86 protein-coding genes and 2 tRNA genes are annotated in these 104,931 nt (G+C 40.6%); 26 read left to right on the top strand and 62 right to left on the bottom strand.

Going from position 1 to position 104,931, the window contains the following annotated elements; translation table 11 throughout:
- The 9 genes from VF06_RS40855 to VF06_RS42730 all read left to right on the top strand — a co-directional run.
- Positions 1 to 189: hypothetical protein (locus tag VF06_RS40855; RefSeq protein ID WP_180267922.1), on the top strand; the 189-nt coding region annotated here is incomplete at its 5' end.
- Positions 176 to 382 (top strand): hypothetical protein, encoded by a 207-nt coding sequence (locus tag VF06_RS16595; RefSeq protein WP_099069989.1) that lies wholly within the window; start codon positions 176 to 178, stop codon positions 380 to 382. The genes VF06_RS40855 and VF06_RS16595, both read left to right, overlap by 14 nt.
- A complete protein-coding gene (locus VF06_RS16600; protein WP_099069990.1) occupies positions 369 to 575 on the top strand; it encodes a hypothetical protein in 207 nt (68 codons plus the stop codon). The genes VF06_RS16595 and VF06_RS16600 overlap by 14 nt, the downstream gene beginning before the upstream one ends.
- A 32-nt stretch (positions 576 to 607) precedes the next feature.
- On the top strand, positions 608 to 757 hold the full coding sequence (locus VF06_RS40860) for a hypothetical protein (protein ID WP_180267305.1): 150 nt from the start codon (positions 608 to 610) through the stop codon (positions 755 to 757).
- A complete protein-coding gene (locus VF06_RS16605; protein ID WP_099069991.1) occupies positions 747 to 1,109 on the top strand; it encodes a hypothetical protein in 363 nt (120 codons plus the stop codon). The genes VF06_RS40860 and VF06_RS16605 overlap by 11 nt, the downstream gene beginning before the upstream one ends.
- Positions 1,106 to 2,377 carry a hypothetical protein gene (locus VF06_RS16610; protein WP_099069992.1) on the top strand — a complete coding sequence of 424 codons (1,272 nt, stop codon included), beginning with the start codon at positions 1,106 to 1,108 and terminating at the stop codon, positions 2,375 to 2,377. The genes VF06_RS16605 and VF06_RS16610 overlap by 4 nt, the downstream gene beginning before the upstream one ends.
- Positions 2,378 to 2,639: 262 nt before the next feature.
- Positions 2,640 to 2,936: a hypothetical protein gene (locus tag VF06_RS16615; RefSeq protein ID WP_099069993.1), complete on the top strand. Its 297-nt coding sequence runs from the start codon at positions 2,640 to 2,642 to the stop codon at positions 2,934 to 2,936.
- Entirely contained in the window at positions 2,923 to 4,080 is a 1,158-nt protein-coding gene (locus VF06_RS16620) for a site-specific integrase (protein ID WP_244918054.1), read from the top strand. Before VF06_RS16615 ends, VF06_RS16620 begins: the two co-directional genes overlap by 14 nt.
- Before the next feature lie 37 nt (positions 4,081 to 4,117).
- Entirely contained in the window at positions 4,118 to 4,240 is a 123-nt protein-coding gene (locus VF06_RS42730; protein ID WP_257207521.1) for a hypothetical protein, read from the top strand.
- Positions 4,241 to 4,598: 358 nt separating this feature from the next.
- On the opposite strand, the gene VF06_RS16625 is transcribed toward VF06_RS42730, so the two are convergent.
- The 5 genes from VF06_RS16625 to VF06_RS16645 all read right to left on the bottom strand — a co-directional run bounded on the left by VF06_RS16625 (position 4,599) and on the right by VF06_RS16645 (position 13,153).
- On the bottom strand, positions 4,599 to 6,350 hold the full coding sequence (locus VF06_RS16625; protein ID WP_099069994.1) for an ABC transporter ATP-binding protein: 1,752 nt from the start codon (positions 6,348 to 6,350) through the stop codon (positions 4,599 to 4,601).
- A 209-nt stretch (positions 6,351 to 6,559) separates the two neighbouring features.
- Positions 6,560 to 8,458 carry an ABC transporter ATP-binding protein gene (locus VF06_RS16630; RefSeq protein ID WP_099069995.1) on the bottom strand — a complete coding sequence of 633 codons (1,899 nt, stop codon included), beginning with the start codon at positions 8,456 to 8,458 and terminating at the stop codon, positions 6,560 to 6,562.
- A 756-nt stretch (positions 8,459 to 9,214) separates the two neighbouring features.
- On the bottom strand, positions 9,215 to 9,925 hold the full coding sequence (locus tag VF06_RS16635; RefSeq protein ID WP_099069996.1) for a GDYXXLXY domain-containing protein: 711 nt from the start codon (positions 9,923 to 9,925) through the stop codon (positions 9,215 to 9,217).
- A gap of 158 nt (positions 9,926 to 10,083) precedes the next feature.
- The gene (locus VF06_RS16640) at positions 10,084 to 11,505 is read right to left on the bottom strand and encodes a DUF2157 domain-containing protein (protein ID WP_099069997.1); all 1,422 of its coding nucleotides are present in this window, start codon (positions 11,503 to 11,505) and stop codon (positions 10,084 to 10,086) included.
- A 373-nt stretch (positions 11,506 to 11,878) separates the two neighbouring features.
- Positions 11,879 to 13,153 (bottom strand): acyltransferase family protein, encoded by a 1,275-nt coding sequence (locus tag VF06_RS16645; protein ID WP_099069998.1) that lies wholly within the window; start codon positions 13,151 to 13,153, stop codon positions 11,879 to 11,881.
- A gap of 550 nt (positions 13,154 to 13,703) precedes the next feature.
- Here VF06_RS16645 and VF06_RS16650 point away from each other — a divergent pair.
- The 3 genes from VF06_RS16650 (at position 13,704) to VF06_RS16660 (ending at position 16,550) form a co-directional block, all read left to right on the top strand.
- Positions 13,704 to 14,669: an RsmB/NOP family class I SAM-dependent RNA methyltransferase gene (locus tag VF06_RS16650; protein WP_099069999.1), complete on the top strand. Its 966-nt coding sequence runs from the start codon at positions 13,704 to 13,706 to the stop codon at positions 14,667 to 14,669.
- Positions 14,670 to 14,892: 223 nt separating this feature from the next.
- On the top strand, positions 14,893 to 15,675 hold the full coding sequence (locus VF06_RS16655; RefSeq protein WP_099070000.1) for an ABC transporter permease: 783 nt from the start codon (positions 14,893 to 14,895) through the stop codon (positions 15,673 to 15,675).
- 302 nt (positions 15,676 to 15,977) lie between these two features.
- Positions 15,978 to 16,550 carry an ABC transporter permease subunit gene (locus VF06_RS16660; RefSeq protein WP_099070001.1) on the top strand — a complete coding sequence of 191 codons (573 nt, stop codon included), beginning with the start codon at positions 15,978 to 15,980 and terminating at the stop codon, positions 16,548 to 16,550.
- A gap of 40 nt (positions 16,551 to 16,590) precedes the next feature.
- Here the strand turns inward: VF06_RS16660 and VF06_RS16665 are convergent, their stop codons facing one another.
- From VF06_RS16665 to VF06_RS16700, 7 genes are all read right to left on the bottom strand, one after another.
- Positions 16,591 to 16,938 carry a carbohydrate porin gene (locus VF06_RS16665; protein ID WP_099070002.1) on the bottom strand — a complete coding sequence of 116 codons (348 nt, stop codon included), beginning with the start codon at positions 16,936 to 16,938 and terminating at the stop codon, positions 16,591 to 16,593.
- 377 nt (positions 16,939 to 17,315) lie between these two features.
- Positions 17,316 to 18,800 (bottom strand): CIA30 family protein, encoded by a 1,485-nt coding sequence (locus VF06_RS16675; protein WP_099070003.1) that lies wholly within the window; start codon positions 18,798 to 18,800, stop codon positions 17,316 to 17,318.
- A 282-nt stretch (positions 18,801 to 19,082) separates the two neighbouring features.
- Positions 19,083 to 20,993 carry an iron uptake porin gene (locus tag VF06_RS16680; RefSeq protein ID WP_244918055.1) on the bottom strand — a complete coding sequence of 637 codons (1,911 nt, stop codon included), beginning with the start codon at positions 20,991 to 20,993 and terminating at the stop codon, positions 19,083 to 19,085.
- A gap of 494 nt (positions 20,994 to 21,487) precedes the next feature.
- On the bottom strand, positions 21,488 to 22,645 hold the full coding sequence (locus VF06_RS16685; RefSeq protein ID WP_099070004.1) for an MFS transporter: 1,158 nt from the start codon (positions 22,643 to 22,645) through the stop codon (positions 21,488 to 21,490).
- 143 nt (positions 22,646 to 22,788) lie between these two features.
- Positions 22,789 to 23,397: an FMN-dependent NADH-azoreductase gene (locus VF06_RS16690; RefSeq protein ID WP_099070052.1), complete on the bottom strand. Its 609-nt coding sequence runs from the start codon at positions 23,395 to 23,397 to the stop codon at positions 22,789 to 22,791.
- A 383-nt stretch (positions 23,398 to 23,780) separates the two neighbouring features.
- Complete coding sequence (gene surE / locus VF06_RS16695) at positions 23,781 to 24,497, bottom strand: 5'/3'-nucleotidase SurE (protein WP_099070005.1); 717 nt, start codon at positions 24,495 to 24,497, stop codon at positions 23,781 to 23,783.
- Positions 24,498 to 24,594: 97 nt separating this feature from the next.
- Positions 24,595 to 25,731 carry an MFS transporter gene (locus VF06_RS16700; protein ID WP_099070006.1) on the bottom strand — a complete coding sequence of 379 codons (1,137 nt, stop codon included), beginning with the start codon at positions 25,729 to 25,731 and terminating at the stop codon, positions 24,595 to 24,597.
- 127 nt (positions 25,732 to 25,858) lie between these two features.
- Between VF06_RS16700 and VF06_RS16705 the strand changes: the two genes are divergently transcribed.
- Positions 25,859 to 26,527 (top strand): helix-turn-helix transcriptional regulator, encoded by a 669-nt coding sequence (locus VF06_RS16705; protein ID WP_099070007.1) that lies wholly within the window; start codon positions 25,859 to 25,861, stop codon positions 26,525 to 26,527.
- A 400-nt stretch (positions 26,528 to 26,927) separates the two neighbouring features.
- On the opposite strand, the gene VF06_RS16710 is transcribed toward VF06_RS16705, so the two are convergent.
- The 15 genes from VF06_RS16710 to VF06_RS16780 form a co-directional block, all read right to left on the bottom strand.
- Complete coding sequence (locus VF06_RS16710; protein WP_099070008.1) at positions 26,928 to 27,923, bottom strand: DUF6687 family protein; 996 nt, start codon at positions 27,921 to 27,923, stop codon at positions 26,928 to 26,930.
- 53 nt (positions 27,924 to 27,976) lie between these two features.
- Entirely contained in the window at positions 27,977 to 28,276 is a 300-nt protein-coding gene (locus VF06_RS16715; RefSeq protein WP_099070009.1) for a hypothetical protein, read from the bottom strand.
- 573 nt (positions 28,277 to 28,849) lie between these two features.
- Complete coding sequence (locus VF06_RS16720; protein WP_099070010.1) at positions 28,850 to 29,269, bottom strand: VOC family protein; 420 nt, start codon at positions 29,267 to 29,269, stop codon at positions 28,850 to 28,852.
- Positions 29,270 to 29,395: 126 nt separating this feature from the next.
- A complete protein-coding gene (locus tag VF06_RS16725) occupies positions 29,396 to 30,568 on the bottom strand; it encodes a GuaB3 family IMP dehydrogenase-related protein (RefSeq protein ID WP_099070011.1) in 1,173 nt (390 codons plus the stop codon).
- Positions 30,569 to 30,695: 127 nt separating this feature from the next.
- Positions 30,696 to 31,370: a class I SAM-dependent methyltransferase gene (locus VF06_RS16730; protein WP_099070012.1), complete on the bottom strand. Its 675-nt coding sequence runs from the start codon at positions 31,368 to 31,370 to the stop codon at positions 30,696 to 30,698.
- Between the two features lie 135 nt (positions 31,371 to 31,505).
- Complete coding sequence (locus VF06_RS16735; protein ID WP_099070013.1) at positions 31,506 to 32,174, bottom strand: GTP cyclohydrolase II; 669 nt, start codon at positions 32,172 to 32,174, stop codon at positions 31,506 to 31,508.
- A 151-nt stretch (positions 32,175 to 32,325) separates the two neighbouring features.
- Complete coding sequence (gene purF / locus VF06_RS16740) at positions 32,326 to 33,912, bottom strand: amidophosphoribosyltransferase (RefSeq protein ID WP_371411845.1); 1,587 nt, start codon at positions 33,910 to 33,912, stop codon at positions 32,326 to 32,328.
- Positions 33,913 to 34,063: 151 nt separating this feature from the next.
- On the bottom strand, positions 34,064 to 35,098 hold the full coding sequence (locus tag VF06_RS16745) for a methyltransferase (RefSeq protein ID WP_099070015.1): 1,035 nt from the start codon (positions 35,096 to 35,098) through the stop codon (positions 34,064 to 34,066).
- A gap of 64 nt (positions 35,099 to 35,162) precedes the next feature.
- Entirely contained in the window at positions 35,163 to 36,161 is a 999-nt protein-coding gene (locus tag VF06_RS16750; protein ID WP_218963818.1) for a formylglycine-generating enzyme family protein, read from the bottom strand.
- Complete coding sequence (ribD, locus tag VF06_RS16755) at positions 36,158 to 37,498, bottom strand: bifunctional diaminohydroxyphosphoribosylaminopyrimidine deaminase/5-amino-6-(5-phosphoribosylamino)uracil reductase RibD (RefSeq protein WP_180267303.1); 1,341 nt, start codon at positions 37,496 to 37,498, stop codon at positions 36,158 to 36,160. The genes VF06_RS16750 and ribD overlap by 4 nt, the downstream gene beginning before the upstream one ends.
- Positions 37,499 to 37,511: 13 nt before the next feature.
- Entirely contained in the window at positions 37,512 to 39,218 is a 1,707-nt protein-coding gene (locus VF06_RS16760) for a WD40 repeat domain-containing protein (protein ID WP_306474313.1), read from the bottom strand.
- Positions 39,219 to 39,323: 105 nt separating this feature from the next.
- On the bottom strand, positions 39,324 to 40,907 hold the full coding sequence (gene guaA, locus VF06_RS16765; RefSeq protein WP_244918059.1) for a glutamine-hydrolyzing GMP synthase: 1,584 nt from the start codon (positions 40,905 to 40,907) through the stop codon (positions 39,324 to 39,326).
- Positions 40,908 to 41,285: 378 nt separating this feature from the next.
- Positions 41,286 to 42,182: an AraC family transcriptional regulator gene (locus VF06_RS16770; protein ID WP_099070018.1), complete on the bottom strand. Its 897-nt coding sequence runs from the start codon at positions 42,180 to 42,182 to the stop codon at positions 41,286 to 41,288.
- A gap of 367 nt (positions 42,183 to 42,549) precedes the next feature.
- Entirely contained in the window at positions 42,550 to 43,635 is a 1,086-nt protein-coding gene (locus VF06_RS16775) for an amidohydrolase family protein (RefSeq protein ID WP_099070019.1), read from the bottom strand.
- A gap of 196 nt (positions 43,636 to 43,831) precedes the next feature.
- Positions 43,832 to 46,135 carry a TOMM precursor leader peptide-binding protein gene (locus tag VF06_RS16780; RefSeq protein ID WP_099070020.1) on the bottom strand — a complete coding sequence of 768 codons (2,304 nt, stop codon included), beginning with the start codon at positions 46,133 to 46,135 and terminating at the stop codon, positions 43,832 to 43,834.
- Positions 46,136 to 47,110: 975 nt separating this feature from the next.
- Between VF06_RS16780 and VF06_RS16785 the strand changes: the two genes are divergently transcribed.
- Entirely contained in the window at positions 47,111 to 47,641 is a 531-nt protein-coding gene (locus VF06_RS16785; protein ID WP_099070021.1) for a DM13 domain-containing protein, read from the top strand.
- Between the two features lie 421 nt (positions 47,642 to 48,062).
- On the opposite strand, the gene VF06_RS16790 is transcribed toward VF06_RS16785, so the two are convergent.
- The 8 genes from VF06_RS16790 to VF06_RS16820 all read right to left on the bottom strand — a co-directional run bounded on the left by VF06_RS16790 (position 48,063) and on the right by VF06_RS16820 (position 53,813).
- Positions 48,063 to 48,791 (bottom strand): ABC transporter ATP-binding protein, encoded by a 729-nt coding sequence (locus VF06_RS16790; protein WP_099070022.1) that lies wholly within the window; start codon positions 48,789 to 48,791, stop codon positions 48,063 to 48,065.
- Positions 48,792 to 48,964: 173 nt separating this feature from the next.
- The gene (locus tag VF06_RS16795) at positions 48,965 to 49,192 is read right to left on the bottom strand and encodes a ferredoxin family protein (protein ID WP_099070023.1); all 228 of its coding nucleotides are present in this window, start codon (positions 49,190 to 49,192) and stop codon (positions 48,965 to 48,967) included.
- A gap of 289 nt (positions 49,193 to 49,481) precedes the next feature.
- Positions 49,482 to 50,693, bottom strand: a complete 1,212-nt coding sequence (locus VF06_RS16800) for an ATP phosphoribosyltransferase regulatory subunit (RefSeq protein ID WP_099070025.1) — start codon at positions 50,691 to 50,693, stop codon at positions 49,482 to 49,484.
- A complete protein-coding gene (locus tag VF06_RS16805; RefSeq protein ID WP_099070026.1) occupies positions 50,693 to 51,649 on the bottom strand; it encodes a J domain-containing protein in 957 nt (318 codons plus the stop codon). Before VF06_RS16805 ends, VF06_RS16800 begins: the two co-directional genes overlap by 1 nt.
- A 54-nt stretch (positions 51,650 to 51,703) precedes the next feature.
- A complete protein-coding gene (locus tag VF06_RS39235) occupies positions 51,704 to 51,910 on the bottom strand; it encodes a hypothetical protein (RefSeq protein WP_143861731.1) in 207 nt (68 codons plus the stop codon).
- A 12-nt stretch (positions 51,911 to 51,922) separates the two neighbouring features.
- Positions 51,923 to 52,735, bottom strand: coding sequence for an inositol monophosphatase family protein (locus VF06_RS16810; RefSeq protein ID WP_099070027.1), 813 nt, complete (start codon positions 52,733 to 52,735; stop codon positions 51,923 to 51,925).
- 137 nt (positions 52,736 to 52,872) lie between these two features.
- Positions 52,873 to 53,412 carry a thermonuclease family protein gene (locus VF06_RS16815; protein WP_180267302.1) on the bottom strand — a complete coding sequence of 180 codons (540 nt, stop codon included), beginning with the start codon at positions 53,410 to 53,412 and terminating at the stop codon, positions 52,873 to 52,875.
- Positions 53,413 to 53,444: 32 nt separating this feature from the next.
- Positions 53,445 to 53,813 (bottom strand): 2Fe-2S iron-sulfur cluster-binding protein, encoded by a 369-nt coding sequence (locus tag VF06_RS16820; RefSeq protein ID WP_099070029.1) that lies wholly within the window; start codon positions 53,811 to 53,813, stop codon positions 53,445 to 53,447.
- Between the two features lie 105 nt (positions 53,814 to 53,918).
- On the opposite strand from VF06_RS16820, the gene VF06_RS16825 reads away from it, so the two are divergent.
- Positions 53,919 to 54,005: transfer RNA gene (locus VF06_RS16825), tRNA-Ser, on the top strand.
- A 204-nt stretch (positions 54,006 to 54,209) separates the two neighbouring features.
- On the opposite strand, the gene VF06_RS16830 is transcribed toward VF06_RS16825, so the two are convergent.
- From VF06_RS16830 to VF06_RS16865, 8 genes are all read right to left on the bottom strand, one after another.
- Positions 54,210 to 54,482 carry a hypothetical protein gene (locus VF06_RS16830; protein WP_099070030.1) on the bottom strand — a complete coding sequence of 91 codons (273 nt, stop codon included), beginning with the start codon at positions 54,480 to 54,482 and terminating at the stop codon, positions 54,210 to 54,212.
- A gap of 125 nt (positions 54,483 to 54,607) precedes the next feature.
- Positions 54,608 to 55,651: a WD40 domain-containing protein gene (locus VF06_RS16835; protein ID WP_099070031.1), complete on the bottom strand. Its 1,044-nt coding sequence runs from the start codon at positions 55,649 to 55,651 to the stop codon at positions 54,608 to 54,610.
- Between the two features lie 229 nt (positions 55,652 to 55,880).
- On the bottom strand, positions 55,881 to 56,852 hold the full coding sequence (locus VF06_RS16840) for a CobW family GTP-binding protein (RefSeq protein ID WP_099070032.1): 972 nt from the start codon (positions 56,850 to 56,852) through the stop codon (positions 55,881 to 55,883).
- A gap of 502 nt (positions 56,853 to 57,354) precedes the next feature.
- Positions 57,355 to 57,651 (bottom strand): phosphopantetheine-binding protein, encoded by a 297-nt coding sequence (locus tag VF06_RS16845; RefSeq protein ID WP_099070033.1) that lies wholly within the window; start codon positions 57,649 to 57,651, stop codon positions 57,355 to 57,357.
- A 50-nt stretch (positions 57,652 to 57,701) separates the two neighbouring features.
- Positions 57,702 to 61,013 (bottom strand): type 2 lanthipeptide synthetase LanM family protein, encoded by a 3,312-nt coding sequence (locus VF06_RS16850; RefSeq protein WP_099070034.1) that lies wholly within the window; start codon positions 61,011 to 61,013, stop codon positions 57,702 to 57,704.
- Positions 61,014 to 61,096: 83 nt separating this feature from the next.
- Positions 61,097 to 61,324 (bottom strand): mersacidin/lichenicidin family type 2 lantibiotic, encoded by a 228-nt coding sequence (locus tag VF06_RS16855; RefSeq protein WP_099070035.1) that lies wholly within the window; start codon positions 61,322 to 61,324, stop codon positions 61,097 to 61,099.
- An 827-nt stretch (positions 61,325 to 62,151) separates the two neighbouring features.
- Positions 62,152 to 62,223: transfer RNA gene (locus tag VF06_RS16860), tRNA-Gly, on the bottom strand.
- 203 nt (positions 62,224 to 62,426) lie between these two features.
- Positions 62,427 to 63,068 carry a sporulation/spore germination protein gene (locus VF06_RS16865; protein ID WP_244918057.1) on the bottom strand — a complete coding sequence of 214 codons (642 nt, stop codon included), beginning with the start codon at positions 63,066 to 63,068 and terminating at the stop codon, positions 62,427 to 62,429.
- Between the two features lie 413 nt (positions 63,069 to 63,481).
- On the opposite strand from VF06_RS16865, the gene VF06_RS16870 reads away from it, so the two are divergent.
- Positions 63,482 to 63,679, top strand: a complete 198-nt coding sequence (locus VF06_RS16870) for a hypothetical protein (protein WP_099070037.1) — start codon at positions 63,482 to 63,484, stop codon at positions 63,677 to 63,679.
- An 86-nt stretch (positions 63,680 to 63,765) separates the two neighbouring features.
- Here VF06_RS16870 and VF06_RS16875 read toward each other — a convergent pair whose 3' ends face one another.
- Complete coding sequence (locus tag VF06_RS16875) at positions 63,766 to 64,449, bottom strand: helix-turn-helix transcriptional regulator (RefSeq protein WP_099070055.1); 684 nt, start codon at positions 64,447 to 64,449, stop codon at positions 63,766 to 63,768.
- Positions 64,450 to 64,539: 90 nt separating this feature from the next.
- Between VF06_RS16875 and VF06_RS16880 the strand changes: the two genes are divergently transcribed.
- The 5 genes from VF06_RS16880 (at position 64,540) to VF06_RS16900 (ending at position 70,794) form a co-directional block, all read left to right on the top strand.
- Entirely contained in the window at positions 64,540 to 65,370 is an 831-nt protein-coding gene (locus VF06_RS16880; protein ID WP_180267301.1) for a sulfurtransferase, read from the top strand.
- A 177-nt stretch (positions 65,371 to 65,547) separates the two neighbouring features.
- Positions 65,548 to 67,722, top strand: a complete 2,175-nt coding sequence (locus VF06_RS16885) for a PAS domain S-box protein (RefSeq protein ID WP_099070039.1) — start codon at positions 65,548 to 65,550, stop codon at positions 67,720 to 67,722.
- 129 nt (positions 67,723 to 67,851) lie between these two features.
- Positions 67,852 to 68,490: a Uma2 family endonuclease gene (locus tag VF06_RS16890; protein WP_099070040.1), complete on the top strand. Its 639-nt coding sequence runs from the start codon at positions 67,852 to 67,854 to the stop codon at positions 68,488 to 68,490.
- Positions 68,491 to 68,676: 186 nt separating this feature from the next.
- Entirely contained in the window at positions 68,677 to 69,762 is a 1,086-nt protein-coding gene (locus VF06_RS16895) for an ABC transporter substrate-binding protein (protein ID WP_099070041.1), read from the top strand.
- Between the two features lie 135 nt (positions 69,763 to 69,897).
- Positions 69,898 to 70,794 carry an ABC transporter permease gene (locus VF06_RS16900; protein WP_099070042.1) on the top strand — a complete coding sequence of 299 codons (897 nt, stop codon included), beginning with the start codon at positions 69,898 to 69,900 and terminating at the stop codon, positions 70,792 to 70,794.
- Between the two features lie 29 nt (positions 70,795 to 70,823).
- Here VF06_RS16900 and VF06_RS16905 read toward each other — a convergent pair whose 3' ends face one another.
- From VF06_RS16905 to VF06_RS16940, 8 genes are all read right to left on the bottom strand, one after another.
- Positions 70,824 to 74,411, bottom strand: coding sequence for a hybrid sensor histidine kinase/response regulator (locus VF06_RS16905; protein WP_099070043.1), 3,588 nt, complete (start codon positions 74,409 to 74,411; stop codon positions 70,824 to 70,826).
- 120 nt (positions 74,412 to 74,531) lie between these two features.
- A complete protein-coding gene (locus tag VF06_RS16910) occupies positions 74,532 to 74,912 on the bottom strand; it encodes a four helix bundle protein (protein ID WP_099070044.1) in 381 nt (126 codons plus the stop codon).
- 38 nt (positions 74,913 to 74,950) lie between these two features.
- On the bottom strand, positions 74,951 to 78,259 hold the full coding sequence (locus VF06_RS16915; RefSeq protein WP_099070045.1) for a GAF domain-containing protein: 3,309 nt from the start codon (positions 78,257 to 78,259) through the stop codon (positions 74,951 to 74,953).
- Between the two features lie 84 nt (positions 78,260 to 78,343).
- Entirely contained in the window at positions 78,344 to 78,817 is a 474-nt protein-coding gene (locus VF06_RS16920; protein ID WP_099070056.1) for a chemotaxis protein CheW, read from the bottom strand.
- A gap of 125 nt (positions 78,818 to 78,942) precedes the next feature.
- Positions 78,943 to 79,305 (bottom strand): response regulator transcription factor, encoded by a 363-nt coding sequence (locus VF06_RS16925; RefSeq protein ID WP_099070046.1) that lies wholly within the window; start codon positions 79,303 to 79,305, stop codon positions 78,943 to 78,945.
- An 826-nt stretch (positions 79,306 to 80,131) separates the two neighbouring features.
- Positions 80,132 to 81,334, bottom strand: a complete 1,203-nt coding sequence (locus VF06_RS16930) for a response regulator (RefSeq protein WP_099070047.1) — start codon at positions 81,332 to 81,334, stop codon at positions 80,132 to 80,134.
- A gap of 737 nt (positions 81,335 to 82,071) precedes the next feature.
- Positions 82,072 to 82,998 carry an N-acetylmuramic acid 6-phosphate etherase gene (gene murQ / locus VF06_RS16935; protein WP_099070057.1) on the bottom strand — a complete coding sequence of 309 codons (927 nt, stop codon included), beginning with the start codon at positions 82,996 to 82,998 and terminating at the stop codon, positions 82,072 to 82,074.
- A 123-nt stretch (positions 82,999 to 83,121) separates the two neighbouring features.
- Positions 83,122 to 83,556: a DUF3110 domain-containing protein gene (locus VF06_RS16940; protein ID WP_180267300.1), complete on the bottom strand. Its 435-nt coding sequence runs from the start codon at positions 83,554 to 83,556 to the stop codon at positions 83,122 to 83,124.
- Positions 83,557 to 83,833: 277 nt separating this feature from the next.
- Between VF06_RS16940 and VF06_RS16945 the strand changes: the two genes are divergently transcribed.
- Both VF06_RS16945 and VF06_RS16950 read left to right on the top strand, forming a co-directional pair.
- Positions 83,834 to 84,559, top strand: a complete 726-nt coding sequence (locus VF06_RS16945; RefSeq protein WP_099084277.1) for an AsmA family protein — start codon at positions 83,834 to 83,836, stop codon at positions 84,557 to 84,559.
- The gene (locus tag VF06_RS16950; protein WP_257208130.1) at positions 84,499 to 89,886 is read left to right on the top strand and encodes a translocation/assembly module TamB domain-containing protein; all 5,388 of its coding nucleotides are present in this window, start codon (positions 84,499 to 84,501) and stop codon (positions 89,884 to 89,886) included. The genes VF06_RS16945 and VF06_RS16950 overlap by 61 nt, the downstream gene beginning before the upstream one ends.
- A 293-nt stretch (positions 89,887 to 90,179) precedes the next feature.
- Here VF06_RS16950 and VF06_RS16955 read toward each other — a convergent pair whose 3' ends face one another.
- The 5 genes from VF06_RS16955 to VF06_RS16975 form a co-directional block, all read right to left on the bottom strand.
- Positions 90,180 to 90,509: a type II toxin-antitoxin system HicB family antitoxin gene (locus tag VF06_RS16955; protein ID WP_099072011.1), complete on the bottom strand. Its 330-nt coding sequence runs from the start codon at positions 90,507 to 90,509 to the stop codon at positions 90,180 to 90,182.
- Entirely contained in the window at positions 90,502 to 90,756 is a 255-nt protein-coding gene (locus tag VF06_RS16960) for a toxin HicA (protein ID WP_099072010.1), read from the bottom strand. Before VF06_RS16960 ends, VF06_RS16955 begins: the two co-directional genes overlap by 8 nt.
- 178 nt (positions 90,757 to 90,934) lie before the next feature.
- Entirely contained in the window at positions 90,935 to 91,864 is a 930-nt protein-coding gene (locus VF06_RS16965) for a carbohydrate ABC transporter permease (RefSeq protein WP_099072009.1), read from the bottom strand.
- Positions 91,865 to 92,862: 998 nt separating this feature from the next.
- A complete protein-coding gene (locus tag VF06_RS16970; RefSeq protein WP_099072008.1) occupies positions 92,863 to 93,843 on the bottom strand; it encodes an aldo/keto reductase in 981 nt (326 codons plus the stop codon).
- Positions 93,844 to 93,900: 57 nt separating this feature from the next.
- The gene (locus tag VF06_RS16975) at positions 93,901 to 95,190 is read right to left on the bottom strand and encodes an RNA-guided endonuclease InsQ/TnpB family protein (protein ID WP_244918058.1); all 1,290 of its coding nucleotides are present in this window, start codon (positions 95,188 to 95,190) and stop codon (positions 93,901 to 93,903) included.
- A gap of 464 nt (positions 95,191 to 95,654) precedes the next feature.
- On the opposite strand from VF06_RS16975, the gene ilvA reads away from it, so the two are divergent.
- Positions 95,655 to 97,166, top strand: coding sequence for a threonine ammonia-lyase, biosynthetic (gene ilvA, locus VF06_RS16980; protein ID WP_099072007.1), 1,512 nt, complete (start codon positions 95,655 to 95,657; stop codon positions 97,164 to 97,166).
- A 135-nt stretch (positions 97,167 to 97,301) separates the two neighbouring features.
- On the opposite strand, the gene VF06_RS16985 is transcribed toward ilvA, so the two are convergent.
- The 4 genes from VF06_RS16985 to VF06_RS17000 form a co-directional block, all read right to left on the bottom strand.
- Positions 97,302 to 98,339 (bottom strand): hypothetical protein, encoded by a 1,038-nt coding sequence (locus VF06_RS16985; protein WP_099072006.1) that lies wholly within the window; start codon positions 98,337 to 98,339, stop codon positions 97,302 to 97,304.
- Positions 98,340 to 98,349: 10 nt separating this feature from the next.
- Positions 98,350 to 98,595 carry a hypothetical protein gene (locus VF06_RS42735; protein WP_099072005.1) on the bottom strand — a complete coding sequence of 82 codons (246 nt, stop codon included), beginning with the start codon at positions 98,593 to 98,595 and terminating at the stop codon, positions 98,350 to 98,352.
- 1,007 nt (positions 98,596 to 99,602) lie between these two features.
- Positions 99,603 to 100,097 carry an Hsp20/alpha crystallin family protein gene (locus tag VF06_RS16995; RefSeq protein WP_099072004.1) on the bottom strand — a complete coding sequence of 165 codons (495 nt, stop codon included), beginning with the start codon at positions 100,095 to 100,097 and terminating at the stop codon, positions 99,603 to 99,605.
- Positions 100,098 to 100,382: 285 nt separating this feature from the next.
- A complete protein-coding gene (locus tag VF06_RS17000; RefSeq protein WP_099072003.1) occupies positions 100,383 to 101,822 on the bottom strand; it encodes an energy transducer TonB in 1,440 nt (479 codons plus the stop codon).
- A gap of 509 nt (positions 101,823 to 102,331) precedes the next feature.
- Between VF06_RS17000 and VF06_RS17005 the strand changes: the two genes are divergently transcribed.
- Together VF06_RS17005 and VF06_RS17010 are read left to right on the top strand one after the other, a co-directional pair.
- On the top strand, positions 102,332 to 102,988 hold the full coding sequence (locus VF06_RS17005; protein ID WP_099072002.1) for a MotA/TolQ/ExbB proton channel family protein: 657 nt from the start codon (positions 102,332 to 102,334) through the stop codon (positions 102,986 to 102,988).
- Positions 102,972 to 103,376, top strand: a complete 405-nt coding sequence (locus VF06_RS17010; protein WP_099072001.1) for an ExbD/TolR family protein — start codon at positions 102,972 to 102,974, stop codon at positions 103,374 to 103,376. Before VF06_RS17005 ends, VF06_RS17010 begins: the two co-directional genes overlap by 17 nt.
- A 421-nt stretch (positions 103,377 to 103,797) precedes the next feature.
- On the opposite strand, the gene VF06_RS17015 is transcribed toward VF06_RS17010, so the two are convergent.
- The gene (locus VF06_RS17015; protein WP_099072000.1) at positions 103,798 to 104,565 is read right to left on the bottom strand and encodes a thioesterase II family protein; all 768 of its coding nucleotides are present in this window, start codon (positions 104,563 to 104,565) and stop codon (positions 103,798 to 103,800) included.
- Positions 104,566 to 104,931 lie beyond the last annotated feature (366 nt).

Genomic DNA, 104,931 nt, shown 5'->3' on the forward strand with positions numbered 1-104,931 from the left:
CCGCTTTCCGAATTAGTAGTTGAGGTTGCATCGTTAATTGCTGAAATTAACCAGCATCCTGAGTACGAAGAGATAGAGAAAAAAGGCTACGAATCGAATGCATCAGTCGGGGATGCCTACCAAGCGATGGTTGACCTGAACTATGAAATCTGTCAGACAGAAAAGAAGGTCAACGATGAGCAAGTTTAACTGGAACTTATACGCTGCTTCCTTTGAGGCACTCGTCGAACGTGGCGCGCCCCCGGAAAAGGCTGAGGCAGCGTCACAAGTTGTTGCCAAAGACGACGGCACAAAGGACAACTTTGGCAGAACTGCCGAAGACCAGCAAGCGGTAAACGACATCCTTGAATATCTGCAAGAGGAAAGCGATGCCCAGCAGTAGCAGCATTCCTCCCGACTGGTATCAGTCCCAGGCAGAACTCGCCGCCCAAGAACTCGACTACGACTTACATCTAGCCGTCTGCGAAGCCGAAATTAAACAAGGCATCGCCGCCAGCTTGGAGCCAATGCCCGAACCAGTGCCAGACAACTCCGTTTACAACTTCAACGCCATCATTGACGGCTTACTCGACTAACCAACAAGCCCCCGTAATTGGGGGCTACATCCATGAAAGAACCATCAAAACTAACTTCTGCTTTGGGGGAAGCAATGGGAGCGCTGATTATTTTGTTGTTACTAATGCCCCTGGCGGCCTTGTCGCTGAGAGCCACTGTAGATATTGTTCGCGTTAACTGTGAGGTGAACCGTGGAAGATGAACAGCCCAAAATCATAGTTGAAGTTCCCAGCGATCGCGGCTACTCCCCACTCCCTACTCCCCAGTCCAACAAACTGGAGGAATTTAAGAAGGGGTGGATAAACGCGATCACACTGCCCGATAATATCCCCGACTTAGCTTATGAGCTTACTTCCACTGTGGTGATACCCGCCTTATTCAGCAGTCTTTGGGTAACACTGCCACTACCTGGATTTCTCCGGCTGGCAGTGATGGCAGTGATGGCGACAACTGGAGTGATGACAATTTACTTTTACCAAGCCGTTCCAGAGGTCAAAGATGTTTTGTTGTTGCGTGTTGGGTTAATGGCAGTGGGAGTGTTAATTGGAACATGAGCAGTGATTTGCACCCTTCCCAACTCCACCAGCAATTGCAAATATACGCCCGTGCCAACTGGTCATCCTGGGGAGCCTTGATTCTCAGCTGTGGCTTACTGTCTTTGGGGGTATCGCTCCAACCCCAAGCAAGGCAGTACAAACCCTGGATACTAGCAGCAGCAGTCGTTTCACTAGAGACCGGGCGACGGCAAAGGCACATTGTTAAACAACTTTCTAAAAGCTTGGGTGACATCGAGGAGACATCACGGATGAACTTTCAAGCATGGGTGAAAGCCCAAACCCAACCCACAGCACAGTTAGCACTCGCAGTGGGTACTTTTGACGCCAACTGGCAACCAGAAAACCTGATTAGTGACCCGGTTGAGTACGTCAACAAAGTACAAAAACACGTCGCCCTCGTGGGCGGGACTGGGGACGGCAAATCAACCCAGGCTCAATACTTCTCTACCCGCATTGGTGGCACAGTCATCGTTTATGATGTTGATTCAGCCAAAGGCGATTGGGCTTGGGTTGAGCCACAAAACCTAATTGGGGACGGTGGACTACCAGAGGTCAACACCGCGATGCAGTCAGCCCTTGACCACTTAGAAGAGATGAGGGTTTACCGCAAAGAGGTATCAAAGGACATCCCCCAAGAACACGCCCGATTCTACATTGCTGAAGAATTCCCAGTGTTGGCAGACTGCGATAACGCCCCCCAGTGGATTAAACAGCACGCCAAAGTGGGAAGGAAGCGCAAGCAGTTCATTATGGCTCTCGCCCAAAATGACACAGCTGCTAACTTCGCCCTTGAGGGTGACGCAGATATCCTTGACACTTGCTTTGTGCGTATTCGTTTGGGGAAGAAAGCCCAGGATTATGCCAGGTCAACGTTGAAAAACACTCAGCTAGAACAGTGGCTAAAAGCAGGTGGTAAAAAGCGTTTCATGGTCGATGATTACCCGTGCGAACTAGATTTGGGATTGTGGCAGCCAAACGCGATGCCTGCGGCGGGCTTTGCCAACGCACTTCCCCAAACCTCCAGCCGGGGAGATGAACAGGAGGGATCGCCCCAAACAGCCCTCAACGAATACGAGCAATTTATCCTTGACTGGGGTAAACAGCACCCTGGCGAACTTTTAAAGGCCAGAATCCTGCTGCAATCTAGCCGGTTATTCGAGGGTATGCAGCCAGATGAAGTGCGAATCATCTTCGCTTCTATGGCTGACAGGGGTTTGGGGGAAGTGGAGGGAAATGGCGATCGACTCGGCTGGAAGTGGTCGTAGTATTGTCTACAGTTTGTCTACAGTTCGCCTACACTTTGCCAACACTGCTTTAGGGGCGAATTAGTTGGACAGTCTCCAATCCTGCCAGTTTTACTGGAGACGACTTTCTCCCCGTCACCACCCCATCAACAGACCGTCTACAGCGTCTACAATTTTTCAGCCCCAAAAATTTGGGTGTAGACGCTGAAATATTGAGAAAATAAAGGTTTTGGCGATTGTAGACAAAAATTTTAAAAGCTAAAAATTGGGATTTTAAAGGGAAATGTTTGGTTTTAAAGGGTCATCTGAAGGAATCGAACTCATTCTAGAAAAAATATCTAGAAACGAAAAAACACAAGAACTAACTCATAAGCAAGTTCGTGCTTACGCAAGATGTTTGCTTAATTTAGTGCCGCACATTCATCACCTCGGCTGTCAGCAAGAAACAGAAATTACTGCTTTATTTGCATCGCTTTCTTCGTCAGGATTACCCCATTACGATAGGTCTTTTTTAGCTTCAAGTGCATTGAAATTATTAAAGTCCAGTCGAGAAGAATCCGCGCAAAATGAAAGCTTCTGACATCAAAATTATGGACAAAATTGATGAGCTAATTAGTGCAGCCAACATTCGCTTAAAAGAGCAAAGAATCAGCATCAGCATTGAAAGGCACGGTGCTTGGCTCCGGCTGCGCGGCACCTTCCCCCCCAAGCCAGGGGCAAAACAAGATAGACCCAGCCGCCAAAGAATTTACCCAGGCATCAGCGCCACGCCGGAGGGGGTGAGAGTAGCAGAAAAGGAAGCTTTCAAAGTTCGCTTATCTTTGGACGAGAAGAATTTTGATTGGCAAGTTTACACTCGCCATAATAATTGCGATGACCGCTCGCCCAGCACCGTGGGCGAGTGGATTTTATTGTTTGAGGAAGATTACTTCAACCGCCGTCGCAAAGACAACCAAACTCTAACTACTTGGCGCACAGAATACCGAGCGGTTTTTCGCAGGCTGCCACCAGACGAACCCTTGAATGCAGAAGTTTTGAGGCAGGCGATTCTCGCGACTTACCCGGATACCAAAACTCGCCGGCGATTTTGCATCTGCTTGGGGGCTTTGGCAAGATTCGCCAGAGTGGAACTCGATATTACGCTGCTCAAGGGAGATTACAGCCCCAAGCGGGTCACCCCGCGCCAAATCCCAGACGACGAGACGATATTAGAAAACTTTTATAAAATCTCTAATCCCTCGTGGCGCTGGGTCTACGGCATGATGGCTTGCTACGGCTTGAGAAACCACGAAGTATTTCGCGTGGATTTGGAAGCTTTTGCAAATTCCCATATCTGCACCGTGCTAGAGGGGAAAACCGGCAGCCGGAGAGTTTGGCCTTTTCATCCAGAATGGGTGGAAGAATTTGATTTACACGGCTTGCAAGTTCCCCCGCTAAATCTAGAGCGGTCAAATGCCAGTTTGGGCGGAGATGTCAGCCAACATTTTCGCAGACAGTCAATCGACTTTGCGGCTTATAATTTGCGCCACGCCTGGGCAATTCGGACTTTGGAATACGGACTAGAGAACTCGCTAGCCGCCCAACAAATGGGGCATTCCCTCGAAGTGCATTCAGAGTTGTATCATCATTGGATAAGCGAAAAGCAACATCAACGAGCTTTTGAACTGTTGTTAAAACGCGCCGACCGCCCGAAACCACCTTCTGTCAATTTTTCTAAGCAGTGATTAATTTCTTTTATGTACCCGATGCGCTTCAAATCCAATGCCAGCAAGAGTTTTAATCAAAAGCTACCAAATAGCCGAGCGCCGATCGCGCATACCTTTTTGGGCTGAAAATCCTCGTGTCACCAGTTCAAGTCTGGTTCCTGGCATAGATTACAGCTAAAACTGACACAAGAAACTCTGACTCATTGATACAAAAACTGACACAGAGTGAATTAACCACCAAATAATGAGCATTACAGATCAAAGTCTGGTTTGTGACGCTCATTTTTTGGCGATCGCAGTGGTGTAAAAGTGGTGTAAATAAGCCCTCGTTTTGATTATCATTATCTTATAAAGTTTGGGCAGATTAAATGTAAAACAAAAAAGTATTGTAACAACAGAATAATTTGGGAAGAGCTAACTTTGAATCTTAGATAAATTCAATAATCAAACCAGTTAATAAAAGCGGCGTTGACAACCATGCCCAAAACTGCAAAACGAAACAAGGATCGAGCAAATTGATTTCGATTCACGACAATTCAAGCTTCGTCTTGCATACTAATTAGTTTGGCGTAATAACCATCCTGGGCAAGTAGTTCGTCATGACTACCAGCCTCCACAATACGCCCTTGTTCAAGTACGTAGATTTTATCTACATAACGTGCCGCCAACATCCGATGAGAAACCAGTACCGTAGTAAGTCCATTCCTGAGTGCTGGCAATTGCGACAGAACTAAAGCCTCAGTTCTGGTATCCAGAGCAGAAAAGCAGTCATCCAGCAGCAAGATGGGGGTTTGGCGAATCAGCCCGCGAGCTAGGCTAATTCTTTGCTTCTGCCCACCTGATAAAGTTACCCCACGCTCACCAATCAATGTGGATAAACCAGCACTAAATTTGTTAATTGTTGCTTCAAGCTGTGCATATCGGGCAGCTTGCCAAATGAATTCGGGCGGTCGGTCTGGTTTATCGAAGGAAATGTTATCTGAAATTGGTGCAGCAAACAGAAAAGTATTTTGAGGAACATATGACAGGTTTTGGCGCAGATGTCTCAACCCGATGTCTCGTAGATCTTGCCCATCTACTTTGATTTGTCCGCTATTAGGCTCCAATTGTCTGGCCAGTAAACGCAACAAAGTAGATTTGCCAGAGCCTATACGACCGATGATGGCAATCATTTCGCCAGGGCTAATATTCAGGGATATCTGCTCTAGAACCAGACGCGATGATTCTCCAGCACTAACTGGGTAACTATATGACAGATCTTCAACTGCGATTTTGCCATCGATCGGCTGGGCTGATAAGCTAGTGGGAGCATCTTGAATCTCTGGCTTTTCATTCATAATCTCAAATACTCTGGTTGCAGCTGTACTGGCATTGAGCAAAGTATAGACAACAAAGCTGCTCTCCTTGATTACCCCAAGAACCATAGCCAAATAAAAGATGAAAGCTGTCAGCGTGCCGACGCTCATTTGCCCAGCCAATACTTGGCTTCCACCCACGCCAACAACGATTAATGTCATCAAACCACTACCCAGCACAATGGAAGCAGTGAGAATAGCATTCAAATCGATCAACTTTTGATGAGCTAGCGCATAATGATTTGACACGCTTGTAAAATGACTAATTTCACGCTCTTCCTGGGCATGAGACTGGATGGTACGGATACCCTTGAGGTTTTGCTGTACTGTTTCTGTCAACTTACCAAAACCTGCTTGCACTGCTGCCGATGCCAACAAAATACGCCCAGCTAAATACCAGCTGTTAACAACCATCACTAGCAGTAAAGGAATAAGCAACAATGTTAACTGGAGTGACTGTTGTACCATAAAAATCGGGGCAATCAACGCCACACCGATGATGCTCACCAGTCGATGTACAGCAGAACGAAAAAAGCGACGAATGGATTCCATATCATTAGTCGCTCGTGCCATTAAGTCACCCAAATGATAGTTTGCATAGAAACCATGACCAAGGGTCTGTAAGTGTGCATAGAACGCTTGCCGTAAATCATAAGATATATAAATTGAAATCAGCGCATTCTTGCGACGACCAAAGTGCAGGATCGCAAAGCGTACAACTGTCAAACTAAGTATCGCCAGAGTCGGTAATAAAATGTTCTTATCCTGTTTTGAAATCAAATCAATACCGACTTTCAAATAAATAGGAATAGCAGCTTCAACAAGATGAACAATCAAAAGGGCTATTACTGCTATTAACCACTGAAAACGATAAGGTTTAAAGTAGTGAAAAACTTGTGAAAATGCAGTTAAATTACGTAAATTTGATTTCATTTTTCCTCGGTCAGCTTCAGTTTAATCCGGCTATCTAGAGAAATAAATATTTGGATTAGATTTTGTGGAATTATTCAATCACACTAATTTACATACAATAAGAGTTACATTTTGAAATTATCATTCAAATACAGTTAGCAATTCAGCTTAGTTAAGATTAATTTTTTGTACAAATGTATTTTGGAAAAATCGCTTTAATATTAGACATCTTAAGTTAGGCAAGATGATGCATTTTCACGTCCACCCTTGTACAATTGCGCTTCATAAAGAGTTTTATAAAAACCATTACGAAGCATTAATTCCTTGTGGTTTCCTATTTCCACTAGTTGACCATGATTTAAAACTACAATGCGGTCTACTCTGCGGATAGTCTGTAATCTATGGGCAATGATGATAGAAGTTCTGTTGGCTGTTACTTTCTCCAAAGCAGCTTGTATAGCAGCTTCGGTTTTCGGATCGATACTAGCAGTGGCTTCATCCAGAATCAGAATTTCAGGATTTAGGGCAATGACACGAGTAAACGCTAATAACTGGCGTTGTCCTTGTGATAAATTTTGGCCGCGGTCTTCCAATACTGTATCAAAGCCTAATGGCAAGGCTTCAATGAAATCTAGGGACTGTATCAATTTAGCGGCTTGTCGCGCATCTTCCAGTGTGATATTTGGATTACCTAAGGCGATGTTGTCATAGACAGTACCAGGAAACAGATGAAAGTCTTGAAAGATGATACCTACACGCCTACGGAGTTGTGCAGGATCTATCTGCATGATGTCGATGCCATCTATGAATAAACTGTTTTCAGGGACATCGTAGAAACGACAGATGAGCCGCGTCAATGTTGTCTTGCCAGAACCAGTGGGCCCGACGATGGCAATGTTTTCTCCTGGTGCCACAGAAAGACTGAAGTGACGAATCACTGTTTCGCTGTTTTCATAACAAAAATTCAGATCGCGAAACTCAATCAGACCTTGCAAACCTTCAGGTAAGGGTATAGGTTGCAACGGCACTGATAAAGATTCGTTCCAGTCCAACAGCCCGAATATGCGTTCGCAGGCCGCCGCTGCTCGGAACACGGCATTTGCTTGATCCCCTAAAGCTACAATCGGACGGAACAACATATCGCTAAATTGCAAGAACAACACCACCGATCCCAGGCTAGTAGTGTGGTTCAGTACGTGTTGCCCGCCTAACCACAGGATACTAGCGATCGCTAAATAGGATATGTTGTCGACGATCGGATTGTATACAGTCTCCGCCATGATAGCCTTTGTCTCCGCTACCCGATTGGCTTGGTTAATATCAGAGTACTGTTGAAAGCTCAGTGCTTCTCGCCCCGACATCTGCACAATTTCAATCCCTGATAAGTGTTCGTGCAAATGCTCGTTGAGACGCGACAAAGTGGCACGGATGACCTGATAAATCGAACTAGAATAACCTCGAAAAATGACGATTACACCCGCCACAAACAACATCAAAGGTGATAGTTCTACGGTAAGCATCGCATCCAAAGACAACATTACGCTGAAAGCAACAACCAATGGAATCAATTCTCCAGCCAACGCACCGACACCAGTCAAAAGTTCAGACAAACTCTCGATATCGTTAGCGATGCGGGTCAATACCTGCCCGACCATAACGCGATCGTAAAAAGCAGATGGCAAATGCTCGACATGGGCAAACAAATCGCGACGCAAGTCACTCAAACCCAACAGTGCTGCATAAGACAGCTGAGAGCGGAAGGCATACCCAAAGCCAGACCACAGCAGTACCCAAAGTAAACCAACAAGGGCGGCAGCAATTATTTGGTCGATGTTTAGTGTGGTTGCTAACCATTGGATTAATGCCGTTTGTCCATAATCTGGTAAATCAGTCCGGTAATTATGCATCAAAATACCGTCCACTACTACCCGGCTAATTACAACTGGTATCAAAACGGCAGCTGTAGCCGAAAGCATTGCAAACAGCAGAGCTAACGCAATGCGCCAGCCATATGGAGCCATCCAGTGCCGCAGTCGCCAGACATTGCTGACAAAGGAGTTACGCTTATCGGTTGATACTTCAAAGGGGTCAAGCCGACCAAGAGTGTTAGAGGTCTTTGATGATGTCATAGTTTGATCCCCAGGACTTCGGTATTCACAAATTAGTTCGCTCTTCTGTAGAGATTAGGACTTACGCACGAGTCACGGAAGAACGTAGACGCGGAGCGGCTTACCGTAGGCTACCACAGAGGCACAGAGTTCACACAGAAATGAGAGTTTGAGAGATATTTTGCGTAAGTCCTGATTTGTGACTGCTTTAGAGGTTGCTTTTAGTGGTGGCAAAGTTAGTTTTTCGCTAGGTTATGTAATCATTATTTTTTTGATATATTTGCTACTAAAGTAAATATGTAAATTTACTGTATAATCGATCGGAGGCAGGGGGAAGAGGGGACTGGAGGTTGTGGTTTTTCTCCCCTGCTCCCTTCCCCGTGCTTTTTCATTCAAGATGAAGCTGATATTTTACTTCTTCTATTTCCTAGTAGTTCGCCAAGTCAACTTAGCTCTTTAAAGGGTAAAGGGTAAAGGGTAAAGGGGAAAGGTTTTAAATCCCTTACCCTTTTCCCCTTTCCCTTTCCCCAGCCCTCACCTAGCAAAGTTAACTTGTCAGACTACTAGTGCTTGTTTTAGTTACTGGAACCACTTTTTAATAAAGTACTGTTAGTCGGTCAATTTATAGTATTTTGATGAAGCTTAATAGTCTCATGAACCAGAGTAAAAAGCAAGTGTCCGACTATAGCATAATCGGACACTGATAACGGTTATATCTCGCTTGAATACCAAGATAGGCTATCTGGAAATCCTTGACTAACAGGAGAGTGTAATAACCTAAAAGCGATAGTTGCGATCGCGTACCCACATACTAATTGGTAATGCGTTACCCTGGGGATCGACTTTGGCCTTCACCACGATGGGAGGTACTTGTCCTCTTCTGGCGCGTTGGGCTTGCAAGTCGTTTCTAATTTGCTGGCGTTGGTTTTCAGGGATGTAATATTTTTCTAGGCCGTAGTTGACGGAACCATCCTGATAGACACCTCTTAAAGATACTTGATTAGCTCTCAGAGAAGTGGGGCGTTCGCTACTGACTCTTAACGGTCTCCAAGCTGTAGGAACACCACGACTAAAAGATGCTTGCTCTTGTAAAGTTACGTAGATGTTGGTTCCCTCAGGCAATCTTCTACCACTTCCACGGCCTTTGCTGACTATGGTCTGCCAACCAGGGAGTCTGCTCAAATTAGCAATCCGAGAAATGTTATAGTCTAACTCTAGAGCGTTTCCTTGTACAACGTCATTAGGGTTTACTGGCGCAGTTTGCAAAATCACCGTCTTACCAGTCATGTCTGTATAAAGCGCTTGGGCTGGTACTGCCATAATGAACGCAGTTTGTACTGCTAATGGTGCTATTAAGCGCCAAATAGGTAAGGGCTGATTCGATTTTTGTTCCGTAGCAATCAAGTAATCCCGAAAAGTGACTGTTTTGGAAAATTCAGCTTCGGGAGACAAGGATTTATTTTTAGATTCAGAAGAATTACTACTCATGAGCGTAGTCCTAAAAAGCAGGGGGTATTGAGGAGGACAAAATTAACGAAATTAGGACTGACGCAGAGAAACTTTAACAATTTTAGATTTTTGATTTTAGATTAAAGAAAAAATCTAAAATCCAGAATTTATTCTGAATTGGTGAATTCTTTCTTCCACTACTTTTGACTTGTAGACTTAGATGTACCGCTTTGGCGGCGTTCAAACCAAAGTCCACCACTAATTAAAGCCGAACCGCACAACACAAAGACCAGAGACTTAAATAGTAAGTCGGTATCATACTCTTGTACCCGACTGATAACTTGGAGTGTTACTAACAGCATACCGCCCCAAAAGGAACTTCTGTTGTTCAATTTCAATCCTTCTTGAATTAGTCCCCAGGCTAATGTTGCCAGAAGTACATTGAAAATAAAAATTCCAAGTTCATCAACTCGGCTGATAGTTTGATGCCAAAAAGGTACTAAGGCAATAAACACCAGAAAAGTAGTAATGACAGCAGTGGTAAAAATCACTTCGCGGCGGGGAGGATTATTTCTTTGACGCAGCAAAAATAACCATTGCAACACCGCTAAGCCGCTGAGAATTCCCAAATCAATTATCGGCAGAGACTCGAACAAATTCGTCAAAGTCGTTGGTTGATTAGAGCTATAATCTGGAGAATCCCACACCCAACGGAAAGATAGGACATAGAAGACTAGACCAAAGCTAATCAACGCTAAATTACGAGCTAGGGATTGAAACAATCTGTAATTTATGGTTGGAAACAGCAGATCGTCATAACTCCAGAATAATGCAGGTGGCAGTGCAAAAGCAAAAGAAGCCACCCAAGGAGCTATATCAGCATAATTTAGCAGTGGGAGAGGATTGAGGTTGGCTTGCAAGGAGCTAGCAAACACGAAGGCTGCTAGACCAAAAATCCAACGCGATCGACAGAAGTAAGCCAAGGGTACAAACACTAGCCATGCCAACAAAGGCATGTGCTGTACCAGCAGTCGCGACCAAGTTACTTCACTAGAAGAGTACCATAAATCTTCTAGTCCCGTCCAATAGCCAATTTCCACAAGGATAATTGACAAAATTCCTAAGGAATTTAAGAACAGACTGTAGGCTAAGACTGCAACACCAAACCCCCAAGCGAGAAACAATTGGGAGATTGAACCGCTAATGTTGAACATCTGGGCCATCAGCAGTAGATTTGCGCCTAAAATGAAAGCACTTAAAATGAGCAAACCCTCTCCCAGTAAGCGTTTGCTTTGTTGTGGCTTCTTGGCGTCACGTTGTCTCCAAGTGTAAAAACCAGTTATGGCGGTTGTAAAAAACAAACTCATCAGGACAATAAACTTGACTTCTCGCGAGCCAGATTGCCAGTTTGCTGCTACAAAAGTAACTATGCCCAAGCATAAAAGAATGCTGCCTATGGCGATCGCTATTGCAATAAAGCGATCGCGTGCAGCAGCGTCCAGGTTTTTAAATTGGTAACGTTCTTCTATCCGTTCGTACTGCGAAGAACTAATTATTCCTTCATCCCTCCATAATTGTGCTTCTTTGCGTAATTTTTGCCTAAAATTATCTAAGAACATGACCTTCTCCGGTGCAGTGGGGTAGCTTGGCCATTGCATTCCCAATGGCGGTCATTATATTTTGAGTATGATGCCAAAAGTCTTAATTACACTGTTCTTATGTAACAATTTTAGTTGTATTCCAATACTTAGATCGCTATCGAGTTCTTGGTGAACATCAACTTTATCCCCATCTTAAAAAGTATTTACAATTTTGCTGTCACTGGGTCGATCAAATTTATAAGTAGCAATTTTTCATGCAAACTTAACTTGTTTGCTAATTTAGTTAATCCAGTACTTTTAAGATAAAAACTTTTTACAATAAGTATATTATGTATATTTTTAGTATTATTGAACTTTGTTTATCGCAACTTTATAATATAATGATTTAAATTTATTTGTTAATAGAGTTTGGAAAAACTAGAACCTGAGCTAAACGTCTACCAAGTCTATGTGTTGGAATTTCTATATATTTATAACTAAACCAGCTAATTATCAGAATCGGAATAAAAATGGCTAGTGCACCCAAAGTACACATAAAATAAGGCTGTTCAAGATATTTAAAGTTAAAATTAAATAATAATTTAAATAATTTTTCTATCCATAATCTACCCCAAATGATGAAAGGTTCGTTCAACAAATATATAGAGTATGAGCAGAGTCCAATCTTAGCAATAATATTCTCTATAAATCCTATATTTTTTCTATCAATAATATATATTTCTATTAATGAAGCAAACAAAAATATAATGGCAAAATTACCTACTATCTCCAAAGGCTTATATTCGTGAGCAATTATAAATAATACTAAAAATAATAAATGGTGTTTAAAATTAAAATTTAATACTTTTTTGTTTTTAGATAAAATAATTTCAGCTAAATATGCTCCTATTACCCAAGTAAACCAATAATTTAAAGGCAATCTTTCAAATATAGTTAAATTGCTGATTGCATCTTTAATTTTAGTTGATAAATGTACATGATTTCCTATACTACTTATTTGCTTATCTAATTCTAAAGCAAATGGAGAATAAAATAGATTAAATACGAAGATTGCCAATGTCGCTTTAGCTATTTGCAGCTTATTTCTCAGTATTAAGAATAAAGGATAAATCATGTAAAGCTGGAATTCTATCGCAATACTCCAAAAAGATGGATTGATTCTCCATATTAACAATTCACTAAAGTTATGAATTAAGAACAAATGACTAACAAAATAGATAATACTGTCAATATCTATCTTCAAAGGAGTATCAAAATCTATTTGAAAAACAAAGCTAACGAAGCTAAAAAGTAACAAGGCTAATAAATATATTGGATAAATTCTAAAAAACCTTTTTATAAAAAAATCTTTGACAAAAATATTAAATCTAAAAACAATACCTTTTTCTTCTAGGTTTAGAGTATATCTTAGAAAAGATAAATGTATACAAAATCCAGAAAGTATAAAAAATACAGGAACTCCGAGATATCCAAACTGATAAGGTGAGAAGATAACAAATGCTAAGTTAGGAATTTTAGAATAATCTCTAAAATTACCTGAAACAGGAAATTGATCTCGATCGAATGTATAACAGTACAAATGAAAAAGAAAAACTCCGATAATTGCTAAACCACGAATTATGTCGATCTGTAGGAGTTGAGATTTTAATTTTGACTGTGTTTGCATTATAAATTTTTATATAAAAACGGTGCAAAATTCCAGGGTGATGTTAAAGGGCTGAAATCAGCAGTGGTTACAAAAGTTATGCTAAAGACTTGATGACCAACTTTCAATTAATCACCAGGTAATATGTCTGCTATAGGGTTTATAATTGACATGATTATCAAAAACGTAAGCCTGATTGAGTACTATAAAGACTGAAAAACCATGTTTACGAGTAGTGTTGAAATAAAAAGCTCTCTATTTATTGAGATTATTTATTAATTAGTCAAACTGATAATATACGAAATAATCTGCTTGAGCAACTATGTTTTTATAATTAAAAGCTATCAAAAATCAGTTTATTATAAACTTTAGATATAAATATAGGACTGATGGATTGACAAAGTACTAATACCGTTTCGCCTTAAGATTGATACAGATGGCAGGCAAGGAGAGCAGGGGAAGTAAGAAAAGTAATTTGTATCAATAATTGCGTGAAATGCTATAAGACAGTATTCGCAATTTTTAAAAGTTTGTTTAGAGATGATTAAAAATTTTTATTATATATATCTACATGGAAAAACCTTCTAATTTATTACTTAAACTCTCGCGACGCTTGTTTACAAATCTAGATGAGCAAGAAAAATTTGTTGAGGCGTTAATAAATCCTCAGCCGTTTCCATCTAGCATTCTTTGGTGTCAGGAAAAACCAGAAGTTTCACCTTTTACTGTGGAAACGCCAATTTATTGGCAACCGCAATTTATAGACCGTTTACAGTTAGGAGAAAAACCCGGTCAACATCCACTACATGAAAAAGGATATTTTTATTGTTTAGATTTTTCTTCAGTGTTTGCTGCTTCCACTTTATTAACGATTCCTCAGCCAGTGGATTTAATTTTTGATATGTGTGCTGCACCAGGAGGGAAAAGTATCTTTGCTTGGAAAGCTTTGCAACCGGATTTACTCATCAGTAATGAAGTGATTGGTAAACGTTTGGGAATGCTAATTTCTAATTTCAAGCGTTGCAATATCAGTTCTAGTACTGTAGTGAATAGAGATTCGAGTATATTTGCCGAGACAATTCCAGCTTCTAGTAATTTGGTAATAGTTGATGCTCCTTGTACTGGACAATCGCTACTTGCTAAAGGCGAAAAAGCACCTGGTTGTTTTCATCCAACTGCTATTAATAAAAGCGCAAATCGACAAAAACGCATTATAGCTAATTCTGCTAAACTCGTTGCACCACAGGGATATTTAGCTTATATAACTTGTACATATTCACCAGAAGAAAATGAGCAAGTTTGTGAGTGGCTTTTGGAACGTTTTCCTGATTTTCAAGCAGTGGAAGTTAGTCATTTAACTAAATATCAATCACATTTAACAACAATCCCTTGCTATCGAATGTTTCCTCAAGATGGATTGGGCGCTGGTGCATTTACAGTACTATTTAAAAATACTAATGAAAATCAAAATCAGAAAATTAATTTAGATGCTATTTCTGCGTTATATATCTACCAAAATATCCAAAAATCTAGTTAAGGAAACTCCGTAAAATAAATTATTATGGTGAAAGTGTTGATTGTTGACTGTTGGTTGTTGAGGAGTTCATAATCTTCCTAGTCTCCAATTACAAGTTCAATATTGGACTCATATTTGATTTTTGTGAAGCTAGGTACAGTTTTATTACTTTTTACCTGTTAAGAGTCTCTACGAATAGTTCTGCGAATCAAACCGGATTTCCATATCAGTTTAGGGGTGCAAGATGCAAAGATATCTGAAAGTACTAAGACTATTTTGGAGTGCGGCGATCGCATCTGAGTTAGAGTATCGCATCAATTTTCTCATAGCTACCCTCAGTAGCTTGGGCAATCTTATCGGTAGCCTTTTTGGACTATTTTTGTTTTATCGCACCGGCTACACTTTTGCTGGCTGGTCATGGGAAGCAGCTTTAGTAGTTCTAGGAATTTTTACCCTATTGCAAGGATTTTCCGCCACTTTTCTGGCCCCGAACTTAAATCGCATTGTCCGTCACGTGCAAGAAGGCACTCTTGACTTTATATTATTGAAACCCATTCGCAGTCAGTTTTGGCTTTCCACTCACACCATTTCACCTTGGGGGTTACCAGATTTAATCTTTGGCTGCATTATTATTGGCTACGCAGGTCAACGCTTGGGTGTAAGCATAGACAAATATTTACTCAGTATAGTGCCTTTATCATTTAGCTTGGTAATTTTATATAGCCTGTGGTTTATATTAGGTTCCATGACGATTTGGTTCGTTAAAATATACAACGTTACTGAGGTTTTGCGTAGTTTATTAGAAGCAGGTAGATATCCAATTACAGCTTTTCCAACTGTTTACCGCTTTTTCTTTACCTTTGTAGTACCAGTCAGTTTTTTAACAACAATACCAGCCCAAGCAGTGCTAAATCGTGGTGAAATTACCTGGTTTATAGGTGCAGGAGGATTGGCACTAGTATTATTTTTAATTTCTACTTGGTTTTGGCAATTTGCCTTGCGATTTTATACTAGTGCTTCGAGTTAGTGGTCACAAACAAGTCAATTAGAGAAATTGTATTGAATTTACTAATCAGGATTTATTTTAGTGATAAATTCTAGGAAAGCTAAGTTTTACCTTTTCTTTGTACTACTCCTATCTCATTGTCAGAATACCTAAACTTGTTTGACTAAGCGTGAAGGAGGAGAAGATATAGGAAATTTTGTAGTGGGAAAAGAGTAATACCAATTAAAATCACTTTTCTATAGCATCGGTAAATGATTTGCCAGACATGCTGCTTTATGCTGTTATCACAGTATTTCCTACATGTTCTCAATGAGAACTGAGGCATGGAAAATAACATGTTTTTAGAATTTTTAGCTAGCCTGCAACGATTATTTGTTGGTTACATTCCAGCGGCTGTATTGGGTAGTTTCATCGGATATTTTATCGCTATGAATAGCATGGTTTATCAGCTATTCAGGCGGATATTTCAGATACCACATAGTATTCCTCCTATAGCTTTACTACCGATTGCTTTATTAGTGTTTAGAGAAAGTGAAGCTGCGGCTATTGTTATTATTTTTTTGGGAACTCTCTGGACAGTAATCATTAATACTGCAATAGGTCTGCGACATTTTCATAGACAAAATAAAAACTTTCGAGTAGCTATATTTCATATCTTTCATGCCCTGAAAGTTGGAATTTGGGTAGCTTGGTTTACAGTAATTGCCACAGAAATGTTGATAGGGCCAAAAGGATTAGGCTTTGTTCTTTGGGATAGTTATAAAAATGGTAATATCGATTCCATAATCGAGACAATACTCTACATTGGTATTATTGGTTTTTTGTTGGATCAGTTGCTAGATTTTGCAGCATCTATTCTCTCGCAAATGGTTTCAGATAATAAAAAATCTTCTTAATTGGATGGTTTGTTGTAAATCCCTGAGGTAATTGAAATATTTAGCGTGATTCTATTTTTGACACTCGTTCCTCTAGTTGATTAACTTGTTGCTTTAGTTCAATCACTAAAGTTGCAAGTCGATCGAACATGGGATCTTGTCGTGATAAATTTTGTCTGGAACCTGTTGATTGTCGTGGAGTAAGTGTTGTTCTTGGCGATGGCGATCGCCCGCCTCTATTTATTTGAGATTCTAGCTGATTTAACCGCGACTCAACACGATTAAAGTCAGCTTCCAAGTTATTCAGCCGGGACTCAATTTGCTGCGATGAAGCAGTACTTGAAAATAGCCCACCCCAGATAATTACTCCTAAAATTACAGCAAGTATTAGCAATTTTATTTTATTCATATATTGCGCTAATCTTAATAACGGAGAATTCAGAATTCAGAATTCAGGAGTCAGGAGTCAGAATTCAGAATAAGCTCATATAGCAGTCTGATTTGATTAATGAACTAATCTGTATAGGCAGGCAAGAGGCAATAGGCAATAGGCAACAGGGTTATAAAAGAGTAAACTGTACGGGATTTTGTTCAAAAATCAAATAAGATTCCTATACCTAAAGTCAGGTCTTCCAATACTAATTACTGAATTCTGACTCCTGAATTCTGACTCCTGAATTCTGACTCCTGAATTCTGACTCCTGAATTCTGACTCCTGACTCCTGACTCCTGACTCCTGAATTCTGACTCCTGACTCCTGACTCCTGAATTCTGACTCCTGACTCCTTATTTATCCTGTTCTAAATTAGAAAATAGCCTCTGCCAATCAATAGAGTTAGCATGATTATTTCCCTCTTTCACCTCAAATGTGACATTAGATGCATTGGCGATTTTTAGCACTTGCACGCAAAGTTCTGCGACATCATTACGGCTGATTTTCCCTTTAATATTATCGCCTTGTTCAAATATTAATTCCTTACCTCCTGCTTCCTCAGTTAAAGCACAAGGTCGAATAATTGTATAAGGAATTCCACTTGACCTTAAACTATCTTCTCCTTTCAATTTCCAAGTTAAAATTCCTCCCAATTGCTCGTTTAATCTTACTGCTGGTGGTTCTTCATCTAAATTAATCCCAGGGCGTCCGGGACGAGTTACACCTGCTGAACTCACAAGGATGAATTTAGGTGAATTTTCGCCGTTATAAGCTTTAATTGATTCTAACTGTAGAGCAAAACCACCTGGGGAAAACTTAGGATTTAAAGCGCCATCATATTCAAACTTGCTCAACATCAGTTGAAATGAGCAAATTCTACTCTGTTCAATTGGCGGTGCATCCTTGACAACTTTTGCTCGAAATACAGGAACCAAATCTTTAAAGGGAATGTGAATATCTACCCAGGTATTAGCTACAGTGTCGAAAGAATAAGCATAGCCAATGCCATCCCATTTTGTATCTGTTCGCAGAAATATTTTATAACGCTGACCGTCACCTTTGACGCGCAATTTCACACCTTCGTCACCAGATAAATTAAATGGTGGATCGAAATTCTTAGTTCTCACAGAAGCAAATCCGCCAGAGTTTGCAGTGGAAACATTGCCAGCAAACAAAGCTGCATTTTCCACTAATTGGATATTACTGGCGCTGACACCACCCATAACGACATCATCCAGCGCTCCCCAAACATCTTTTAATTCTGCTGATGGTTTTGTAAAATCAAATATTAGTTTTTCGTTTTTTTGAGGCAAATATTTCGCTGCGGCTTGGACTAAGTTTTTGACACCTTGATACTCTACATTTTCTGGCGTGTCACCAACAATTTCTGGCTGGTAAAATTTCACACCTTGGTAGTATTTTGCTCTATCTGCCGTGTCTCCCTCTACTGGTTGTACGCGTACTGCGGTGCAACAAATTACGGCTTCAATATTAGCCATAACTACAGGAGTTAAAGTTTCTGGTTTGGTGATATCTGCAACGACTAAGTCAACATCATTACCAAGAATTGACCGTGCTTTGTCAATATCTCTCACCAAAGCCCGAACTTTATAACCTTGTTCGAGCGATCGCTTTACTACTCGTTTACCTAGACCACCTGTAGCACCTGCTACTAATATTACACCCACATTTCTTCCTCCATTGGGTCTATCTTGACGATCCTGAGGACGGCCTTGGATTAATTGCTGTACCCAGTTAAGGAAAGGAATTACCTCAAAGTAAGTCAGGGTTTCGATAAACCTGCCTAAGTCCCATTGAGAACGATTTTTGTCAGTCATATTTGCGTCCTCATAACTTCTTTCACTCTAGCAATTTTGGTGAGTGGGGAGTGGAAGAAATCAGACAGTAGCAAGGATAATGTAAGTCAACAAATTATTTTATCTGTCAGTACTGACGCAAAAATCACCTAATTTCGTCATCACGAGCGATAGCGTAGTTTATTCTTTTTATGGATAAAAATACTCCGTAAAAACCCCTTCGTGACAGTTCAGGTGCTAAATATGTATACTATCGCGATAGTCACACAAGAGGGTTATATTGCAGCTTAAATGCTGATGAGCTTAGAAGGAAAAGACGGTTCGGAGTGTACCTGTAATAATCGTACCGTTGTCTTCTTGATTAGCAGGATTGACAATGGCCTGTACTAATGGCGTGATTCGGATACTGTCGCTAACTGGAAAGTTGTAAAATGCCTCAATATTAGTTTGAGTAGCATTACCAAGTTCATTAGCAATGAAGGGCTGACCAACAGCAATACCGCTTTTAGCACCAGGTACAAACAGATCGGGAAAAGCAATTCCCGCCATCCAATAACTAGGGTTGATGTCACCAAAAGCTGTATTTTTATAGTTGCCATAGCCATAGCGTCCAAAGACAGCAACTCGCTCTGAAAGCCTTAGTTCTAAATTTGCCCCCAAGGCATCAAACTGCCCATTCAGTACACTGCCGCCAGTATACTGGAGACGTAATTTAAAGGCATTAGAAGGTGCGTATTCTAGCTCTACTACACCTTGATAGGGGTCTTGGAACAATCCGCGATCGCTGCGAGCATTGGGGTAGAGGATGTATCCCAGTGAAAAAATGCCAGGAACAAAGGAGGAATTAGAGGAGGTTGGTTCATTAGCAGTTGAAGCCACATAAGCAGCTCGTAGCGTAAACGGACTATCACCTGGATTCCAAGTAATAGCAGCACCACCTCCCAAGCCTTGAACTGGCAAAAGAATATAGTTGTTAATTAATGCTTGAGTTGAAAAATCTGAAAAACTGACGTTGGCGTAACTATTTGAGTCTACATAGTCAGTCAGAGCAATCAAAGGGCCAAAAGAGACCTTAACGTCTTTCAACGGAGAGAACGTATAGTGGAGACGGGAAAGCCCAAATTGTTCCACTGGAGGTTTTGCTGAGTAGTCTAAAACGCTACCAAAAGAAGGTTCTAAGAATCCAGCTGCATTATCATCTGGGCCATTACTACCTATTTCCATCCAAATTGTCAGTAAATCAGTACCACTAAAACTTGTGGTCAAATCTAAGGTGGCTCGGTAAAGCAAGGTAGCATTGGGGTTTTCTGTGGTAATTTCTCTACCCGTCACATCAATAATGCGATCGCCACTAAAGCTTCCCCCAGTCAATGCAAGAACAACTAAACCTGTGAGTTTGGTTGTTGTAGAAAATTGGTTTGCTTCCAAAAAAGAAGTATGAGCTTCTAATTTGTCTACGCGACCCTGTAGCGTGGATAATTCAGCAGCAAATTCTATCTGGAGTCGTTGCAATATAACTAACTCATCCTGGGATACTGATGACATTGTTCCTTGTGCAACTAGCTCATTGACTCGCTCTAAACAAGCATTTAAGGCTGCTGCAAATTCATAACGAGTCATTGCTTTGTTACCCCGGAATGTATTATCCGGGTAACCTGCAATTACACCATAACGCTCGATTAAAGACTGAAGCGCACCGAAAGCCCAGTCCGAGGGCTGGACATCTTTTAGCTGACTCACCGAAGTAACTTGCCCTTCTAAAATAGGTGTTAGCTGCTGGCTAATGTCTTCTCTTGCCTGAACGCTTGTAGTGGGGAAATCAAAGGGTGCAGAAATAACTTCTTTTGATATGTGTATAGAATCTCCCCCTGCTATACTCCTTTGTCTGCTTGCTAATAGTTTTCGGGTATGAAGATGAAGTTCATTAGCCCTATCTTCAGAGCAAAATGTACCCATATTCTTTAATTTACAAAATGCTGCTTTTTCTGCTTGAAAAATCTCTCTATGTTGGACTTTTTCCAAAGTTTTTCCTGCTTTCAATGCAGTAGGTAATATCTCTTTTTGTAACTCGATATCAGTAGTTAGAAAATTTTCCAAAGCTGTTTTTTTAGATATTTTTGCTACGACTAAATTGGAATTATCCACAGCAAGTAGACAAAGGAAACTCAAAGTACCAACAAGATAAAAATTAGGAAGATAATGCCACAAATTCATTTTAAATATCTCTATTTTTGACTTTGGATAACAAGATGATTTAGGAACAGCAGAGAGTATTTGTTAAGTACACAAAGAAAAATATAAAAAAGGATAGTCATCTGTGAGGTGACACAAAACAATATCAAGAGTATTGTATCAAGCTAGAAGTATTCATACCAATTTAATGTAAAGTTGCACTAAATTAGTAACTCTCTATTCTTGGCGCTCTTGGCGTACTTGGCGGTAGCCTCTGTCTTGCCACTTTGCGTCTACGTTTAATTTCTGTGCATCTTCATACAGAATTGGTATCAGAGTTTATGTTTCAATTTAAACACAGTTAATTAGTAGGGCACTTTCAGGGCTTTCAACAAAAAATTTATGACTATTTTGATGCACATACTTGTATCATTGTAATTTTACTAGATGACTTGATTAGTAATAGTTAGTAAAAATATAATCAAATATTTTTAGCTTTATCAGCCGTAAACTTAAATAATCAAGTAGTGCATTGGTTACGTTTTTTGACGCTGTTCTCTAATAATAAACAAACCGGCAAAAGCGACAATTAGCATCAATAATCCGGTAGCACAAACTCCATTCCACTGCCAGATATTCCAGCCATAAGTGCTAAGAAAAGACCCAAGTGCGCCGCCTACAAAATAGAAAGTGATAAACAGAGCGTTTAAACGGCTGTGAGCTTCTTCAGGCAAACTATAGATTAGCGCTTGGTTAGACACTGTAGTTACTTGCACCCCCAAGTCCAACAAGATTACTCCAACAATTAGTCCCCACAATTGATATCCAAACAACCAAAACACTAAGAAAGAAAAAGCAGTCGCAATCAGACCAATGACCACAGCCAGCCTCGGACTTCTCTTGTCTGCAAGTCTACCAGCCATTGGAGCTGCGGCAGCTCCAACCACTCCAATCAAACCGAACAATCCAGCTATATCGCTACCATAGTTATAGGGTGGCTGTTCTAAGAAAAATACAAGAGTGCTCCAGAAAACGCTAAACGATCCAAAAGCCATTGCTCCAGTTAGCGAAGCTTTTTGCAACACAGGTTCTCGAAGCAACTTCAACATAGAGTGCATCAGTTGTTGATAGGACATGATTACTGCTGGCTGACTCTTGGGTAACAAGCAAAATAGAGCAATTGCTAAGACCAGCATAAATCCACTTGCAATCCAATACATCGCCCGCCAGCCAAACTCTGCACCGACAAATCCACTCACAGTCCGAGCTAAAAGAATTCCGATTAACAGTCCACTCATGACTGTGCCCACGACCTTACCTCTGGCTTGTGGTGGTGCAAGTAGAGCCGCAAAGGGAACTGTGATTTGAGGCACGATGGTTGTTGTACCAATGAGCAAGCTGGCGACAATTAACCAGGTAATATTCGGGGAAAGGGCAGCCATCCCCAAAGCCAAAGCAGTTGCCGTTAGCATGGTGACAATCAATCGCCGCCGTTCCAACAGGTCTCCTAACGGGACAATCAAAAGATTCCCTAACGCATAGCCAATTTGACTCAAGGTTGGGATAAGACCTGTATCTTGAACAGACGCATCAAGACTTTGGGCGATCGCTGCCAAGAGCGGTTGATTGTAATACATATTGGCGGCAGCAGCTCCGCTGGTAATTGCCATTAGCCAAACGATGTTGCGTTTCATAGCGATTACATAATAGACAAATGGATCTGAGGTAGCTACAAGGAATGTAGAAAAATTTAAAACTCAGCTTACCTACTTAGATGAGGACTGAAGAATAGTTGATTGTAAATCGCATAGATCGCAACCATTCTAAGTTAATGGGTTTACCAAGTAGTAACTAATTGTTGAATTGCTGTAGAAGCCGCTGCTAAAGACTGTTGTCGGTCTTCAGCCCCCATTGATAAATTCTCTGCATGGATAAACGTAATATCCGTGATGCCGATAAATTCAAAAACTGCTCGTAAGTAGGGTTCTTGAAAATCCAGGGGCCCACCTGAGTAACTACCACCTCGTGTTGTAATCACCAGCACTTTCTTATTTTTCACTAAACCTGAATAGCCATCTGGGCCCACCACAAACGTCCGTTTTACTCGCACGATTTGATCGATGTATGCCTTGAAATTAGCAGGAACGCTATAGTTATACATTGGAATGCCAAAGATATAGAGATCCGCAGCCAGAAGTTCATCAATCAACTCATTAGAAATATTCAGTGCTGCTGCTAACTCAGAAGTGATCCGATCCGAGGAACTAAATGCTCCAGCAATCCAAGATTCATCAATGGGTGGAACTGGATACCGTCCTAAATCGCGGTAAGTGACTGTATCACTATGATGGATTTGTTTCCATGCCGTAATGAATTCTTTAGTTAAGGAACGAGAGATAGAGCGATCGCCCCTCGGACTAGAATCAATATGCAAAATATGTGTCATTTGAGTTCCTAGAGAATTGTGCAAATCTAAACCGCTATAGGGTTCTGATAAACCTGACATTGACAGGCGGCTGAGTGTTTTTATTTTCTAAAGAAAAAACTTTATAAATTAGTATACACATGCCAGCTTGACTTTGTAAAGACTTTTCTTGAGTTTCTCAAGATCGACATAAAGTTCTAGATTGTGTTGCTAAAACTTCCTGAAAATAGACCATCTGAGTTATTCAAATCATATTTATGAAGATAAGAATTGAATATTTGTCTCAAAGAGTAGATACTTTCAGTGTCCAAGTAGAAGAACAGACAAAGCATATAAGCTAATAATTATTTAAATTGCATCCCCGCATCTTCCTAAGGTTAAGAATTATGCAACTTAAAGGCACATTAGCTTACACAATTTTTGGGACTCTGTGATTCAGCACAGACTCTTAACTGAGTTACAGCAATGTTGCCTGAAAAACATACATCGACATCACTACCAAGAGTGCGATCGCGCTTGCTATACTCTCCCACATAATAAAAGTCATCACCCTGAATACGGTAATTGACAGGTAAGGGTTTGTTACACGGTTGGCAAAACACAACTTCTGGTTCCGGTTCTCCTGGTAGCAAATGCGGCAGATTCACATTCCAAAAAGTTCCTGGTTCTAGGGGACTGGTGAGTAAGTCAGCTATAATCCCAGTAGTCAAACGTGCGGCGAGATCCCAATCATAACTAAGCTGACCTTTGTGATACTGGGAAATGGCAATTCCGGGAATGCCAAGGATTGCTGCTTCCCTGACAGCAGCGACGGTTCCGGAAATATAAGCATCAACTCCCAGATTGCCACCAGCGTTGATTCCTGATAGCACAAACTTGACATTTTTGCAAATATATGTGGTTGCAATTCTAACGCAATCGGCGGGAGTGCCTGCGATGGCATACTCCTTATCTGAACGACGCAGCACTTGAATCGGTCGAGTAGTAGTGACCTGATGACCACATCCCGATTGATGGTCTTGGGGAGCCACGATAATGACGTTGTTACCGTTTACACTTTTGAGGAGCGATTTGATTCCGGGAGCATCGATGCCGTCGTCATTGGTAAGGATTAGGGTCATATATCTTTGTTATAGGAAAGGCTTGATATTTAAGTCAGACGGTGATGTGATAAATCACATAAGTAAGAGATAAAAATCTCTTGCTAATGTCTTATTTTTAAGCTAGTCGCTTTTTTTTGACTGTTTGGTAGATTCCAATTAGCAAAGCATTGCAGGCCAGAATAACCACTCCAAAACCCAAGAGTGTGTTCATGATGCCTACTCGATCCGCAAAAAAGCCAATGAGAATAATCGGTAAACCATAGCCTAAATAAGCACAGACGAAATAGCCAGAAGTTGCCCGCGCTGATTGCGATCCACTAAGTCTGACAACTTCAGCCAATCCGCCTAAGTAAGTGAACCCATAGCAAGCAGTACCAGCGATCGCCACACCTGCCAAGACCAGACTTAAGACACCTAGCCATGCTCCACATGTGAAAGTGATATAGCCAAGCACAAGAATCACACAACCTAATTGGAGTGAAACCACGGCGTCAAGACGACGGGCAAATGGTTGGACTAGAACACCAGCAATCACGAAAATAAACAACATTGGCCCCGACCAGTTAGGCAGATTATATTGCAATAACTGTGCTGGTAGAATCACACCTACAACCCCAGCAAGCGACCATGCTAATGCTATTGTTAGACCAGCAAGTACAGTACCTGCTGGAAAGCTTGGCAAGCGAAGTAGCGATCCAGAAGAAGCAGGCTGTTCTGGTAGTCTCATTGCCAAGCCTAGACATCCTAAAAGTAATATGAAGATAATCCAATAACTCAAAGGAACTAAAGAGTTTTGGAGCAACAAAGCTGCATTGGTAAACAAGGCACCACTAGAAAAACCCAAAGAAGTGGTTAAACTCACATAGGCTGCCACCTGCGACCAAGATTCCGGTATCAAAGCAGATATATATGCTGTTCCAGTTCCCGTAATCAAGCCAACTCCGATTCCCTGTAAGATACGGGTGACAAACAGCGTGTAAATGGATGGGTGGACAATCATCAAAAACGTAGCAAGTGTAGCTGATAGCAAGCTGGCTATAATTACGGTTTTACGTCCTATGCGGTCAGAAATTCCACCAAGAAAAATCAAAGTTGGTAAGAGTCCTGCTACATACGTGGCAAAGGCTACCGATGATAATCCACTACTGTAGCCTGCATTTTTAGCGTAGATACCATACAGTGGGACTTGTAAATTTGTAGCATGAGTTACAAAAAAAAGCACCGCAGCTACAATCAATATGCGTCGATTCATAGTTAAAAATTAGATTTGCGTTGAATTACGTCAATAGAGTTTCTTGCGACTTTATAAAAATTTTTCTTTATAAAAAGTGTAAAAGATGAGGTTGACTTTGTAAAGATTTTTCTTTAATTTATTAAATATGAAGAGTGAATTAACTAATAAATCAGCAACTGTCCGTACCAGACGCGCTATTCTCAAACTACTAAAGCTAGAGGGATCGATGGACGCTCTAGCTTTAGCTTCCCGTTTGAATGTCACAGCAATGGCAGTACGCCAGCACCTGTACGCCTTGCAAGAAGAACAACTAGTGACTTACCACGAAGAGTCGCGTTCTATGGGGCGACCCGCTAAACTATGGCAGTTAACTTCTGCCGCTGATAGCCTTTTTCCAGAGCGCTATGCAGAGTTGACCCTAAGCCTGCTTAATTCTGTAAAAGAAGCATTCGGTGAAGAGGGTCTCGATCGCTTATTGGAGATCAGAACTCGCCAGCAAATCCTAGAGTACCGGGAGAAAATACCTAGTGCTGGCTCTGTTGAGCAGCGGTTAGAAGCATTAGCGGCAAAACGTACAGAAGAAGGATACATGGCTGAAATCCAATGTGACGCAGATGGATCGTTTTTATTGATTGAAAACCACTGTCCCATCTGTGCTGCTGCTGTAACTTGTACCGGGCTGTGTCGTCAAGAACTAGAAGTGTTTCAGTCAGTTCTAGGTTCTAACGCTGTTATTGAAAGAACTGAACACATTGTTACTGGCGAGAGACGCTGCGTCTATCGAGTCATATCATGTCCGGTTAAAGACCCATAGTTAGGACTGACGCGGGGACACGGAGACACGGGGACGCGGAGAAATTTTTGGCGTTGTTGAATCGAGAGATGAAATTTATATTTTGAAATCTAAAACTCTTTATCCTCTCAGCGTCTGGGCGCCTCTGCGTGAAAAAATCATCCCCCAAATATGCAATGCTCTTTTGTTACTTATATATGGCCGTAGTCACATTGGTTAGGACAGTGTTGATTGCCCAAAGCCTTGAATTAAGTGGGTTTTTATTCAGCAATGGCTCAGCGCCCCGCTACCCCTGACAGCATTCAGCACTTTGACATAGCTGAAATTTGACTGCCATTTTGAATTCTCCAACCTCTGCACCAGTTTCTCTGGAGATGTTCTTAAAAATAATTGCGCTCCATAGTTACTCTAAAGTTGCTATTTATGCCAGTGTACTGGGGTTCCAAGCAACGGGAGCCAATTCTAGAAATGAACAAACTAGTGAAATAAACTGTGATTCATCGAGTTTGCTCTGTTGCTGTGATGCTAACCACATCATCGGAGCTAACTTCCATACCCCTTCATAGCACCATTTTTCACCTTCTAGTTCATTCAACAGCTCAACCAGTGCTGCGAAATCTGGCCGCAGGCGTATTGGGCGGCTACAGTATTGTACCCAACTTTCATAGCGCTGTACTACTTGATAATAGCGATCGAGGCCTATGAGGATCGTAAAGTGTCGCGCTATTTCGTGTATGACAAATTGGCTAAGACCAAAATACCTTGATTGATGTTGGTCAACCAAACGGTTAATGAGACGATCGGATAATCGAATAATACTGAGTTCCTGGTCATCATACTCTTCGACAGTAATTAAGCCACTTTTCACCATTTCCCAGGTCTGTGCGTAAGAATTTTCCTCTTCTTCCCAAAGTGGCTTGTATCTTTGTAAATTTTTACAGATTTCATCTAGCCTTAAGAGTAAGTCTTGAAACAACATTTCTGTCACACGAGCTATCGGTTGATCGAACGCTTTAGCACCCAAAGGTGAGCGATCGCGTGATGCCCAAGAATCACATAATGCAGCTAACCTTCTTGCAATGGTCGATTGTGAGTATCTAAAGTCACCCGCACGAGCTACATCTAACCACAGCCGCCAATGTTTCATGGTTTGTTCCGGGTTGACCATAGCGTAAACGGAGACTAGCGCATCCACATCAAAATGGGAAGCAGATACAACGGATACTTTAGGGTGCGGGTATCCTTGTCTTAAATAATTCATTACGATTCCGGTGGACAGATCCGATTTTAGGGAGACGGGTGTTTGGACTCCCGGCCAATGGGAGAGAACTAATTCTGTTGAAGCCGTCTCTCCACTATCAACTATGATGTGGGGAATGCCATCAAGCTTATCGAATGCAACGAAGCGGATTACCATAGTGCTACACACAGAAATTTTTAATGTTATTGCTGTGGAGTACCGCTAGGAAATTAGGCGTCGAGATTGTTGATACTGATTCTTAGCTTACCATCTGGGGTAGTGCTAAGCTTCAACTTGCGAAGAGCAACTCGGCAGTAATTCCAAGGCGACACTGAAGCAGCAAAGCATGAGGGCCCACCAATGAATTCAGCTAAATCAATCATGCCAACAAAGGCTGGGTCTAACACTGCCACTACTCTGCCTCCCATAAAATGCCAGTCTACAGATGGAAGAGAGTCAGCGACTGTCTTATCCACAATGACACCTTGTGAAATCCCAGTAACTCGAAGGTTGATAAAGTCAGACGACATAGTAATAAACCTGCCTTGAAAATAGGGAGTAGGGAGTGGGGATTAGGGAAAAGAAATTTTCATTGCTCCTTTTGAGTGCAGCTCGTGGAGTCTCTTACAAAAATGATTGATGGTAAAATTGGGAATTTTAAAAATCTTTGCCCTACATAGGTTTCAGTATTAGTTTAAACGCTTTTTAGCGGCTTGCCCCAGGCATATCTTTGCTAGAAAATAGATAAAGTCGAGATCAAAGTGTATGTGATTTTCAGATTCATTTTCGGAGATGTCTAATCTGAAGTTCCCTGTGCATTGGTACTAAAAAATTTTGTAAGCTTTGCTCTACAATAAATATAGGCTTTGAACTCCAAAATACCTAGGCCATACACAATGTCGATTTACTCGCATATCTGGCGTATGGTAAAAAAGGTCGGCGGTAAAAGCCTCAAACTGCCTGAGTCGCAAAGCAACACGCTATGCGAACCCAAGATCCTTTGACAATTTGTAAGAGCATAAAGCAAAGCAAAAAATTTTTGAATGGAGATCTACATAAATCAGTACTTTTTGCATTAGGGGAACTTCAGTCTTACGAAACGATCATTCCGGCGAGTAGATTTCAATCATTGTGCCGTCAGGGTCACGAAAATAAAGGGCGACTCTACCAGTGTTAGGAAGAGCATAAACTTCAGCAACTGGATTATTTCCACAAACTAGCGGCACTTCCAGTGAAGCTAAGTGTTCTGCCCACTCGTAAACCTTGTCAGGTGTTGTTCGTAATCCTATATGAAAGTTCGGATTTTCACCAGGCCAATCACGTACTTCTTCCAAAAAGAACTCATAATCATTAAACGCTGCGACAATCTTGGTCTCGGTCATATGATACTTATAAACCAGACCCAAGACTCTTTGATAAAACTCCCAAGTAACTTCTATATCGCGCACAATAAGATTAATGTGCCTAATATCAGTTACTTTCTGTAGTTCTTTTAGCCTATTTATTGTTTGCGTTTGTACCATTTGCAAAAGCTCCTAACTCTTGAATTTTGTAATTCTTCTTATCAGTACTTTGGCAGTTTGACCACGAATTGAAGTAATTCTCTTGTTCTAAGTGATAGTATTGCATCGCATTCAGCAAACTCTATCCTAACAAGGACGCTTACCCATACCTATTTGTTGTGCTTTTTGATACAACTTTCCTTCATTTAAAAGAGAGGGAGCAATCACAACTTCAACTTGCTGCATATCCTTAATGTTTTTGGCTCCCAGTGTACCCATACTTGTTTTTAAAGCTCCCAGCAGATTATGAGTACCATCATCCAATTGCGCTGGGCCTCGGAGAATTTGTTCGCATGTACCAGTAGTGCCAACGTGAATGCGAGTACCACGGGGCAACACCGGATTAGGAGTTGCCATACCCCAGTGAAAACCCCGTCCTGGTGCTTGTGTAGATCTAGCAAAGGGTGAACCAATCATGACAGCATCTGCCCCGCAGGCGATACATTTGCAGATGTCACCACCAGTGATTAAACCGCCATCAGCGATAATCGGTATATACTTGCCAGTGTCTTCATAATAGTCATCACGAGCGGCAGCGCATTCAGCAACAGCAGTTGCTTGCGGTAAACCTACACCCAGCACGCCACGAGATGTACAAGCGGCTCCTGGGCCGATTCCCACAAGTATACCAGCTGCACCAGTCTTCATTAAATTCAAAGCGACTTCATATGTCACACAATTGCCCATAACAACAGGAATTGGCATTTCTTCACAAAACTCCGCCACATTGAGTGGCATTACTGACTCTGGTGATAAATGCGCTGTTGAAACCACCGTTGCTTGAACAAAAAACAAATCAGCTCCAGCTTTTGCTACTATCGAACCATACTTAATTGCCCCAACAGGAGTAGCACTCACTGCTGCAATGCCCCCTTGTTGTTTAATTTCCCTAATTCTTTGTTCAATTAAATCAGGCTTAATTGGCTCTGCATAAAGTTTTTGCATCAGCTGGACAAACTCAGTTTTATCTACCGAGGTGATGTGTTCTAAAATCGGGTTTGGGTCGGGATAACGAGTTTGAATGCCCTCCAGGTTAAGTACACCAAATGCTCCTAAATCAGACAAAAGGACAGCCATAGGTACATCAACTACTCCATCCATTGCACTAGCAATTATGGGAATTTCTCGCGTAATACCACCAATGCGCCAGCTAGTGTCTGTCAAACTGGGGTCTAGTGTTCTATTTCCTGGTACTAGCGCAATTTCATCAATTCCATAAGCACGGCAAGCTGTTTTGTATCCTCCGATTTGGATATTCATAGGAATTGCTATTTTTCTCCCTACTATTTTTTGAGGTTGTCAACCTAAATGCAAAGCAAGAATGATGAGAAAACACCACCATAAACAGAGATTGATAATTCATTGTTTATGGTTTTTGTAAAATGAATTAAGGCTGATTTTTTACAAGTGCTGCTAAATAATGTACTGGCAAATAATGCTCATGCCAGGGCCGATAAATTCGACGGCTATCAAGCCAGATAAAACCGTGATTTGTCAATAATTGCTGCAATTCGTTAACACTAAAAGAACGACCAATACGCCCTTCATCAAAATCGATGAAAGAACCATCAGTATTTTCGTCAAGCGGCGTAAATACCGATAACATAGCTATTCCATTTGGCTTTAATAGAGTTTTTAAATGGGTTAAATAGGGAAAGTATAAAGATGGGTGCTGATGGTGGAAGCAACCATTATCAAATACAGCATCAAACTTCGTTTCAGGAGAGGGCTGCCAATCAGTGAACTGCGACTTCACAAAATTAATTCTATCACCCCAAGTATAACTTAAGAACTGCCAAGCTTCATGTTCATACAAATCAAGACCAGTGACAGAATGACCTGCCTTTAGCAGAATTTCGGCATCTTTTCCTGAACCTGCGCCGATATCTAAAATGTGACCCTTTTGACTACCTATGCACTCCAAGAAATATACAGGAACTTCTCGCATTGCCTCTTCATATGACCAGGCGTCATTGCTCGTCTGGTAACATTGGACAAATGCTGTTTTTAAAACTTCTTTGTATTCTTCAGATGAAATTTGCGGCGGATTTTGAGTTGCCATTACTAACCCTCTAAAAGACTTGGACGTGATGAACAGAGACAAAAAGGAGTAAAATTTGATATTTATTTAACTCTGCAAGTTAGTTTTTGCTACAGAGCTAGATGCTAATAATCTGATTTGGATATCAAACCATAGCTATAATCCTCGATCGAGGTTAATTTTATGACCTGCACGCAAAACTTTTGCTTTCAGGTAAAACTGATTGTGTGGATTAGAAAACACGCTTGTGGATACCATTCCCTGCACATCAATGCCAAACTGTCTTAACTGTTCCGCTTTATCTGGATTGTTGGACAACAGATTAATCTTGTTAACGCCAAGTGCATGTAGCATTTGAACAGCACACCGATAGTCACGCATATCGAGGGGGAAGTCAAGCCGATGATTTGCTTCGTATGTGTCAATGCCTTTATCTTGTAGGATATAAGCATCAAGTTTGTTGTAGAGACCAATGCCTCGTCCTTCCTGCCTCAGATAGAGTATGATTCCAGATTCCTTAGATAGTCTGAGCATTGCTTCCTTTAGTTGAGGCCCACAATCACACCTTGCTGACCCGAAAACATCACCTGTGAGACATTCAGAATGTAGCCTAACTAGTGGTGCTTCACTATTGCGCCATTTACCTACACAAATCGCAATGTGTTCTTTCCCATCACAAAGATCGTTAAATGAAACAAATTCTCCAATATATTCTTCTACTCCTGAGAAGGATATTGGAATTTGGACGCGCTGTCTGATAGTAGCTTTTGTTAAGATATTCTCAGAAACATCTAATCCAAGGTAACCGGAGCCAACTATATCCATACTCACCTTTATGAAAGAGTACAAAGAAGTAAAAAACACCTGTATTGAATACCCTTTGGGCAATATCTGACTAGCAGAAGTTTCAGACAAAGAAAGTAACAGTTAGTAGTACTTGCACGTATGACAAAACTTATGCAAGTATGCCAATTTTTCAAGTTCTAATTAAGCTGACACCAAAATGTTCGCTCAATGTGCCAGTAGTATAAGTCCTTGTCTTTGCTAGGTTTTCTAATGTTAATTTAGAACGTTTCAGTGGTTCAGCAACGGGAACTGGATAATCGCCAGTAAAACAAGCCGAACAAAAACTAGCCTTATGTTCTCGCGTCTCTTCCAGCATTCCTTGGTAACTTAGATAGCTTAGAGAGTCCACTTCAATTTGTTTACTAATCTCCTCTACTGACTTGGTTGCAGCGATCAGCTGGTCTTGACTATCGGTATCGATGCCATAGAAGCAGGGATAAGTTACTGGAGGCGAGGAAATTCGCATATGTACTTCCACTACACCTGTTTGGCGTAATAGTTTAACCAGTTTCTGGCTAGTCGTTCCTCGGACAATTGAATCATCCACAATCACTACTCGCTTACCGAATAGCATATCTTTGAGGGAATTGAGTTTCATACGGATACCTAATTCACGCATAGATTCCGTAGGCTCGATAAAAGTACGTCCGACATAGCGATTTTTAATCAGTCCTTCTGTGTAACGGATGCCAGAAAATTGTGAAAAACCAATAGCCGCAGGAATACCCGAATCAGGAACACCAATGACAATATCGGCATCAGCAGGAGATTCTTTAGCCAGTCGTTGCCCTAAGCGGAGCCGATAACTGTACAAACTCTCGTTGTGCATGATGCTATCAGGGCGAGAGAAGTAAATCATCTCAAAGATACACAACTTCCGTTGCGATTTTTGACTCCAGAAATAAGAAGCTAAACCTTCTTCGGTAATCCAAACTAATTCACCTGGTTGCACATCTCGCAGATATTTCGCTCCAATGATGTCTAAAGCACAGGTTTCAGAGGCAAGAACGTAACGGACTGGATGATTCCCCAGAGTGCCAATGACGAGAGGACGAATGCCATTGGGATCGCGAACACCCATGACACCAACAGGAGTGCCAATGACTAAACTAAAAGCTCCTTGGCAACGGTGAAATGCTTTGATTGAAGCTTCTAAGCAATCTGCACCAGCGTTGATTTCTTCAGCGATCGCTAAAGCTATCATTTCTGAATCACTTGTAGTCACCAAGTTGCAATTGTTCTTAAGCAACTCATCTCGCAATTGTAAAGTATTGACTAAGTTGCCATTATGTGCAACAGCCAATGGAAATAGGTGGCTGTACACAACAACTGGTTGAGCATTGGCTTGGTTATTAGAGCCTGTAGTTGAGTAACGAGTGTGACCTATAGCTATACTACCAGGTAGGTCTTTGAAAATTGATTCGTTAAAAACTTGAGACACTAAACCCACATCTTTATATAGATGTAATTGCTCACCATCAAATGTAGCAATGCCAGCTGATTCTTGCCCCCGGTGTTGGAGAGCGTACAATCCAAAGTACGTTAATTTGGCAACGTCTTCTCCTGGTGCATAGATGCCAAAAACACCACAAGCCTCTACTTGTTTGTCAGAATCATCTAATGTAGCACAGTCCCCACGCCAATCATCAGATTTAGTCAGGTTCCGATCGAAGAATTGCAAATTTGCACGGTTAGCGGTATGGTTGGGCATCATCATTATTTTGCTGTTCCAAATCAATCAGTGGATGTCCTGGCGCTATTAATTTAAATTGTTACTGCATCATCTTCATTATGGAATTGTGCTGCTTGCTGCTGAATTCATCCTACAAATATGCAACGCCCAATTTTTAAAAGTCAAATTCACAAGTCTACTTACGTTGTCCGATAATCAAAACGTACTTTCCGCCTTTAGTTCCAACTCTGCCAAAATTTCTCACTTCAACATTGAAACCAATGTTTTCCATCTGGTCAACAAGCCATGGAGTTGGATGCAATTGACCATGTGCAGTATTCATCATCATGTAAAAAGAAAAACCTGCTGCTGCTGCGGGTGTGACGCAATCTCTATCCATATATATTGTTGTAATGAGGAGTGTGCCACCCTTGCGAAGAACTCCGGCTACTTGTGATAAAATCTGAACCACTGTCTCTTGCTCGAAATAATGCAGACAGTCATTGAGCATCGCTATGTCAGCTTTCACACCTTCATATGAAGATGCTTTGCTGATATCAGCTTCTCGAAACTCAATCTGGTTTTCTACACCATAATCGGCAAAGACATGTTGAGCTGCTTCACGTGCAGTTGCAAAATCCCAAACCTGCCCGGTGATATGTGGATTGTATTTAGCGATCGCTGACAGATACGTACCATGACCACCAGCAAGATCGAGAATATACTTCTCGCCTTCCATTTCCGGCAGTGCAACGATGCTGGCGATGTTTTCCTTTGACAGTTGTAACATTGCCTGATTGAATGCATCGTTAGCATGTGGGTCTTTCTTGAGTTTTAGTTCTTGCTGACCCTCGATGGGTTCCTCAGAAGAAATAACTTCACCAATCTTGCTCCACAACTGCCATTGTAACCGTTGATGTTCTATTAAAGCTCCCACATAACCTGGCCCATCCTTGGTTAAAACTCGATTTGTCGATGGAGTATTGCAGTATTTATCGTCGCTTTTCACGACTAGACTAAGTGAAGTTAGTACATTCAGAAGAAGTGTTGTTTTCCGCAACAACCAGCCTTTTGATTGTGAGATTGTTTCTGCTGTGACTGGCTCTTTTAGGAGTTCAAAAAGTCCTGAGGTGTTGGCAAATTGCAATATAGCAGACTCTTGAAAAGAGTCACTCATGCTGATAATGTCACTAGCTGTCAAATCAATTGAATTGTGGGAATTTACAACCATTGTTCTTGGCTCCTTAAAATTTAAATCACAATTAACGAAGTATGTCAACAATTTCCTTATGACCTTAGACTGTTTCTGCCAATCTAAATCCCATAATGTAGATATCTTTCGGAAACCAGCCGTGCCGACGTTTGCAACGCGCTAAATCACGAAATCGGGTAAAACTCCCTCCCCTAGCAATGCGGTAAGAAGAACCTACAGTCTGCATCAGATCGTCCTCAATTTTTTTAGATCCAGGGTATGCCCAGTAATTATCACAGACGTATTCCTCAACATTTCCAGCTAAGTCTGATACACCAAAAATTGAATTACCTTTGGGATAAATACCAACAGGAGTAGTTGATAGAATGCCACTTTCTACGGTGTTAGCGCGATCGTCTAAATATTCCTCACCCCAGGGAAATTCAAGACTTGCCGATCCCCCAGCAGCATACTCCCATTCGATTTCCGAAGGTAATCTAAATTGCCTGTTTGTTTTGTTACTTAACCACTGTGCATATGCATCAGCAGACTCTGGTGAAACCGTATATACAGGATGGTTTGCACGTGTCATAGGAAAGCAACCAAACTGCCATGATGTGGGTATATGTGGGTGTTGAGTATCCTTAAGAAAGGCTAAGTACTCGACATTTGTTACTGGATACTTAGCTATCTTAAATGATTGAACAGTTGTCTCAAACTGAGGTGCTTCTTTCTCTATCCAAGAAGGAATAACTCCAAGATCGCGGTACATCTCAGCAACTTCAGAAACACGTGCCCAACTTAAACCAATCTTGGCTCGATCGCCTGGTATGAATATCATACTAGGTTCAAAAACTTGAATCCTGGGATCTCCAACAAGTGCCAACATTGTACCCGCTGCATAACGTGTTTTAAAGGGCACTTTTGGATTTTCAGCCATACTTGCAAGCTCAGTAACTTTGAGTCTGCGAACATACTCAAAGTCTAGCTGTTCAGTTTCAGTGACCCCAGACACATAATGCTCTGGTAGCCCCATTGCCTTGCGAGCAGAAATAATATTAATTTGAGATGGATCAATTGACACTTTAGTAGGAATACTCATGGAAAAATATTTCTCCGAACTAATTCTTCTGCCAAATATTGGGGAATAAATTCCATACAAATGTCGTTGCCTAAACGATTCTGAGCAACCAATTTATATTGGCTGGCTAAAGACAATTTTCCTCCTGCATACTTTGACGAAGTAAAGGCCGTTTCCTCTAAAGATAAACTCAGAGGATTCATAATTCTATTTGCAACTCCTCCTATCAAAATTGGTGCTATAAAAACATGACAAATATCGAGTAGATTTGCAGCGAGCAACTGTGTGAGTAATTTGGAACCCCCCTCCACTAGAATACTTTGTAGCGGTTTTCCAAAATGCCTTTTAACAACTTCTGATTTCAGGTAATCTACTATTTTTTCCCAAAAATAATCCTCTTCTTTGAAGGTTAGAAAAAGAATGTGTTCAGACTCTTTGAGAGACTCAGCCCAGGAATTCTGAGTTGAGATTAAAAATTTTTCTTGAGTAAAAATAATCAGAGGTGTAGATGATGCTAAAAACTTTTCAGAAAGCTGCTTTTGAATATCTTCTGAGCAATTTAGCAATCTCCCTTTTGGGTCAAACACAATCTTCATGGGCTGGCGATTGATCGGCTGGGAACACGATCTCACAGACAACTCTGGTATATCGCGTAAAACAGTTCCTGCTCCAACTAAAATTGCGTCATACTTTTGTCTTAACCAGTGAGTGTAAGCTCTAGATGAGGAACCTGAAATCCACTTGGAAGTAAATTCATCATCTGCTAGATGTCCGTCGAGGGTCTGGGCCCATTTTCCCGCAAAAATGGGTCTGTTCAAAAGTTGTGACATGATGAAGTTGTAGTTCCAAGCCATTGCTTCAGATGCACAAAGACCCAGACACACTTCAATTCCTTTATCTTTGAGTAGTCTAATTCCATCCCAGTTAACAAGGGGATTAGGATCGGCTAAAGCAACTACACAGCGTGCAATACCACTTTCTATAAGAGTTTGTGTACAGGGAGGTTGCTTACCGAAGTGAGAACACGGCTCTAGTGTAACGTAAGCACATGCTCCTTGTAATAGAGATTTGTCGCTGATACTTTCAATAGCAACTCTCTCTGCATGTTTACCTCCGAAAGCCAATGTCGAACCCCGCGCTATTTCAACACCGTTACGTACTATGACACAGCCCACTGCTGGATTGGGATTGGCAATACCTACGCTATTCATTGATGTTATAAGAGCTTGCTCCATCCAATAGCGATCGTTGCGTTCTTTCTCCGGTATCCATGGGGTGACTTCATTGCTCAACTCTGGAGGGACAGTTTTTGAGAGAACCCCACCAAAAGAAAATCCCTCTGTTAGCCTAAAAGACATATATCTCCTCCTATTAGCTTTCTGAGGGTACAGAAATCTTATAGACTTTGCCATCGTATGAACTTGCAAGAAATTGATTATTGATAGAGTCAAATGCTAGAGAAGAAATTCCCGCAGTCGTTGGTCTCTCCACGATAATCCACTCTCTAGAAGTTACACAGTAGATTGCAATCCGCCCGTTATAGCTTGCAGTTGCTAGGTAGTGACCTTCTTTCGAGCTGGCAATACATTTAATGGAATGAGTGTGAGGAGTTGCAATCTTCTCAATCTCGAATTCTTTCCAAATTCTGAGGTGCAAGTCTCTACTTATACTTGCAAACTGATTATCGGGTAGAAATGCACAACCATTGGCAATCTTATTGTGTGCTTGCTCAACGTATTTCAAACAACTGAAATCGTCTATTGAGTGAAATGCTGCCGATGTATCAGCACAAACAGAAAAGATAGTATCTTTGGAACATGCAATACCCTTGATCGCGTTTTTGTGTAGCTTGATTTCATCCACAAAGAAAATATTTCTGGAATTATCCTGCTTAAAAACTAAGCCTTCACCTGTGTAAGTACCAACGATCAGGTGTATAGCTCCATCTTTGTAGAAAGTTGCGCCACAATTGAGGGGCGATCGATGCTGATGAAGTACTTTACCTGACAATGCATCAAATATTTGTCCAGACTGTCCTCCAGAAACTACTGTAGCCCCAAATTGAGTCAAAAAGTTGCACAAGCTACCAAGTTCTATGAGTTTATTTCCGTCTTGGAAGATAATACCAGCATCACCAACTGCAAGGTATCCATCCCTGTATGGGGTAACTGCGTTCAAACCAGATGTAGGATTAATACTTTTCAAATCCCAGGTACTGCTTTTGTAATTGTATACAGCGTAGCTAGTACCAAAAGTCCCAAAAACGATTTGAGAATCTCCGATAAAAGTACAGGAGCGAGGCCAAACAATTTGCGGAAGATTTGCTGAGGCTTTCAATTCTAAAGAACCATCAGTAGTTACCTGCCAAATTTTCAGAGTTCTGTCATAACTTAGGCTTGCTAGGGCTTGTCGTTCTGAATTATATGCCAATCGCTTAATCCCAGCGTTATGAGCTTTGACATATTTTTTTTCTGGATCGCCAATAATGATGATTTCTCCCTCATCATTACCTGCATAAATAATTCCTTCTTTGGATATGGCAATTGTATCAGTCTCTACACCGTCTAGATCGTAATTTTCAAGAAGGTCACCAGTTTCTGCATTCCAACGCTTAACAGTACCATCATCACTGCTGGAAATAACTTCATTGCGATTATTAAGCCATTCCACTGAAATGACATCAGCTGTATGTCCTTCGAGTCTATGCTTAAGCTTTCCTTCGACATCGTAAATCCTAACAAACTTATCTCGTGAAGCAGTGGCAACAAGTTTGCTTTGGTGATTTATGACAGTCATTTCAACGTCATCTCGCTGATCGGCAAAAACAGCAAGTAATTTTAGAGTAGGAATTTCCCAAAGTCTGGCAGTGTAGTCGCTACTGGAACTTACCAAATACTTCCCACATGAACTGAAACTACACTGGTTAGCCAAGTGATCGTGAACAGCTTTTGCTATGCATTGCTTGTTTTTTGGGTTCCAAAGAAGAAGAAAATTGTCATATCCTGCCGTAGCAACATAGTCTGACTTATATGCCGCGATTCCACTTATGGGACTTGCATGTTCAATCATAGCTATCATCCTTGTTGATTATTGAAGTTTCAAATTTGATACTCTAGGCACAAAATTTATCCCTTTTGTGTAACTCTGCTTTGAGTTATATAACCTCAAAAATTCCCTCCAATCCTATTCCCACTCAATTGTGCCAGGCGGTTTTGAAGTAATGTCGTAAACCACTCGGTTAACACCTTTAACTTCATTCACAATCCTGTTAGATATAACTTCCAGTAAGTTGTAAGGTACACGCGCCCAATCAGCGGTCATACCATCTTCACTGGTAACAATTCGCAGAACTATGGGGTGAGCATAGGTACGTCGATCGCCCATGACACCAACACTACGAATTGGTAGCAATACTGCAAAGGCTTGCCAGCATTCGTTGTATAAGCCGTGTTTGTTAATTTCTTGACGCACAATTAAATCGGCATCGCGCAAAATGTTTAATCGTTCAGCAGTGACCTCACCTATGATGCGGATTGCCAAACCAGGGCCAGGGAAAGGTTGACGCTGGACAATTTCTTCTGGCAAACCAAGAGAACGTCCAACTTTGCGAACTTCATCCTTGAACAGTTTACGCAATGGTTCTACAAGTTTGAATCGCAGGTCTTTAGGCAAGCCACCGACGTTGTGGTGGCTTTTGATTTTCATTGCTACCCGTTCTCCCGTTTGCGGGTCAACATTGGTATCAGCAGATTCGATAACATCTGGATAAAGCGTACCTTGAGCTAGATAGTCAAATGGGCCAAGGCGTTTGGATACTTCTTCAAATACATGGATGAACTCGTGTCCGATAATGCGGCGCTTTTTTTCCGGCTCAGTGACCCCAGCCAGAGCGGTGAGGAAGTGAGCGCCGGCATCTACATACTCTACAGGAATGTGAAACTGCTCTTTGAAAAGCTTGAGCAACCGCTCTGGCTCATGCTTACGCATAAATCCTTGGTCGATAAATACGCAAGTAAGCTGATTGCCTATGGCTTTATGCATTAAAAATGCCAGGGCGGAAGAATCTACTCCTCCAGAAAGCGCCAATAGTACCTGTTCGTTACCAACTCTACCACGAATTTCCCGAATTGCTTCTTCAACAAAAGCAGTAGTTGTCCAAGTAGGTTTGCATTCACAGATGTGATGTACAAAATTACTGATGAGGGAAAGACCACCAACGGAATGAGCAACTTCTGGATGAAACTGCACCCCGTAGAGTTTCTTTTCGTGATTGGCAATGGCAGCATATGGAGTATTTTCTGTATGTGCCAATAATTCAAAGCCGGATGGCATTTGAATTACTGAGTCGCCGTGGCTCATCCACATGGTTGTGCCATTTTCTATGTCAGTTAGTAAGTTTGTGAAATCATCTATATGCAGTGAAGTCTTACCATATTCACCTCGTTGAGTTTTTGCTACTTCTCCACCTAGTTGCTGCACCATCAAGTGCATACCGTAGCACACACCTAGAATTGGAATTTCTAAATCCCAAATTTTGGGATCGCATTGGGGAACATCATCTTCATATATAGAATTGGGCCCACCAGAAAGAATAATCCCCTTGGGGCTTAGTTGACGTATCACATCAGCAGTAGTGCAGTATGACAGGACTTCAGAATAAACCTCGACTTCACGAACTCGACGAGCAATCAGTTCGGAATATTGAGAGCCAAAGTCAAGAATAACTATTATCTGACGGTTTAATTCTTCAGCGAGTGTATTTGAGATTTGTTGAAAAGAAGTTGGAGATAATTGTTCAGTCTTCACAAGTATTAGTAATGCCCTAAGTTACAAAATGAATGTGTAAACTAATAGACTTATGGAAAATTTGCAACCCGCTCCACATTTGGCTTTGCTGGTTGTTAAAATAAAGCCAGAGTTAACGAAATAATTAGAGGATGAGATAGTTGCTGATGGAAACCATCTATAAAAATTTTTAAGCTAATTCATAATCAACCTTTAATAAGCACAAAACACTAAGCTCTTAATTCTTGTGCTTTGCTTACTAGGAAATCATGATAGTCTTAAGTGCTGTAATTAATTTAAGTATGCAATATCTTCAGAATCAGTGTCTTGCAAATTTCTCTAATTTTGAGCAGAATTCTACTAACTTTTGAGGAATGTTTTGGGACTGGTTCCAACGAGACGTTTAAAGTGCTGGCTGAAATGACTCTGATGGGAAAAACCGAGGTGATAGGAGATATCTGCAATACTCAGTTCACCTTCACGTAGCAACTGCTTGGCGCGAGCTATGCGGTACCGAAGCACGTATTGATGAGGCGCGAGTCCGGTTGATTGTTTGAATAAGGCTGAGAAATAATTTGGACTTACCTGAGCGATCGCAGCTAACTGAGCCACGGTTAAATCTTGACCGAGATGATGATGGATGTACTCGATTACTTCTCGCAGCTTACTTTTCGGTAAACCAGTACCAGAAATTGACAGAATACGTTTTTGGGCAGAATAATGCTGCAATAAATGTGCGGTTAATGCAATCGCTAAGGAATCTACATACAAACGACTGCCTATTCCATTGGATTCTAGTTCGGCTTTGAGGGCTAACCCAATACTGTAAATCAATGGATCGGGATGACTCAGAGTCGGTAACAGTTCAACTTCATCGATATCAGTTGATTTACCAATGTGCTGTGCAAATAGATCCGACTCAAAAATCAGTACAATAAAACTGTGTTCTGTACCCCAATATGCCCCATTTTGTGTATTTGCAGGAATAATAGTAATTGTCCCTGGGATTACTTGGCTGGATTGAGATAGTTCTCCTACCCATTCAAGTTTCGGTGTTGGTAGGGGATAGTGATGAACAATTATACGATGCTGCTTAGAATAATGTCCGGATATTTCCTGTGGTGGCTGGTGGTGATATTGAAGGTAAAGCCCATCCCAATTGGCTGTATAACTAGAGAGCACAGCTTTATGTGGGTAAAGCATCTGAGTATTTTCTTCCCTAGCAAAATCAATTACCAACGGCTTTTTAGCCTCCATACTACGCAATCCTCACTAGGCAGTAACTCCGTACTTCAGTGTAATCAAAACTAGCTTTACCAGACTATCCTCCTCAAGAGAGAGCTTGATACCATCCTTGATAACTCCCGGTTTGCCCCAGAGCGAACGCATCTAAATATTGATGCACAAAACGAAACAAGAGGCTTGGAGGTATAACCGTAAGCCACCAGTAACAAAAAGAACTGGCTACTTAGAAAAAAGTAGGGATACCAGGGCAAACGCATCTCAGTATAGTACATATATGCTAAACAAAGGATAAAGGTAGCGATCGCCGGGTGACATATAGGTAAGGATTCAAGCTTTGATGATAAAGTCATTGTTTAGTGTTAACAAAACAAGAAAAATTTTAAGCAAAACCGTAAAAACGCTGGGGATTATCCCAAGCAATCTTTTGCACTGTTTCTTGAGATAACTGCATCTCAAGGTTTATCAGTTTGTTCACAATGTCCGGGTGATGATCCATGTGAGGGTAATCAGAGCCGAAGATTAAGTTATCTGAACCGATGTATTCGATAATTTGAGCCAAGTAAGGTTCCGAAGGTTCAATGGCGACAAAACACTGTCGGTAGAAATACTCTGATGGCTTGATTTTAACTTGATTTTTGACTTCCCAATGTAAATTTTTGTACTCTTCATCCAGTCGCCAAAGCCAGTAAGGAAGCCAGCCGCAACCAGACTCTAGAAAACCCACTCTTAAGCGGGGGTGACGTTCTAGCACTCCGCCTTCAATCAACGCTAACAATGCCATCATCTGTTCCATCGGATGAGAACAAGCGTGCATGGCAAAACGAGTATGAAATCTATCTGCACCTGTGGTGGGTAAGCGGCTATGAGTGGCTTCATGAATACCGACTGCTATGTCTAAATCTTCGCAGGCTGACCAAAATGGCTCATAAGCAGGATCGCTTAATAGTCGTCCTTTAACGGGGTTAGGGCGTAAAAAGACAGATTTCCAGCCAAAATTAGCTATGCGATGTAATTCCGACATCATTTGCTCTGGTGCATGAAAATTAATTGCACCTACTCCTTTCAATTTGTCTGGAGCATAATTACAAAATTCTTCGTATAACCAAGTGTTGTAGGCATGGGTGAAGGCTCCCACGACTTGTTTTGGCATACTATCAATAGCAAAAAGCCACAGCCCAATAGTTGGATAAATAAAGGCTATATCAATTCCCATCTCCAACATTGCTTGCAGGTGAGATTCTACATCGTAGCGACGAAAATAAGCATGGGGATGAGCCTGTATCATTTGCCTATTTCCCTCTTGTCGCACTTGTGGCGATATTTTTTGTGTAATGTCTTCCCCTTGAACTTTCATGTCTAGTGAGGGTGCAAAGTCCCGAAATTCCGGGGCGAGGTACTTGGCCCATATCTGCGGAGGCTCTATGACATGGGAATCAGCATCAATAATTTTATATCCATGTAGCATATACCATTTTAGATTTTAGATTTTGGATTTTGGATTGGTTTGTTTGTTTGGGTTGGAGTAAATTTATCTGTTGCATTCTTTTTTGAAATTGGTAATAGTTAAACCTATAAAGTTTGTGATAGTAAGGCACTCATATAAGATTCCTATTTGATTGGGTGAAAAATTCCGTAGCTATTCCCTATTGCTTAAATGTAAATTACATCCACATGGGATAGGGGTTGAGTTGTTCTTCTGTCAGAGGCTTTTGCAACCAACCCATTTTTATAGGAACATCATAAAGTCTTCCTGAATCTAACCGTTTCCACATATGGCGCATTCCTGGCACAATTACTTTAGCTACTTTCAGTCCAACATCCAGGCGAGTTTGATCGAGAACGAGCATTTCTAGACCATTTTTCTCTAGGATTTGTTGGCAAAGTTTGACATCTTCTAAGAGGTCGTCACTCGCAAGTTGGGGATAATCTGTATAGACTTTGGGGAGACTTCGATCGTCAGGAACCAAATAAGGTTGATTTGTTAAAGTTGCAGATTTCCACCATTCTAGAGCTAGGGAATCCGCAGATGGAGGATATTGGGTACTACCATCTGCTTTAGCCAATAAAACATTAGGCAGAATTTGGTTAACCTCTGTTAAAGCTCGACTAATAGCAAGTTTCGGGTCAAAATGGGCACCATAACCTAAGACAATATCTTCTACTTGTCGATTTGTTCTGCGACTAATAGCTGCAAAAGTAGGAATGTTAAGGTCATTAGTAATATCTAACACCCACAATTCCCTATCAATTGCTTGGTAATATTTTTTCAAGCTTTGAAAATAAGGCTCATCAAAACTATCTAAATCTACCTGAGATTTTTGCAGACGATTATACCACCACAATGCTACACAATCCCGTTCAACTAATTCCATAAATCCTTGGAGAATAGCTTCTTCGAGGGTATTACCTGCGGCACAGCCATTGGAGTCCGCCCAACAGTCCGGTTGGTAGGATTGGGGATAGCCATAATAACAGTAAGCTGTGGGTAAATATTTGAATTCTTGGCGGGTTAAAGACCAAACTGGTGTCCAATCAATTTCTCTTTCCATATCAAAAGGTTCTGGGACTTTTTGAAACCAACCTTGACACTCAGCATTCCATTGGTGGCGATACTCGTATTGCTGTTGACTGAAGTTCATACAAGCATTAGGATGAATGGCGCGATCGCCAAGTTTTTGGTAACTATTTTTATATATAATTTCATCTCCCTGAAATACCCCCGAATAACGCTCCATCGCTTCACACAAACCGCTAGCCATTGCTTGGATGTCAGTCTTACCTTTTCCTGCACTTCTACCCCCGATGTTTTGCCGTAAGCTGTTTAAATCGTCAAAAATATTGTTAAAATGATGCTTCGCTATATAAGTATGAGTTAAGCCATTCCCTGGTATTTTGCTCAGTTCTCGGACAACGCCCGTAATGGGGCTGATATGATGTTGATATTTTCTTATAGTTTCTTGTGGTGAACAATACCGATGTCCTCCGTCTGTAGTAAAAGTTTTCTGACGGTGTTCTAAAACAACGGGTAGGGGTTTGTTTTCCAATTCATTAACTATATGTTTACAGCTGGGACATTGGGGACGCTTCACAAGGATGTGGTCTTGGTTTTGCAGATTTAGGGTATCGTAGGTTACTAAAGTTCCTTCTAATCGGGGATTTTCTCCTTGGACTATCCACTTAAAAACTTCTGTAGCTGCCATTCCTAGTGCAGTTTGCACTGTTGAAGTTAAGAATCCTAAAGGAGGGGATAAGGAAATTTGCTTATGCCTTTGGATAAAAGTCTCAACAGGTCGATTATCTCGCAAACGTTGTGCCAGACATTGCCAACACCCGGTTTTGTGGGGATGAAATACAGGCCCTATCCAAATGATTGTTCCCAAGGGGTTGACTAGCATCCAGGGAGATGCAGACTTTAATGCTTGTTGATTAAATTCATCTAGTTGGGGGTCTAGGTAATCGTCAGTTAAGAATACTGTGAAATCTGCGTTATCAGCTACTTGGATATTCAGAGATTTCAGGATAGCGATGAAGTCTTCGGTAGGAAGTCCTTTAGTAGCTTTGACTGCAACTTTAGTTAACTGCAACCGTCGGAGAGCCACAGCAGGATTAATATTAAGATGATTGCAGAAAATGGCTAAGTGCGATCGCACTGCATCGTCTTGTTCAACTAGATAACCCTGTTGTTCCATTTGGAATAGGATTTGTTGGGTCTTGATACTGATATCAAGAACACTCTGAAAAAAGTCGGCTGTTTGCTGAGAAAATTGTTGTTCTTGCAGTAGTTCCAATTGAATGAACTCGATAATTTCGTCAACACTCAAATGACTATCTTGTATTAAAGAAGCTACACGACAAGACAAGCGATCGCTCAACAAAACTGTTGCTCTTTCGGATAAGATAAATACTTGCTCTGGCTCTATGGTTGCAACAGAGTAACAAGGCTTGAAATTGGGTTTGTTAAGCATCAGATTTTATGTATGCATTTTCTACGCCATCAGTAATAGTCAGATTTGCCAAACAAAAGTTTTTGGCGTTCGTGATTGATAAAGATAAATTAGCCCCACGCATTCGCCTTTAGGTGTTCCCGGTTTCTTAGACACAAAGAAAAATAAGCATAATCTTGTAATTTCATCTTCTGATTCAGAAATACCAATTTTTTACTATGTTGGACAAATATTTTGGTTTATATTTCTCCCTCGACGAAAAATGTTTCATATTTTTAAGTGAAATTTTCCCCCAACATGTCTGCAATTTGACTGCATTTTCGATATTATGGTTGCGATCGCAGCAATAGAGCATAGTGTTTTAGAAAACATCATGATGTTGATATTACCAGGATTGATCGACTTACAGTCGTAGGTAAAATTAAATAAATGTGAAGTTTTTGACCCCTTATTAACTGTGTTTTAGTTTGTCGCAATGACAATATCGACGTTGCGTCCCACCAGTACCTGTAATTGTATGAAATGGGACAAAAATACTTGAACTCTAGGATATTGTCATGATTTTCACCATTACCTAAATGTTATGTCAATTGAGAGTACTATTCATCAGAGCAAGATGGTACGAATAAAAGGTGATATCATATCCGGTTGAAGACTTATCGTTAAGATTGACACGGAGATGTGGGGACGGGGGGACAAGGAAGAGTTTTTTTGATAACTGATTAAGCAGACATGATATGAAACTCTTTATTTTACAGACATTTTGATTTTTTTGATTTTTGCTTGTTACATCTATAAAACTGTTTTACAGATGTTGTTTATAGTATTTTTGCTTTTTTACATCAATAGTTGAGTTAAATTCAGGACTTTTAAAATTCAGTTAAATTCAGGTATACATAAGAGGATATTTTAAAATTATTATCAATTACCAATAAAAAATGTTTAAAGCTAAAGCCAAAAGTTATATTACTAATTGATGTCTTGAGTATTGAATTCATGAAAATTAAACATTTGTTAATTCTCAGTTTATTTTCTTTTAACTTAGCTAGCTGTACCACAGAAGTATCAAATAAAGAGATTAATCAAACTCCTGGGGATGTGAATGCATCTGTTTTGCCATCTTCAACTCAGACCAAGCCTTTAGGACAATCAGGGCAATCTCAAAATTCAACCGCCATCGAGTCAGGTAAGTTTGTTTCCGGAGAACATCCTACTCAAGGAACAGTCCGGATTAATAACAAAGATGGTAAATCATTTCTAGAATTCGATCGCTCCTTTAAGACATCTGAATCAGGGCCAGATTTGGTAGTAGTTTTGCATCGTTCAGATAACGTTATCAATTCAACTAAACCCCCATCTTATCCCTTAAAAAATGGAGACTATATCGTTATTGCTCCTTTACAAAAATATAGTGGCGCACAAGCTTATTCCATTCCTCAAAACATCAATTTAGCTGACTATAAATCTGTAGCTATTTGGTGTCGCAAGTTTAACGCTACTTTCGGCGCTGCCAATTTGAGTTCGTAAATATTTAGGGATTTGCAAGTAAAAAAATATTCTATAGGAGACTGTTAACTGTTGACCGTTGACGGTTCGCAGTCAACAGAGGAGTTCATTGGTGTCAACTTAACGTAAAACCCTTGTAATAACGCTAGAGCAAACTTACTCAATTACTAATACCAATTTGAAAAATGATTGCGACAGATGTATAGCCAAAAGTGATTACTACTAACTGTTTCACAATCCAAAATCTAAAATCTAAAATCCAAAATGGTATAACTAATCGAGAGTCACCCCACCCCGGCTTTGCTAACGCAAAACCTCCAGGGGATTGAGGGGTGGGGTAAAACGGCTTTGAGAGAAGCGTTTAAGCTGAAGTTGACACCAATGGTCAAAGTTACGACCCTACTACCTACTCCCGCCCCGAAACTCTTGAATTCTGCTACATTTAATGTCTTTTACCTGCTCCCAGATAAAGTTCGCCAACTTTCGGGTCATTCAATAATTCTTGACCGGGGCCGGAGATAGCATCGCGTCCAGATTCTAGTACATATCCCCGATGAGCCATTTCTAAGGCCTTGCGGGCATTTTGTTCTACTAATACGATGGCAGTACCGGTTTGATTAATTTGTTTAATCTGCTCAAAAACTTGTGTTACTAAGATTGGTGATAAAGCAGCAGAAGGTTCATCCAAAATTAGCAAACTAGGTTCCAACATCAAAGCTTTGCCCATCGCTAGCATCTGGCGTTCGCCTCCAGATAAAGTACCAGCGCGTTGATTGCGGCGATCGCTCAGTCTCGGAAACATAGTAAATATTTTATCTTTGAGTGGTTTCAAAGGAACATTGAGGACAAAAGCACCCATCTCCAAGTTTTCTTCGATACTAAGGGAGGGGAAAACATTAACGATTTGCGGTACGTAGCACATTCCCCGTTGGACAATTTGATTCGACTTTAGCCCCACAATATTTTCACCTTTAAAGGTAATTGTGCCAGTGTGAGGGATTAAAAGCCCAAAAATTGTTTTTGCCAAAGTAGATTTACCAGCACCATTAGGGCCAATTACTGTTACCAATTCCCCTGGTGCAACGTTAAAATTCACGCCTTGGAGGATATCTACATCTTTGATATATCCGGCGTGGACGTTTTGAACTTCCAGTAAATAGTCATTTGTCATGTGTCGTTTGTGATTCGTCATTTGTCCTCTCTTACAAAGTTCCTATCGCTGGAAGCCAGCGCTCAACGCCACTTGCTTTCCGACGCAAGGCGACAGGAACGCAGTGGCTGGACTTTGCGCTTTGTCAGTGGTCATTGGCAAAAAACAACTGACAACTGACCACTGACTATGAACTATTTCGGAGTTTTTTGCAACTCCGGTCGTTCTTCTGGAAGAATTGCTCCTTCCACTGGGCAAACTTGGAGACATATACCACAGTCAATGCAAGTGGCAAAGTCAATCCAGTACCAATCGGTTCCCTTAACATTTTTCCCTGGCCCTTCATGAATGCAAGCTACCGGACAGGCACCTACGCAGTCAGCTACACCTTCACAGACTTCTGTAACAATTGTGTGCGGCATATTCTCGATTCCCTCTCTTCTGTATCGGCTATTTCTAGACTAGCAGGGGAGGGGGAAAGGGCAAGGGGCAAGGGGCAAGGGGCAAGGGGCAAGGGGCAAGGGGAAAGGGTAAAGGGGAAAGGGTAAAGGGTAAAGGGTAAAGGGTAAAGGGTAAAGGGTAAAGGGTAAAGGGCAAGGGGCAAAGGGTAAAGGGTAAAGGGTAAAGGGCAAGGGGCAAAGGGAATAAACCCTGCCTTTTCCCCTTCACCTTTACCCTTTTCCCTACCCGGAGGGTTTTGCCCTATGCCCACTAACGCAATGATTCTATTTTGGGTGAGCCATCAGCTTTGATCCAGGCGATTTGGGCAATGCCGCGATCGCGTGCATATTGGCGGATGGTGTCTGCATCTGTTCTGAGCAAATCCATTTCTACTCGCACCAAGTGAGTGGAATCTCGCAGTTTTTGAGCGTAAGCAAAGGCAGGAGCGTCAGCACTCGGTGTCTCTGGCACTACTAGCCAGTTGCTAGCTGGCGTTGTTTGCGGTAATTGCCCAGTAGATAATAAAACTTGGTACAAATCTTCGATGTTGAGTACAAAACCAATTCCGGGAATGTTTTCTCCTTGGGGATGATATAGACCCAAAAGTTGGTCGTAGCGACCACCTTGTCCTAAAATTCTGGCTTGAGATTCAGTATCATTAACAACTTGAAAGACAATACCAGTGTAGTAGTCTATGGTCTGGATTAAGCTCAGGTCAAGGATTAAGGAGAATTGTTTCTCTGATTCCAGTAATTCTACTAAGGATTTGAGGTTATTTACTGCCTGTTGCTGTTGTTCATCTAGCTGTAAGCTACTGACTTTTTCCAATACTTCAGCACTTGGCCCGCGCAGATCCATCATGATTCGGGCGCGATCGCGTAGTTCGTCACTCAGAGGTAAGGTATCTATAGTGATGCGATCGAGATGAGCGATGGCGGTGCGGACTTTATCTTGTAAGTTAGCACCAAAAGCATTCAGCAGCGATCGGGTAATTCCTGCTTCACCTAAAATTAAATGCCATTGGCGCAAACCCAATGCAGCTAGACAATCTGCCACTAATAGCAGTACTTCTGCATTTGCTAGCAATCCACCAGCACCTAATAACTCGACTCCAGCTTGATAAAACTCTTGCTGGCGATTATGTCTACTTTCCCAAGTGCGGCGAAATACGTTGGCATTGTAGTACAGCCGTTGGGGATAAGTTACACCTGCCATGCGAGTCACAACAGTACGAGCAATGGAGGCTGTTAATTCTGGACGCAAGCCTAATTCATCGTCTTCGCTATTTTGTAGTTGAATCACCATCTGGCGTTGGATTGCTTCTCCCGCCATCAAGGTATCCATCCGTTCCAAAGTGGAGGTGATAATCCTGTGATATCCCCAACGATGAAACACTTGTTGTAATCTATCTTCAATCCAGCGTTTTTTCGCCACATCTAAGGGTAATAAATCCCTGGCTCCCGCTGCTGGTTGATACACCATTATTTTTTCTTCCCACCAAACAAACCACCGAACAAACCACCATTACCAGATTTATCTGGTTGCTTATCTCCATTATTAGGAGATGAAGTCACCTTACGATCGGTAGGTTGTTGTCCTAAAGCTTTATCTATTTTAGGTTTCCATTGCAACGCTATTTGGTCATTGGGATCTAATTTCAGGGCATTGTCGAAGTGTATTTTTGCCATTTTTAGCTGATTTTGCTTCAAATACACCATTCCCATCAAGCTATGGCAGTGACTATTTTTCGGTTCTAGCTTTAAAGCTTCCTGTAATTCTACTTTGGCTTGGGCAAATTGGTTTTTGTCAATCAAAGATTGAGCGCGACGAACATACTGTTCTACAACCGAGTCTTCTTTTGTGGGTGCTGGTGGTGGCGCTGGTGATGGCTGCTTTGCTGTATCTGGCTTCGGTATAGCTGAGTTGACTTTCAGTTGAGGGGTTGTTGTTGCGGATGTTTTAACTGCACTCCGCATTAAGTAGACTAAATTCAACTCACTAATTTGGGCAATTACTTGGAGTGCTTGCTCTAAAGAATCATATTGCGTTGGGGCAAGTTTAGCGATCGCACTTTTATAGGAATGATCGATATTAGGAGCATTAGCCAACTGTCTACCTAATTCTGTATATAAAGTCACCGAAGTAGATTCTTGTACCAAACGTTTGCCCATTTGCGACAAAATCAAAATATATTCTGTTCTCGTGCGTTCGTTAGCGAGTTTTTCGTAAGCTGGGTTAACCAACTTGGATAACAATTCATTACCTAGCTGTTTTTGTTCGGCACTTTCAGTAATACTGCTATCCGGGTGTAAACGCCGAGCGATTTGCAGATAGCGTTTGCGAATATCTTTAACATCCGCATCAACTGGAACGCACAATACTGCGTGATGATCTATGAAATCATATCTAAATAATCCACGATCTATTTTGAAAGACATATAGCAGTTTGCACCAAAGGAGCAATTAGATTTTTTCTAGTTTACTTCGCTCCATCAGCGATCCGTCAGTAGCAAATTGTCATTTTTATTGGGCATTGGGCATGGGGCAAACAGGGCATGGGGCATTGGGCATGGGGCATGGGAAGAGGACAAGGTAGACAAGGTAGACAAGGTAGCAATCTTTCTCTCCGAAGTTCTGATGGTCGGAAACCTCCGCTCAGACTTCTCTCCTTGTCTCCCTTGTCTCCCCCCTCTCCCCATCCCCCCATCTCCTCACTTCCACGCTGACAAGGGCGGAACCTGTAAAAGTTCGCGGCTTACGGTGTTATGAATATGACTATTTGTAGCGAGAATTCTACCAGACTCAATTTTTAAGGGGGTGCCATCGTAGGCGGTGACTTTACCGCCAGCTTCTTGTACCAAAATGATACCAGCCACAATATCCCAAGGTGAAAGTCCTCGTTCCCAGTAACCATCAACGCGCCCGCAGGCAACATAGGCTAAATCCAGGGATGCAGAACCGCTGCGTCTCACTCCTTGAGTCAGATGGGTGAAGTGGCAGAATTCTGCATAATTATTATCAGAGGTTTCACGGCGATCGTAGGCAAATCCAGTTACCAGTAAGCTTTTATTCAGTTCTGAGGTTGCTGAAACTGTGATGGGGCGGCGGTTGCGTGTTGCTCCCAAACCAGCAGCAGCACGAAATAGTTCGTTGTGAAAAGGGTCATAAATGACACCAACTTGGGGAACACCATTAATTAACAGCCCGATGGAAACAGCAAAAAATGGGTATTGATGGGCGTAATTGGTTGTGCCATCTAAAGGATCTATTGCCCAGAGGTATTCACTTTCACCATCGCCTAATTTTCCTGATTCTTCAGCGAGAATAGAATGTTGCGGAAAATGGCGACGCAAAATTTCTAAAACCACCTCTTCTGACGCTTTATCAGCAGCAGTGACTAAATCACCAGGGCGTCCTTTTTCAATAATTGCATCTTCTAACTTACCCAAATAGCTTTGGAGTATACCACCACCAGCTAACGCCGCTTCTGTCGCAACATCTAGAAAAATTTGTAGATTAGTCATTAGTTATTAGTTATTAGTCATTAGTCATTAGTCATTGGGCATGGGGCATAGGGCAAAGCGTAAAGGGCAAAAGAAAGATCCCTCCTTTTCCCTTTAACCTTTCCCCTTTTCCCAAGGCGTTGCCACCTCCCCACTCCCTAGAGATATTGACGGCGAAATTCAGCAGGAGTCAGGCGCATAGGTTTTTCTGGGTTCCAAATTCCTTGCCCCATGAGTCTAGCCCATTGTTGGGCACGTTCTAAACGTTGGTCATATTTGTGATTGGGCGATCGCGCAACGAACAATGCATTCCCTTGTTTGACTAATTCCTCATTCAACAAAATCTTATTTTTCCATACATAAGCTAAAGTTCGCCCAATTTTGTCTTTTGCTTCTAAATCAAATTCCAGCGTTACTAGTTGTTCTCCAGTACCAATTAGATTTTCTAACTGTTCTTTTGCTTGTTCGCCCCAAGGCCGTTGTCGTAAATCTGGTGCATCAATTCCCACTAATCGCACTTGGGAAATCAAGTTTGGTTGTTCGGCCATACCCAAAACTTCCAAACTTTGCCCGCTAACTACCCGCGCTACCTTTACCTGTGCTTGATTGTTTGGCAGTTGATTTTTACCTTGGCAACTCAGCAAAAGCAATAGACAAGCCAAAATAGCTATTTTTCGTATCCAGTTTCCAAGAAACACTTGTCTTCTCTTGCCTCTGCGCGAATAAAATCCTATTCTTCATCTAAGGGGAAACCAGCTTTAACTCGACCCCTAGCAAAATAGCGTCCAAACTGGAGTTCATAAACTTCATCTTCGTCTTGTGTTTCCACCTCCAAATCGGAACGGGGGTAACTCACACACAACAGGGCATAACCTTGCCGACGTAACTCTGGCGACAACCCAATGGCCTCTGGTTGGTAAATTTCTCCTGACAACACTCTCACAGCACAAGTGGTACAAGCCCCATTACGACAAGAAAAAGGCAGTTCTACTCCTTGTTTTTCCGCAGTGTGCAGAATGTAACGGTCTTCTGGCACTTCTAGGGTGTATATTTTGCCAGTGGCGCGATCGCGAACTCGAATTGTATATTTACGGGACATCTGAATTTGGCTTTTGAGACTTAAACTTTGAGATTAACCTAAAAAATCTTTTTTTATCTTTGCACTTTTTGGATTTGTATAGTAAGATTGTAAATCGTGACATCTGGAGAGATGGCCGAGTGGTTTAAGGCGCAGCACTGGAAATGCTGTAATGCGGAAACGTATTCCAGGGTTCAAATCCCTGTCTCTCCGCTATAAAGTAAACAGGGTAAAGCTTTTGGGCTTTACCCTTTACTATTTTCAAGTTGTATGCATTCCAAGATTGGTTTAATAAGTGGTGTATGCGGTTAAATGATTTTAACCAAAATCACAACCAACATTAAATTTTCAGTTATCAGAATTAATAAGGGCAAAGGAATACTTTGCCCTTATTAATTTTGATGAATCCTAACCCGATCAAAAATCAACAAATGGCAGTTTGCCCTGTATTAACTCAAACTGTGTTGAAACACAGTTAGCACAACTGCAACCAAGTCGATCGATAATCTGATGAGATTTTTGAATCAATTGTGGTGCTGCCAAACTAGGAATTTCTTGTGTCGATACTACTGCGATCGCTGGTGTAGTATATGCAGATTTCAGACTAGATGCTTGTGCCGGATTGGCTAGCATTAACACAGATGCCAGAAAAGCAGGACAGGCAAGTAAAATCAGTTTGGCTATGTTCATAAATTTACAGAAGTATACCTTTGTTCATACAGCATAGCTAATAAATTGACGGTGTTCAATACTCTGCGGTCAGTACGAAGTACTGAGTTACCATTGATTCTGCTTATGCCTTGCCCCCTATTTTCCTAATGTTGCAAAGTTTCTGACCAAATAATCAATTCGCCTTTCTCGCCGCCTGCGGCTAGTAATTTACCTTGGGGATGCCAAGCTAAGCTAGAAAAACCTCCAGAGACACCTGTGATTATTTGGGATACTTCATTGGCTCTGTTCCACAAACACAACCAGCCATCAGCACCAGCTGAAGCGAGAAGGAAGCTTTTGGGTGCAAAGGCGATGGCGTTAATCACATCCACATGATTAGTTAAAACTCGTGCTTCCCAACCTAAGTTATCATCTTCTAATTTTTCCCACACCACAATACCTTCAACGCTAGAAGAAGCTAGTATTGGCGCACCCAGGTTTGTAGTAGCTTCTGACCATGCTAATTGGCGAATTTTACCAGGGAAACCCCGCATCACCCAAGGATCGGGATTGTTCCATTCCAAAACGGTGACACTACGATCCATGTTGCCAGAAGCGAGGAATTTACCATCAGGTGACCAAGCCATAGCTAAACTGACGGTAGGCATATCTAAAATGTATGGTTCGTCATCCCAGTTTTGACTATGCCAAATCTTGACTCCTTTGTAACCAGCAATGGCTAAATACTGGCCGTCAATGCGCCAATCGATACCCAAGACTGATGAGTTATCGAAATTCAATGTGACAACAATCTCACGAGTATCTGCGTCCCACACTTGGACATAACGCCCCAAACTAAAAGCTAGTTGGTTACTGGTGTAATTCCAAGCTAGTTTGTCAACCCATGCAGGGGCATTTTGCAATGTGGCGATTAATTCAGTGTCTTGCCAAATTTTGACTTGTCCATCTTGGCCGCCAACAGCTAAAAATTTACCATCTGGGGAAAAGGCAAGGCAATCTACAGATTTACCATTAACAGTTTGCAAGCTTGTTAGTTGACCATTATTCCACAGTACTACTTCCCCTGCTGCGGAAATTGCTGCTAAGATTTCACCTTGGGGTGACCAAGCGATCGCAGTTACATAATCTGCAAGTATGCCTGAATAATGTTGTTCAAATTGTTGAGATTGGCTGATTGTGGAATTCATATCTTTGAAGACGGGGAGTGAGGAGTGGGGAGTTAAGAGTGAGGAGTTAAGAGTGAGGAGTTAAGAATGAGGAGTGAGAAGTTAAAAGTGAGGAATGAAGAGTGAGGAGTGAGAAGTTAAAAGTCAGAAGTGAGAAGTTTTGAATTCCTAACTCCTAATTCCTAACTCTTAACTCCTAACTCCCAACTCCTAACTCCTAACTCCTAACTCCTAACTTATAACTTTTTATTTATGCCAAACAAGCAATAAAATCTTGCTTGAGTTGTTCTGCATCAAGGTTGCGACCGATGAATACTAGTTCATTTTTTGGAGTTTCGCTAGGTTTCCAAGGGCGATCTGGTCTGCCATCAAATATCATATGCACTCCTTGGAACACAAATCTATTTTCTTCTCCAGCGATATTTAATATGCCTTTCATCCTAAAAATATCTGGCCCTTGGGTACGCAGTAACTCAGAAAGCCAAGCGTTTAATTTTTCTCCATCCACTGCACCTTTTTCTACTAAAGCTACAGAAAAGACGCTTTCATCATGTTGGTGGGCATCTTCGCCTAAGAAATTTGGATCTATTTCTAATGCCCGTTCTAAATCAAATGCTTGCACGCCTAATAAAGCATTCATTTCTAATTCAGAGTTGCGGGTACGATAGATTTTTGCCATCGCATTCATTGACCGAATTCGCTTTTCTAGTTCGTCCAATTGTTCTGATTTTACTAAATCTGTTTTATTAAGTAAAATTACATCGGCAAAGGCAATTTGTTCTTGGGCTTCGTCTGCATCCCAGTGCTGCCAAATGTGCTTGGCATCTACCACTGTTACCACTGCATCTAAAGACAGTTGATTTTGCAAATCTTCATCCACAAAAAATGTCTGAATCACTGGTGCAGGGTCGGCTAGTCCTGTTGTTTCAATTACCAAGTGGTCAAATTTATCACGCCGCTTCATTAAATTACCAATGATACGAATTAAATCGCCACGTACTGTACAACAGATGCAGCCGTTATTCATTTCAAATATTTCTTCATCGGCATCAATAACTAATTGATTATCAATGCCTACTTCCCCAAATTCGTTAACAATCACGGCAACTTTTTTTCCGTGTTCGTAGGTGAGGATGTGATTAAGTAGAGTCGTTTTCCCTGCTCCCAAATAACCTGTAAGAACTGTAACGGGAACTGAATTTGTGCTTATGTCAGCCACCATACTCTAAATTCCTTTTTTCTCACCTTATGGATAATCAATACCGCCTATGATAATTCTTTTTATTTTTTTGTGGGAAGTTGGGTTAAGAATTCAGAACTCAGAATTGGTAAGTAAAACGGCTTTATATCAGGCTAGGAGACGCTTGCAATCTACTGTAGTTCCATGAAGAAATATTTTATTTTTATGCATCTGTAACAAGTGAAAAATATTAAAACATTATAAAAAACAATGTTTTCTGAAGACGGTTTTGGTTTGCACCTTGACAAACTGAAAAAAATATAATAATGATAATCATTATTATATAGATTATACCATTTGACAAAATTTATGCTACAAACACGTTGATAGGGGCACAACATTGCATTGATGTAGCGATAACCAATTTCTTGGTTAGTTGAGTATCAGCTATGCTAAAAGCTGGAAATACTATTTGTTTGCGCCAGGAAAACGACCAGCCATTCCAATAACAGCAATACCTTCTAAGAAATGAACATTTGTAACGTTATTCATAATTCTTTTTATTTTGTTTGCTCAATAACTGCTTTTGGCGGTTGATAGCCTCAATTTGCTTATTGACGCGATCGCGTTTTCCTCTAAAAGAAAATTGTTGTTCTTGACTTAAATATTGTGCTAGTGAGTAAATCGTTGGATTTTGAAACATCGTCACTACTGATATATCTCGCTGCAAAATCCCACGTAGTTTATTATTTACTGTCAACACCAGTAGTGAATGTCCACCTAAGTCAAAAAAATTATCATGAATGCCCAAAGCGAACGCATCTAAATATAGTACAGAAATACTAAATTCATAAAAAAAGGTTTAAGTGAACCGTATTGTTGTATGCGCTATTATTTATTAAGCTTTGGAGGCTCCAGCACCAGCAGTGAGGGAACACGCTCTGGTTCTGCTAGTCGTAGTAATCCATAACCGATGCCTGCGAGACCTGTCATCAGCCCAGGTGTTTCAACCCCCAAAGGAACGCCGCACAGCCAGCCATGTTTATCAATGCTTTCGAGGATTATGGCAGCAAGGCGGTCAACTTGAGTTTTCCACTGTGGTTCATCAAGGGTTAAGCTAGCTTGCAGGAGCAATTCCAAATTCCCCAAGTCGCCGTGACAAAGAGAGTGGTTATGACCAAAGCCGTGAACCAGTGTGCTTTGAAGAGCTGTTTTAATTTCTGCCCTGATTGCGGTATCATCTAAATGCTGAAGACAACGTAGGCGAGCTAGTCCAATGCCTGGGGCACCATGACACCAAGCCATCATACATATATGCTGGTAATTCTTATTGTCTGACAAAATCGCATTAGGAAAATACTTGAGATCCGGCAAACTGGAAACATAGCTCAGAGCAGATGAACCAGAAACATAGCGAAGGTCAGTCCAATTTTTCACATCAGGGCAAAAAAGACTACGCTCGTACTCAATTGCAGATAAAGCCGTTGTGCGAAAGCGCAAATCACCTGTCAAAGATTCTAATTCTAGTAATGCCCACGACATCCCAGCTGCACCATGAGAAAATCCAGATAGCGGTTTTTCTTCCACATCTTTTTGCAGCCAACTACCACCTTGCTCCATGTTTTGAGCATGAGAAACAATTTTGTTACCACACTCAATAGCAGCAGTAAGTATAGGTTGAGAAGGGCGACAACGATACAAGCTGATTAAACTAGCAATACACCCAGCTGCACCACCAATAATATCTAATTTTTCGGTTTTTTCAATCAAATTAGCGAGAGTTTCTCCTAATAATTCAGCCTGATTCAAGATATCGGGATCGTTCCACAACACGCCTAGATGAGTCAGAGTATAAATTACTCCTCCCCATCCTTCAAAACCACCGATTGATGTGATGGATACTTTGTTATTTTCTATCTGACGTTGCAACGTTATCAATGCTGCTCTTGCCAGTTCAGTGTAACGTTTCTGGTTGGTAACAGTGCCAAGATAGGCAAGGAATAGAATAACCCCTGGTAGACCATGATAGAGTTCTATGCCCAAGGGAGTTAGAGTCCAATGCTTTTGATTTAAAAGCATCAAGCCAATCCAAGAGGCATCGTGCTCACCCCGCAATGCCAGCGTCTCTAAGCGATCGCCAACTGCCTGTGCAGCTGCCAACAGTTGCTCTCGGTTAGCACTATTTTGCGGTTCCCTCAGATGGTAACTGGGCCATTTTCCTTGTTCTCCTACCATAGCTAATGTAGTAAGAGAAGCACGAATAAACCATAGCTGCTCTCTTAAATCAGCTTCACTGAGTTCCTGGAGACGATTTTTCACTAGAGTCATCCCTGATTCGTGGAAAAACTCAGGAATTCGCTCATCATAACTCGTCCAAATATCCCGTGAATTAGGGCGAGTGGAAAACATGGGAATGTCACCTTCCCAAAGTTCGTTGCGTTCAGCCGGAATCACCTTTGCTAAATAGGGGTTTTGCTCAATTCCTCTCCAAAGTCGGTCGAAAAAGCGATCCCGATCTAGAGCATTTCGTAACAAATCAGGGTGAAAACTCTCATGCAGCAACAAACCATAGGTTTGAGTTGGTCGCAGGATAAACCGCACTTCATCAGAGGCAAAACAAGCCAAAGGGCTGTTTTCTGACAACAACTCATTTCTGTGTCGTAATAATAACTGATAAATACTAGTGAAGCCAGTAACAATTGCTTCAGTGTAGTCTAATACATTAACTTCGGACTCATTCAAGGTAGGTTGATTGTGGCTGCCCTGGATTGGCTTCCTCTTACGAGCTACCCGCATTTGATCGGTTCCAGTTGCTTCTGAATACTGGATAGCAGTAGGCGTTAGTTGCCCCTTTTTTCCCCCCAAGCCACTAAGCTCAATCCCCTCAGACTCAGCATTTACCCAAAGGCGTTGGGGCAGTAAGCCAACACGTAAAACAGAATAATTTATTGTATTAATAGCAAGTTCGTCAGATTTTTTAATGTCGAAATTTTCAATACGAGGATGGAAAAGAGATTCCAGGTCAATTAAAATTGGATTCTCGCCAGTAGCAATTAGGTTTTCATTATGAAAGTCGGTTGCTTCAAGAGCATACAAGAGTGCCAAGTAAGCACCCTGCCTTTCATAAAAGCGCTGAATTTCTTCTGAGTTAGTACAGGTTTGAACAGCAAAAAATTCAACCCACCCATAGGTGCCTTGATTTATAATTTTTAGAGTGCGGAATGATGGATGATTGCCACGCTGATTTAGCCATTCTAGGAGTTGCTGAAAATGGACATCAACAGCTAGAGGTTTGGGTTTATAAACAATTTGGAAACCAGAGCTAAATTTTGCAATTAGTACGCTACGTCCGCCACGATGCGTGTCGCCTCTCCCGCCATCTATCTGCACGAGTAAGCCTGGTTCTGTTTTTGAACTAAAAGTAGTGCAGATAGCATCCCAATCGTTACAGAGGTGTTGGAGAAATTGCAGACTAAAACTAACCCAACGTTCAATGCTAATTACAAGTTGACGGGCAAGAACTGGATACTCCTGCAACAGGGGAATCACCACCTCAGGCTGTTGTAGGTGTTGTAAAAAGCTTTGAAACCGCTCCTCTGGTGTTTCACCTTTTAATAGTCCTTGCAGGCGAGCCACATTTAGTTCTAAAATCATTGTCCGACTCAACATCCAGAGCAATTGCCCTTTTAGATTGGTAAACAACAAATCTTCGACAGTACTGGGGTCAAAAGGCAAATTAGATCGTATCTGGATGATCTCCTGAATTCCTTGATGCAAGCGGTCAATTCCTTGGATAATTAGCGGCGAAATGGCATACAAAAACTCTACTTTTCCCTTATCTTTTGTTTTTTCTGGTTCAATAGTTATTTTGGCATTCAAGCAAGTAGGATTAGAAAATGCCTCAGCTAACTCTATCAACCAATTTGGGGCATCTGGAAAACGATTTTTCAAAGCATCAATTGGCTCACCCAGAAGGTAAAACAATTCCTCTTCAGTAATTTCATCTGTTACCAGACGTTGGGCAAAACAAGAATCATTTGTAAAGGGGGATTGTGATTTCCATCGCTGCATCAGTCGCTGGGCAAAATCTGTATTGATATCAAGATTCGGTATCGCCTGCTGTATGTTTCTCAGTAGTGCAATGCGTTCACTTAAGGGTATGGCTCTGTACCAGGCAGATTCTTGAAAAGATACTTCATGCATAGTCTTAGTCTTCTGTTAACAAGGTTCTATTAGCAAAGAAAAAGGGTGAGTCAAAAAACCCACCCATCGTTTTTGGTGTTATCCTATTCGGCTACAGGGTTGGTAAAAATGTTGCTGACTATACCACCACAGCAGTAGATACTTCCTCCTCCTACTACAGAACCCATATCCTCATTGGACAGTTCAATTATTCCTGCTGGATTTTCAGGTAAGTGCGATCGCTGCTCTTCACTCAGGCTATTGAGATACTCTTCGTCTTTCCAAGCACGAATGATATCGATATCTAGATTATTGATGTTAATTTCAGCCATTTTGAAACTCCTAAATAAAGTTGTATTGGTTAGATGAGATTTGAAATTGCCTCATCTAATTACCATAATTTCTAATTTATTTGATAATTTCAATGTTTAAATAATTGCAAAAGTGACAAAAATGTATGATTTTTGTATTTCAAAATTATCAATTTTTCGACGCTATTGATATAAAAATAAAAATATAGTTTTTATTTTTAAAAAGAATTTGATTTTTGATGACATATATAAAACTTTTATGTCTTTTTTTTATTTAGCCTTATAAAATCTAAAAAAAGCTCGCCTAGAGTTAATTTTTCAGTAAAGGGGTTTTTGTAGCAATCGATACTGTTGACGAACTTCACAATTCACCGAAGGAAAGATAGCAAGTTTATGGAGTTTTTGCTAGTAAAGGATTTGAGGCGCTGGAGTTTCAATACCCCTTACAGCTTGAGGCGGGTTGAAAGAGCCAGCAAGGGTACAGCTTAAAATCGCTGGTATTAGTTTCAATATTCCTCACAGCTGAGGCGGGTTGAAAAGTGGGTAAAGTTTTTTCGCACTAGGGAGCTGTCATTTCCAATGTTTCTGCAATGAAGAGCTAGTTGAGATAAACTCTACTATGTAAAGTTTCAAAATAAAAAGGTGGGTTGAAAGGAATGTCACCTTCCCAATTTTTATTCTTATACAGGCTAGATCAAAGTTTGAGTTGATAATTTTAGGCTCAGGATAGAACAAAGGGAAGTTGGTTGTTGAAGAGGACATTAATTCGTTAAGCGTGACATTAATTTGTTAAAAGTGACATTAATGCGTTAACAATGACAAATAATTAGTTAATGTACAAATTTTAAAGCGGGCGATGGGACTCGAACCCACGACGTTCACCTTGGGAAGGTGACATTCTACCACTGAATTACACCCGCTAGCAGCTTTTAGCCAAAACTTTAATATTACTGTACAGCATATCATTATTTATAGCTGTTTTCAATTGACTAAAATACACACTTTTTTGCAACTGGTGATGCCTTCTCTTTCAGAGACGCTACCGCGAAGGGCAAAGCTTCGCTAACGCTTATCAAACTAATCCTACACTGCACAAATGAAAGTCAGTGTAGGATTATTTGGCCTAGAGAACAATGTCTTGACCCCGCTCAGTGAAGCGAACTTCTTTAATATTCCATGCGGCATTACTTGTTAAAGTTTTGCGAAGACTACCAAACAAAGCAAATTGTTCGCAACTAGAAAGAGAAGCTATTTGTCGCTTTGACTCAGGAGATATCCGCAAATCAACTGTAGCAACGCCATTTTTGACGTTGACACGATACCCAGACAAGCTAAAGTCACTTGTATCTCTTTTTTCTATGATTTTACCCACAGCATTTGTTACTGGTTCCTCAGCTGGTACTGAAATTTTTTCTGGAACTAATTGTTGACATTGAACATCACTAGTGTAAATTGTCACGTCTGTAGTTTTAGTATTAGCAGCTTTAGAAGTAGATGAAGAAGGCGTATTTTCTCCAGTAGATTCTTGATTTGGAGATTTTTCTCTCAATTGAGCAACACTAGGAATTTGGCTAGAAGTCCGAGATGATGGAGTATTTGTGGGTGTTGTAATAGGTTCTGGGGATAATGTAGTGTTTGGTGTTGTGGTGGGAGATGGCGTTTGGCTATCAACATTATTAGTGGTGGAGTTAGAATTACAGCTACTCAGACCAAGAACAATTGTGACAGCGATCGCGGATAAAAGATATCTCTTAGATGTTTTCATAATTTTCCTCAAAGGTTACATTACTGCTATCAACTTCAATATTGCTGGTATCAATTCCGCATAAACTTGTCAATTTTGAGCCAGTCTCTAAAGTGTCAACCTGGTATCTATAAAGCAGCAATTATCTTCCAAGGAACGATGTTGATTGCACTAACGAGATCCCCGACTTTTTCAAAAGTTCGGGGATCTAAAACTAGGCATCTGAAGCATATCAAACACCATTGTCATACAACCCGATAAAGTCTAAAATTACATCTCTCTTAAGGATTGACTTTGTAATATCTAAATGAAGTTAAGTAAAATCCAAGAAGCTTAGACCGATGGATATTGTTCTCAAGATTGATGACAGCTAAGTAAATTTCGGTAATTATTAGATAAAATAAACCAAATTTTAATACTTTTAAGGCAAGACAATGAATAGATGCTCTCAAGAAAAAAGATTAAGAAGGCAAAACACTATTCTTGCTGCTAAAAACTTTTTAGCGGAAATGGCTAAAGATGCTAGTTCAGAAAACTTGAGATTTATTGCTGATAATGTGGGTGAAATTGCACTATTTTGGCATTTGATTCAAAATCCAGAAGAAATTTCTTCGCTGGAGTTGAAAATATAGTTGAAGTATTAGATTAAAAGTAGCGAGTGGGGAGTGGGGTAGAGTTGAAGAAATTTTTATGCTTCTGAATTCTGAATTCTACTATATTATTGAACTAAGCTGATACTTGAGGAAAGGCGAGCCACCATTTCCGCACGAGAGGAAACATCAAGTTTGCGGAATATCCTTTTTAAGGCTTGCTTAACAGAATTTTCTGTAATCCACAGAATTGTACCAATTTCAGCATTGGTTAGTCCTTTTGCTACTAGTTCGGCAATTTGAATTTCGCGTTGTGTTAAAGAATTAGCATTCAGAGAATTGAAAAGTTTCGATTGCAATTGTAATGTTGCACGCCAAGTTGATATATGAAGACACAAGGCGTTTAAATCGGCTAATTCTTGTGCATTGAAAGCGGGAGTATTTCGAGTACGAGTCAGACCAATAGCGCCAATTAGGCGGCCATTACCAACAACTGGCCCAATCATGACATGATAGTGGTCGGAACGCGGGCAAATAATCTGCCATTCTCCAGGCGCTAACAATAATTCTTCATGAACTACGGTGTGATGTTCAACTAAGTAGCGCAAAAGTGGATTATGTTTTAAGGAAAATGCCAATCGCACTATACGAGGAATGTTTTTCTCAAATTGCCAAAGGCGATCGAAAAAAAATATCCCAGAACGTTCAGCAGCGAAATAGTCACTAAATTTACTGATGACTTGCGATCGCAATTCTTGTTCATCATGAGCATGAGCGATGGCATTAAATAAAGATTGTAAAGAATTTACCATAATCTTAGCTGCTAAATGTACTCGTTCGAGGACTAGGCGTGGTCGTAATACAGACATTATTCTACCTGCATCACAATTGGAAGAATAAACATGTCCCAACACACCCACAGCAATGTACTTGTTGATACTCAATTTGTCTTTGAACACTTGAATCACCCGAATATCCGCTTGATTCAAGCAGACATGAATCCAGAAACCTATAATACTGGACACATTCCCGGCGCTGTCTTTTGGAATATTACTACTGACCTTCTGCTACCTGATTACCGCATTAATTTTGACTCAGTTGCATGGCAAAAACTCTTAGAAAATTCTGGTATTACAAATCAGACTACTGTTATTACTTATGGTGATTTTGCTGCAACAGGCGCATGGTTATTTTGGCTTTTCAAAGTCTTCGGTCACAATGATGTGCGCGTTCTCAACGGTGGTTATCAAAAATGGCTGTCGGAAGACCGTCCAGTAGCAGTGGACTCACAAGCCATCCCACCAACGGAATATCAACTGCAAACTCCTGATGCAAACTTGCGAGCATTTTTTGATGATGTCCAGCAATCTATCGGCAAAACAGATGCCATTTTAGTCGATGTTCGTACACCTCAAGAATATAGCGGCGAATGGTTTTTTATGCAGCCACCCCAAGGAACGGAACGCGCAGGTCATATTCCTGGTGCAGTTTCTATGTATTATGAATTAGCTCTCAATGAAGACGGAACTTTTAAATCGGTTGAAGAATTGCAGACACTTTACACCAGCAAAAATATTACTGCCGATAAACAAGTAATTACTTATTGTACTGTTGGCGGACGTTCAGCCCATACTTGGTTTGTCTTAAAATATTTACTTGGTTACACAAAAGTCCGAAACTACGATGGCTCATGGAATGAATGGAGTCGAATTCCGAATATAGCTATTGAATAGTTTTTAAGGAAGTGCAAAAAATAAACAACAGCTTGAGGTGGTTGACTGTTGACCGTTGAAGGTTCACGGTCAACAGTTAAGATTTTTTCTTTAGTCATGAACGTTGTTTGCCAGAGATTATTGGGAAATATAGGAATGATGTCAACTTCAGATCCCTAGCTGGCAAATAACAAGACTATGATTTGTAATTTGATTTCTGTAGAAAAAGATACCTACGAATCGCTGCAACAAGAATTAGTAGAACTGCGTCAGGTAGTTGCCAGTTTAAAAAGTACTAAATCTTCCAATTCCCTAAAGTTTAGTCAACAGCAGATGGGTGTATTTATTGAATCTATCCCTGCTGCCATCGCCATATTCGATGGCCAAATGCGTTATCTGTTGACGAGTCAGCGTTGGCGAGAAGATTATAATTTGAGCGATGGAGACATCATCGGTCGTTCTCATTATGAAATCTTTCCAGATATTCCCCACTATTGGCAAGAAATTTATCAACGTTGCTTGGCCGGAAGCATTGAGGAATTTGAAGAAAATATTTTCCCCCTTGGAGAGGGGACAATCAATTGGGTGAAATGGCAAATAAATCCTTGGTACAAAGACTCTGCTGAAATTGGCGGTATCATTATTTTTTCTGAAGTTATTACTGTTCATAAGCAGCTAGAAGAAACTGCAATCTGCCATCGTCAACAAGCCGCAGCTCAACTACAAGAAAAAGAACAATTTCTACGCGGTATTTATGATGGTGTCACTCAACCAATATTTGTGATTGACATTGTAGATAACAAAGAATTGCGTTATGCTGGCTGGAATTCAGCAACAGAAAAGATAACAGGAATTAACAACGCAGAGGTGATTGGTAAAACTATAGAATATGTACATGGTAACGTTGAAGGTCAAGAAGTGCGCCAGCGATTTCAGATCTGCATAGAAACGGGTATTAGTATCAAATATGAAGAATGTTTGACTTTCCAAGGTCAAGAAACGTGGTGGCTAACTACTATTAATCCTTTAAAAAATAGCCAAGGTAAAGTTTATCGACTGGTGGGAACAGCGTTAAATATAACAGAACGCAAACTAACCGAAGAAGCACTCCAAGCTAGCCAACACTTCATTCAACGCATTACAGACTCTTCTCCTAATATTCTCTATATCTTTGATTTAGAACAACAGCGTAATATTTACGCCAATCAAGAAATTGGCAAACTTCTTGGCTATTCTAATCAACAAATTCAACAGATGGGAATACAAATTCTACCCACAATTACTCATCCAGATGATTGGAAAAAAATTGTAACTCACTTAGAAAATTTTAGTAACGCCAAGGATGGCGAGATTTATGAATTTGAATTTCGGGTTAAACAAGCAAATGGTGAATGGCGCTGGCTATACACCAGAGAAACAGTATTCAACCGTAGTGCTGATGGCAAAATCAATCAAATTCTTGGCGTTTCAACTGATATCACTGAGCGCAAACAAGCCGAAATGCAACTACAACTACAAGCCCAAAACTTAGAAAATACTCTCCGCGAATTGCAACGCACCCAAAGCCAACTGATCCAAAGTGAAAAAATGTCTTCACTTGGAAATATGGTTGCGGGTGTTGCTCATGAAATAAACAATCCCGTCAATTTTATTCACGCTAATCTGATTCCAGCCAGTGAATATACTCAAGATTTATTGCATCTGCTAGAACTTTATCAACAACATTTTCCCTATCCTCCAGAAGAAATTCAAGCAGAAATCATCGCTATTGACCTTGATTTTCTCAAACAAGACCTTACAAAACTCTTTCAGTCCATGACTATAGGAACTCAAAGGATTCGTGAAATCGTTCTCTCGCTGCGAAACTTTTCTCGTCTTGATGAAGCTGAATTTAAAGATGTAGATATTCATCAAGGTATCGATAGTACTTTGATGATTCTCCACAACCGCTTGAAAGCAAAACCCAATCATCCAGAAATTGCTGTAATTAAAGAGTATGGCAAACTTCCTTTAATTGAATGTTATCCTGGTCAATTAAATCAGGTATTTATGAATCTTATCACTAATGCTATTGATTCTTTAGAACAATCATTTATAGGAGAACAAGGACAAATTCGCATTTCCACCGAAGTTTGTGATAGCAAATGGGCAATCATTAAAATTGCAGATAATGGTTTGGGAATTGCTCAAGAAATACTTCCCAAACTTTTTGACCCTTTCTTTACTACTAAAGATGTTGGCAAAGGTACAGGACTGGGGCTATTTATCAGTTATCAAATCGTGGTAAATAAACATGCTGGATATTTATCTTGTAACTCAATACCAAGGCAAGGAGCAGAATTTATAATTCAAATTCCCATTAGTCAGTCATAAAAGAGAAGTCAGAATTTAGAATTGATTATCAATTAGCGATAAACGACTCATTTAAGAAGTTGGGGATATTAGCGATCGCCAATGATTGAGATTTGCTATAGTTGGGTTAACTCTAGAGGCAAGGAAGTAATGTTACTTGAACTCAAGCAGCTAATTGTACCTGTTGGTCATCAGTTATTGATTAAGGGTATATCCTGGCCAGAATACAAAAACATTTTGGCAGAATTGGGGGAGAATCGCAGTTCTCGGATATCTTACAGTCAAGGAGTGCTAGAAATAATGGCTCCATTACCAGAGCATGAGGTAGGTAAAAAAATTATTGGCAATTTAGTAGAAATCTTACTAGAAGAACTTGATATTGAATTTTGGAGTTTAGGATCTACAACTTTTGATGAAGAAAAAATGGACGCTGGGGTAGAACCAGATGATTGCTTTTATATTGAAAACGAGGCTGCTGTTAGAGGTAAAGATAGAATTGACCTAACAGTAGATCCACCCCCAGATTTAGCAATCGAAATTGATATTACCTCGCGCACTCGTTTTAATAATTATCAAGTATTAGGAGTTCCAGAATTATGGCGCTGGAATGGTAAAAAATTAGAAATTAATATACTGGTTAATGGAAAATATATAGAATCTAATAACAGCCGTATTTTCCCTAACTTACCTATTGTTCAAGTGATTCCTGAGTATCTGAAACGGTGTAAAACTGATGGCAGAAATGCAACAATGAAAGCATTTCGCGCTTGGTTAACAAAGAATATATAATTTATTATCTGAAAGTAGTTTTGAGAATATTAAATTACCTATAATACATAGTTAAACTGTGTTAGCACGGTTATAATATCGGCTGACTTGTTTTTAATCCAGTACTCCAGAGTATTTTTTGGACAAGCTGAGGTGGCTATAAATGCTTTAACAACCAGTCAATACTAACTTTTTTCTAGAAAACGAATGACTAAAAGACGACAATTTTTAAAAGGAGTAGCAGCACTTTCTAGCTTGTCTTTAACTAGTTGCGGTTGGAGGCTAGCTCAAGTACGTGCAAATTCTTCCACTTATAGTCGAAGCGACCAACTTTATATCTATACTTGGACACAATATACTGACAAACAATTACTACAAACTTTTAGTACTCAAACTGGCATGAAAGTGCTGGCGGATGTGTATGATTCTAATGATGTGATGCTGGCGAAGTTGCAAGCTGGAGGTGGTAGCGCTTACAGCATTATTTACCCATCCGATTATATGGTACAGAAGATGGCAGATAAAGATTTATTAACAGAAATAAATCGCGATCGCTTAATTGGTATAGAAAATTTATTTCCCCGTTTTTCTAATCCTATATATGACCCTAATAACCGTTATAGTATTCCTTTTAATTGGGGAACAACAGGTTTTATTTATAATTCTGAAAAACTCAAAGACCCTCCACAAGATTGGGATTATCTTTGGCAAAATCAAGACAAACTTAATAAGCGAATTACTTTGCTCAATGATGTGCGAGAAGTAATGGGTGCAGTATTGCGGATGTTGGGTTATTCTTACAATTCCAAAAATGAATTAGAAATTAAACAAGCTTACGATAAATTAAGGGAATTGAAACCTGCGATCGCTTCTTTTGATACAGATGCTTGGCAAAATCAAATTCTCGGTGGAGATTTAATTTTAGCAATGTGTTATTCAGCAGATGCAGTGAAAATTTCTAAAGAAAATCCAAAATTCAAATATGTAATTCCCCGCAGTGGTTCTTCATTGTGGACAGACACTATTGTAATTCCTAAAACAGCCCCTAATTTAGCTGGAGCATATGCTTGGATTAATATGATTTTACAACCAGAAGTAGCAGCCGAAATAAGTCAACGCTTAAATATTGCTACACCCAATAAAGCTGGATTCGAGCAATTGCCAAAACGAATACAAAACAATTCTAATTTATTTCCCCCAGAATCACTTTTAACTAATTGTGAGCGCATCAGTCCTGTAGGAGAATTTGAAGAAATTTACGAGCGCTACTGGACTCAATTAACCAGTGGCTAATTGAGTTTTTGATTTCATTTAAATTGAAATATAAATTGATTGGTAAATACCAAATTAATTTTTTATATTTAAAATATTTTTTTAAAATCAAGCATCAATCCAAAAATATCAACTTAGCAAAATTAGGAGCGAGGAATGATCGATATTCAAAAAAATGACATTTCAGAAATAGCAGAATTGCGCCGTCCACGAGGAAATTGGCTACAACCTTTAGTTTTACTTGCACCTTCTGGAATTTGGTTATTACTTTTGTTGGTGCTACCAAGTTTGATAATTTTTGAGTTAAGTTTGGTTGCAGACATTCGACCGGGAGATGTGGTTAATCCCGATGGATTCAAAAACTATATCCGGATATTCGACCCCCTTTACTTACAAGTAATCTTGCGATCGCTATTGTTTGCTTTTGGTACTACAACCATTTGTTTAATTATCGGCTTCCCTGTAGCTTATTGGATTGCTATAGTTGCACCGAAGCGATGGCGAAATTTGCTGTTATTAGGCTTTGTTTTGCCTTTGTGGACTTCTTCGTTATTACGTTCTTATGCTTGGATTACAATTCTTCGCCCTAGTGGTTTATTAAATAGTTTATTAAACTATTTTGGCTTCCCTAGTTTGGAATTACTTAATACCAGTCCGGCTGTATTAATTGGTATGAGTTACAGCCTTTTACCCTATATGGTTTTAATTTTATATGCCTCTTTGGAAAAGCTAGATAAGCGATTGTTAGAAGCAGCAGCAGATTTAGGTGCAAATCCGATGGCAGCTTTTTTGAAAGTAACTATACCTCAAATTTTTCCAGGAATTGCAGCTGGTTCCATGCTTGTATTTATCACAGGCTTGGGAGATTTTACTGACCCTGAATTGCTTGGTGGTGCTTCGAGTATGACAGCAGCGCGATTAGTTTATAACCAGTTTTTGGGAGCAACTCAAAATTGGGGATTTGGTTCAGCTTTGAGTATGACATTAATTTTAATTGTGAGTATTGCCATCGCTCTTTTAATTAAATTTGGTGAAGCTACACCCAAACGCTAAGTTTTTCAAGTTTATACTTCTTCAATAAATTAATGATTTGCTGCTATGACTAAATGATTAGAATTATCGGATAAATTGTTAATTAAATCTTTAATTTTTGAGAGAAATTCATGCTCTAAATAAGGCTTAGTCAAGTAATCATTAGCACCCAATTGTTTAGCTAATTGGCGATGTTTTTCAGCGCTGCGAGAAGTGAGAATTATCACAGGTATTTTTGCAAAATTTGGATGTTGTCGTAAATTACTTAAAAATTCAAAACCATTCATTCTAGGCATCTCTAAATCTGAAATCACAACCTGAATTTCTGGATGTAACTGTAACTTTTCTAAAGCTTCTACACCATTTTGAGCTTGTATTACTTGATAGCCAGATTTTTGTAAAGTCAGAGAAATAGTTTGGCGGAGACTAATGGCATCATCTACCACTAAGATAACTTTTGGTATTAGATTATTCGATTCTAGAGAATAGCTAGATTGGGTTTCTATAGTATCAGGATTTTGTAATTGTGTAGACAATAAAGTTTGTGTTGATGGTATTGGCAAAGATTTTTTATTTACGTGAGAGGCTGTTGGTGAACCGATGATATCAAGTGTTGTTTGTTGGATATCGCCTAATTCTAATAGCAATGAAGCATCAATCACTAAAATGAGGTTACCATTAGCTAAGCTACTACAACCATAAATATATTTTGGTGGTGCGATCGCATTTCCTAAAGGTCTGATTACTAGTTCTTGTTCGCCAATAATTTGGTCAACTTCTAAAGCAAATAATCCTTGATTTTTCCGCAGTAAAAGTACTGGGTTTTTATTTATATTTACATCATGATTATTATATGTGTTATGTGGAGTAGCACTATTAAATAATGAACCATGATAAGAAAGCAACTCTGAAAGTTGACGCAGGCTGACCATAGTCTCATCCTCGTCTACATTCCAATGCAAAACTTTTTTACCTTCAATTTCTTTGATCTGCTCATCATTAGGAATCAATATTTTTTCGATGCTACCCAAAAGCAAGGCATAAACAATACCTCTGGCTTGAACTAGCATTAGTTTTTCAGTGGTCATAGAAAAAGGAATTTTGAGTATGAATGTTGTTCCTTGATTGGGTAAAGATTCAACTGAAACTGAACCATTGAGTGTGTTCATCTGAGTACGCACAATATCTAAACCCATACCCCGTCCAGAGATTTCACTTACTTTTTTAGTAGTGGTAAATCCCGGTGAAAATATTAAATCTAAAAGTTCAACTTCCGTTAGATTATCAGCATAGCTTTTGGCTTTGTCTTGACTTTGAATGTGATAAAGTTCAACAGCTTTTTGACGAATATTTTCTAGATTCAATCCCCCTCCATCATCCCGAACTTCGATAACTGTTTGGCTACCTTGATGATAGGCGCAGATTTCAATTAAACCTCGTTCTGGTTTACCCAACTCGCAGCGAATCTGTGGAAGTTCAATACCGTGGTCAAAAGCATTACGTACTAAGTGTAACAACGGATCGTAGAGTTTTTCAGCGATCGCTTTATCAACTAGTACTTCTGTTCCTGAAAGTTTCAATTCTACAAGTTTGGCGTAAACATTCCCCAACTTATTCACCATGTGGGGAAAACGATTCAAAATATTGCCCAAAGGCAACATTCGTGCCTCTACTAAATTATCTATAATATTCAGAGTTAAATTTTCTTTATTACCACTGATTTGAGCAGCTTGATTCATAAGCAATTCAAGAGACTCTGTGGTTTCTTGGAGTTGCAGTGTCTCTTCTATGGCTTCATGCAATGTCATCTGAAATTCTGTATATACATCCATTTCCAGAGAGTCAAACTTCACTGCAAAATTTGGTGTTTGTTGCGAAGCAAAATTTTGTATTTGTAATGGTAAATCGCGTAATTCATTTAAAATTGTTTGTTGTTTAGCAAGTCGCTGCATTAATCGTTCGATTATTTCTTGGATTTGTTCATCTTGCAAAGCCCGCCGTTTTTGGAAAATCAGCAATTCTCCTGCTAAATAATTCAGATTTTGTAATTTATCTGTGTTTACTCTAATAAAAGAAGGTTGACGAGAATTTTTATTGGGGTAATGTTGCGATTTATCTTCTATTTCCTGATTAATTGATTGAAAGGAATCAGTAATATTTTCAATCATTTTCTGTGAAACATTTATCTGTCTCAAAGAATCACCAGTCTCAGTATTCACAACTTCAGTAGTAACTTGTTCCTGAGATTTTTCTCCCCATATTACTTCTAGAAGATTATCGCTGGTTTCAGAAAATGCAGATTGAGATACTTCTTTAATAACTAGAATATTTTGTAATTTGGGACTATCAAGCCAATTTTTTTCTTTGCTAGTTACAGGAGGATAATTTTTATATTTTTTTGCTAATTTATAAATCTTGTTTTGCAAAATTTTCACTAGAGTGAGGTAATTGTCAGATTTATCAATATAATATTGAAATTTGGCAACTGCAAACAAAATAATTAAAATAATTCCATTACGATAAATGCAAAGACTTTGGCTATCTTCTTGCTCTTGAACAAAAGCCAAAAATTTTGTCAGCCAATTTTCAATATAATTGAGCAGATTTGTTTTAGTTGATTGAGGAACGAGTAAAGCCAAACTCAGTTCTGATTTTGATATTCCCATTTCGTGATGGAACCAGCCAAAAATGTAGCGAATAACTTTGAGATAAAACTTAGCTGTTGTTGGTTTGACGCATTCATTTTTCTTGTTATCTGATGTAGTTAAAAACTGATAAAATTGTTTTTCATTAAATATAACTGTGTCAAAAGACAAATTATTTTCTAATTCTTCAGAAGCTTGATTATTTGCGACTGTTGTCAGTTGTTGCAAACAAAGAGAAGCTTGTCCACCAGAAGTGCGATCGCCTCCTAATACCAATTTTTGTGCTTGTTGCAAATCTGCAAGGGCGATTTTTGCAATTTGCTGTACCTGCGTGGGATTTGCTCGCAACGCTGACACAATTGTTTGAGATATTTCACCCAATCCAGGTAAATTTAGAGATTCTGCTAAACCAAGAAATACCTCAGCTTGAGATTGTAAAAATTCTATAAATTCAGCATCCGTTGGGGGACGTTCGATAGCTTCAGCAATACTATTTAGACGTTGCTGTACTCCCACTTCAAAAACAGACTGTACAATATCAAACCCCAATTCCTCAGAAGTAGGAATATGAGTCTCAGCACCAAACGCATCACCTAGTTTTTCTTGCAGCTGTGCAAAAACTGAACTTGCCCGTTGGAGTAGTTCTTCATTATTAACAGTACTTCCTATTAGCTCGGTATTTAATGCTATGCTTAGACACTCATAAGCTTGTATTAAAAATGTTTGTAATTCATCATCAATAACTACATTTGGATTATACAAACTCTTAAATACATCTTCTAAAAAATGGGCAATCATCTTGATAGTTTCTAGCCCAACATTAGCAGCACCACCTTTGAGGGTATGAGTAGCCCGCATTAAATTATGAATGTTTGCAGTGGTATAACCTTCAGATAATCTAAATAATTCTTGTTCAATAATCTGTACTAATTCTGGGGCTTCTGCCAGAAAATAAATGTATCCTTGTTCGCGAATTGAAGTGTCGGTAATCATATTTTGGATTTTAGATTTTGAATTTTAGATTTTAGTTTTACGAAAGATTGAACGAGTAACTTTTTTGGATTATCGTGTAGCTTTGATACTTCTGAACATCAAAACTTATCGAGACAGATTTTAGATTTTATTTTTTTGATTTTGGTTTTTTTCTTTCTGGCGTAAAGTTTTGATTGATGCAACTGTCATTGCTAGAATTTCAGTGTTTTCTGACATTAAATTTCTAACTTTTTCTAGTGGCAATAGCCCAATCTCAACAATAAGTTCCATCCAATAAAGACTTTCATCCGCTTCTTCCTCTACTAAACTGAGTTTAGCAATGACATCAGCTGTTGACTTACCACGACAAGCTGAACGATAGTTAGCTCCCACGGATGTTGCTGAACGGATTAACTGCTTACCAATTACCTCGCTAGTTCGGCTCTGTGGAAGGGCTTCTACTAAGCGGATTACTCGCAATGCTAACTGCTTGGTTCTCCGCTTAAAATCCTCTTCATTCATAATCCAAAATCTAAAATCTAAAATCTAAAATCTAAAATTCAGTTGACTTTGAATTTACTTGCAGTCGTTAATAACTCTTGCGCCATTCCAGATAATTCTTGAAAGACCGTAGCAATTTCTTGAGATTCTGCAAAAGTTTTATTCGCAATCTCAGCAACATCTTGCATTGATGCAGTTACTGTTACAGATTGCGTCATTTGTTGTTGAGTTGCTGCGGTAATTCGCTCGATTAACTGACTAATTTCAGCAGTTGCAGAAACGATCGCATTTAAGTTTTGGCGAGTTTCACTTACTAGGTTTGTGCCTTCCACTACCTGCTGAATACCAGTTTCCATCGCCACTGCAACTTCCCCGGTTTCTGTTTGAATCTCTTGGACTAATTTTTCAATTTCGATGGTTGCTGCTGCTGACTGGCGAGATAGAGAACGCACTTCATCAGCTACAACTGCGAAGCCTTTGCCATATTCACCGGCGCGGGTGGCTTCAATGGCTGCATTCAAAGCTAAAACGTTTGTCTGTGTGGCAAAATTACCAATCAAGTTCACGACTTTGGAGATTTTTTGCGAAGATTCACTCAAACGTTTAATCTTTTTGCTGGTTTGGGCAACGGTTTCGCGAATTCCTTGGATGGCTTTGACAGTTAAGTTCATTGCCGTATCGCCAGAGTCTACAGTTTCGTTAGCTTGTTGTACTGCCAGCTGTACCAACTGGGCACTCACCACTACAGCTTGAGTGGAGTCCACCATCTGTTTAATGTCACTTAAAGCTGCGGTCATTTGTTCAGATTGGTGTTGCGCTGAATGAGTTAAGCCTACCAGTGAAGCATTGCTATTGCTGGAAGTTTGGGCAACTTTTTGGGCTGCTAGTTGTACGTGAATAACTATTTGCCTTAGCGCTTGTAGGGTATTGTTGTAGGCGTCTGCGATGGTGCCTAATTCATCTTCTGTAATCGGTGCGCGTACTGTTAAATCGCCGTTAAGGGCTGGTCTAAGTGCTGTGAGAAGTTGAATCGATCTTTGTTGGAGTAATTCCTTAGCAGCTTTTTCCCTTTCTGCTGCTTGTGCTAATTTTTTTGACTGGGCTTGTAGCTGTTGTAAGTATTCAGTTTGTTGTAATGCTAGCCCGAATTGGCTACCAATGCGCGCTAATAAAGTGACTTCCGATTGTTCCCAATCACGAGTTGTAGAATTTTGATAAGCTGCTAGCAAACCCCACAATTGTTCCCCTGCAAATACAGGTACGATGGCATAGGCTTTAACTTCAAATTGTTCTAACATATCAATATGGCAGGGAAAATGACCTACCTTATAGATGTCATTGACAACAAAGTTTTCACCTTGGGCATATCGTCCCCCTTGAGTTTCTTGTAAATGGGTATCTTCCCAAACAGTTTTGATATCGGGGCCTACAAGTTTTACCCAATTATGACCCACAGACTCCGCTACAAATTCGCCACTCCAATTGGGATTAAAACGATAGACAGCGACGCGATCGCATCTTAATAATTGACGTACTTCATGAGTCGCTATTTTAAATATTTCTTCTATATCTAAAGATTGGCGAATCCGGTTAACTATCTTTGTTACCGATTTCTCTTGTTCGGCAAACTGAGACAATTGCTGAGATTTTACTCGCAGCTGTTCCATATATTCTGCTTGTGATATTGCGACACCAAATTGCAAGCCAATCTGCACTAAAAAATTAACTTCCCAAGGTTGCCAATCACGAGAACCAGAATTTTGATAAGCTGCTAACAATCCCCATAATTTTTCGCCACAAAATACAGGAACAATTACATAAGCTTTAACTTCAAATTGCTCTAACATCTCAATATGGCAAGGAGAATGACCAACTTGATAAATGTCATGAGCAACAAAACTTTCACCTTTAGTATATCGCCCACCTTTATTTTCTTGCATGTAGGTATCTGCCCAAATAATTTTAATACCAGGGCCTACCAATTTTGTCCAAGTATTACCCACTGACTCAGCGACAAATTCACCACTCCAATCAGGATAAAAGCGAAAAACCACAACGCGATCGCATTTTAATAATTGCCGGACTTCTTGAGTAGTTGTTTTAAAAATACTTTCTATATCTAAGGATTGTCGAATGCGGTTGACTGTCTTAGTGACAGTTTTCTCTTGTTCAACTATCTGAGAAAGTTGTTCAGATTTTGTCTGTACTTGTTCGAGATATTCTCCTTGGGTGATAGCCACACCAAATTGCAAACCAATCTGAGTTAAAAAGCTTTCTTCCCAAGGTTGCCAATCGCGGGGGCCAGAATTTTGATAAGCTGCCAGCAAGCCCCATAATTTTTCTCCAGAAAATATAGGCGCAATGATATAAGCCATCATTTGGAATTGCTCTAAAATATCAATGTGACATTGAGCGTGTCCCGTTTGATAAATGTCTTTGACTACAAAAGTTTCACCTTTGGCATAACGTCCTCCTTGGGTTTCTTGTAAGTGGGTATCTTCCCAGACCATTTTAAAATCAGGCCCTACCATTCTTACCCAATTATTACCCACTGATTCCGAGACAAACTCACCACCCCAATCAGGTCTAAAACGATAAACACCTACGCGATCGCATTTTAATAGTTGGCGAATTTCCTGTGTAGTTGTTTGGAAAAGTTTATCGACATTTGATATCCGCAAAATCTTATCGATGACTTTAGCTGCTGATTTCTTCGCTTGTGTTTGTTGTTGCAGTTCTTTTTGAAATTCAAAGCTATGCAATCTGTAGGTTAATTCTCTGGCAATTTGATATAGTAAGCTAATTTCTCCTTCTTGCCATTGCCTGGAAGTAGAACAATTATTGACTGCTAATAATCCCCAAATTTTACCTTCTACTAAAATTGGTAAAGTTAAACTGGCTTTGATTTGATATTTTTCCAGTAGTTGCTTTTGATGGGGTGTAAGTTGTATTTGACTGGTATCATCAATAGCTACAGACTCTAAATAATCTTGATTCGTATATAAACCAAAAATAATCCCAGGAATATTTTCTCCCAGAGTCGGCGTCCAACCTAGCGTTCGAGATTCTGCTAACACATTACCTGATTCTAGGGAATTAAATTGATAAATTAAAGCGCGATCGCAGCCTATTTTTTCTCTAATTTGTGTTACAGTACTTTTCAGTAGAGTATTAAAATCTGTAGCCTGACGCATATGAATTGTAATATCATGTAACTGTGTACGCCAAGTTTTAAATTCTTGAGCGACGGCATTTAATAAAGAAATTTCATCTCTAGCAATATTGGCTACAGTAGAGCTACCATTCTGATTTTCCACTCCAGGGATTAAACGCTCGTGTTCAGAGTTATTGTGATACAAAAATGTCATTGAGTCTACCTCACAATTTGTTATGATTGATAATTAAATAATTGGAATTTAAAATCGATTTGGTATTTATTTGCTACCAAATTATTAATTTTGAATTCCCCACATGGGAGCTTGGATAATCGTAGCTGCATCCAAATTAAACATCATCTGCTTGGCATCATTAATAAAATAACCATGCAAAAAAGGTGAAATTTTGGGATAAAATAAATCAGCACTAGGAGGTTTTATTTGGTTAATATCTAGCCATTCAATATCAAGAAGTTGTCTGACCAGTACTCCCAGATACTTACTTTCATTTTCCAGAACAATCGCCATCATTTTTGAAAGTAAATTTGAGCCTTGAGAAATTGGAGGATAACCTAACATCGCATCTAAATCTACTAACCAAAGCATCTCACCACGCCAGTTATAGATACCCAAAACGCAACTCGACATCTGAGGAACTCCACATATTTCTGGCAATGATACTTGCACAACTTCTGTGATGTGTTCTAAAGAAATTACGGCTGTATCTTTTACTCCCAAATTAAAACTTAAAAATTTTTTCTTGGTTTCCAAAGCTAGCAATCCTTTGTCATTGATATTTTTGATTCAGCACTATTTAGTAAGTACAGTTTCAGACTGTATAAACGACAAACTCAAATAGTGACATTTATTATGGTTGGACTAGCAAAAATTAATTACTAGTTAATCAATCGTTTCAGAATTTCTAGTAATTCTTCTCGAACGACTGGCTTAGATAAATAGCCTTCAGCGCCCAACATATTACCCCAGATTTTATCTACATCACTATTTTTTGTAGAACAAAAAACTACGGGAATTTTGCTGGTGTTAGGGTTATTTTTAAGTTCTCGGCAAATTTCAAAACCACTTTTACCTGGTAAAATTACATCAAGAAATATGACATCAGGCTTATTTTTATCAATTTTATCTTGAGCTTCTTCACTACTTGTGGCACTAATCACAGAATAACCTGCCTGTTGTAAGTAACGGCTGATTATTTCCATATCAGTTAAGCCATCTTCAACAACTAAAACAGTATTCATGGCAACTACCTATTCAACTTTCTTAAAATGGGAACACAACTAAACTCTAGACGAAAAAATGTGAGTGACTCTACCTGTTTTGAGGACACAGATTAAAGATTTTAAATTTTGAATTTAATCTAGAATCAGCACGCTCAAATGATATATACAAATATGGTATTGTCCAACAAACATCAATCAGAGATTAAAGAATAACTAATACTAATTCCAATTTCATGCATTAATAAACTTCAGAAAATTCTAGGTTTTGAAATTTCAATTATTGCTTGATTGAGGATAATCAGTATAACTTCTTTAGCCGCCAACAAGATTTTACAATTCAAGTAGAATTGCTAGAAATACAAAAACTTGTATTTATTTAATTTTGATACAATGTTTATGTATAAACCTCAGAAAAAGTACGTAACCAACATAATTTAATGCTTTTATTCTAGATGTTGAATATGTGGGAAAATTTTAGAAAATAAATATTATTTACTCGATCGATAGGGTGTAATATCATCTCTTAGCAAGGGGAGGGAATTAAGGGCAATGGCTGTAGGAATCATAACCAATTATGATAGAAGACCTTAATTAAAAATTATATGAATAGATGAAAAAAATAGATGTAGTTTAGAACCACACCTAATTATGTATTTTCAATTTTGGATTCTCACTTTTTATTCATCACCCCCAGCAATTTAACGATCGCTGAGTTCGGCAAGTGTATTGTTGGTAAAAATTTTTGTTATGGCTAGCCCTATTCACATTCTGATGTTGATAAATCAAAATTTTCCAATTAATTAAACAATCTGATGATTCATCATCAAGAAAAATTACTAATTTGCTAATTAAAAACCTCTACATTAGATTTATGTTTTTCAATGGGTACGGTGGATGTTGGTAAATATTTTCGTACTATACCCATTACTTTATCAGGTACCACAGGTTTAGTTAGAAAATCTGTAGAACCCACCACCTTGGCACGAACTCTATCTAAAAGACCATCGCTTCCTGTTAATATAATCACTGGCGTATTGGCAAAAGCAGAAATTCGTCGCAACTGAGTGCAGATTTCATAACCGCTGGCCACTGGCATAATCAAATCCAAAAAAATCAAGTCCGGTTTGTCTTGAATCAGAGTTGGTAGAGCTTGTACTGCATCTTCAATTTTAATAAATCTTAGTCCGTTGGCAGTAATAATTTCCTCCAGCATTTTACAAACCTGTGGACTATCATCTACGCAGGCTACTAGTGGAGTATTCAGCTTCTTTGGTTGTGGGTTAACAGCGTTATTTTTGACCTCAGACGCTACAAAAGGTAAGTCCGGTACTTCCACTAATTCAATGATTCCTTTGAGAATATAAGGAAGCAACGAACGACTTAGGGGTAGTACATTTTGCTTCATTTTCACCGCCAAATCTCGCAGAGTAAATTTGCCGTTGATAAAATTGACAAAGTTTTTGTATACAGATGGACTTACTATTTGTTGGAGTTGTTCTGGTCGTCGCAGAACAGGTGCTAAGTCAGGAGAAAAATTTGCTAAACCAGCTTCTGACCACGTTTTCCACGAGTCTTGCATCTGTTTGACAGACATTTCTGCATTGGTGAAATTTATTGGTGTTTCTAAAATAACTTCTTGGCTACGATTGCAAGTGACAGAAACGAAATTTGCTTGCAGAGCTAGGTCAAATAAAAGTTCTGCTATGGTGTTTTCAGCAATTGACTGAATCTGTTCCCTTTGGATTTTCTGTTTTTTATGCAGGATTTCTATGAGGCGATAATCCCAGTAATCCATTGACATATCTTGGGAGCGCAACTGTAATTTATCAATGTCAATTTGAGGGCAATTTTGAACCATCTGTCTACGCCAACGCCGAAAGGGATGAGTTCCTCCTGTTGCCCAAACTATACGTCCCAAGCGATAGTAAAAAGTCCATTGACTGCCCTTGGAACTTTTAATATTTAATTTGCCATTGTATTGTAGTTGAGTACAAGTTTTAAATTCATTTACTAAGTTATTTGAAACCATCACTTCCGAGTGGGCCATATTTTATTCCTTTTATTAAAAAACTCGCTCTTAAAAAACCCACATTAGCTATTTAGTGGTTAGCAGATATTTCATACATGAAAATATATTTATTACATAGCAGACTAAATCAAAATTATTAAAAACAAGGGAAATAAGCAATATATGGCAATTCCAAATGATTTGTGAAATATTAGATGTTCGGGTTATTGACTGTTAACCGTTGACAGTCAACAATCAACACCGATATTTTTCACAACTGAAATAGGAATGCTATGGTAACAGTCTTAGTAGTAATGGTTTATTTAGCAGATGTTGACGATCGCCATACTTGGTTTTGCTCCTAATCTTCCATCACTCCACTGAGTTGCTATAGCCTGCATCACTAAAATTATTTCAGTATCGATAGTTTATTTTAATGATTATCACACTAAAACATATCCGTACAAGTTCTGAATTATTTGTCCAAAAAATCGGATTTTATCTTCCAGATACTCTTCATATTGATTATTATTCTCAAGTTAAAATCATAATAAATATCTACTAAAATCAACAAATATTAATAGATTATAAAGAGTCTGCGATCGGTGTTAATTTATCGCTGATATTTGGTAGCTATCCTAACAATTAGAAATTGCAGTCCAGGGTTATGGAGTAGGCACTGCTTACGGTTTGCTTAAACCCTGATTTTTGCTTTGTAAACAGTGCTTGCTGTGGAATTATGAAGAGTAGTGCTAGCTGTTAGTATATAGCAATTATTAGGATTGATTGTGGTTTTTGTAGCTGACAACAGCTGCTCTGAGATTACCTTGGTGTTGAGAAAGAAGCTGATGGCCTTCGTCTTTTTCTAAACCAGTCCAGTGCATTAATAGAGCTAACTTTACCCACTTGCCACTACGTTCTAATAAAAAACCAGCAGCTTCTCGACTTAAACCTGTGAGGTCTTGTAAAATTCGCAAAGCGCGATCGCGTAACTTTTGATTTGTTACCGCCACATCCACCATGCGATTGCCGTAAACTTTCCCCAGTTTGACCATTACGCCAGTGGAAAGGATATTTAAAGCTAATTTTGTAGCTGTACCAGCCTTCAGACGAGTTGAACCAGCAACGATTTCTGGCCCTGTCAATAGGCGAATGTCAATATCGGCTTCAAAGCTAACTTGTTCGGCGGGAACGCAGGCGATAAAAATAGTAGCGGCTCCCCGCTGACGAGCTGCATTCAGCGCACCGTGGACGTATGGTGTTGTGCCACCAGCAGTGATGCCAACTACCACATCGAGCTGTGTAATGTGGCGTCCTGCGATGGCGGCTTCACCATCTTCAATACTGTCTTCTAAATCCTCAGAACTGCGTACCAACGCACCAGCACCACCAGCAATAATTCCCTGTACCAACTCTGGAGGCGTACAAAAAGTAGGGGGACACTCCGCAGCATCTAATACCCCCAACCGACCGCTTGTACCCGCACCAACATAAAATAAGCGTCCTCCTTGGTGCAAACGCTCTGCGGTGCGTTCAATGGCTTGTGCCAATTCAACTTTTGCCGCCGCAACTGCCGCCACTGCCTTTCGATCTTCGTTATTAAACAGCTCTACCAATTCCAGAGAACTCAGCTGGTCTAGGTTGACACTGTTAGGATTTACTAATTCGGTTAAAAGATGCCCGCGTTCCTGTAGGTTTGTCATTTTTCCTTTGTTATTAGTCATTAGTCATCAGTCATTAATCTAATGCCCAATACTTCTCTGCGAGAGGCTGCGCCAACGACTACGCTCAGTACAAGTGCCCAATGCTCCATGCTCCATACCAAATTACAATAGTCCTTCAAATTTTCGGCGAATTTTATCTAATTCGGAATTAGACAATTCTGATTCTTCTGCTGACTGCTGATTAGCATCTAAGGAGTCTTCAGGACTATCATATTTTTCGGCATCTGGTTGCCAGTCGGTTTCTTCAACGTTAAGTTCCGGCGGGGTGACAAGTGAATTACTGTTTTCTGGGATAATTTCCCAGTCATATCCGGCACTTTCGCAAAATTCTTGGATTTCCTCAGCATCAATAGCCTCTGGTGTAGGTGTGGGGAAATCTTGAGCTTCCAACATCAGGGCATAGCGCGTGGCGTCGTCTTCTGACTCAAACATCAGAATTGTATTGCGTAGCTTGCCGTTTTCGGCATCGCCCTTCCGAATCGTGTGAATTCCCTCATTTTCGGTTCCGGCATTAAACATCAACACAAAAACACGCATAAATTTAATTATCTATATTTTCAGATCTAGATCTATTTATATTAAAGTTTTAGATTGTGCATCAGGGAAAGTCACACTTATCAATTTTCACTTTCTTGAGATTTTCCTGAAACCACCAACATCCTTCCGCATAAGTATTGGGTCGAGCAAATGCCGTAACTTAACCCATGAGGCCTTGGGTTCAGTTAACGTATCCTGGAAATGGCATACTGAATCAATGTGCCAGTTAATGCTTGTGCATCCTCGCTGCATCCGGCAATTAATACAGTGAAAGGCAATGACTAAATCTCCCAATCAAGATCGTTTCTCCCTCTCTCCGATTCGTAAGCGTCCGTGGTTGCTGGTGTTGAGTCGCGGCGGCATCGCTTTAGGAGGAATTTTGTTGATTGGAATTGTCGGTGGTATTTGGCGGTTGTGGATTTTTGTCCAAAAAGAGTTAACGCCCTTGGCACAGCAAAGTCTGACTACAACACTCAACCGTCCAGTAGAACTGGGAAGAGTTACACAATTTTCCTTGACGGGAGTGCAGTTTGGTGCTTCAGCAATCCCCACCACACCCACAGATCCAGATCGAGCCACAGTGGAATCTGTGGAAGTGACTTTCGACCTCTTGCAGTTAATTTTTAACCGCCACCTCAAGCTAGATGTTACCTTAGTAAATCCAGATATTTACATTGAACAGGATGACCAAGGGCGCTGGGTTTCCACTGAAATCGCATCATCAGGTGAACCCGGCATCATTAAAACTGATTTGGATAAACTGCGGTTTCGCAATGCCAAGTTGGCATTAATGCCGCAGAAGAGGGGACAAGAGGACGCGGGGACAGGGGGACAGGGGGACGCGGGGACAGGGGGACGCGGGGACGCGGGGACAGGGGGACGCGGGGACGACGCGGGGACGCGGGGACAGGGGGACGCGGGGACGCAAAGAGTTCTGTCACCATGTCACCGCGTCTCCCACTCTCCGCGTCTTCTTCATCTCCCGTATCATTTTCAGACCTGAGTGGATCTGCCCAACTTTTAGCAAACAACAAGCTGATCCGCTTGGAAGTCCAAGGTCAAGCAGACAGTGGTGGTAGGATTTCCATTCAGGGAGAGACCCGTTCTCAGGCATTAGCAGGAAATTTGCAGTTGCGAGTACAAGATTTCTTGGCTGCGGATATTACTCGCCTCATTGAGTTACCAGTGAATTTACAAGCAGGTCGAGTCAATGGCGATTTGTTGGTTCAGTTGACACCACAACAGCCGACTTTATTGTTTGGCAGTGCTGATATTGCAGGGGTAACGGTTGAATTGCCGAAAGTACCGCAAGTGTTGAGCAACAGCCAAGGAAACCTGCGTTTCCAAGGAACGCAATTGCAGTTAAATGATGTTACAAGCAACTATGGCAAAATTCCCTTGGTGGCTAAGGGAATTATTGACACTCAAGCAGGCTTCAACTTGGCAGCACGTGTAAATGCGGTGAGTTTGGCCAATGCAGTCAGTACTCTGAAGGTAAAACTACCCGTACCTGTAGCTGGACAAGTACAAGCGTCTTTACAGATTACTGGATCTACTAAAGAGCCAATTCTCTCTGGCACAGTTGCCACTATCCAAACTACCCGGATTGATAAGCTCGATTTTAATAATATTAGTAGTAAATTTCAGCTGGTTACGAGTTCGTCTTTAATTACTCTCAAAGATATTCAAGGTTTTGCTAAAGTCGGCGGTCAGATTACAGGGGCTGGCACAATTGCAATTGGTAAAAATCCCCGACTGGATTTGAATTTCGCAGCTAAGAATGTTCCAGGGGATGCCATAGCTAAAGTTTACGAAACAACGCCGAATTTCCAAATTGGTAATCTCTCAGCTACAGCCCAAGTATTTGGCCCTGCTACTAATGTCCAAACTGTGGTACAATTTCAAGCCCCCAACGGAACTTATCCGGGAACAGGGGAAGTGGCGATCGCTCCCAATCGTACCGTCTCTTTCCGCAATGTCGCTCTGAATGTCGGTGGTGGTAAAGTCAGAGCTACTGGTAGTTACGCCAATGAGCGTTGGCAAGCTGTTGCTGTGGCCTCTGGGGTGCAAGTGCAACGTTTTGTAGATACAAATCAACTGCAAAATGTCTCTTTGGCAGGCGCACAGTTTAATGGCCGTCTGATCCTTTCAGGTAGCACAGCACCATTTGAAATTGCGACAATTCGTACTGAAGGTGCAGCAGTAAACATTGGCGGTGGCACAGTTGCAGTTTCTAATATCCAACTCCAAAACCAAAATTTCTCCGCTCAACTTGTAGCTAATAATGTGCGGCTGGGACAAATATTGAAACAGTCTCCCCCAGCTTTAAATAATCCTTTGGCGGGTACGTTCCAAATCGCAGGTAACACAGATAATTTCAGTCTAAAAACTCTCCGTGGCAGTGGTGAAGGTCGCCTTGCCATTGGCGGTGGTACGGTTACAGCGAAAAATATTCAACTTGTTGATGGTTTATATCAGGCGCAAGTCCAGGCGAAGAATGTACCAGTGCAGCAGTTGGCAGCAGTCCCGAAGCAGTTTCAAGGTAGGTTAAGTGGTGAAGTGGATGTGGCCGGTTCTGTGGAATCTTTCCAACCCCAAGCCATACTCGCCAGTGGTGAAGCCCGGATCAATGTTGGGCGGGGGATAATTACAGCCTCTAATATCCAAATCGCTAATGGTGCTTACCAAGCGCAAATCCAGGCTAACAATGTACCTGTGCGCCAGTTGGCAGCAGTACCACCGCAGTTTCAAGGTGCGTTAAATGGTCAGTTCAACGTTGCGGGATTAGTTGATTCTTTTGAACCAAAAGCAATCCAAGCCAACGGCCAAGCACTAATAAATGTTGGCGGTGGAACGATCGCAGCTTCTAATATCCAAGTGGGTAATGGTGTATACCAAGCACAAGTCCAAGCAAATAATGTACCGTTGCAGCAGTTGGCAGCAGTACCACCACAATTGCGAGGAACCTTAACTGGTCAAGCCAATGTCGCGGGTTCTGTTGAGTCCTTCCAACCGCAAACAATTCAAGCCGTTGGCCAGGGACAAATCAATGTTGCTGGCGGAACGATCGCAGCTTCTAATATTCAAGTGGCGAATGGTCGCTATCAAGGAATTATTGATGCTTCCGGTGTGGAATTAAATCGGTTAAATCAGCAATTGCGCGGTCGATTTGGCGGCAAGTTGCAATTAGCTGGCACATTGGCGTCGTCTCAATTAGCAGATGTGCGTGCTGCTGGACAGGTGCAGTTATCCCAAGGTCTCCCCGGTCTTGAACGACCACTGACAGCGGCGATCGCTTGGAATGGTGAAAGGCTGACCATTGAGCAAGCAACTGCCCCCGGTTTAAATGTTACTGGTAGCATATTAGCCAACGCCAAACAACCAGGAATACCGGAAATTACTGCCTTAAATCTGAATATCCAAGCCGAGAATTACGACTTAAAACAGTTACCCGTGAATCTTCCGAATCAGGTTGCGGTGGCGGGGAGAATAGATTTTAACGGACAAGTCACTGGTAAGCTACCTTTGCCAAATGTAGTCGGGCAAATTAACCTACGAGACTTCGTTGTTCAAGATATTGCCTTTGACCCGCTGTTAACTGGGAATATTAACTCGGTACAGGGACGCGGGTTGAATTTGAATTTGGCAGGAAATCGCGTAGACCCGAAGGGGCTTCTCGTCAGAGATCGCCTGGTTTTCAATTTAGATGCTAATAATCGCCCTTCATCGTTTTTAGTAAAATGGCAGGAAGCATCGGCATCGGGTAATGTCCGAGGAAATGATTGGACACTCAAAGTTGCAAACTTTCCCTTACAAATATTGAATTTGACACCACCCCCTAGTACTCGTCTCGGTACTGGAAAAATAGCCGGATTGTTAACTGGGGATTTGGTTTTTAATCAAGAGACATTTGCAACAAACGGAAATTTAGCGATCGCCAACCCAGAAATTGGACGTTTAAAGGGCGATGGTTTAGCGGCTCAATTCCGTTACAGCAATGGTAACGCCACACTCACTAGTAGCCAATTTATCAAAGGAAACAGTAGTTATGCTGCTGTTGGTACTTTTACTCAAACGGCTCAAAGCCCCCGACTAAAAGGTAAGCTCAATGTCAACCAGGGCAAAATTGAAGATGTTCTGGCTGTAGCACAAATCTTCGATTTACAGGACTTGCAAGGTGGTTCAAATCAAAACTACGGCACAGCAGCGGATCTAACCACCAACACCCAAGGCTGGCCAAATGAGCCGTTATTTGCCCAACTGCAACGATTTTCGGAAATTGAAGCCTTAGTAGCCGAACAAGAACAACAGCGACTTGATTCCAGCCCCATACCTGATTTAGCTGACTTAAAAGGCACTTTCAACGGCGAAGTAGCTCTGGATACAACTACTACCAATGGATTGGCAGTGCAGTTTAATTTGAATGGAGAAAACTTTGCTTGGGGTAAAAAAGAAGAACGCAGTCGTTATTATACAGCCGAAAAATTGATTGCTGAAGGCAACTTTGAAAACGGCGTTTTAAGTTTGCGACCTTTACGCATCGAATCTCAAAACAGACTGATTGCCTTCACGGGTAACATTGGCGGTGATGAACAATCCGGCCAGTTGCGGGTGAACAATTTTCCCATACAAGTATTGAATAATTTTGTGAAATTGCCAGTTGGCATTACAGGTAATGTCAATGCTACAGCAGCTTTAGCAGGCAGTATTGCCAATCCCCAAGCCAGAGGAGAATTGCAAGTTACAGAAGGAACATTGAATCAAAACCCAATACAGTTAGCAACGGCAAGTTTTAGCTATGCCAATGGACGCTTAAACTTTGGCAGTACTGTTGCAGTTAACGGCCCGCAACCTGTGGATATTACTGGCAGCATACCTTATAAATTGCCTTTTGCAACGGTGACGCCAGACAGCGACCAAATCAGTTTGGATGTCAAATTAGAAAACGAGGGATTAGGACTGTTAAACGCATTGACTAATCAAGTGATGTTTGAAAAAGGTGAAGGCGAAGTAGACCTAAAGGTGCGTGGAACATTGCAACAACCAGAGGTAGATGGCATTGCCACTGTTAATAATGCTACTTTTTCCGCCCAAGCTTTACCGGGTAAACTCAGACGTGTTACGGGTAAAGTGCTGTTTAATTTTGACCGCATCTTAGTAGAAAATCTTCAGGGTAGATTTAGCCGAGGAAAGGTAGAAGTTGCTGGAGAAATTCCCATCTTTAACAATGAGCAAGTCGCCATCAACAATCCTCTGACCATTAATCTCGACCAGCTAACACTGAATCTCAAAGGACTTTACCAAGGAGGTGCTAGCGGTAATTTACAGATTACTGGTTCTGCCCTCAACCCCCTAATTGGCGGTAGAGTAGATTTATTTGACGGCCAGGTATTGCTAGCAGAATCCACCGACACCGATACATCCGCAAATGATAGTAGTCTTGGCTTATCATCTCTAAAAGCCAATAAGCAAAATCAAAAGGAAATTCCAGGCTTGCCCTCAGGCATCGCCAGATTTAATAATCTAGATTTAGAACTAGGTAAAAATGTCCAAATTACCCGTCCACCTATTCTTAGCTTCCGGGCTAGTGGTAATCTCATAGTCAACGGCTCAATCAATCAGCCTGTACCAGATGGTACTATCCAATTAGAAAAAGGTGGAGTCAATTTATTTACTACCCAATTTAACCTTGTTCGTGGCTATAAACACACTGCAACTTTTAGTCCCTCCCAACCCCGCGACCCTGACTTGAATATTCGGCTATTTGCTAAGGTATTAGACGTAACTCAAGGCAATGATTTCACCCGAATCAACACCACAGGTTTATCAGCCTTAGAAAGTGTGCGAGTCGAAGCTACTATTAATGGTCTGGCTAGCAAACTCAATGAAAATCTAGAACTCACAAGCAGTCCGTCACGTAGTCAAACCGAAATTGTTGCTCTTTTAGGAGGTGGGTTTGTAGACACCCAAGGACGTGGCGACAGTACTTTGGGTTTAATTAACATCGCAGGCTCAGCTGTGTTCAATAATTTTCAGTCAACTTTTAACCAAATTGGTAGCACTTTTGGGTTAAGCGAACTGCGGATATTTCCTACCATTATTTCTGAGAATCCTGAAGCGGGAAGAACTAATTCAACTTTGGAATTAGCAGCAGAGGCTGGAGTTGATATTACTTCTAAGATATCCATCTCTAGCATCAAAATTTTAACCACAAATGACCCCTTCCAATGGGGCGTTAATTACCGGATAAATGACGAATTCCGTGTCCGCGCTTCCACTAATTTAACTGATGATAGTCGTGCTGTAGTGGAATATCAAACACGATTTTAAGCAAGTATATTTAGCTTCTGAATCAAACTGAATAAAAATGGTTGCTCGTAGTGTACCCCTACGGGGAAGCAAGCTACGCGTAGCGTCTCGCAGAGAGTACTTTAGTCTTCAAGGCAGAGAACTGAAGTCCTTACTACAAACTGTTTATTATGGGTGATTTGGCGGACATCATATGAGACATTTTTTGAGACAAAATAAGCCTGAAACCTATAAATCCCTGTCAAAGTAGCTGTAAAGGCTTCTATTGCAGGGATTTTATGAAGCATTGGAAAGTTGAACAGAGGGTATTTTGTTTAACAAGCGGCAAGCTTAAGGCTTACATAGCGATTTAAGCTAACGTTTTGCTCTGCTGCTTCTATAGCTAATCTACGGTGATGCTCTGGAGGAATACGAACTTGAAATTTACCACTGTATTTTTTTTCTGCAATCGGTTCTGGAACGTTCTCATTATTCGCTTCCATATCGATTACTACATCTTGCACTAGGTTTGTGATACCTTCAAGTGCAGCTGCTTGATTTTCATGAAGAAAAGATAAGCTAGGGAACTCAGCACATAATCCTACAAATTCTTGATCCTCTTGTGACCAAGTAACTTTATAAGTGTAGTGTTTGTAGTTAACCATCTTGTATCTCCTCCAATTTTTCAATAGCGTCTAAAACCTGCCTGACTTGATAAACCTTTGCTTTACCATTCTTTTCTTGAATGTTGACGCGTGGATCTCCCGCCCAAGGCGTTTTATAGATGCAATGGCTTGTTCCTTGCTGTCTAGGTTCTCCAAAGTAATGAGTGCAGACTTTCATTAAATCGGAAAATCTAACATCCTTAGGATTGTTCTTTATCTGAGCAAGGATATCTTCAATTTGTGCCATGTGTTCTTATACCAAGATGTCAGTAAGTAGAAATTTTCTACAAAATGACTAAGACTCGGTATTAACTTTAAATCAATAATAGTATCAATATTGATCCTATGTCAACCAACTATTGTCAAAATCTTAAAACTTTTCAAACACCAACTTAAAGCGAAGTGTAATAAGGCACTAATTCATATCAGATACTGATATTCTCTCCTTCCTGTTGATTGACTGCTAAACGCAAAATTGATAGCCCTAAAATTATCAAAAATAGGACTAGTCCAATTGTGCAAGCATAACTAATTTCCAAATTATTGAATGCTTGTTCGTAGAGATAATAAACAATTGTTTTCGAGCTATTAAGCGGGCCTCCTTGGGTCATGATGTATACTTCTTCAAAAACTTTGGTGGCAGAAATAGCTGAAATTACAGCTACTAAAGCAAGATAAGGCTTCATCAAAGGTATGGTAATATCCCAATGTTTCTTAATACCATCAGAGCCATCAATTGCTGCGGCTTCGTACACATCGCCAGGAATTGATTGTAATCCAGCTAAATAAATTACCATGTAGTAGCCTAGTCCTTTCCACACAGTAACTGCCATAACGCTGGCAAGAGAAATTGGTACAATGCCAAAAAGTTTAGCTGAGCTAGTTAACCAAGGAATACCTTCTGAAATCATACCCAAAGCTTTAAACACCTGATTGAGTAATCCATTTTCTGCATATAACCATTTCCAAGCTATTCCTGCAACTACCATTGATATTACTACTGGTGTGTAGTATGCACTTCTAAACCAATTCATCCCTCGCAGTTTTTGATTGACCAAAATTGCTAGTCCCAAGGGAGCAATTACTAAAATTGGTACTACACCCACAAGATATAAAAAAGTGTTTTCCAGGGTTTTCCAGAAAACAGCATCTTTCCACAACTTGAGAAAGTTATTTAGACCTATCCATTGCGGCGGTTGAGCAATATCTTCGTAGGTGGTAAAGCTGAGGTAAAAAGCTTGCAGCGCAGGCCAAAAGACGGTTAACACCAAAATCATCAAAGCAGGTAGTAAAAACAAATAAGGAGTTAGCCGCTGTTTGATTAATATCCAATTTTTAAGTGTTAATTGATTCATCGGAGTTTAATAGTTGTTTTAAACATTGCCAATCAATATTACACATCAAAGCCTCTTTCTCACAATGTCAGCTGGGCATTAGACCTCTTGCAATCAATTGCTTTTTGGACTCTTGTGGTCAAAGGGAAAAGGTGAGCCAGCGCGGTCTTGGGGGTTTCCCCCATGAGCGACTGGCGAACCCCGAAGGGGTTAAAGGGTAAAGGGAAAATACCAAACCTTTCCCCTTTACCCGACTTATGCAAGAAGTCTATTGATGGTAGCCTCCGTCTTGCTGGTGAGCCTCTACGTTAAAAAAATTGAGTTTTACGTGAACCGTATTGTGATGTGAGTCCAGTGAAACTTAAGGATACATACAAAAAGTCCGCTTTCGCGGACTGTGGACATTGGATAAGGTTAAGTTGTCACCAAGAGTGTCTACAAGATGTTAGACTCAATATTCATTTTTTCTTAGTTAATATCAAAAATCAAGTTTTTTTGATAAAAAATCAGACATTAATACAGGATTTATGTCTTTTTTGAAAATATCTGTGATTTAGTTTATTAGCGATTAAAATTGCGTATATTTTAGCAATATTTAGTTTTTTAATCAACTAAATACAATTTCAAAAGGGACTTCCAAGAAGAAACGAATCACAAAGGACGCATTCGCGCAGCGTCTCGTCAGAGAAGGACACAAACAGGACTTACGCAAAAATAACGTAATTCCGTCATTACGAGCGATAGGGAAGTAATCCCCCCTGACGCTGGGATTGCTTCCCTACACTCCGTTACGGTCGCAATGACAATATCGGCGTTGCGTAAGTCCTAACAAAAAAATAAGAGTTTCAGAGAGTTTTTGCGTAAGTCATATACATAGATGAATAAGTTCAGAAGTTATACTAAATTCATATATGTATGAATAATTTATAAGGTTTTTCATTGATTTTTTTCCATCTATCGTCAGAGATATTTTTTGGATATAAATTTCTACAAATCATTTAAATTAATATCTGAAAACTTCATTGAGTCTGAAAAATATTTTGCACCATTTTTTTGTTTGAATTTGCCGCTGCTGTATCTAACTCTGCAATTTCACCTGCATCTAATTGCCAACCCAACGCACCAATATTTTCCCTGGCTTGTTCTACATTCTTTGCTCCAGGGATGGGAATGGTTCCTTTACAGATGCACCAGTTGATTGCTACCTGTGACATGGTTTTGTTTCTAGAGTGTGCTACTTCTTGCAAACATGCTAAAAGCGATCGCACTCCTGGTAAAATCTGTCTAAACAGCAAACCTCGGATACCTTTGGGAAAAGAACCTCCAACAGAGTATTTTCCTGTCAACAGCCCCAAAGCCAGAGGACTGTAGGCAATCAATTTGATTCCCAACTCATCACAAACATCTTTCAGGTGGAGTTGAGTGACAGGATATGTAGATAGCAAAGAATATTGGACTTGCAAGGTACTAATTGGAACGCCTCGCTGGGCAAACTTTTTTTGCACTTGTTTGAGCCGTTTCGGCCCGTAATTGGATAGTCCTATTCCCTTAACCAACCCTTGCTCGTAAACATCGGCTAGACCATCTAATAATTGCCCTTCTTGCCAGGGAGCATAGTTCGCTGTAGACCAATGCATTTGTACTAAATCAACGTTTCTACCTAGACGTTGAGCAGATGCTTGGCAAGCCTTAACCATTGACTGGCGCGTCCATCTCCACGGGTAAGCAGCAAGCTTAGTCGCAATACAAATATTTTCTTGATTGGAACCTACATATTCTCGGTGAAATCGCCCCAATAGTAGCTCACTTCGACCATTCAATCTGCCAGTCCCGTAGGAATCACCTGTATCAAATAAAGTTACACCGTTATTCACACAAAGGTTAAAAACCGCTTGCAACTGGTCATCCATGCTTTCGTCATATCCCCAAAGCAATTGGTTACCCCAAGCCCAAGTTCCACATCCCATGTTTGGGAGAGAGAGTTTTTGGAGAGTCTGCATTTTTGCTGTCTGTAGATTGTCTTATAATTATCAGGCAATTTATTGAAAGTGAACTACCTACACTGACTCTTCGAGTACAGTGTAGGCTTCCTGTCCAACAGAAAGCGTAGTAGTGGATTTCTTGCGTCCTCCCTTACTCCGACTTATATCTGGGCAACAGGCTTTATCCCCCGTTCCAGAGGAGCCAGCGCCGTGGGCGGGTTTCCCGACTTGAGGCCACTGGCATGTCAAAATTCGTAGTCCCTCATCTCTGAGGTTAATAGCCGCGTTCACATCTCGATCGTGTTTTGTATGGCAGTTTTCGCAAGTCCAAAATCTTACATCTAGCGGTAAACTGCCAACTTGATTTAAGCACACATGACAGGTTTTTGAACTGGGAAAAAATCTATCAACTTCCTGGTATATTTTTCCCTCCATCTCTGCTTTGTATTTCAGCATGGTGCAAAACATTCCCCACCCTACTTGATGGATGGATTTAGCCAAACAATGATTTTGCATCATGCCTTTAACATTAAGATTCTCCACAACAATAACTTGGTTTTCGTTGACTACCCTACGAGATAGCTTGTGTAGAAAATCTTCACGGCAGTTAGTTATTTTTCTGTGGACTCTAGCAACTTTCTTCCTAGATTTAATACGGTTGTTAGAGCCTTTTTGTTTTCTAGATAGCTGTTGTTGTTTAAGCTTTAGATTCTTCTGATGTTTGTCAAGTATTCTAGGATTATCAAACTTAGACCCATCACTGGTAATAGCAAAGTGAGTTAATCCCAAATCAATACCTATTGCCTTGCCGTCTGTGTTTGCGGAAGGTTTATATGCGCCATCATCAAAAAGAATAGCTGCAAAGTATTGATTGTCACAGTTTTTAGATATAGTTACAGTCTTCACTTTTCCCTTGATAGGTCTATGAATTATTGCTGATACATCGCCTATCTTAGGCAGACTTAAATAATTATCGGCAACCTTGACGTTTTGAGGATATTGTATTGACTGTTTACCATGTTTAGATTTGAATCTAGGGTATTTAGCTCGTTTCTCAAAGAAATTATTGAAAGCTACACCCAAATTTAAGCAGACTTGCTGCAAACATTGTGAATAGGTCGAAGTTAACCATTCATACTCTTTCTTTAACTGGGGAATTATCTTTTTCACTGCGTAGCCAGATAAGCCAAAACCCGTTTCTTTGTATGTTTGATTCATCAAATTCAGGCAGTAATTCCAAAGCCAACGACAACAGCCAAAAGCTTGCGCTAGAGACTGCTGTTGTTGGGCATCTGGATATAATCTGACTTTGACAACCTTTAACATATTAGAGTAAACGACGTTTGCTATAAAAGAATATAACATAAGATTTGTACTCCTTCTCTTAAGCAAGCTACGTTTCCTCCATGTTCTGCTAAGAGTTCTTCCTGTGGAAGAATTTAGTCACACAACTGTCGTCAACTCACGCGCAATTCATCTCAACACTTCCGATCAAGAGGTAAGTGTGAGGCTTCTTGCTGTTCAAACTAAAAACAAAAGAATCTTGGCATTGCTGAATCAAGGGATGATTTGGCAAGTTATAAAATCTCTCCCCCCGCTTCCTCTGCCTGCCTAAATTCATCTCCCTGTTCTGCAAGGCCGAATCTTTTTTTAATCCCCAATACCCAATGCTCCTACGGGTACATCTGTAGCGTAAAATTAATGTTCATCTGGTATTTGCTAACCCGTTGACGAATGATTCCTAGATGTTATGTAGCAAGAGAATTTTTCCGTGGAATCAATCGACAATCTAAAATTCTAAATCTAAAATCCAAAATTGTCTGACGCCCATGTATTGTGACTACCTCATTCAAATCCTGACTGCCCGTGTGTATGATGTTGCTCAGGAAACACCACTAGAGTGTGCCCCAAATCTGTCTGCAAGGCTGAATAATCAACTTCTGCTCAAACGTGAGGATATGCAGTCAGTATTTTCCTTTAAGTTGCGGGGTGCTTATAACAAGATGGTGCAACTACCACCGGATATATTAGCACAGGGTGTCATTGCTGCGTCGGCGGGGAACCACGCTCAGGGGGTCGCCTTGGCGGCTAACCGTCTGGGAACAAGAGCAATTATTGTCATGCCAGTAACTACACCCCAAGTTAAGGTAGATGCGGTTAGAAACAGGGGCGGAGTAGTTGTATTACATGGAAATACCTACGATGATGCTTATGCTTATGCTCGTCAATTAGAAGCCGAAAAAGGATTAACTTTCATTCATCCCTTTGACGATCCCCATGTGATTGCTGGACAGGGAACAATCGGGATGGAAATTTTACGCCAGTATCAGCAGCCCATCCATGCGATTTTTGTAGCCATTGGTGGAGGCGGATTAATTTCTGGAATTGGTGCTTATGTGAAACGCTTGCGTCCAGAAATTAAAGTGATTGGCGTTGAACCTGTGGATGCTGATGCCATGTCTCAATCTTTGAAAGCCGGACATCGGGTGCGCTTGTCGCAAGTGGGGTTATTTGCTGATGGGGTAGCGGTGCGGGAAGTTGGTGAAGAAACCTTCCGTTTGTGTCAGCAGTATGTAGATGAAATTATTTTAGTGGATACGGATGATACTTGTGCGGCGATTAAAGACGTGTTTGAGGATACGCGATCGATTTTAGAGCCAGCTGGTGCATTGGCGATCGCAGCTGCCAAAGCCTACGCCGAACGAGAACAAATCCAAGGACAAACCTTAATTGCTGTAGCTTGCGGTGCAAACATGAACTTCGATCGCCTGCGCTTTGTGGCAGAACGGGCAGAGTTTGGCGAACGTCGCGAAGCTATCTTTGCAGTTACAATTCCTGAGGAACGGGGTAGTCTGCGTCAATTTTGCGAACTGATTGGCCAACGCAATCTCACCGAGTTTAATTATCGCATTGCTGATGCCAAAACAGCCCATATTTTTGTCGGTGTGCAAATTCAAAACCGTGCCGATGCTTCAAAGATGGTAGAAACCTTTGAAGTTCACGGATTTGAAACCCTGGATTTAACAGACGACGAACTCACTAAATTACATCTGCGGCACATGGTGGGTGGGCACTCTCCCCTTGCTCACAATGAATTACTCTACCGTTTTGAGTTTCCCGAACGTCCTGGTGCATTGATGAAGTTTGTTGGTTCCATGAGTCCCGACTGGAATATTAGTCTTTTTCACTACCGCAACAACGGCGCAGACTACGGACGCATCGTTGTTGGTATCCAGGTTCCTCCCTACGAAATGCAAGAATGGCAAGCATTTTTGGATACCCTTGGCTATCGCTATTGGGATGAAAACAAGAATCCGGCATACAAGTTGTTTTTGGGGTGAGTGGGGATTGGGGAGATGGGGAGATGGGGAGATGGGGAGGTGGGGAGGTGGGGAGATGGGGAGACAAGGGGAATAACTCCTAACTGTTCACTGTTAACTGCTAACTCCTAACTCCTCACTCAGCCCTCCCAATCCCTAATTCCGATAATTACCTTCCGATATCATATTCGAGTCCCAGGTGTACAAGCCGATTTGGTCGGGAACCTTAGAAAATCTACCTGTGCGATAGCCTCTAGATAATTCATTCAGCACCTTATTTTTAATCTCTCGAAGTTCCCCAGATGTTAGTTCTCCGTAAATTCCGCCGATTACTTCAGCGACAGTGAAAACTTTACCTGGATTTTTTTCAAACAGAGAAGTGAGGGCATCAATTAAGAATTGACCTTCATAGGCTTTGAGCATTGGTACAGTTTTGGGATTCGGAGGTATGAAAGGTTTCTTCCTTTTGCTTTTGATACTCCTAGAAGCACCATTGCCATTTTTGGGGGCAACTAAACTTAAATCCAGAGTATAACAACCAGGTTCTTCGGGAATAATTACCCAATAATTCCTTTCTCTGCCTTGGGTGAGGGAAGATTGAACTCTACCTTTAACTACTCTAAACAGATTAGAATCTAAGTCCCCATAAAGCGATCGCACGATGAAATCAATATGGCACACTGTACCTGACTGCTCTTGCAAAAGCTGTTTTATCGCTTCCATTCGAGACAGAGATTGATACTTGGGTAGCATGGGAATGTCTGGCACCTTGCCTGAGTTATCGTTGTTCTCTAGAGGTGTCTGTATATCTGTGAATGTGGTTGGAGAGTGGACTGCTTTTCTATCAACAGTACTGGAACGATTTGTTTCAATGTCCTCTGAATCTGTGAGTTCTGACTCTATAGACTCCGTCAAGTTGATTTGGGAGATGTCATCATGGGCTGACAAAAACCGCAAAGAGGCTTCTGGGGAAGAATTGGCGGTTTCATCAGCTGCTTTGAGTCTTGATATCTGCTTGTTACCATCAGCAAAAGACCAAGTAGATAACAAAGCTTCTACATGATCGAGTTGCGATCGCGCCTCTACAAATAGGCGTTCGTACTCTTCTGTAAGGCGAGCATAATAGTCTCGTAATTCCAACAGAGGCGAGAGAAAATTACCTGGAGGTGGTTCTAATTGCCCTTTTGAATTCATAACAGTTCAATCAATTGAAATCTGTGTCACTTGTGTAAGACATTGGTCTGGGTTTAGCCTTGCGAGATGTAGGCTGGGATTTCTTCGGTGCTTGGGGAGGCCGGCATTTCTCACAATATAAAGGTCGCGGCCCATAAGTCTCGCGTTTTGTCAGATCGTTACACTCTTTACAGACAAATTGGAAAACACGAGTGTGAATCTGTCTTTTGTGCGCTCGGACAGTATATTCCTTAACATCAATGAATTTACTTGCCATAATTAGGAATCTTGAATTTCCTTCCTATCAATGTCCTATCAATATAGCTATTCAAGCAAATCAAACTGCATCAGTGTGTGTTTATGTAGAAGTTTTATCCAAATCAGTGAATTTGATGCCAAGGACAAGGTGTGAATATTGCTTAGCAACCAAATCAGAGGGAGTCTGGACTATCCTCCAAGCATATACTTGGTGATGAGCAATTACTATCACCATTTATATAGTGCTTGATTTGAAAAACAATTCCTACTGTCTATAACTAGGTGATTTTGCCTGACGTGATGCATTTGCGATGCAGAGTGTGTAGCCTTCAACTAAAGTATAATCGGTCTGAATAATACCAGTGTTGTAAATCAAGCACTACATCATCACACAATTTTGCCAACAAAAGGCAAGCACGGACTTGTTTGGTTAATCAGACTAGTCTTGCACAATGGTGTCTTAAAGACCTCAAAGGAGCTGCTTGAACAAACTGTAGAAATCTTACCAAAGTATTCGTGCTTCAAGCCCTGAATTTTATTCATCAATATATAAACAGAGGAGATTTTCCTAGCCAGATCGGGGAAATTCACATAGATTAACAAATCGTGTTATTGCCAGTGTATTTAATTGTTCATATTATTTATAACCCTTCTGACTTCTGGTAGAGGAATATTGATGGCCAAAGCCATCCTTGTATAACGAACAACCGCCTCCTAATTTTTAGAAGGCGGCAATTATGTCGATAAAAGCATCATCAAAAGTCTAAATTTCTGAATATTTAAGCTGCTAATTTAAAGCAGTACAACTTTTTGTGTTAATTGTTGACTCTTAACTGTGAACCGTCAACGGTCTACAGTCTTCTATAAAATTGACAGCTGGGATTGGAAAGAGGATAGGGGGACAAGGAAAACTGGAAAAAGATAAAAGAAAGTAGGGAATCGGGAGTCAGGAGTGGAGGTCTGATGTATTTGCAACCTTTCCCCTTTACCCTTTCCCCTTTCCCCGAACCGTATTGCCCCCTAAAATCAACCAATGTTAACTTTCACTGCTCTGCCTTTTTCTGATTCGGCTTTTGGCAAAGTTAAGTGTAGAACGCCATTTTTGTATTCAGCTTGCACTTTGTTGTTTTGCACGTGGGAAGGTAACGGTATTACTCGATGGAATTTGCCATAACGGAACTCAGAGCGAGTGATGCCGTTTTCTTCAGTTGTGGTTTCGGTTTTGCGTTCACCGCTAATGGAAATTGATTCGGGAGTTGCTTCTACGTTTATATCTTTTGGTTCTAAACCAGGTACTTCTAGTCTTAATTTGATTGCATCATCAGTTTCTTCTATTTCTGCGGCAGGAATGAAGGTAAATCCAGTCCGTTCGCCACCATCAGTCGGTATTAATCTATCAAACAAGCGATTCATTTGCCGCTGTAGGGTGTCGATTTCTCGGAATGGTTCCCAAGGTTCGCTGTCCCGGAATGGTTGTAAGCCTTCGATATCCCGCAATGGGTTCCAACGAATGAGTGCCATAATTATCACCTCTAAGATGAACTATCTGGTCTTAGGAGGCTCAATTTCAAGCTTTATAGCCTACGAACAACTGATATAATACGTTTGTTAAGCAATCCTCAAATTACACTCAGCTCAATCTTAAGCTTCCTACCTTTGAGGCTATATCGAAATTTAAGTTGAGCAGGTTCGGTTTTATGGTCATCAGCGATCGCAATAACCGTACCTGTTAATGGTTTACAAAAAACTTGGTTGACGGTTAGCAGTCAACCGTCAACCGTCAAATGTCAACAATCAACTTAGATCCTACTCCTGACTTGGTGCAGTAGGTTGCGATTGAGGTTGGCGTAAACGGCGCAAAGATTCCCGCAATTTATTCTGGCTTGTGTTTTCTCTGCGGCGTCGTCGATTTGTACTTGCCTGTGGCTTTTGTGATGAATTAGTGGTTGTTCGTTCGCTGCGGACGCGCCGTAAAGTTTCTCTGGCACTTCCTTGAGAACTACTTGTCCTACTTTGGGATGATGAACTTGTGCCAGTAGTTTCCACTCTCTGACGACGTAGCCGCCCACTAAATCCTGATTCTGCTGCTCTTGTGGCTGTAGCTTCATTTGCAGGTGTAAATACTCGCCGCCTACGTCTTGAAGTTCCCTCTGTGGTATTCGAGTTGGATGCTGTGGCTTGTTGGGTTCTCTGTTGTTCTGTTTCTCTTTTCCTTTCTTGTTGGTATCGGCGGTATTGCTGGGAATCTTCTTTAAAAGCGGCAGAGTTGACTCGCACCCCTTGTCTACCACCTTGTGCTGGATTGAATTTCCACTGCCGCGCTTGTCTCAAGTGTTCTTCATCCAATTCACGGTTTCCACTAGATTTAGCTATCCGCACATTAATTACATTACCCTTTTCGTCAGTATCGAAAGCTAAACCTGTACGCCCTTCAATTCCTCGCCGTTTAAATGACTCTGGATATTTAAATTCACATTTGCGGCAAGCTGCACGACCATTACTAGTACCTGAATTGTTTATTTTTGGAGGTGTTGGGGCTGTTGGTGCTACTGCTAATGGACGGTTTACTGGTTCATTACTAATACCACTGCCAGTGCTGCTACCAGTACCACTGCCAGTACCGCTACCGATACCACTACCAATGCCGCTACCAATGCCGCTACCAGTACCAGTACCAGTACCACTGCCAATACCACCGCCAGTACCAGTACCAGTTCCTCCGCCAGGCCCAATTCCACTGCTTGTTCCCACAGCGATACCGCTACCGGAACCTAAACCAACACCAGAGCCACCACCGCCACCGCCACCAGATGAACTTGGTTTAGCATCTTGAGATGGAACTGTTCGTGGAATAAAGGCAGATTTTACAGGAACTTGTGGTGCAATTGTCTGCCTAATTATAGGTTGTGGTTTTTGAATGACTGTTGTAATCTGTTCGACTTGCCGCTGAATTTTTTCTACTGGTGGAGTTTCAATAGCCTGTTTTTGTACAATTTCTGGTTCTTTTTTGGGTTCTTCTGGAATTTGTTCGAGTGGTTTTTCTGTTTCCACAGCGGGAGAATCAACGATCGCCACCTCTATTGTGTCATCATTCCCTTCAGGCGTTCTTGTCAAATAATTACCTATACCTGAGGACAATACACCTATATGCAGCGCCAGTGAGCCTATAAAACTGTAAGCCAGAAAAGATTTGAGAGCTACAACTTCTTTGGAGCGTTGCTCGACATTAATACTGGAAAAGGTCATAGCTATTGCTACCTATTCTCACTAATTTAGTCATCTTAGAATGCAAGGTTACAAATATCAAGTCAAAATTAAAATTATTTGGGGTAGTGTTACGTAACCCCCACATTAGTGACAACATCCTCAAAAACTCTCAACATCACAGTTTCTAAATAAAATAAATTTTGTTTTTAATTAGATTAACTTATATAAAATCAGCAAATTCTCCATAGCATTTAGGTAGTTTTACCGCAAAAAATCTCAGTTTGGGTCAGTTATGAGATTAGTAAACCAGCAAAATTTATTACACGTAATCAAAGGTAAATTTAAACGATAGGCTCAAATAGTATTTTTTTACCTGACTTTGTACTTGATTTTTGTGTAATTAATTTTATACTCCTACTGGTATCAAAATCTTAAAAATTTGATTGGAAAAATTTATCATTCTATTTTAAATTTTATTGAGAAAAACTTTCAGCTTTTCTCTAGATTCTGCTAGTCTTACTGTGTATTGTTGATGACGTTTAGAGAACATGGGAATTCAGAATTTGTTTGCAGCAGGCGGCGTGGTCATGTGGCCGCTGCTGGGGTTTTCGGTGTTGGGTGTGGCGTTGATAATTGAGCGTATTAGGTTTTGGGTAAAGATTAACAAGCGTCAAAACCGCGTGGTGCGGGATGTTTTGAATCTCTATCGCCTCGATAATGTTGTCGGTGCAATGGATAAACTCCGGCAAAATGCAGATTTGCCACTCGCCCGGATTTTTCTAGCAGCTTTGGAATTAGAGGAGCCAAATCCAGAAGAATTTCGTTTGGCACTCGAAAGCGAAGCGCAAGCTGAAATTCCAGTACTCAAACGCTTCCAAAACTTTTTTGAGACAATCATTAGTTTAGCCCCACTGTTGGGTCTTCTGGGTACAGTATTAGGATTGATCACCTCCTTTGCCTCTTTAAATCTTGGTGATGTGGGAGGTAGTAAAACCGCAGGTGTTACATCTGGGATTAGTGAAGCGTTGGTATCTACAGCATCGGGATTGATTGTTGCTATCTTCATACTGTTGTTTGCCAATACTTTCCGGGGACTGTACCAACGGCAAATTGCGCTCATTCAGGAGTATGGCGGCCAGCTAGAATTACTTTACCGCCGTCGTTATGAAAGAGGAGGAGAGAAGACCTATGCGACTACAAGATGAACCAGATATTCCTGCACAGATTAATATTGTGCCGATGATTGACGTAATTTTTGCAATCTTGACATTTTTTATCATGTCAACTTTGTTTTTAACGCGTTCAGAAGGTTTGCCTGTAAATTTACCAAAAGCAGCCACAGCACAACAACAACAAGTTCCCTCTAAAATTACCATCACAGTAGACGAACAAGGAGTAGTAAGCCTAAACAAAAAACCAATTGCAGTTGATGATATAACACCGCAAGTGCGGAGTTTAATTGGTTCTAACTCAGAAATGTTAGTGATTATTAATGCTGATGAAAAAGTTAGCCACGGTAAAGTAATCGCTGTGATGGATCGGGTACGTGAAGTTCCGGGGGCAAAATTAGCAGTGGCCACTCAGAGACGATAGGGGATGGGGAGAATAATAGACTTCTAAGAGAAGTCGGGAAAAGGGGAAGGGGGGGCCCCTCTGGGGATAAGGGGCAGGGGAAAGGGGGAAAGGTTTGGTATTTTCCCTTTCTCCTTTCACCACAAGAGTGCAAAAAGCAATGAGTGAACTCTTTCTTCATGAGCTGCGCTCACAAGGAACAATGAAAATGATCTTGGAAGGATTAGGACTTACGCAAGAACTCTCTCAAACTCTTATAACTTCGTGCCCTTCTCTGACGAGACGCTGCGCGAATGCGTCCTACCCTGCGGGAAGCCGCTACCGCGTCTATGCGGTTAGTTTATTCATACTTTTGCGTAAGTCCTAAGGATTTTGCATTGTTTGAGCCTCTATTTTCAAGGCAGGTGTAATAACTCTCCAGTCAACAGTCAACAGTCAACAGTCACCAGTTAACACTCCTAACCCCCAATTTTTGACAAATAAGTTTAAGCAATGAATCTTGCTGAGAGTGTATAAAAAAGTGGTCGCCGTCAAACATTTGTAAAGAGAAAGTAGCGGTTGTTTGCTCTCGCCATGCTTGTAAAGCTTCATGGCTAACTTCTTCGTCTTGCCAACCACCAAATATACTGATGGGACAGTGCAGTGGTTCTTGGGGAATGTAAGTGTAAGTTTCTATAATTGCAAAATCCGCCCGCAAAATTGGAAGAAAAATTTGCATCATTTCTGGATTTTCTAGTACTGCTTTGGGTGTACCGTTGAGGGTGCGTAGTTCTTCGAGTAACTGTGCATCTGGTAAGGCGTGGATGGGTGGTTTTGTGGGCGGGATTTGGGGAGCGCGACGACCAGAGATGAACAGGTGAAACGGCTGAAGATTATACTTTAAGCGCAGTAGACGGGTTAACTCAAAGCTAACTAATCCCCCCATACTGTGACCGAAAAAGGCGAATGGTTTGTCTAAGTATGGTAGGAGAGATGAAGCGATCGCCTTGACAAGAGGTTCTAATCGCGCGATGGGTGCTGACTGCATCTGTCTTCCCCGTCCCGGATATTCCACTGCACAAACCTCGACATTGCGAGGTAAGCTATTAGCCCATGTACGAAAAATCATGGAGCTACCACCAGCATAGGGGAAACAGAATAAACGCAAGTTTGCTTGAGGATTTGGTTGGGGACAGCTAATCAAAGAATTGAAAGTTGGTTTAGTTGTCATAATAGAGCTTAGAGTTAGATATTGTTGACTGTTGACTGGAGTTAGAACTGCTAAAGTGATTGGTGTTCTGGAACGTTTAGGTTTTTGTTCTCACAACACGAGCTGTCATAGTGACAAAAAACTTATTGTTGTTTCAATACTGCTCGGTTAAGGGAAAATAGATAGTGGAATAAATCATAATTTGTTCGCGTGTGTCTTACGAGAACAAAAACAGCTAAAAACGTTGCTTGTACCTGAAGGCACTCTCGAAAAATTTAATTGTCAATTGCTGAGAAGATTTTTAACCTGTTGAATTATAAATTCAGAATGAACAATTTACGGTATCGCCCAAATAATAGATGTATTCAACTTGCTTGACTAAAAATT

The organism is Nostoc linckia z4 (genome assembly GCF_002608075.1).
Taxonomy (GTDB): domain Bacteria; phylum Cyanobacteriota; class Cyanobacteriia; order Cyanobacteriales; family Nostocaceae; genus Nostoc; species Nostoc linckia.

Bases quoted from the DNA above. Each gene is read 5' to 3' on its own strand.
- VF06_RS16600 (WP_099069990.1), top strand. From the start codon at position 369: ATGCCCAGCAGTAGCAGCATTCCTCCCGACTGGTATCAGTCCCAGGCA.
- VF06_RS16865 (WP_244918057.1), bottom strand. From the start codon at position 63,068: ATGAAAACATCTAAGAGATATCTTTTATCCGCGATCGCTGTCACAATT.
- VF06_RS16830 (WP_099070030.1), bottom strand. From the start codon at position 54,482: ATGAACATAGCCAAACTGATTTTACTTGCCTGTCCTGCTTTTCTGGCA.
- VF06_RS16660 (WP_099070001.1), top strand. From the start codon at position 15,978: ATGGAAAATAACATGTTTTTAGAATTTTTAGCTAGCCTGCAACGATTA.
- VF06_RS16900 (WP_099070042.1), top strand. From the start codon at position 69,898: ATGATCGATATTCAAAAAAATGACATTTCAGAAATAGCAGAATTGCGC.
- VF06_RS16630 (WP_099069995.1), bottom strand. From the start codon at position 8,458: ATGACATCATCAAAGACCTCTAACACTCTTGGTCGGCTTGACCCCTTT.
- VF06_RS16645 (WP_099069998.1), bottom strand. From the start codon at position 13,153: ATGCAAACACAGTCAAAATTAAAATCTCAACTCCTACAGATCGACATA.
- VF06_RS16895 (WP_099070041.1), top strand. From the start codon at position 68,677: ATGACTAAAAGACGACAATTTTTAAAAGGAGTAGCAGCACTTTCTAGC.
- VF06_RS16795 (WP_099070023.1), bottom strand. From the start codon at position 49,192: ATGCCGCACACAATTGTTACAGAAGTCTGTGAAGGTGTAGCTGACTGC.
- VF06_RS16715 (WP_099070009.1), bottom strand. From the start codon at position 28,276: ATGTCGTCTGACTTTATCAACCTTCGAGTTACTGGGATTTCACAAGGT.
- VF06_RS16985 (WP_099072006.1), bottom strand. From the start codon at position 98,339: ATGAATTCAAAAGGGCAATTAGAACCACCTCCAGGTAATTTTCTCTCG.
- VF06_RS16770 (WP_099070018.1), bottom strand. From the start codon at position 42,182: ATGGAGGCTAAAAAGCCGTTGGTAATTGATTTTGCTAGGGAAGAAAAT.
- VF06_RS16750 (WP_218963818.1), bottom strand. From the start codon at position 36,161: ATGAGTATTCCTACTAAAGTGTCAATTGATCCATCTCAAATTAATATT.
- VF06_RS17010 (WP_099072001.1), top strand. From the start codon at position 102,972: ATGCGACTACAAGATGAACCAGATATTCCTGCACAGATTAATATTGTG.
- VF06_RS16905 (WP_099070043.1), bottom strand. From the start codon at position 74,411: ATGATTACCGACACTTCAATTCGCGAACAAGGATACATTTATTTTCTG.
- VF06_RS17000 (WP_099072003.1), bottom strand. From the start codon at position 101,822: ATGACCTTTTCCAGTATTAATGTCGAGCAACGCTCCAAAGAAGTTGTA.
- VF06_RS42735 (WP_099072005.1), bottom strand. From the start codon at position 98,595: ATGGCAAGTAAATTCATTGATGTTAAGGAATATACTGTCCGAGCGCAC.
- VF06_RS16955 (WP_099072011.1), bottom strand. From the start codon at position 90,509: ATGGTTAACTACAAACACTACACTTATAAAGTTACTTGGTCACAAGAG.
- VF06_RS16945 (WP_099084277.1), top strand. From the start codon at position 83,834: ATGACTAAATCTCCCAATCAAGATCGTTTCTCCCTCTCTCCGATTCGT.
- VF06_RS16675 (WP_099070003.1), bottom strand. From the start codon at position 18,800: ATGACTGACAAAAATCGTTCTCAATGGGACTTAGGCAGGTTTATCGAA.
- VF06_RS16995 (WP_099072004.1), bottom strand. From the start codon at position 100,097: ATGGCACTCATTCGTTGGAACCCATTGCGGGATATCGAAGGCTTACAA.
- VF06_RS16665 (WP_099070002.1), bottom strand. From the start codon at position 16,938: ATGAATAAAATAAAATTGCTAATACTTGCTGTAATTTTAGGAGTAATT.
- VF06_RS16725 (WP_099070011.1), bottom strand. From the start codon at position 30,568: ATGAATATCCAAATCGGAGGATACAAAACAGCTTGCCGTGCTTATGGA.
- VF06_RS16760 (WP_306474313.1), bottom strand. From the start codon at position 39,218: ATGATAGCTATGATTGAACATGCAAGTCCCATAAGTGGAATCGCGGCA.
- VF06_RS16820 (WP_099070029.1), bottom strand. From the start codon at position 53,813: ATGTCCCGTAAATATACAATTCGAGTTCGCGATCGCGCCACTGGCAAA.
- VF06_RS16885 (WP_099070039.1), top strand. From the start codon at position 65,548: ATGATTTGTAATTTGATTTCTGTAGAAAAAGATACCTACGAATCGCTG.
- VF06_RS39235 (WP_143861731.1), bottom strand. From the start codon at position 51,910: ATGGGGAGAGGGGGGAGACAAGGGAGACAAGGAGAGAAGTCTGAGCGG.
- VF06_RS16805 (WP_099070026.1), bottom strand. From the start codon at position 51,649: ATGTCTTTCAAAATAGATCGTGGATTATTTAGATATGATTTCATAGAT.
- VF06_RS16705 (WP_099070007.1), top strand. From the start codon at position 25,859: ATGAAGAGTGAATTAACTAATAAATCAGCAACTGTCCGTACCAGACGC.
- VF06_RS16930 (WP_099070047.1), bottom strand. From the start codon at position 81,334: ATGGCCCACTCGGAAGTGATGGTTTCAAATAACTTAGTAAATGAATTT.
- VF06_RS16965 (WP_099072009.1), bottom strand. From the start codon at position 91,864: ATGAATCAATTAACACTTAAAAATTGGATATTAATCAAACAGCGGCTA.
- purF (WP_371411845.1), bottom strand. From the start codon at position 33,912: ATGATGATGCCCAACCATACCGCTAACCGTGCAAATTTGCAATTCTTC.
- VF06_RS16840 (WP_099070032.1), bottom strand. From the start codon at position 56,852: ATGGTGGCTGACATAAGCACAAATTCAGTTCCCGTTACAGTTCTTACA.
- VF06_RS16620 (WP_244918054.1), top strand. From the start codon at position 2,923: ATGAAAGCTTCTGACATCAAAATTATGGACAAAATTGATGAGCTAATT.
- VF06_RS16785 (WP_099070021.1), top strand. From the start codon at position 47,111: ATGAAAATTAAACATTTGTTAATTCTCAGTTTATTTTCTTTTAACTTA.
- VF06_RS16940 (WP_180267300.1), bottom strand. From the start codon at position 83,556: ATGCGTGTTTTTGTGTTGATGTTTAATGCCGGAACCGAAAATGAGGGA.
- VF06_RS16655 (WP_099070000.1), top strand. From the start codon at position 14,893: ATGCAAAGATATCTGAAAGTACTAAGACTATTTTGGAGTGCGGCGATC.
- VF06_RS16780 (WP_099070020.1), bottom strand. From the start codon at position 46,135: ATGCTTAACAAACCCAATTTCAAGCCTTGTTACTCTGTTGCAACCATA.
- VF06_RS16775 (WP_099070019.1), bottom strand. From the start codon at position 43,635: ATGCTACATGGATATAAAATTATTGATGCTGATTCCCATGTCATAGAG.
- VF06_RS16635 (WP_099069996.1), bottom strand. From the start codon at position 9,925: ATGAGTAGTAATTCTTCTGAATCTAAAAATAAATCCTTGTCTCCCGAA.
- VF06_RS16720 (WP_099070010.1), bottom strand. From the start codon at position 29,269: ATGGTACAAACGCAAACAATAAATAGGCTAAAAGAACTACAGAAAGTA.
- VF06_RS16875 (WP_099070055.1), bottom strand. From the start codon at position 64,449: ATGGTAAATTCTTTACAATCTTTATTTAATGCCATCGCTCATGCTCAT.
- ribD (WP_180267303.1), bottom strand. From the start codon at position 37,498: ATGTCTTTTAGGCTAACAGAGGGATTTTCTTTTGGTGGGGTTCTCTCA.
- VF06_RS16690 (WP_099070052.1), bottom strand. From the start codon at position 23,397: ATGACACATATTTTGCATATTGATTCTAGTCCGAGGGGCGATCGCTCT.
- VF06_RS16870 (WP_099070037.1), top strand. From the start codon at position 63,482: ATGAATAGATGCTCTCAAGAAAAAAGATTAAGAAGGCAAAACACTATT.
- VF06_RS16745 (WP_099070015.1), bottom strand. From the start codon at position 35,098: ATGGTTGTAAATTCCCACAATTCAATTGATTTGACAGCTAGTGACATT.
- VF06_RS16685 (WP_099070004.1), bottom strand. From the start codon at position 22,645: ATGAAACGCAACATCGTTTGGCTAATGGCAATTACCAGCGGAGCTGCT.
- VF06_RS16700 (WP_099070006.1), bottom strand. From the start codon at position 25,731: ATGAATCGACGCATATTGATTGTAGCTGCGGTGCTTTTTTTTGTAACT.
- VF06_RS40860 (WP_180267305.1), top strand. From the start codon at position 608: ATGAAAGAACCATCAAAACTAACTTCTGCTTTGGGGGAAGCAATGGGA.
- VF06_RS16730 (WP_099070012.1), bottom strand. From the start codon at position 31,370: ATGGCAACTCAAAATCCGCCGCAAATTTCATCTGAAGAATACAAAGAA.
- VF06_RS16735 (WP_099070013.1), bottom strand. From the start codon at position 32,174: ATGGATATAGTTGGCTCCGGTTACCTTGGATTAGATGTTTCTGAGAAT.
- VF06_RS16855 (WP_099070035.1), bottom strand. From the start codon at position 61,324: ATGGCTGAAATTAACATCAATAATCTAGATATCGATATCATTCGTGCT.
- VF06_RS16950 (WP_257208130.1), top strand. From the start codon at position 84,499: ATGTCACCGCGTCTCCCACTCTCCGCGTCTTCTTCATCTCCCGTATCA.
- murQ (WP_099070057.1), bottom strand. From the start codon at position 82,998: ATGACAAACCTACAGGAACGCGGGCATCTTTTAACCGAATTAGTAAAT.
- VF06_RS16880 (WP_180267301.1), top strand. From the start codon at position 64,540: ATGTCCCAACACACCCACAGCAATGTACTTGTTGATACTCAATTTGTC.
- VF06_RS16625 (WP_099069994.1), bottom strand. From the start codon at position 6,350: ATGAAATCAAATTTACGTAATTTAACTGCATTTTCACAAGTTTTTCAC.
- VF06_RS16925 (WP_099070046.1), bottom strand. From the start codon at position 79,305: ATGAATACTGTTTTAGTTGTTGAAGATGGCTTAACTGATATGGAAATA.
- VF06_RS16610 (WP_099069992.1), top strand. From the start codon at position 1,106: ATGAGCAGTGATTTGCACCCTTCCCAACTCCACCAGCAATTGCAAATA.
- VF06_RS16615 (WP_099069993.1), top strand. From the start codon at position 2,640: ATGTTTGGTTTTAAAGGGTCATCTGAAGGAATCGAACTCATTCTAGAA.
- VF06_RS17005 (WP_099072002.1), top strand. From the start codon at position 102,332: ATGGGAATTCAGAATTTGTTTGCAGCAGGCGGCGTGGTCATGTGGCCG.
- VF06_RS16595 (WP_099069989.1), top strand. From the start codon at position 176: ATGAGCAAGTTTAACTGGAACTTATACGCTGCTTCCTTTGAGGCACTC.
- VF06_RS16850 (WP_099070034.1), bottom strand. From the start codon at position 61,013: ATGCATGAAGTATCTTTTCAAGAATCTGCCTGGTACAGAGCCATACCC.
- VF06_RS16800 (WP_099070025.1), bottom strand. From the start codon at position 50,693: ATGGTGTATCAACCAGCAGCGGGAGCCAGGGATTTATTACCCTTAGAT.
- VF06_RS16790 (WP_099070022.1), bottom strand. From the start codon at position 48,791: ATGACAAATGACTATTTACTGGAAGTTCAAAACGTCCACGCCGGATAT.
- surE (WP_099070005.1), bottom strand. From the start codon at position 24,497: ATGACCCTAATCCTTACCAATGACGACGGCATCGATGCTCCCGGAATC.
- VF06_RS16890 (WP_099070040.1), top strand. From the start codon at position 67,852: ATGTTACTTGAACTCAAGCAGCTAATTGTACCTGTTGGTCATCAGTTA.
- VF06_RS16835 (WP_099070031.1), bottom strand. From the start codon at position 55,651: ATGAATTCCACAATCAGCCAATCTCAACAATTTGAACAACATTATTCA.
- VF06_RS16975 (WP_244918058.1), bottom strand. From the start codon at position 95,190: ATGTTATATTCTTTTATAGCAAACGTCGTTTACTCTAATATGTTAAAG.
- ilvA (WP_099072007.1), top strand. From the start codon at position 95,655: ATGTATTGTGACTACCTCATTCAAATCCTGACTGCCCGTGTGTATGAT.
- VF06_RS16680 (WP_244918055.1), bottom strand. From the start codon at position 20,993: ATGAATTTGTGGCATTATCTTCCTAATTTTTATCTTGTTGGTACTTTG.
- VF06_RS16810 (WP_099070027.1), bottom strand. From the start codon at position 52,735: ATGACTAATCTACAAATTTTTCTAGATGTTGCGACAGAAGCGGCGTTA.
- VF06_RS16910 (WP_099070044.1), bottom strand. From the start codon at position 74,912: ATGAATGAAGAGGATTTTAAGCGGAGAACCAAGCAGTTAGCATTGCGA.
- VF06_RS42730 (WP_257207521.1), top strand. From the start codon at position 4,118: ATGCCAGCAAGAGTTTTAATCAAAAGCTACCAAATAGCCGAGCGCCGA.
- VF06_RS17015 (WP_099072000.1), bottom strand. From the start codon at position 104,565: ATGACAACTAAACCAACTTTCAATTCTTTGATTAGCTGTCCCCAACCA.
- VF06_RS16970 (WP_099072008.1), bottom strand. From the start codon at position 93,843: ATGCAGACTCTCCAAAAACTCTCTCTCCCAAACATGGGATGTGGAACT.
- VF06_RS16650 (WP_099069999.1), top strand. From the start codon at position 13,704: ATGGAAAAACCTTCTAATTTATTACTTAAACTCTCGCGACGCTTGTTT.
- VF06_RS16960 (WP_099072010.1), bottom strand. From the start codon at position 90,756: ATGGCACAAATTGAAGATATCCTTGCTCAGATAAAGAACAATCCTAAG.
- VF06_RS16710 (WP_099070008.1), bottom strand. From the start codon at position 27,923: ATGGTAATCCGCTTCGTTGCATTCGATAAGCTTGATGGCATTCCCCAC.
- VF06_RS16640 (WP_099069997.1), bottom strand. From the start codon at position 11,505: ATGTTCTTAGATAATTTTAGGCAAAAATTACGCAAAGAAGCACAATTA.
- VF06_RS16915 (WP_099070045.1), bottom strand. From the start codon at position 78,259: ATGACATTTTTGTATCACAATAACTCTGAACACGAGCGTTTAATCCCT.